The 115343-nt window shown below is 74.0% G+C and carries 96 protein-coding genes (2 of these 96 only partly in view); 25 read left to right on the forward strand and 71 right to left on the reverse strand.

Annotated elements, in window-relative coordinates; genetic code table 11:
- From cobA to D7M15_RS01865, 5 genes are all read right to left on the reverse strand, one after another.
- Positions 1-580, reverse strand: partial view of a uroporphyrinogen-III C-methyltransferase gene (gene cobA / locus D7M15_RS01845; protein ID WP_121520094.1) — the 5' end (the start) only. It extends 641 nt beyond the left edge of the window; the window shows 580 of its 1221 coding nt (coding positions 1-580); the start codon lies at positions 578-580; its stop codon lies beyond the left edge, outside the window.
- A gap of 293 nt (positions 581-873) precedes the next feature.
- Complete coding sequence (gene cobT, locus D7M15_RS01850; RefSeq protein ID WP_121515874.1) at positions 874-4755, reverse strand: nicotinate-nucleotide--dimethylbenzimidazole phosphoribosyltransferase; 3882 nt, start codon at positions 4753-4755, stop codon at positions 874-876.
- Positions 4756-5020: 265 nt separating this feature from the next.
- Positions 5021-6259 carry a precorrin-6y C5,15-methyltransferase (decarboxylating) subunit CbiE gene (gene cbiE / locus D7M15_RS01855; protein WP_121515875.1) on the reverse strand — a complete coding sequence of 413 codons (1239 nt, stop codon included), beginning with the start codon at positions 6257-6259 and terminating at the stop codon, positions 5021-5023.
- Between the two features lie 215 nt (positions 6260-6474).
- The gene (locus tag D7M15_RS01860; RefSeq protein ID WP_121520095.1) at positions 6475-7113 is read right to left on the reverse strand and encodes a GNAT family N-acetyltransferase; all 639 of its coding nucleotides are present in this window, start codon (positions 7111-7113) and stop codon (positions 6475-6477) included.
- 270 nt (positions 7114-7383) lie between these two features.
- Positions 7384-8058, reverse strand: a complete 675-nt coding sequence (locus D7M15_RS01865) for an HAD-IA family hydrolase (protein ID WP_121515876.1) — start codon at positions 8056-8058, stop codon at positions 7384-7386.
- Between the two features lie 230 nt (positions 8059-8288).
- Between D7M15_RS01865 and D7M15_RS01870 the strand changes: the two genes are divergently transcribed.
- Both D7M15_RS01870 and D7M15_RS01875 read left to right on the forward strand, forming a co-directional pair.
- On the forward strand, positions 8289-8657 hold the full coding sequence (locus tag D7M15_RS01870; RefSeq protein ID WP_121515877.1) for a hypothetical protein: 369 nt from the start codon (positions 8289-8291) through the stop codon (positions 8655-8657).
- 73 nt (positions 8658-8730) lie between these two features.
- On the forward strand, positions 8731-9186 hold the full coding sequence (locus tag D7M15_RS01875; protein ID WP_165906347.1) for a hypothetical protein: 456 nt from the start codon (positions 8731-8733) through the stop codon (positions 9184-9186).
- Positions 9187-9223: 37 nt separating this feature from the next.
- Here D7M15_RS01875 and D7M15_RS01880 read toward each other — a convergent pair whose 3' ends face one another.
- Positions 9224-9730 carry a GNAT family N-acetyltransferase gene (locus D7M15_RS01880; RefSeq protein ID WP_121515878.1) on the reverse strand — a complete coding sequence of 169 codons (507 nt, stop codon included), beginning with the start codon at positions 9728-9730 and terminating at the stop codon, positions 9224-9226.
- 307 nt (positions 9731-10037) lie between these two features.
- A complete protein-coding gene (locus D7M15_RS01885) occupies positions 10038-11210 on the reverse strand; it encodes a glycerophosphodiester phosphodiesterase (protein WP_121515879.1) in 1173 nt (390 codons plus the stop codon).
- 269 nt (positions 11211-11479) lie between these two features.
- On the opposite strand from D7M15_RS01885, the gene D7M15_RS01890 reads away from it, so the two are divergent.
- Positions 11480-12160 carry a lysophospholipid acyltransferase family protein gene (locus D7M15_RS01890; protein ID WP_121515880.1) on the forward strand — a complete coding sequence of 227 codons (681 nt, stop codon included), beginning with the start codon at positions 11480-11482 and terminating at the stop codon, positions 12158-12160.
- Positions 12161-12234: 74 nt separating this feature from the next.
- Here D7M15_RS01890 and D7M15_RS01895 read toward each other — a convergent pair whose 3' ends face one another.
- From D7M15_RS01895 to argC, 13 genes are all read right to left on the reverse strand, one after another.
- Complete coding sequence (locus D7M15_RS01895; protein ID WP_121515881.1) at positions 12235-12510, reverse strand: DUF4235 domain-containing protein; 276 nt, start codon at positions 12508-12510, stop codon at positions 12235-12237.
- Complete coding sequence (locus D7M15_RS01900) at positions 12507-13157, reverse strand: DUF3618 domain-containing protein (protein ID WP_121515882.1); 651 nt, start codon at positions 13155-13157, stop codon at positions 12507-12509. The genes D7M15_RS01895 and D7M15_RS01900 overlap by 4 nt, the downstream gene beginning before the upstream one ends.
- Positions 13154-13612, reverse strand: coding sequence for a phage holin family protein (locus D7M15_RS01905; protein WP_121515883.1), 459 nt, complete (start codon positions 13610-13612; stop codon positions 13154-13156). Before D7M15_RS01905 ends, D7M15_RS01900 begins: the two co-directional genes overlap by 4 nt.
- A gap of 51 nt (positions 13613-13663) precedes the next feature.
- The gene (locus D7M15_RS01910; RefSeq protein ID WP_121515884.1) at positions 13664-15220 is read right to left on the reverse strand and encodes an MFS transporter; all 1557 of its coding nucleotides are present in this window, start codon (positions 15218-15220) and stop codon (positions 13664-13666) included.
- Positions 15217-15765 (reverse strand): TetR/AcrR family transcriptional regulator, encoded by a 549-nt coding sequence (locus D7M15_RS01915; RefSeq protein WP_121515885.1) that lies wholly within the window; start codon positions 15763-15765, stop codon positions 15217-15219. Before D7M15_RS01915 ends, D7M15_RS01910 begins: the two co-directional genes overlap by 4 nt.
- Before the next feature lie 69 nt (positions 15766-15834).
- Positions 15835-17319, reverse strand: a complete 1485-nt coding sequence (argH, locus tag D7M15_RS01920) for an argininosuccinate lyase (protein ID WP_240649086.1) — start codon at positions 17317-17319, stop codon at positions 15835-15837.
- A gap of 148 nt (positions 17320-17467) precedes the next feature.
- Positions 17468-18664, reverse strand: a complete 1197-nt coding sequence (locus tag D7M15_RS01925; RefSeq protein ID WP_121515886.1) for an argininosuccinate synthase — start codon at positions 18662-18664, stop codon at positions 17468-17470.
- Positions 18665-18819: 155 nt separating this feature from the next.
- On the reverse strand, positions 18820-19221 hold the full coding sequence (locus D7M15_RS01930; protein ID WP_121515887.1) for a DUF488 family protein: 402 nt from the start codon (positions 19219-19221) through the stop codon (positions 18820-18822).
- 64 nt (positions 19222-19285) lie between these two features.
- Entirely contained in the window at positions 19286-19813 is a 528-nt protein-coding gene (locus tag D7M15_RS01935) for an arginine repressor (protein WP_121515888.1), read from the reverse strand.
- Between the two features lie 13 nt (positions 19814-19826).
- Positions 19827-21104, reverse strand: a complete 1278-nt coding sequence (locus D7M15_RS01940) for an acetylornithine transaminase (RefSeq protein ID WP_121515889.1) — start codon at positions 21102-21104, stop codon at positions 19827-19829.
- Positions 21101-22021, reverse strand: a complete 921-nt coding sequence (gene argB / locus D7M15_RS01945) for an acetylglutamate kinase (protein ID WP_121515890.1) — start codon at positions 22019-22021, stop codon at positions 21101-21103. Before argB ends, D7M15_RS01940 begins: the two co-directional genes overlap by 4 nt.
- Entirely contained in the window at positions 22018-23169 is a 1152-nt protein-coding gene (gene argJ / locus D7M15_RS01950) for a bifunctional glutamate N-acetyltransferase/amino-acid acetyltransferase ArgJ (protein WP_121515891.1), read from the reverse strand. Before argJ ends, argB begins: the two co-directional genes overlap by 4 nt.
- On the reverse strand, positions 23166-24194 hold the full coding sequence (gene argC / locus D7M15_RS01955) for an N-acetyl-gamma-glutamyl-phosphate reductase (protein WP_121515892.1): 1029 nt from the start codon (positions 24192-24194) through the stop codon (positions 23166-23168). The genes argJ and argC overlap by 4 nt, the downstream gene beginning before the upstream one ends.
- A gap of 154 nt (positions 24195-24348) precedes the next feature.
- Here argC and D7M15_RS01960 point away from each other — a divergent pair, with 154 nt between their 5' ends.
- Positions 24349-24954 carry a dihydrofolate reductase family protein gene (locus D7M15_RS01960; RefSeq protein WP_121515893.1) on the forward strand — a complete coding sequence of 202 codons (606 nt, stop codon included), beginning with the start codon at positions 24349-24351 and terminating at the stop codon, positions 24952-24954.
- A gap of 107 nt (positions 24955-25061) precedes the next feature.
- Here D7M15_RS01960 and D7M15_RS01965 read toward each other — a convergent pair whose 3' ends face one another.
- The 6 genes from D7M15_RS01965 to ppk2 form a co-directional block, all read right to left on the reverse strand.
- Entirely contained in the window at positions 25062-25277 is a 216-nt protein-coding gene (locus tag D7M15_RS01965; protein ID WP_121515894.1) for an MbtH family protein, read from the reverse strand.
- A 43-nt stretch (positions 25278-25320) separates the two neighbouring features.
- The gene (locus tag D7M15_RS01970; protein WP_240649087.1) at positions 25321-26166 is read right to left on the reverse strand and encodes a hypothetical protein; all 846 of its coding nucleotides are present in this window, start codon (positions 26164-26166) and stop codon (positions 25321-25323) included.
- Entirely contained in the window at positions 26163-28208 is a 2046-nt protein-coding gene (locus D7M15_RS01975; RefSeq protein WP_121515895.1) for a class I adenylate-forming enzyme family protein, read from the reverse strand. Before D7M15_RS01975 ends, D7M15_RS01970 begins: the two co-directional genes overlap by 4 nt.
- The gene (locus D7M15_RS01980) at positions 28205-40117 is read right to left on the reverse strand and encodes a non-ribosomal peptide synthetase (protein ID WP_165906185.1); all 11913 of its coding nucleotides are present in this window, start codon (positions 40115-40117) and stop codon (positions 28205-28207) included. Before D7M15_RS01980 ends, D7M15_RS01975 begins: the two co-directional genes overlap by 4 nt.
- A 328-nt stretch (positions 40118-40445) precedes the next feature.
- Positions 40446-42275 carry an asparagine synthase (glutamine-hydrolyzing) gene (gene asnB, locus D7M15_RS01985; protein WP_121515897.1) on the reverse strand — a complete coding sequence of 610 codons (1830 nt, stop codon included), beginning with the start codon at positions 42273-42275 and terminating at the stop codon, positions 40446-40448.
- A 173-nt stretch (positions 42276-42448) separates the two neighbouring features.
- Positions 42449-43351, reverse strand: a complete 903-nt coding sequence (gene ppk2, locus D7M15_RS01990) for a polyphosphate kinase 2 (protein ID WP_121520098.1) — start codon at positions 43349-43351, stop codon at positions 42449-42451.
- Between the two features lie 401 nt (positions 43352-43752).
- On the opposite strand from ppk2, the gene D7M15_RS01995 reads away from it, so the two are divergent.
- A complete protein-coding gene (locus tag D7M15_RS01995; RefSeq protein ID WP_206337305.1) occupies positions 43753-44310 on the forward strand; it encodes a hypothetical protein in 558 nt (185 codons plus the stop codon).
- A gap of 33 nt (positions 44311-44343) precedes the next feature.
- Here the strand turns inward: D7M15_RS01995 and D7M15_RS02000 are convergent, their stop codons facing one another.
- Complete coding sequence (locus tag D7M15_RS02000) at positions 44344-45144, reverse strand: SDR family oxidoreductase (protein WP_121515898.1); 801 nt, start codon at positions 45142-45144, stop codon at positions 44344-44346.
- A 157-nt stretch (positions 45145-45301) separates the two neighbouring features.
- On the opposite strand from D7M15_RS02000, the gene D7M15_RS02005 reads away from it, so the two are divergent.
- Positions 45302-45658: a YciI family protein gene (locus tag D7M15_RS02005; RefSeq protein WP_121515899.1), complete on the forward strand. Its 357-nt coding sequence runs from the start codon at positions 45302-45304 to the stop codon at positions 45656-45658.
- Between the two features lie 237 nt (positions 45659-45895).
- On the forward strand, positions 45896-47122 hold the full coding sequence (locus D7M15_RS02010) for a sigma-70 family RNA polymerase sigma factor (protein ID WP_121520099.1): 1227 nt from the start codon (positions 45896-45898) through the stop codon (positions 47120-47122).
- 39 nt (positions 47123-47161) lie between these two features.
- Here D7M15_RS02010 and D7M15_RS02015 read toward each other — a convergent pair whose 3' ends face one another.
- From D7M15_RS02015 to D7M15_RS02025, 3 genes are all read right to left on the reverse strand, one after another.
- Positions 47162-47746 carry a dihydrofolate reductase family protein gene (locus D7M15_RS02015; RefSeq protein WP_121515900.1) on the reverse strand — a complete coding sequence of 195 codons (585 nt, stop codon included), beginning with the start codon at positions 47744-47746 and terminating at the stop codon, positions 47162-47164.
- Between the two features lie 186 nt (positions 47747-47932).
- Positions 47933-48502 carry a histidine phosphatase family protein gene (locus tag D7M15_RS02020; protein WP_121515901.1) on the reverse strand — a complete coding sequence of 190 codons (570 nt, stop codon included), beginning with the start codon at positions 48500-48502 and terminating at the stop codon, positions 47933-47935.
- Between the two features lie 111 nt (positions 48503-48613).
- Positions 48614-50098 carry a PLP-dependent aminotransferase family protein gene (locus tag D7M15_RS02025; RefSeq protein ID WP_121515902.1) on the reverse strand — a complete coding sequence of 495 codons (1485 nt, stop codon included), beginning with the start codon at positions 50096-50098 and terminating at the stop codon, positions 48614-48616.
- Here D7M15_RS02025 and D7M15_RS02030 point away from each other — a divergent pair.
- A complete protein-coding gene (locus tag D7M15_RS02030; protein ID WP_121515903.1) occupies positions 50097-51083 on the forward strand; it encodes a DMT family transporter in 987 nt (328 codons plus the stop codon). The two genes, D7M15_RS02025 and D7M15_RS02030, sit on opposite strands and share 2 nt — an antisense overlap.
- 142 nt (positions 51084-51225) lie before the next feature.
- Entirely contained in the window at positions 51226-51429 is a 204-nt protein-coding gene (locus tag D7M15_RS02035) for a DUF1918 domain-containing protein (RefSeq protein WP_121515904.1), read from the forward strand.
- Here D7M15_RS02035 and D7M15_RS02040 read toward each other — a convergent pair.
- The gene (locus tag D7M15_RS02040; protein WP_121515905.1) at positions 51402-52730 is read right to left on the reverse strand and encodes a family 10 glycosylhydrolase; all 1329 of its coding nucleotides are present in this window, start codon (positions 52728-52730) and stop codon (positions 51402-51404) included. The genes D7M15_RS02035 and D7M15_RS02040 overlap by 28 nt on opposite strands.
- A gap of 222 nt (positions 52731-52952) precedes the next feature.
- Here D7M15_RS02040 and D7M15_RS02045 point away from each other — a divergent pair, with 222 nt between their 5' ends.
- Complete coding sequence (locus D7M15_RS02045) at positions 52953-53813, forward strand: 3-hydroxybutyryl-CoA dehydrogenase (RefSeq protein WP_121515906.1); 861 nt, start codon at positions 52953-52955, stop codon at positions 53811-53813.
- A 41-nt stretch (positions 53814-53854) separates the two neighbouring features.
- On the opposite strand, the gene D7M15_RS02050 is transcribed toward D7M15_RS02045, so the two are convergent.
- The 8 genes from D7M15_RS02050 to infC all read right to left on the reverse strand — a co-directional run bounded on the left by D7M15_RS02050 (position 53855) and on the right by infC (position 62851).
- Positions 53855-55171 carry a PP2C family protein-serine/threonine phosphatase gene (locus D7M15_RS02050; protein ID WP_240649088.1) on the reverse strand — a complete coding sequence of 439 codons (1317 nt, stop codon included), beginning with the start codon at positions 55169-55171 and terminating at the stop codon, positions 53855-53857.
- A gap of 305 nt (positions 55172-55476) precedes the next feature.
- The gene (gene pheT, locus D7M15_RS02055) at positions 55477-58002 is read right to left on the reverse strand and encodes a phenylalanine--tRNA ligase subunit beta (RefSeq protein ID WP_121515907.1); all 2526 of its coding nucleotides are present in this window, start codon (positions 58000-58002) and stop codon (positions 55477-55479) included.
- Positions 58002-59138: a phenylalanine--tRNA ligase subunit alpha gene (gene pheS, locus D7M15_RS02060; RefSeq protein ID WP_121515908.1), complete on the reverse strand. Its 1137-nt coding sequence runs from the start codon at positions 59136-59138 to the stop codon at positions 58002-58004. The genes pheT and pheS overlap by 1 nt, the downstream gene beginning before the upstream one ends.
- 183 nt (positions 59139-59321) lie before the next feature.
- The gene (locus D7M15_RS02065; protein WP_240649555.1) at positions 59322-60368 is read right to left on the reverse strand and encodes a PAS domain-containing sensor histidine kinase; all 1047 of its coding nucleotides are present in this window, start codon (positions 60366-60368) and stop codon (positions 59322-59324) included.
- A gap of 110 nt (positions 60369-60478) precedes the next feature.
- On the reverse strand, positions 60479-61318 hold the full coding sequence (locus D7M15_RS02070) for an RNA methyltransferase (protein ID WP_121515910.1): 840 nt from the start codon (positions 61316-61318) through the stop codon (positions 60479-60481).
- Between the two features lie 113 nt (positions 61319-61431).
- Positions 61432-61815: a 50S ribosomal protein L20 gene (rplT, locus tag D7M15_RS02075; RefSeq protein ID WP_121515911.1), complete on the reverse strand. Its 384-nt coding sequence runs from the start codon at positions 61813-61815 to the stop codon at positions 61432-61434.
- Positions 61816-61888: 73 nt separating this feature from the next.
- Positions 61889-62083, reverse strand: coding sequence for a 50S ribosomal protein L35 (gene rpmI, locus D7M15_RS02080; protein ID WP_121515912.1), 195 nt, complete (start codon positions 62081-62083; stop codon positions 61889-61891).
- A 111-nt stretch (positions 62084-62194) separates the two neighbouring features.
- A complete protein-coding gene (infC, locus tag D7M15_RS02085) occupies positions 62195-62851 on the reverse strand; it encodes a translation initiation factor IF-3 (protein ID WP_240649089.1) in 657 nt (218 codons plus the stop codon).
- A 349-nt stretch (positions 62852-63200) separates the two neighbouring features.
- On the opposite strand from infC, the gene D7M15_RS02090 reads away from it, so the two are divergent.
- Positions 63201-63575, forward strand: a complete 375-nt coding sequence (locus tag D7M15_RS02090) for a DUF1844 domain-containing protein (RefSeq protein ID WP_121515913.1) — start codon at positions 63201-63203, stop codon at positions 63573-63575.
- A 42-nt stretch (positions 63576-63617) separates the two neighbouring features.
- Here D7M15_RS02090 and D7M15_RS02095 read toward each other — a convergent pair whose 3' ends face one another.
- Together D7M15_RS02095 and D7M15_RS02100 are read right to left on the reverse strand one after the other, a co-directional pair.
- Positions 63618-64409 (reverse strand): MIP family channel protein, encoded by a 792-nt coding sequence (locus tag D7M15_RS02095; protein ID WP_121515914.1) that lies wholly within the window; start codon positions 64407-64409, stop codon positions 63618-63620.
- 125 nt (positions 64410-64534) lie between these two features.
- On the reverse strand, positions 64535-65302 hold the full coding sequence (locus D7M15_RS02100) for an SseB family protein (protein WP_121515915.1): 768 nt from the start codon (positions 65300-65302) through the stop codon (positions 64535-64537).
- 189 nt (positions 65303-65491) lie between these two features.
- Between D7M15_RS02100 and D7M15_RS02105 the strand changes: the two genes are divergently transcribed.
- Positions 65492-66490 carry an SDR family NAD(P)-dependent oxidoreductase gene (locus D7M15_RS02105; RefSeq protein ID WP_121515916.1) on the forward strand — a complete coding sequence of 333 codons (999 nt, stop codon included), beginning with the start codon at positions 65492-65494 and terminating at the stop codon, positions 66488-66490.
- Between the two features lie 45 nt (positions 66491-66535).
- Here the strand turns inward: D7M15_RS02105 and mycP are convergent, their stop codons facing one another.
- Both mycP and D7M15_RS02115 read right to left on the reverse strand, forming a co-directional pair.
- The gene (mycP, locus tag D7M15_RS02110; protein ID WP_121515917.1) at positions 66536-67759 is read right to left on the reverse strand and encodes a type VII secretion-associated serine protease mycosin; all 1224 of its coding nucleotides are present in this window, start codon (positions 67757-67759) and stop codon (positions 66536-66538) included.
- Positions 67756-68991 (reverse strand): hypothetical protein, encoded by a 1236-nt coding sequence (locus D7M15_RS02115; RefSeq protein WP_240649090.1) that lies wholly within the window; start codon positions 68989-68991, stop codon positions 67756-67758. Before D7M15_RS02115 ends, mycP begins: the two co-directional genes overlap by 4 nt.
- Before the next feature lie 196 nt (positions 68992-69187).
- Between D7M15_RS02115 and D7M15_RS02120 the strand changes: the two genes are divergently transcribed.
- Positions 69188-70402, forward strand: coding sequence for an amino acid deaminase/aldolase (locus D7M15_RS02120; RefSeq protein ID WP_121515918.1), 1215 nt, complete (start codon positions 69188-69190; stop codon positions 70400-70402).
- Positions 70403-70481: 79 nt separating this feature from the next.
- Here D7M15_RS02120 and D7M15_RS02125 read toward each other — a convergent pair whose 3' ends face one another.
- The 4 genes from D7M15_RS02125 to D7M15_RS02140 all read right to left on the reverse strand — a co-directional run bounded on the left by D7M15_RS02125 (position 70482) and on the right by D7M15_RS02140 (position 75171).
- On the reverse strand, positions 70482-71372 hold the full coding sequence (locus D7M15_RS02125; RefSeq protein ID WP_121515919.1) for a DUF2510 domain-containing protein: 891 nt from the start codon (positions 71370-71372) through the stop codon (positions 70482-70484).
- Between the two features lie 122 nt (positions 71373-71494).
- On the reverse strand, positions 71495-72292 hold the full coding sequence (locus D7M15_RS02130; RefSeq protein WP_121520103.1) for a 3-oxoacyl-ACP reductase: 798 nt from the start codon (positions 72290-72292) through the stop codon (positions 71495-71497).
- Between the two features lie 32 nt (positions 72293-72324).
- Complete coding sequence (locus D7M15_RS02135; RefSeq protein ID WP_121515920.1) at positions 72325-73710, reverse strand: aldehyde dehydrogenase family protein; 1386 nt, start codon at positions 73708-73710, stop codon at positions 72325-72327.
- A 93-nt stretch (positions 73711-73803) separates the two neighbouring features.
- On the reverse strand, positions 73804-75171 hold the full coding sequence (locus tag D7M15_RS02140) for a glutamine synthetase family protein (RefSeq protein WP_121515921.1): 1368 nt from the start codon (positions 75169-75171) through the stop codon (positions 73804-73806).
- Positions 75172-75244: 73 nt separating this feature from the next.
- On the opposite strand from D7M15_RS02140, the gene D7M15_RS02145 reads away from it, so the two are divergent.
- The 3 genes from D7M15_RS02145 to D7M15_RS02155 all read left to right on the forward strand — a co-directional run bounded on the left by D7M15_RS02145 (position 75245) and on the right by D7M15_RS02155 (position 78418).
- Positions 75245-76036 (forward strand): FCD domain-containing protein, encoded by a 792-nt coding sequence (locus D7M15_RS02145; protein ID WP_240649091.1) that lies wholly within the window; start codon positions 75245-75247, stop codon positions 76034-76036.
- A 127-nt stretch (positions 76037-76163) separates the two neighbouring features.
- On the forward strand, positions 76164-77636 hold the full coding sequence (gene eat, locus D7M15_RS02150; protein ID WP_121515923.1) for an ethanolamine permease: 1473 nt from the start codon (positions 76164-76166) through the stop codon (positions 77634-77636).
- 74 nt (positions 77637-77710) lie between these two features.
- Positions 77711-78418 (forward strand): gamma-glutamyl-gamma-aminobutyrate hydrolase family protein, encoded by a 708-nt coding sequence (locus D7M15_RS02155; protein ID WP_121515924.1) that lies wholly within the window; start codon positions 77711-77713, stop codon positions 78416-78418.
- Positions 78419-78428: 10 nt separating this feature from the next.
- On the opposite strand, the gene D7M15_RS02160 is transcribed toward D7M15_RS02155, so the two are convergent.
- Together D7M15_RS02160 and D7M15_RS02165 are read right to left on the reverse strand one after the other, a co-directional pair.
- Positions 78429-79202 (reverse strand): helical backbone metal receptor, encoded by a 774-nt coding sequence (locus tag D7M15_RS02160; RefSeq protein WP_121515925.1) that lies wholly within the window; start codon positions 79200-79202, stop codon positions 78429-78431.
- Positions 79199-79693 (reverse strand): OsmC family protein, encoded by a 495-nt coding sequence (locus D7M15_RS02165; RefSeq protein ID WP_121515926.1) that lies wholly within the window; start codon positions 79691-79693, stop codon positions 79199-79201. Before D7M15_RS02165 ends, D7M15_RS02160 begins: the two co-directional genes overlap by 4 nt.
- An 88-nt stretch (positions 79694-79781) precedes the next feature.
- On the opposite strand from D7M15_RS02165, the gene D7M15_RS02170 reads away from it, so the two are divergent.
- The gene (locus tag D7M15_RS02170) at positions 79782-80687 is read left to right on the forward strand and encodes a 5'-3' exonuclease (protein ID WP_206337446.1); all 906 of its coding nucleotides are present in this window, start codon (positions 79782-79784) and stop codon (positions 80685-80687) included.
- 77 nt (positions 80688-80764) lie between these two features.
- Positions 80765-81607: a siderophore-interacting protein gene (locus D7M15_RS02175; protein ID WP_121515928.1), complete on the forward strand. Its 843-nt coding sequence runs from the start codon at positions 80765-80767 to the stop codon at positions 81605-81607.
- A gap of 123 nt (positions 81608-81730) precedes the next feature.
- Here D7M15_RS02175 and D7M15_RS02180 read toward each other — a convergent pair whose 3' ends face one another.
- The 11 genes from D7M15_RS02180 to D7M15_RS02230 all read right to left on the reverse strand — a co-directional run bounded on the left by D7M15_RS02180 (position 81731) and on the right by D7M15_RS02230 (position 94072).
- Positions 81731-82918, reverse strand: a complete 1188-nt coding sequence (locus D7M15_RS02180; protein WP_240649092.1) for a phosphatidylinositol-specific phospholipase C1-like protein — start codon at positions 82916-82918, stop codon at positions 81731-81733.
- 184 nt (positions 82919-83102) lie between these two features.
- Positions 83103-85910, reverse strand: coding sequence for a DEAD/DEAH box helicase (locus tag D7M15_RS02185; protein WP_121515929.1), 2808 nt, complete (start codon positions 85908-85910; stop codon positions 83103-83105).
- A gap of 95 nt (positions 85911-86005) precedes the next feature.
- Complete coding sequence (gene tatC, locus D7M15_RS02190) at positions 86006-86899, reverse strand: twin-arginine translocase subunit TatC (RefSeq protein ID WP_240649093.1); 894 nt, start codon at positions 86897-86899, stop codon at positions 86006-86008.
- A 103-nt stretch (positions 86900-87002) separates the two neighbouring features.
- Positions 87003-87296: a Sec-independent protein translocase subunit TatA gene (gene tatA / locus D7M15_RS02195; RefSeq protein WP_121515931.1), complete on the reverse strand. Its 294-nt coding sequence runs from the start codon at positions 87294-87296 to the stop codon at positions 87003-87005.
- A 167-nt stretch (positions 87297-87463) separates the two neighbouring features.
- Positions 87464-87655, reverse strand: a complete 192-nt coding sequence (locus D7M15_RS02200; RefSeq protein WP_121515932.1) for a hypothetical protein — start codon at positions 87653-87655, stop codon at positions 87464-87466.
- Between the two features lie 98 nt (positions 87656-87753).
- Positions 87754-88704: a WYL domain-containing protein gene (locus D7M15_RS02205; protein WP_121515933.1), complete on the reverse strand. Its 951-nt coding sequence runs from the start codon at positions 88702-88704 to the stop codon at positions 87754-87756.
- 15 nt (positions 88705-88719) lie between these two features.
- Complete coding sequence (locus tag D7M15_RS02210; protein ID WP_121515934.1) at positions 88720-89691, reverse strand: WYL domain-containing protein; 972 nt, start codon at positions 89689-89691, stop codon at positions 88720-88722.
- A 207-nt stretch (positions 89692-89898) separates the two neighbouring features.
- A complete protein-coding gene (locus D7M15_RS02215) occupies positions 89899-90273 on the reverse strand; it encodes an FKBP-type peptidyl-prolyl cis-trans isomerase (RefSeq protein WP_121515935.1) in 375 nt (124 codons plus the stop codon).
- Positions 90274-90370: 97 nt separating this feature from the next.
- A complete protein-coding gene (locus D7M15_RS02220) occupies positions 90371-91288 on the reverse strand; it encodes an FKBP-type peptidyl-prolyl cis-trans isomerase (protein ID WP_121515936.1) in 918 nt (305 codons plus the stop codon).
- A 141-nt stretch (positions 91289-91429) separates the two neighbouring features.
- The gene (gene pafA / locus D7M15_RS02225) at positions 91430-92791 is read right to left on the reverse strand and encodes a Pup--protein ligase (RefSeq protein WP_121515937.1); all 1362 of its coding nucleotides are present in this window, start codon (positions 92789-92791) and stop codon (positions 91430-91432) included.
- 9 nt (positions 92792-92800) lie between these two features.
- Positions 92801-94072: an MFS transporter gene (locus tag D7M15_RS02230; RefSeq protein ID WP_121515938.1), complete on the reverse strand. Its 1272-nt coding sequence runs from the start codon at positions 94070-94072 to the stop codon at positions 92801-92803.
- Between the two features lie 102 nt (positions 94073-94174).
- Between D7M15_RS02230 and D7M15_RS02235 the strand changes: the two genes are divergently transcribed.
- Entirely contained in the window at positions 94175-95233 is a 1059-nt protein-coding gene (locus D7M15_RS02235; RefSeq protein WP_121515939.1) for a LacI family DNA-binding transcriptional regulator, read from the forward strand.
- 83 nt (positions 95234-95316) lie between these two features.
- Here D7M15_RS02235 and prcA read toward each other — a convergent pair whose 3' ends face one another.
- The 5 genes from prcA to arc form a co-directional block, all read right to left on the reverse strand.
- On the reverse strand, positions 95317-96171 hold the full coding sequence (gene prcA / locus D7M15_RS02240; protein ID WP_121515940.1) for a proteasome subunit alpha: 855 nt from the start codon (positions 96169-96171) through the stop codon (positions 95317-95319).
- 34 nt (positions 96172-96205) lie between these two features.
- The gene (prcB, locus tag D7M15_RS02245) at positions 96206-97051 is read right to left on the reverse strand and encodes a proteasome subunit beta (RefSeq protein ID WP_121515941.1); all 846 of its coding nucleotides are present in this window, start codon (positions 97049-97051) and stop codon (positions 96206-96208) included.
- Between the two features lie 138 nt (positions 97052-97189).
- Positions 97190-97408 (reverse strand): ubiquitin-like protein Pup, encoded by a 219-nt coding sequence (locus D7M15_RS02250; protein WP_121515942.1) that lies wholly within the window; start codon positions 97406-97408, stop codon positions 97190-97192.
- Between the two features lie 142 nt (positions 97409-97550).
- Complete coding sequence (dop, locus tag D7M15_RS02255; RefSeq protein ID WP_121515943.1) at positions 97551-99062, reverse strand: depupylase/deamidase Dop; 1512 nt, start codon at positions 99060-99062, stop codon at positions 97551-97553.
- A gap of 231 nt (positions 99063-99293) precedes the next feature.
- Entirely contained in the window at positions 99294-101060 is a 1767-nt protein-coding gene (arc, locus tag D7M15_RS02260) for a proteasome ATPase (RefSeq protein ID WP_121515944.1), read from the reverse strand.
- A gap of 244 nt (positions 101061-101304) precedes the next feature.
- Here arc and D7M15_RS02265 point away from each other — a divergent pair, with 244 nt between their 5' ends.
- Positions 101305-101592, forward strand: a complete 288-nt coding sequence (locus tag D7M15_RS02265; protein WP_121515945.1) for a ferredoxin — start codon at positions 101305-101307, stop codon at positions 101590-101592.
- A gap of 76 nt (positions 101593-101668) precedes the next feature.
- Here D7M15_RS02265 and D7M15_RS02270 read toward each other — a convergent pair whose 3' ends face one another.
- The 3 genes from D7M15_RS02270 to D7M15_RS02280 form a co-directional block, all read right to left on the reverse strand.
- Positions 101669-102244, reverse strand: a complete 576-nt coding sequence (locus D7M15_RS02270; RefSeq protein ID WP_121515946.1) for a hypothetical protein — start codon at positions 102242-102244, stop codon at positions 101669-101671.
- Positions 102245-102368: 124 nt separating this feature from the next.
- Complete coding sequence (locus D7M15_RS02275; protein WP_121515947.1) at positions 102369-103262, reverse strand: tRNA (adenine-N1)-methyltransferase; 894 nt, start codon at positions 103260-103262, stop codon at positions 102369-102371.
- A gap of 77 nt (positions 103263-103339) precedes the next feature.
- A complete protein-coding gene (locus D7M15_RS02280; protein ID WP_240649094.1) occupies positions 103340-104590 on the reverse strand; it encodes a site-2 protease family protein in 1251 nt (416 codons plus the stop codon).
- A 123-nt stretch (positions 104591-104713) separates the two neighbouring features.
- On the opposite strand from D7M15_RS02280, the gene D7M15_RS02285 reads away from it, so the two are divergent.
- Entirely contained in the window at positions 104714-105673 is a 960-nt protein-coding gene (locus D7M15_RS02285) for a PD-(D/E)XK nuclease family protein (protein WP_121515948.1), read from the forward strand.
- A gap of 47 nt (positions 105674-105720) precedes the next feature.
- Positions 105721-106392 (forward strand): response regulator transcription factor, encoded by a 672-nt coding sequence (locus tag D7M15_RS02290; RefSeq protein WP_121515949.1) that lies wholly within the window; start codon positions 105721-105723, stop codon positions 106390-106392.
- A 104-nt stretch (positions 106393-106496) separates the two neighbouring features.
- Here the strand turns inward: D7M15_RS02290 and D7M15_RS02295 are convergent, their stop codons facing one another.
- The 3 genes from D7M15_RS02295 to metH form a co-directional block, all read right to left on the reverse strand.
- On the reverse strand, positions 106497-108095 hold the full coding sequence (locus D7M15_RS02295; protein WP_121515950.1) for an ABC transporter substrate-binding protein: 1599 nt from the start codon (positions 108093-108095) through the stop codon (positions 106497-106499).
- Between the two features lie 408 nt (positions 108096-108503).
- Positions 108504-109205, reverse strand: coding sequence for an HAD family phosphatase (locus tag D7M15_RS02300; RefSeq protein WP_121515951.1), 702 nt, complete (start codon positions 109203-109205; stop codon positions 108504-108506).
- A 228-nt stretch (positions 109206-109433) separates the two neighbouring features.
- Positions 109434-112946, reverse strand: coding sequence for a methionine synthase (gene metH, locus D7M15_RS02305; RefSeq protein WP_121515952.1), 3513 nt, complete (start codon positions 112944-112946; stop codon positions 109434-109436).
- 215 nt (positions 112947-113161) lie between these two features.
- Between metH and D7M15_RS02310 the strand changes: the two genes are divergently transcribed.
- The 3 genes from D7M15_RS02310 to glpK form a co-directional block, all read left to right on the forward strand.
- Positions 113162-113929 (forward strand): IclR family transcriptional regulator, encoded by a 768-nt coding sequence (locus D7M15_RS02310; protein WP_121515953.1) that lies wholly within the window; start codon positions 113162-113164, stop codon positions 113927-113929.
- Between the two features lie 159 nt (positions 113930-114088).
- Positions 114089-114880, forward strand: a complete 792-nt coding sequence (locus D7M15_RS02315) for an MIP/aquaporin family protein (RefSeq protein ID WP_121515954.1) — start codon at positions 114089-114091, stop codon at positions 114878-114880.
- Positions 114881-115070: 190 nt separating this feature from the next.
- A protein-coding gene (glpK, locus tag D7M15_RS02320; RefSeq protein ID WP_121515955.1) for a glycerol kinase GlpK crosses the window boundary here: on the forward strand, positions 115071-115343 show its 5' portion. The gene runs 1251 nt beyond the window's last position; 273 of the gene's 1524 nt are visible here — the first part of the coding sequence; it begins with the start codon at positions 115071-115073; its stop codon lies beyond the right edge, outside the window.

Below are 115343 nucleotides of genomic sequence, written 5' to 3' on the forward strand. Positions count from 1 at the left end.
CCACGACGTCCGCGTCGGACAGGAGGCGGCGCCCGCGCACGGTGATCAGGTCCGGGTCGCCGGGCCCGCCGCCCACGAGCGCGACGCCCCCGGTACGGGTGCGGCGGTGCGGGGCGGCGATGCTGCCGTCGCGCAGGCCCTCGACGATGGCGTCCCGTACGACGGCGGACCGGCGCGGGTCCTGCCCGGTGAGCACCGCCACGGTGACGCCCTCGCTGCGGCCGGTGGCGGGCGTCCAGGCGGTGGCGGCGTCGGCGTCGTCGCTGCGTACGGCCCACACCCGGTGCGCCTCCGCCTCCGCCGAGGCGGCGGTGTTGGCGTCGGGGTCGTCGGTGGCGATCAGGGCGTACCAGGCGTCGGCCAGGTCGCCCGCGCGGAACGGGCGGCGTTCCCAGGTGAGTTCACCGGCGGTGGCCATCGCCTCGACGGACGGCGTGGCCGACGGGGAGACGAGCGTGATGTCCGCACCCGCGGCGATCAGCGCGGGCAGGCGGCGCTGGGCGACGGTGCCGCCGCCGAGCACCACGACCCGCCGACCGGCGAGGCGCAGCCCTACGGGGTATGCGGGTGTTTCGGACATCGCGTGCGGCTCCTCGGCGGTGGCGCGGTGCCGCTGCGGCGTCGGAGCGGCGGTGACGGTACGGGGGCGGGGCGGGGGGCTGTGGCGGCGGGCGGTGCGGGGCGTACGGGTACGGGACCGCGCGCCGGGCGTGCGTACGTACGGTGCGCGGGCGGGCCGGGCGGGGCGCACGGGTGCGCGCGCGGGTCCCCCGCCACCCTAGAGCGCCGCTCCGCGCGTGGACGCGCGGGCCGCACGCGGACGCGCGCACCCGGGCCCGCGCACCGGTCGTCCGGCGCGCGGGCCCGCGGGCGTCAGTTCTTCTCGGTGACGCCCGCCGAGTCGAACGTCGCGACCTCGTGCATCGCGCGCGCCGCGCTCTGCACCATCGGCAGGGCGAGCAGCGCGCCCGTACCCTCACCGAGCCGCAGGTCCAGGTCGATCAGCGGACGCAGCCCCAGCTTCGTCAGGGCCGCGACGTGGCCGGGCTCGGCGCTCCGGTGCCCGGCGACGCACGCCGCCAGCGCCTCCGGCGCGATCTGCCGCGCGACCAGGGCGGCGGCGCCCGCGCTGACCCCGTCGAGGATGACGGGCGTACGGAGCGACGCGCCGCCGAGGATCAGCCCGGTGAGCGCCGCGTGCTCCAGCCCGCCGACGGCGGCGAGCAGCCCGACCGGGTCCGCCGCGTCGGGCTGGTGCAGCTGGAGGGCGCGGCGGACCACGTCGACCTTGCGCGCGTGGGTCTCGTCGCTGATGCCCGTACCGCGCCCGGTCACCTCGGCGGGGTCGGCGCCGGTGCAGGCCGCGATCAGGCAGGCCGACACCGTGGTGTTGGCGATCCCCATCTCACCGGTGAGCAGCGCCTTGTTGCCCGCCGCCACCAGGTCGCGGGCGGTCTCGATGCCGACCTCGACCGCGCGCAGCACCTCCTCGCGGGTGAGCGCCGGACCCTGCGTCATGTCGGCGGTCCCGGCCCGTACCTTGCGGGGCAACAGGCCAGGCGTGGCGGGCAGTTCGGTCGCCACGCCGACGTCGACGACGCAGACCTCGGCGCCGACCTGGTGCGCGAAGGCGTTGCAGACGGCGCCGCCGCCGAGGAAGTTGGCGACCATCTGCGCCGTCACCTCCTGCGGCCACGGGGTGACGCCCTGGGCGTGCACACCGTGGTCACCGGCGAACACCGCGACGGCGGCGGGCTCCGGCACCGGCGGCGGGCACTGCCGGGACAGGCCGCACAGCTGCGCGGAGATGATCTCCAGCATGCCGAGCGCGCCCGCGGGCTTGGTCATCCGCTTCTGCCGCTCCCACGCCTCACCGAGCGCCTTCGCGTCCAGCGGCCGGATGCGTTCCAGGGTCTCGGCCAGCAGGTCGTGCGGCTCGGCACCGGGCAGCGCGCGGCGCCCGTACGCCTCCTCGTGCACGACCCACGACAGCGGACGGCGCTTGGACCAGCCCGCCTGCGCCAGCTCGGGCTCGTCGGGGAACTCGTCCACGTAGCCGATGCAGAGGTACGCGACCACCTCGAGGTGCTCGGGGAGGTCGAGCGTACGCACCAGCTCGCGCTCGTCGAAGAAGCTGACCCAGCCGACGCCGAGGCCCTCGGCGCGCGCGGCGAGCCAGAGGTTCTCGACGGCGAGCGCGGAGGAGTACGGCGCCATCTGCGGCTGGCTGTGCCGACCGAGGGTGTGGCGGCCGCCACGGGTGGGGTCGGCGGTGACGACGATGTTCACGGGGGTGTCGAGGATCGCCTCGATCTTCAGTTCCTTGAACTGCTTCGCCCGCGCCTTGGGCAGCGACTTGGCGTACGCCTCCCGCTGGCGCTGGGCCAGCTCGTGCATCGTGCGGCGGGTGTCCTCGGAACGGATGACCACGAAGTCCCACGGCTGGGAGTGGCCGACGCTCGGCGCGGTGTGGGCCGCTTCGAGCACGCGGAGGAGCACCTCGTGCGGGATGGGGTCGGGGCGGAAGCCGTTGCGGATGTCGCGCCGTTCGCGCATGAGGCGGTGGACGGCCTCGCGTTCGGCCTCGTCGTAGCCGGGGGCCGGGGGGCCGGACGGGGGGACGGGGGCCGCCGCCACCGGCTCGGGGGACGCGGGCGCCTCGGCCACGGGGGGCTCCGCCGCGGGGGCCTCGGCCGCCGACGGCTCGGGCTCCGGCCGGGGTTCGGGCTGCGGCTCCGGCTCGACCTCCCCCACGGGGGCGGCGTCCGGTACGGGCTCCGACGGTACGCCGTCAGGGGACGGCGCGGCTTCGGCCGCCGGGCCGTCCTCGCTTATCGACGCGGCGGGCACCGCTTCCTCCGTCCCCTCGGGGACGGCGACCGGCTCGGACGCCTCCGGGGCGGGCGCGTCGGCCACCACCGGCTCCGGTGCGGGCTGGGGCTCGGGCTCCGGCACGGGAGCGGCCTCGGGTACGACCGGCGCGGCGGCGGCGTCCGGTTCGGCCACCTCCGCAACGGGCGGCTCGGGTGCGGGCTCTTCCGGTACGGGCTGTTCGGGTACGGCCGTCTGCGGAACGGCGGCCTCCACCGGCTCGGGCGCCGCCTCCGGTTCCACGGGCGCCGCGACCGCCTGGGGCTCCGCCACCGGCTCGGGCGCCGCGACGGCCTCGGTCAACCCCTCGGCGGCGGCCACCGGTTCCCCGGGGGCCGCGTCCGGCACGGGATCGGTGACCGCGGCCTCCGCTTCCGGCTCCGGTACGACGACGGCCTCGGGCGCCTCGGGCACGACCGGCGCCTCGGGCTCCGGGAGCGCTTCGGCGGCGTCCGGTGTGACGGCCACCTCGACCGCCTCGGCCGGTTCCGCGCGCGGCGCGGGCACGTTCACGTCCTCGGCCTCGCCGACGGCCGCGTCGCCGACCGGTGCCACGGCGGGGTCCGCCGCGACGGCGTCCGGAACGGCGTCGGGCACGGCGACCACCACGGGTCCGGCCACGGGCGCCACCGTCACGTCCACCTCTGCCGGTACGGGAGTCGCGGGCGCGGCGTCCGCCTCCGGCGCCACGGGCTCCGGCCCGCCGTCCGGCGTTACGTCACCGGGCTGCGCGTACGCCTCGCCCCGCGCGGCCGGTTCCGGTCCGACGGGTTCCGGTCCGACGGGTTCCGACGCGGTCTGGTCCGGTACGGGCAGCTCCGCCGCGACCTGGTCCACGGCGACCTGGTCCGGTCCGGGCAGGTCCGGTACGGCGGCCAGGTCGGGGCCGGGCAGCGGTGCCGCCGGGAACGGCGTGGCCGCCTCGGCGGGCGACCCCGCCGGGACGGTCCACCCCTCCGGCTGGGAGGGGATGCGGCCGAGCTGCGGGCCCGCGACCGGCGCCGGGCCCTGGAAGCTGGTGTCGAGGTACTCCGGCCCGAGGACGGGCCGTTGGGGCGACCGCACGGGTCCGGCCGCGGGGCCGGGTGCCGCGTGCTGCCCGCGCGGCCGGGCGGGCTCCGCCGCCGCCGGTTCCTGGATCGCCGGTGCCGGTACCTGCGCCTGCGGCGCCTGCGCCGCCGGAACGGGCTGCGGCACGGGCGGCGCCGCCACGGGAGCGGGCGCCGCGACAGGCGCGGGCGCGGGCGTGCTCGGACCACGGTCGGCCAGCGACCGTACGGCGCCGGACTGTTCGGGCACCGGCGGGCCGAGGTGGGCGGGGCGCCGCGGGGGCTGCGTACGGGCCTGGGCCTGCGTACGCGCCTGCGCCTGCGGGCGGTTCGGGGCCTGCGCCGGGGCGGCGGGCGTCTGCGCCTGCTGCGGGGTCGCCGCCGGTCCGGGTGCCGCCGCCTCCGCCGCCTGCGGCTGCGCGCCGCTGCCGTGCGGCGGCAGGTCGGCGTCCGGGGCGGGCGCCTGGGCCTGGGCGACGCGTACGGCGCCGTAGTCGAGCGTGCCCGAGTCGCGGCCGTCGGTCTCGTGCGTGCCGGGCGCGCGGTGCGCGCCACCGCGCGTGCCCTGCTGCGCCACCGTCGCCGGGGCGTCGCTCCAGGCGCCTTGCGCGCCGGGCATCAGCAGGTCCTCCTCGTCGGGGACTTCGCCGAGGACCTCACCGGGCACGCCCTCGGGGTGCGCGCCCACGGGGTCCGCGTGGCCCGCCGGATACGTCGCCGGGTCCGCGAAGGTGTACGTGCCGGGCGCCGCGGCCGGGACCCCGGGCGGCTGCTCCGGCTGTGCGCCTGCGTGAGCCGGCTGTCCCTCACCCGGGACCTGGCCGGTGTCAGTCATGCGTACCCCTCGCCCATCGGTAGTTCTCCTGCCATGCCGGCGGTCGCCCGCCGTGCCCCCCGGATGAAGAACGAGCGCGCGTTCGTTGCGGCACGTGCCCCAGCCGACGCCAACCGGACATCGGCGGACGAAGCGCCAACGCCCTCAGACGGCACAACGATCCATCAGCCTACCGGCAGCAGATCGGCTCACCAGCCACGGGCGAGTGAGAAGAGGCACTTCGCCACGGTTCGCGCGCGACCGGACTCGGGAGGGTTCCGGGCGGTCAGTCGCGAACACCCGAAAGGAGGAAAACGACCGTGCGTTCGCTCTCCGACCAGTCCTCGGTGTCCAGTTCGACGGACTGGAGGAGGGCGCACTCGACGACGTAGCCGCCCTCCGCGAGCACCCGTGCGGCCGCCTCCGCCTCGTCCCGGGTGGCGGCGTGCGTGACGACGCGTTCGGGGCGGCGGTCGGCCACGGCGGCGAGCGTACGGAGTCCGCCGCCCCCGACGCGTACGACGTCCGGCTCGGGCAGGTCCTCCAACACGTGCGGCGCCGCGCCGTTGACGACCTGGAGCTGCACGCCGAGGCGGTCCGCGGCGGCGGTCGTACGGGCGCACGCGTCCACGTCGCGGTCGACCGCGATGACGGCCGCCCCGAACGACGCCGCCTCGGCGGCCACGGCGCCGCTGCCGGACCCGATGTCCCAGACCAGGTCGCCGATACGGGGGCCGAGGCGGGCGAGTTGGGCGGCGCGCAGCTGTACGGACTCGCGGGAGCGGGGGCGCGCGGGCGGCTCCGCGTACGCGGTGAGCGGCTGCGCCCACCCGCGCGGGACGTGCGGGCGGCCCGTGTCGTGCCCGGCGATCCAGGCGGGCGACTGCCGCTGCCCGGGGGCGCCGGTCGCGGCGGCGCCCGTGCGGCCGCCGATCACGATGACGATGTTGGGGTCGCGCCAGGTGTGGTCGGCCACCTTGTCGGAGGTGAGGACGGTGACCTCCTCCCGGTCGGTGCCCATCGCCTCGCAGATGACGAACGTACGGTGCACCCCGGCCAGCAGCAGGGCCAGTTCGGGCGGTCCGGCGCCCGGGGAGGTGAGGACGGCGACCTTGGCGTGGGCGCGGCACACGTTGACGACGCGGCGGAGCGTACGGGTGTGGGCGACGACGACCTGCGCGTCGTCCCACGGCATCCCGGCGCGCGCGAAGGCCGCGGCGACGCCGGACACGGCGGGCACCACCTCGACCTCCAGCCCGAACTCCGGGTCGCGCAGGGTCCGTACGACGCCGAAGAAGCCGGGGTCGCCGTCGGCCAGCACCACGGCGGAGCCCCGGTGCCCGGCGATCCGGCGGGCGGCGAGGGCGACGCTGCCGAGGCGTATCCGTTCGGCGGCGGCGGGCACCTCGGGCAGCGACAGGTGGTGGCCGGCTCCGGCCACGAGGGTGGCCGCGCCGAGGGCGGCACGGGCGGCGTCGGTCAGCGGCGTGCCGTCCCACCCGATCACGGTGACGCGGTCGGCCATCGGGGGAACTCTCCTGGTGGGTCGTCGCGGCTCGGTGCTCGGGGGAGGTCAGAGGGTACCGCGACGCGACGGGCAGGGAGCGGGCGCGGTCCGTACCGGTACGGGAACGCCGTCCCCACGGTGGGCCGGTCGCCCGCCGGGGCGGCCGACTCCCGTGCGCCGCGCGGGAGTCGGGACGCGGGGTAGGGGGACCGGCGCGCGGGGCGGCCGAGGCGTCAGTGCCAGTCGGGGTACGGGGCGTAGCCGCCCGCGTCGGCCATGCGCTCGTGGATGCCGTCGAGGTCCTCGGGCAGCAGGCTCCACACGATCAGGTCCGTACGGATCTCCGCCCAGCCGCCGCCCTCGACGCGGGACCGCGTGATCCAGGCGTTCCGCAGCACGCCCTCGCTGATGCAGCCGAGCTTCTGCGCGACCTGCTGCGCGGCGGTGTTGTCGGCGGCGGTGCGCAGCTCCAGCCGTTCGAACTTCTGCGCCTGGAACAGCCATTGGACGGCGGCGAGCACCGACTCGGAGGCGTAGCCCTCGCCGCGGGCCCAGGGCGCGGTGACGTACGACAGCTCGCTGGTGAGGAGGTGCCAGTCGGTGTTCTTCAACTGCACGGAGCCGACGAGCCGTTGGGTGAGGAACTCGGTGACGGCGAAGACGATGCCCCGCCCCGCCGTACGCTCCGCCGGGGCACGCCGCCTGATCCAGTCCCGCGCGTCGGCCTCGGTGTAGGGGGTGGGCACCGAGGTCCACACGGCGACCAGTTCGTCGTTCATCATCTCGACGAAGGCGGGCAGGTCCGCCTCCTCCAACGGGCGCAGCACGAGCCGGTCCGTACTGATCGAAACGTCCGGAAAGGTCGAGGTCATGCGCCGCTCCATGCAGATGGCTTGGGGGTCCGGGGCCGTGGCTCGGAAGCTTGCAGCAGTGCACAGCATGCAGCATGGATCTGCCGATGTGCAGCGCCGGGCCCTGATCGTGACCGCGACTCCGCTCGACGAATCGACATGTCGATGACCTCGACGGACCGGCGTACGGGGTGCCGCGCTCGCACCCCTGCGGGGGTTCCCGCACGGTTTGTCCGCCCTGTTCGAGTGCGACGGCACGGCGGCGCCGACCGGGCCGTCCGCCAGGGGGCGTCAGTCCCCGGTGTGGATCTCCACGCCGTCCGCCGTCAGCCGCACCGAGACACCCGACAGGTCGGTGACGACCGCGTCGGCCCGCAGTTGCTCACGCGCGTGCGTCGTGGTGAGGGCCACCGCGCGCATCCCGGCCGCGCGCGCGGCGGCGAGACCGGCGGGCGCGTCCTCGAAGACGACGCAACGGTCCGGCGCCACGCCGAGCTTCCGGGCCGCGAGCAGGAACGGCTCGGGGTCGGGCTTCCCCCGTACGACGTCCTCCGCCGCGACCACCAACGGCGGTTCCACGCCCACCTCGCGCAACCGCGCCTCGGCCAGCGGCCGGGCGGCGGAGGTGACGACCGCCCAACGGGCGGGTACGGCGCCGGGTGCGGGCGGCGCGGACAGCGCCGCGACGAGCGCGGCGGTACCGGGCAGGAGCACCACTCCTCCCCCGGCGACGTCCTCCACCTCCAGCTGCTCGATACGGCGGCGGGCGCCGGGCACCTCGGCGGCGGGCAGCAGGTCCGCGATGATCTCCCCGGCCGTACGACCGTGCAGCTCGACGCGGGCGAAGTCCTCCGCCGGGACGCCGTACTCACCCGCCCAGCGCGTCCAGCAGCGCACCACGGACTCCATGGACGACAGGAGAGTCCCGTCGTTGTCGAACAGCAGGGCGTCGGCGGAGAGCATCATGCGACGCACCCTACGGGCCGCCGGGGGCCGGACGCTGTGAGCTGCCTCGCCCCAGGTGGTGTCCGGGCGGTCCTCTCGGGCTCGCGACGACGGCCACGGCACCTCGCCGCGTTGTCGGCTTCACCCGTGTACGCCCCGGTACGAGGGCGAACCTCCGCCTTGCGCCGCACCGCGTCCGACGCCGCGAGCCACCCCTCAAGGGCGACCCGGACACCACCTAGACTCGGCGCATGCTCACCCCGCTGACGGTCGCGCTCGCCGTGGCCGCGCTCGCCCTGGCCGCCTGGTGCGGTCACGCGGCCTACCGCGACCAGCCCACCAAGGACTGGCACTTCGCCGGTATGGCCGTGGTGACGGCGCTCTCGGTGCTGCAACTGGTCGTCGGGGTCGTGCGGTTGGCGCGTGGCGAGGAGCCCGCGGACAGCACGGTGATCTTCGTCTCGTACCTGGTCGGCGTCGTCTGCTGCATGCCGGCGGTCGGACTGCTGTCGCTGTCGGAACGCACCCGGTGGGGCTCCCTGACGGTGGTCGCGGGCGCGGTCGTGCTGGCGGTGCTCCAGGTGCGGCTCTACGACATCTGGGAGGGCGTCGGTGCCTGAGCGGAACGGCGACACGGACGGCTCGACCGGCACGGCCCGAGCGGCCGGAACGACCGGCGACGGGGGTCGGCGGCTGGCGAGCGGCCCCGGGCGGCTGCTCGTCACGCTGTACGGCATCTTCACCGTCGGTGCCGCGTCCCGCTCGCTCTACCAGCTCTCGACGCGCTTCGACGAGGCGCCGCTCGCGTACGTGCTGTCGGCGGTGGCCGCCGTGGTGTACGCCTTCATCACCGTCGCGCTCGTGCGCGGCGGCGAGGGCGCGCGCCGGGCCGCGCTCGCCTGCTGCGGCGCCGAGCTGCTCGGCGTGCTGACGGTCGGTACGTGGACGCTGGTGGAACCGTCGGCGTTCCCGGACGCGACCGTGTGGTCGGACTACGGGATGGGGTACCTGTTCATCCCGCTGGTGCTGCCCGTCACCGGGCTGCTGTGGCTGCGCCGCCAGCCGACGGACGGCAGCGAACGTACGGACACCACCAGCCGTACGGGCACCACCGGCCGTACGGACGGAACGGGCCCGGCCGGGCGCTGAGGCCACCGGAACGGGCCCGTCCGGCGGCCCGCGCGCCTCACGCGGTGGTCGTGTACGCCTGCGCGCCCGCTTCCTTCTCCATCGTCACCACCGTGATCCGGTCCCCCGCGTCCAGCGCGGTGCCGACCGGCGCGTAGCCGTTCTTGCGGTACAGCCGGAGGCTGACCTCGCTGCGGTGGCCGGTGAACAGCCGGTAGCGCGTGGCGGCCCGCTCGGCGAGCAGCCGCTCCTCGATCCGGGCGAGGAGCCGCCCGCCCAAGCCGTGGCGGCGCATGCGCGGGTGGACGCAGAGCTTGCTGATGCGTGCCGTGGAGTCCGCGTCGACGCTGGCCCGTACGGAGCCGATGACCTCGTCACCGAGCCGCGCCACGACCACGTACCCGGTGGCCAGCTCGGCGCGCAGCTGCTCCAGGGTCTGGGTGAGGGGCTCGATGCGGTAGTCGCCGTACAGCTCCGCCTCCGACTGGTAGCAGAGGTACTGAAGTTTGAGGATCTGCTCGGCGTCGTCCTCGACCGCCGTAGAGATGGTCACGCTCATGCCCATGCGCGTATGCCTCCCCTGTTCCGTGTGCGCCCGGACGTGCGGGAATGCGAGGGGTGCGCGTCCAGGCGTCCGCCCTGCTGACGCCGTGTGCTTACCGCACCATTCCCCGGAGTCCAGCCGCCGCAACCTCCGCCGGTCCGGTGGGGGCCCGGCTGTGAGATTCCCGACCCGCGGCGGCGGGCCGCGACCGGCCGGGTGACCAGGGCCGTGACCGCCGTACGCGCGTGCCGGGCGCCCGTGGAGGACGCCCGGCACGCGCGGGGCACACGTCAGGTGCGCGCGTCAGGGGCGCGCGCGGGGCCGGGCGTCAGCGCGCGCGGAAGTCGGCCGCGGCGAGCAGCGCCGTGTCCGGGTTGTCGGAGAAGATCGCGTCGATGCCCGTCGCGAACCACGTGCGCAGCGCGCCGAAGACGTCCCCGTAGGCGTACGGGTCGCTGCCGCGGCGGAAGTCCAGCGGCAGGAACGTGTTCTCGTTCCGCATCGTGTACGGGTGCAGCACCAGGTGCTTCGCGTGGGCGTCGCGCACCAGGGTGGTCGGTTCACCGAGGCTGCCGTCCGCGTTCCTCGGGATGATCAGGTCGAGGGTCGGCCCGATGCCCTTCGCGAAGCGCGCCATCCAGGCGAGCCCCTCGGGCTTGACCAGGTCCGCGACGGTGCGCGGGTCGCCCGCCTCGACGAAGTCCCACGGCCGGGTGTCGGCGGCGTCCAGCAGGACGACGCCGGGGCAGTCGACGAGGCGGCTCAGCCGCTCGATGCTGCCGGGCTCGAAGGACTGCACGAAGTTCGGCGCGTGCGCGCGGTCGCGGCCGTACTTGCGCAGCAGCCGGGCCAGCGGCTTCTCCAGGCCGAGGCCGAGGCCGCGGAAGTAGCTGGGGTGCTTGGTCTCGATGTGCAGCCACACCGGGCGGCCCCGCTCGCGGCCCTTTCGGTCGGCCCAGCGCAGCACCTCCTCGAAGGTGGGGATCTCCCAGCGGCCGTCGTAGACCGTGTTGCGCTGGCGCTCCTTCGGCAGCCGCTCCACGGCGCGGAGGGTCTTCAGCTCCGCGAGGGTGAAGTCCTCGCTGAACCAGCCCGTGAGGTCGATCCCGTCGACCTTCTTGGTGGTCTTCCGGGCGGCGAACTCGGGGTGGTCCGCGACGTCCGTCGTGCCGGTGATGTCGTTCTCGTGGCGGCAGACGAGGTGGCCGTCCTTCGTCGGGACGAGGTCCTGCTCGATGATGTCGGCGCCCATGGCGAGGGCGAGTTCGTACGAGCCGAGCGTGTGCTCCGGCCGGTAGCCGCTGGCACCGCGGTGCGCGACGACAGCCGGTACCGGCAGGCGCGTACGGGCGGACGCCTCCGAGTCGGCCGCCCCTGCCCGGGTCCCCGTACGGTCCGCCGCGCGCGCCGCGCCCGCCGGGCCGAGCGCCGCCGCTCCCGCGCCCAGCGCCGCCGCCGCGCCCAACAGCGTTCTGCGGCCCGGCCGCTGCTCCTGTGCCATGCGTACTCCTCAGCTCGTGGCGTGGGCCCGCCGACGCGGGTCCACCGGACCGGCCCGGACGGGCCCGCGCCTGAAAGACGACGCGCCGATCGTAGGTGCGCGGGCCTTTCCTGTGGGAGACACCGGGCGGAACATGGGAGAAACACACGTGAAGGACACTCGTTCCGTGCAAGAGGTGCGAAACACCCGCCGTGGGGGCACCCGTGGACCGGCGAGTATCGTCCTCACCTGCGCAGGCGCGCGTTCGACCAGCTACGACGGAGGGTCAGTTGTCCCGTTTTCTGTTGATCAAGGCATTGTTCGGCTCGCTGCTGCGCGTGCTGTTCCGCCCGCGGGTCGACGGGGCGGACCACATTCCGCGTACGGGGCCGGTGATCCTCGCGGGCAACCATCTGACGTTCATCGACTCGGTGATCCTGCCGATGGTCGCCGGGCGTCAGGTGTTCTTCATCGGCAAGGACGAGTACGTGACCAGCAAGGGCGTGAAGGGCCGTCTGATGGCGTGGTTCTTCACCGGTGTCGGCATGATCCCCGTGGACCGCGACGGCGGACGCGGCGGTGTGGCCGCGCTGATGACGGGCCGTCGCGTGCTGGACGAGGGCAAGGTCTTCGGCATCTACCCGGAGGGCACCCGCTCCCCCGACGGCCGCCTGTACCGGGGCCGTACGGGCATCGCGCGGCTCGCGCTGATGACGGGCGCGCCGGTGGTGCCGTTCGCGATGATCGGCACCGACGAGGTGCAGCCCGGCGGGCGCGGTCTGCCGCGCTTCGGGCGCAGCCACCGCATCTCGGTGCGGTTCGGTGAGCCGCTGGACTTCTCCCGCTACGAGGGCATGGACCGCGACCGGTACGTGCTGCGGGCGGTGACCGACGAGGTGATGAGCGACGTGATGCGGCTGTCAGGGCAGGAGTACGTGGACATGTACGCCACGAAGGCGAAGGCGGCGTAACCGCGCGGCGGACACTGCGGAGCCGCCGGACCCTCCCGGGTCCGGCGGCTCCGTCGTGTCGTGCGGTGCTGCGGTCAGGCGGGCCAGTCGCCGGTCACCCGGCGGACGCCGACGGCGCCGCCACGGGTGAGCGCCGCCCGGAGGACGCCGGTGAGAGCGCCCTGCACGGCGGCGACGGCGAGGATCTCGTACAGCCGACGGTCCTCGTCACCGGGGTCGGGCGCCCCGTCCTTCCCGGACGTCGCGGCCTGCCACGCCTTCTGGAGCAGGGTGCCCGCCACGACACCGCTGCTGAGCAGCGCCACCGCGCTGACGGCCTTGTACGCGTATGCTCCGCCGCTGCCGCTCATCGCTTACCGACCGCCCGTACGCGCCGCGCCGTACGCTCCACGGGTCCGCGTCGTCCGGCGACCCGTCGCGCCTGCTTCCGTGCGGCCTTCAGCTGCTTCGCGGCGGCCTTCGTGTGGCCCTTGGCCCGCGTCTTGGCCGCCTTGCTCCGCGCCTTCGCCGCCTTGGCCCTGGCCGTGGACGCGGCGGTGTGCACGGGGCGGGTGTCGATCGGGCCGATCCTGCGGCCGACCTGGGCGGCGCGCCGCTTCCTTACGAGGAGGACGGCCGCCACGGCGGCGCCCACCGCCGCCGCGAGCCCGGCCCACTGACCGGCGCGCGGGCGCACCTGCTCGGTCGTGCCGGCCACGTCCCCGTCGCGCGGGGCGTCGTCCGGACCCTCCCCGGTCGTACCGTCCGCGTGCGCGGTGCCGGTGCGTCCGGCGGAGCCGGGCAGGCGGTCGGTGGGCAGCGCCTTCAGCACGCCGTCCCGGCCGTCGCGGGCCCGCGCCCTGAGGCGCGCCGTCTTCTCCTTGGCCGTCGCCTTGACGTCCGCCTTGCGGGCCAGCTCCGAGACCGTGTCGGCCAGTTCCTCACGGGCGTGCTCCACCTGGGCCCTCAGCTCCTGCGGGCTGTTGGCCCGGCTGTCCGCCTTGGCTTCGCGGGTCATCGATGGGCCCCTTCCTTGATCGCCTGTACGTCGGCTTTCACACTGTCGATGGTCTGTTCCGGCGCGGGCGGGGTGGCCTGTCCGAACTCCTTCTTGCCGACCAGGGAGAGCACAGCCGCCACCAGCAGCAGCACCACTCCGACGATCAGCGCGGACGCCCAGACCGGCAGGTGCAGCGCGAGCGCCGCCACGGCCGCGCCCACCAGCGCCTGGAGCGCCAGGAAGGCGGCCAGTCCGGCGCCGCCGAACATGCCGGCACCCAGCCCGGCCCGCTTGCCCTTCTCCTTCATCTCGGCCTGCGCGAGCTGCATCTCGCCGCGGACGATCTCGGAGAGCTGCTCCGACGCCCGGGCCACCAGCTCACCGACGGACGCCTCGGCGTCCCCGCCGCCGTGCGCGCGGCCCGTACCGCGATCCGCCACCAGCGCCGCCGTGTGCTTCTCCGCTCCGGTCATGCGGGTGCCTCCCTTCCGCTCCGACCGACCGCGTTCCCCGGAGCCGCCGGGTCATTCCCCCGGGTTCTCCGCGGTGTCCGCGAGCCGCTGCCCGCGCAGCAGCCGCCAGGACAGGGCCGCCGCGGCGAGCAGCACGGCCGCGCCCACGCCCGCACCGGCGCGCAGCCCTTCGGTGAACGTCTCGCGGGCGGCGCCCAGGAGGGCCTCGCCCTCCGCGCCCGGTACGCCGTGGGCCGCCTCGACCGCGCCGCCCAGCGACTCGCGGGCCTCGTCGGCGGCGGCCTCGGGGACCCCGGCGGGGGTGGCGAAGCCGCGGTAGAGGCCGGTGACGACGGAGCCGAGCAGCGCGATGCCGAGCGCGGCCCCCAGCTCGTACGCCGTCTCGGACACGGCCGAGGCGGCGCCCGCCTGCTCCTCGGGGACGCTGGAGAGGATCACGTCGGCCGTCACCGTGAACGACAGCCCGGCACCGGCGCCGAGGACCAGCAGCAGCGGGCCGAGCAGCCAGTAGCTCGCCGACACGTCCAGCAGCAGGCACCCGGCCAGCGCCAGCCCGACGGCGGCCAGACCGCCGCAGACGGCGCCGCGCACGGACGTACGGCGGGCCACCCGGCCCGCGGCCAGACCCGCGGCGATCGCGCCCAGCGCGGCGGGCAGTTCGGCCAGCCCGGCCTGGAGGGGCGTGCGCTGCTGCACCATCTGGAGGAACTGGGAGAGGAAGAACACCAGCCCGGACAGCCCGAGGATCGTCAGCAGGTCCGCGAGGACCGCGCCGGAGAACCCGCGGTGCCGGAAGAGGCGCATGTCCAACAGGGGTGAGGACAGTCGGAGTTGGCGCCGTACGAACGCGGTGAGCGCGCCCGCGCCCACGGCCGCCGCGGCGGCCGTCACCGGGCCGGGGCCGTGGACGGCGGTCTCCTTCACGGCGTAGACGGCGGCGACGAGGCCGGTCATGGACAGCAGCACGCTCGGCAGGTCCCACGGGCCGGGGTGCGGGGTGCGGGACTCCGGCAGCAGGCGGGCGCCGACGACCACGAGGACCGCCATGACGGGGAGGTTGATCAGGAAGACGGAGCCCCACCAGAAGTGCTCCAGCAGCAGCCCGCCGAGCACGGGCCCCACGGCGGCCCCGGCCGAGGCGGTGGCACCCCAGACGCCGACGGCGAGGCTGCGTTCACGCGGGTCGGGGAAGAGGTTCCGGATGAGCGCGAGGGTGGCGGGCATCAGGGTCGCGCCCGCGACGCCGAGCAGGGCCCGCCACACGATCATGGCCTCGGCGCTGTGCGCGTACGCGGTCAGGGCGGACACCGCGCCGAAAGCGACCGAGCCGGTGAGCAGCAGCCGTTTGCGACCGACGCGGTCACCGAGGGAGCCCATGGAGACGAGCAGGCCCGCGATGACGAACGAGTAGACGTCCCCGATCCACAGCAGCTGCGTGCCGGAGGGGCGCAGGTCCTCGCTGAGGTACGGGGTGGCCAGGCCGAGGACGGTGGCGTCCACGCCGACCAGCAGGACCGCCAGCACCAGTACGGAGAGCGCGAGCCAGCGCTGCTGGGCGGGTGGCGCGGGCGCGGCGGCCGGGGCCGCGCCGGGTGCGGCGCCGGTCACTCCGGGCTCCGCAGGGCGCCGCCGAGCAGCAGTTCGGCGGTCATGCGGCCAGCGTCGCGGGCGGCGGTCCGGCCCTCCTGCACGGACCACGCGGAGGCGGAGAGGAGGGCGTAGAGGGCGTCGGTGAGCCAGGCCGAGGTGAGGTCGAGCCGGAAGGCGCCCGCCTCCTGGCCGCGCCGGAACAGCGCGTCGATCCGCTCGTCGACGCGCGCCCAGCCCTCGTTCACGCCGTCGGGCTCGAACAGCTGGTTCTCGGTGATGAGGAAGCCGAGGAAGCCCGCGAGGGGCCGGGCTTCGGTCAGTACGCGGCGCAGCGCCTCGACGGGGTCGCCCTCGTCGGGCCGGGCCGCGTCCAGTGCCTCGGCGAACTGCCGCAGGCCCAGCTCCTCCAGCGACCGTACGAGCGCGTCCCGCCCGGCGAAGCGGCGGTGCAGGGTGGCGCGGCTGATGCCCGCCGCGCGCGCGATCTCGTCCATCGAGGAGGTGGGCTTACGGGTCAGCTGGCGCGCGGCGGCGTGCAGGACGGCGTCGTGTCGGTCGCTCATGAGACGAGAGTAACCCAGGTGAGACATGAACGTCTCAGTCGGGCCACTCCCGCCTCACGGGCCGTACGGTCACCGCGTCGCCGCGTCCGCCCACTCCCGCTGCCGCACCAGGTCGGCCGTGACCTCCGCCAGCTGCACGGCGACGGCCGACGGCGCGGTGCCGCCGCGCCCGTCGCGCGCGGCCAGCGCGCCGTGCACGTCGAGCACGGCGCGCACCTCGGGCGTCAGATGCGGCGAGATCTTCGCGAACTGCTCGTCGGTCAGCTGGTCCAGCTCGATGCCGCCCGCCTCGCAGACCTTCACGCACTCCCCCGCGATCTCGTGCGCGTCGCGGAACGGGACACCCCGCTTCACCAGCCACTCCGCCACGTCCGTGGCGAGCGAGAACCCGGCCGGGGCCAGCTCCTCCATCCGCTCCCGGTTGACGGTGAGCGTCGCGACCATGCCGGTGAACGCGGGCAGCAGCACCTCCAGTTGGTCGCAGGAGTCGAACACCGGCTCCTTGTCCTCCTGGAGGTCGCGGTTGTACGCGAGCGGCAGCGCCTTGAGGGTGGCGAGCAGGCCGGTGAGGTTGCCGATGAGGCGGCCCGACTTGCCGCGCGCCAGCTCGGCGATGTCCGGGTTCTTCTTCTGCGGCATGATCGACGAGCCGGTGGAGAACGCGTCGTGGAGGGTCACGAAGGAGAACTCCTTCGTGTTCCAGATGATGATCTCCTCCGCCAGCTTCGACACGTCCACGCCCACCATCGCCGTGATGAACGCGAACTCCGCGACGAAGTCCCGCGCCGCCGTCCCGTCGATGGAGTTGGCCGCGGAGCCCCGCCCGAAGCCCAGCTCCCGCGCGACGGCCTCCGGGTCCAGCCCGAGCGAGGAACCGGCGAGCGCCCCGGACCCGTACGGCGAGACGGCCGTGCGCTCGTCCCACTGCCGCAGCCGTTCCGCGTCGCGGGAGAGGGCCTGCGCGTGGGCGAGGACGTGGTGCGCGAAGAGGACGGGCTGGGCGTGCTGGAGGTGCGTACGGCCCGGCATGGCCACGTCGCCGTGGGCGCGGGCGAGTCCGGCCAGGGCCTCCTGGAGGTCCGCGAGGAGGCCGCCGAGGATCCGGGCGTGGTCCCGCAGGTACATCCGGAAGAGGGTCGCCACCTGGTCGTTGCGGGACCGGCCCGCGCGCAGCTTGCCGCCGAGTTCGAGGCCGAGGCGCTCCAGCAGGCCGCGTTCGAGGGCGGTGTGCACGTCCTCGTCGGCGACGGTGCCGGTGAACGTGCCGTCGGCGACGTCCGCCTCCAGCCGGTCCAACCCGTCGAGCATCCGCGCCAGTTCGTCCGCGGTGAGCAGACCGGCGGTGTGCAGCACGCGGGCGTGGGCGCGGGAGCCCGCGATGTCGTACGGGGCCAGCCGCCAGTCGAAGTGCACCGAGGCGGACAGGCGGGCCAGCGCCTCGGACGGGCCGTCCGCGAACCGGCCGCCCCACAGCCGTACGTCCTGGCCGTCCCCGGCCCCGGCGCCGTCGGGGCCCTCTGCGGCGGCCGTGCCCTGCTGCGGTCCGTTGCTCATCGCTTGCGCTGCTCCTCGCTGGCGTGGGGAAGAAGGGAATGGTGCGGGAAGGAATGGGGTGCGGGAAAAGGGCCGCCTCCCCGGCGGCGCGGTGCGTCGCGGGGAGGCGTGACGGCGGTGCCCTGCGGGCCCGTTCGCGGGGCGAACACTACTGCGCCTGGTCCCGCTTCGCGGCGATCTTCGACGACATGCCGAAGATCTCGATGAAGCCCTTCGACATGGACTGGTCGAACGTGTCGCCGCTGTCGTACGTCGCCAGGTTGAAGTCGTAGAGGGAGCTGTCGGACCGGCGACCGGTGACGACGGCGCGGCCACCGTGGAGGGTCATCCGGATCTCGCCGCTGACGTGCTCGTTCGCCTCGTCGATGAAGCCGTCCAGGGCGCGCTTGAGGGGCGAGAACCACATGCCGTCGTAGACGAGTTCGGTCCACCGCTGCTCGACCTGCCGCTTGTAGCGGGCGAGTTCGCGCTCGACGGTGACGCTCTCCAGCTCCTGGTGCGCGGCGATCAGGGCGATGCCGCCGGGCGACTCGTAGATCTCCCGGGACTTGATGCCCACGAGCCGGTCCTCGACCATGTCGATCCGGCCGACGCCCTGTGCGCCCGCCCGCTCGTTGAGCTGCTGGATGGCCTGGAGGACGCTGACGGGGCGGCCGTCGAGGGCGACGGGGACACCCTTCTCGAAGGTGACGACGACCTCGTCGGCCTCACGCGGGGTGGCCGGGTTCTGCGTGTACTCGTAGACGTCCTCGATCGGACCGTTCCAGATGTCCTCCAGGAAGCCCGTCTCGACGGCGCGACCGAAGACGTTCTGGTCGATGGAGTACGGCGACTTCTTGGACGTCGCGATCGGCAGGCCCTTCTCCTCGCAGAAGGCGATGGCCTTGTCCCGCGTCATGGCGTAGTCGCGGACGGGGGCGATGCACGTCAGGTCGGGGGCGAGGGAGGCGATGCCCGCCTCGAACCGGACCTGGTCGTTGCCCTTGCCCGTACAGCCGTGGGCGACGGTGCCGGCGCCGTGCTTGCGGGCGGCGGCGACGAGGTGCTTGACGATCGTCGGCCGGGAGAGGGCGGAGACCAGCGGGTACCGGTCCATGTAGAGGGCGTTGGCCTTGATCGCGGGGAGGCAGTACTCCTCCGCGAACTCGTCCTTGGCGTCCGCGACCTCGGCCTCGACCGCGCCACAGGCCAGCGCACGCTTGCGGATGACGTCCAGGTCCTCGCCGCCCTGGCCGACGTCCACGGCGACGGCGACGACCTCGGCCCCGGTCTCCTCGGCGATCCAGCCGATGCAGACGGATGTGTCCAGACCGCCGGAGTAGGCGAGTACGACGCGCTCGGTCACGGGGTTCTCCTTCTGAAGCATGCGCTGATAGGTATAAGTATGCACTCGTGCGTATGGCGCGTCAAACGCCCCGCGCACGGACACGTGCCGGGCCGTACGGGCGCGCACGCGGGAGCCGTACGGGCGCGCACGCGCGGGTCGTACGGGCGCGCCGGTCAGGGGCGCCGGGTGAGGAGGTCCGCGAGGACCGCCACGTGGCCGCGGTCGGTGTCCCGGGTGGCGGTCAGCAGGGTGAGCGGCCCCTCCGCGGCGCACGCGCGCAACCGCTCCAGTGCCTCGGCCGCCTCCGGCGGGGCGCCGTCCCGCCCGTCGAGTTCCGCGCGGTAGCGCGCGGAGAACTCCTCGAAGCGCGCCGGGTCGTGCCCGTACCAGCGGCGCAGCTCGGGCGAGGGCGCCACCTCCCGCAGCCACGCGTCGAGCCGCGCGCGGTCCTTCGCCATGCCGCGCGGCCAGAGCCGGTCGACGAGGACGCGGGCGCCGCCGCCGTCCTCGGGCGGGTCGTGGACGCGCCGCACCCGTACGTCGGGACGCGGGCCGCCACCTTCGCGCGAGGCCATGCCTCCAGCGTGGACCGCCCGCCCCGCCACCGCCAACCGCGCGCGACGGGCGGGACTCCGGTGGCTACCGGGCCTTCTGCGCCAGCTGGAGCAGGTGTTCCGCGAGGGCCTGGCCGCCCGTGGGGTCGCGGCTGATCAGCAGCAGCGTGTCGTCCCCGGCGATGGTGCCGATGATCTCGTGCACGCCCGCCTGGTCGATGGCCGACGCCAGGAACTGCGCGGCGCCCGGCGGCGTACGGAGCACCACCAGGTTCGCGGACGCCTCCGCCGAGATCAGCAGCTCCCCGGAGAGCCGCGCCATCCTGGCCTCGCTCGCGGACTCGCCGAGCGGCGCGCGGGGCGTACGGTCGCCGCCCTCGCCCGGTACGGCGTAGATCAGCTCGCCGACCGCGTTGCGGATCTTCACCGCGCCCAGTTCGTCGAGGTCCCGGGAGAGCGTCGCCTGGGTGACGGTCAGCTCGTCGTCCGCGAGCAGCTTGGCCAGTTGGCTCTGGGAACGGACCGGTTGGCGGTTGAGGATGTCCACGATCCGCCGGTGCCGTGCCGTACGCGTCTGGGGCACGGCCTGTCCGCTGTGCTGCTCCTCGCTCATCGTCCGTTTCCTCTTAGGCTCGTCGGGCTCCGCCGGCCGCGTCCAGGACGGCGGGGAGCGCCGCGGTGAGCGCGTCCGCCTCGGCCTCACCGAGGATGAGCGGCGGGGCGAGCCGGATGACGTCCGGAGCGACCGCGTTCACCAGGAAACCCGCGTCCTGTGCAGCCTGTTGCACGTTGGGTGCGACGGACTCGGTGAGCACGATACCGAGCAGCAGCCCGGCCCCGCGGACCTGTTCGACCAGCGGGTGGTCCAGCGCGGTGATCGCGTCGCGGAGCCGGGCGCCGACCCGGCGTACGTGCGCGAGCAGGTCCTCCTCCTCGATGGTGTCGAGGACCGCTAGCGCCGCGGCGCACGCGACCGGGTTCCCGCCGAAGGTGGAGCCGTGCTGTCCGGGGGTGAGCAGGTCGGCGGCGGGACCGAACGCGAGGGTCGCGCCGATGGGCAGGCCGCCGCCGAGGCCCTTGGCGAGGGTGAGCACGTCCGGTTCGACGCCCTGCGCGCGGCACTCGGACCAGTGGCCGGTACGGCCGATGCCCGTCTGCACCTCGTCCACGACGAGCAGCGTGCCGGTGGCGCGGGTGATCTCGCGCGCGGCGGCGAGGTAGCCCTCCGGCGGTACGACGACGCCCGCTTCGCCCTGCACCGGCTCGACGACCAGCAGCGCCGTCTCCTCGGTGACGGCCGCGCGGAGGGCGGCCACGTCGCCGTACGGGACGTGCTCCACGTCGCCGGGCAGCGGCCGGAACGGCTCCTGCTTGGCGGGCTGCCCGGTGAGCGCGAGCGCGCCCATGGTGCGGCCGTGGAAGCCGCCGCGGGTGGCGACCGTGTGCGTACGGCCGGTGCGGCGCCCGATCTTGAACGCCGCCTCCGACGCCTCCGCGCCGGAGTTGGCGAAGTACACGCGCCCGTACCGGTCCGGGCCGAGCAGGACGAGGAGCCGCTCGGCGAGGGCGACGGTCGGCTCGGCGGTGAAGAGGTTCGACACGTGGCCGAGCCGCGCGATCTGGTCGGAGACGGCCCGGACGACCGCCGGGTGCGCGGTGCCGAGGGAGTTGACGGCGATGCCGCCGACGAAGTCGAGGTACGCGCGCCCGTCCGCGTCCCAGACGCGGGCGCCCTCGCCGCGGACGAGGGGGACGCGCGGGGTGCCGTAGTTGTCCATCAGGGCGCCCTGCCAGCGGCGGGTGAGCGCGGCGTTGCCGCCGGGCGCGCCCGCGTCGGTACCCTCCGCCGTGCCGGTCCGCCCGTACGCGCCCGTCTCCTCGTACGTGTCCGTGCTGCCGCTCATGCCGTCTGCTCCCCCTCGTCGGGTGCGGTCACGGGGTCCGGCACGACCATCGTGCCGATGCCCTCGTCGGTGAAGATCTCCAGCAGGATGGAGTGCGGCACGCGGCCGTCCAGCACGCGTGCCGTGCGGACACCGTTGCGCACCGCGTGGAGGCAGCCCTCCATCTTCGGGACCATGCCGCTGGCCAGGTCGGGCAGCAGCTTCTCCAGGCGGCTCGCGGTGAGCTGGCTGATGACGTCGTCGCTGTGCGGCCAGTCCGCGTACAGCCCCTCGACGTCGGTCAGCACCACCAGCGTCTCCGCGCCGAGCGCGGCGGCCAGCGCGGCGGCGGCGGTGTCGGCGTTGACGTTGTACACGTGGTGGTCGTCGGTGCTGCGGGCGATGGACGAGACGACCGGGATGCGGCCGTCGTCCAGCAGCGCCTCGACGGCGCCCGTGTCGATGCCGGTGATGTCACCGACCCGGCCGAGGTCGACCCGTTCCCCGTCGATGTCGGCCCAGCGTTTCGTCGCCGTCATGGTGTGCGCGTCCTCGCCGGTCAGCCCGACGGCGAACGGCCCGTGCCGGTTGAGCAGCCCGACCAGCTCGCGCTGCACCTGACCGGCGAGGACCATCCGTACGACGTCCATCGCCTCCGGCGTCGTCACCCGCAGGCCCGCCCGGAACTCCGACTCCAGGCCCAGCCTGTCCAGTTGGGCGCTGATCTGCGGGCCGCCGCCGTGCACGACGACGGGCCGCAGCCCGGCGTGCCGCAGGAAGACGACGTCCTGCGCGAAGGCCGCCTTCAGCTCGTCGTCCACCATGGCGTTGCCGCCGAACTTGATGACGACCGTCTTCCCGTGGTGCCGCGTCAGCCACGGCAGCGCCTCGATGAGGGTGCGCGCCTTCGGCAGCGCGGTGTGCTTGCGGGCCGTCATGACGAGTACGCGCTGTTCTCGTGGACGTAGTCCGCGGTGAGGTCGTTCGTCCAGATCACCGCCGACGCGTCGCCCGCCGCCAGGTCCGCGGTGACGGTGATCTCGCGGCCGCGCATGTCGACCAGGTCGCGGTCGTCCCCGACGGAGCCGCCGCGGCAGACCCAGACGCCGTTGATGGCGACGTTCAGCCGGTCCGGCTCGAAGGCGGCGGAGGTGGTGCCGATGGCGGACAGCACCCGGCCCCAGTTGGGGTCCTCGCCGTGCAGGGCGCACTTGAGGAGGTTGTTGCGGGCGACGGAACGGCCGACCTCCACCGCGTCGTCCTCGCTGGCCGCGCCCGTCACCTCGATCCGGATGTCCTTGCTGGCGCCCTCCGCGTCCGCGATCAGTTGCCGCGCCAGATCGGCGCAGACCTCCCGTACGGCCTCCGCGAACTCCTCCCGGTCGGGCCGCGCGCCGGACGCGCCGGAGGCGAGGAGCAGCACGGTGTCGTTGGTGGACATGCAGCCGTCGGAGTCGGCGCGGTCGAAGGTCGTACGGGTCGCCGCGCGCAGCGCCGCGTCCAGTTCGGCGGCGTCCACGTCGGCGTCGGTGGTGAGGACGGACAGCATCGTGGCCAGGCCGGGGGCGAGCATGCCCGCGCCCTTGGCCATGCCGCCGACGGTCCAGCCGTCCCGTACGGCGACGGCGGTCTTGTGCACGCTGTCGGTGGTCTTGATGGCGACGGCCGCCCGCTCACCGCCGTCGGCGGACAGCTGCTCCGCCGCCGTACCGATGCCGGTCAGCAGCGCGTCCATCGGCAGCCGCAGCCCGATCAGCCCGGTGGAGGCCACCGCGACCTCGCCCGCGCTGTGGCCGAGCACCTCGGCGGCGCGTTCGGCGGTGGCGTGGGTGTCCTGGAAACCGGCGGGGCCCGTACAGGCGTTGGCGCCACCGGAGTTGAGGACGACGCAGGTCACCTGGCCGCCCTTGACGACCTGTTCGGACCAGAGGACGGGGGCGGCCTTCACCCGGTTCGAGGTGAAGACACCGGCGGCGGCGCGACCCGGGCCCTGGTTCACGACCAGGGCGAGGTCCGGTCCGCCGCTCTCCTTGATCCCGGCGGCGATGCCCGCCGCCGTGAACCCCTTCGCCGCCGTCACGCTCACGGTGCCACTCCGATCGTGGGAAGTCCCAGCTCCTCGGGGAGTCCGAGGGCGATGTTCATGCTCTGCACCGCGCCGCCCGCGGTGCCCTTGGTGAGGTTGTCGATCGCCGCGACGACGACGACGCGGGCGGCCGCCTCGTCGTACGCGACCTGGAGCAGCGCCGCGTTCGAGCCGTACACGGCGGCCGTCGCGGGCCACCGCCCCTCGGGCAGCAGGGTCACGAACGGCTCGTCCCGGAACGCCTCCTCGTACGTCGCGCGCACCGCCTCCGCCGTCGTACCGGGGCGGGCCCGCGCGGTGCAGGTGGCGAGGATGCCGCGCGGCATGGGGGCGAGCGTCGGCGTGAAGGAGACGGTCACCGGGGTACCCGCCGCCGCCGACAGGTTCTGCGCGATCTCGGGGGTGTGCCGGTGGGTGCCGCCGACGCCGTACGGGCTCATGGAGCCCATCACCTCGCTGCCCAGCAGGTGCGGCTTGGCCGCCTTGCCCGCGCCGGACGTGCCGGAGGCGGCGACGACCACGGCCTCGGGCTCGACGAGCGCGGCGGCGTACGCGGGGAACAGCGCGAGCGAGACGGCGGTCGGGTAGCAGCCGGGGACGGCGATCCGCCGGGTGCCGCGCAACGCGGCGCGGGCGCCGGGGAGTTCGGGCAGCCCGTACGGCCAGCTACCGGCGTACGGGGTGTCGTAGAAGCGCTCCCAGGCGGCGGTGTCGGTGAGGCGGAAGTCGGCGCCGCAGTCGACGACGAGCACGTCGTCGCCCAGCTCCTCCGCGACGGCGGCGGATCTGCCGTGCGGGAGGGCGAGGAAGACCACGTCGTGCCCGCGGAGGGCCGCGGTGGTCGTCTCCTCCAGTACGCGCCCGGCGAGCGGGGCGAGGTGCGGTTGGAGGGTGCCCAGCCGTTCGCCCGCGTTGCTGTTGCCGGTCAGGGTGCCGATCTCGATCTCCGGGTGCCCGGCCAGCAGCCGCAGGATCTCGCCCCCCGCATAGCCGCTCGCCCCCGCCACCGCTGCGCGCACTGCCATCGCGTCCTCTCCCAGTCGATGGCATGACTATACGTAGCTATGCACTTCTATGCAATATCGCCCCGGGCGGCGGCCCGCCGGACACGGGCCCGACCGATGAGTTCGGAGGCCGTGGCGCGTCCAAGTACCCGACACCTCTGGAAAGGACACCGCCATGTCGGAGCTTCTCGTGGACTTCATCACCTCCCTCGACGGCTACGCCTCGGGAGAGGGATGGCCCGGTTTCTGGGGCCTCGAAGGCCCGGAGTACCTCGCCTGGCTCAACGAGCAACCCGAGGTCACGTACCTGATGGGCGCGCACACGTACCGCCTGATGTCCGGCTTCGCCGCGGGCGAGGTCCCCGACGGCCAGGACGAGTTCAGGCCGGAGGAGGAGGCGTCCGTGGACGAGCTGACGCAGGCGGCGAAGGTGGTGTTCTCCTCCTCCCTGGAAGGGCCGTTGACGTGGGCCAACTCCACGCTCGTACGCGACGACGCCGTCGAGACGGTCCGCGCCATGAAGGCGGACGGGACGGGGCTCCTCAGCACGATCGGCAGCCTCAGCCTGGCCCGCTCACTGCTGCGGGCGGGGCTGGTCGACCGCTTCCGGGTCGTGATGTTCCCGGTGATCACCGGGGCCACGGGCGCGGAACGCGTCTACGACGGCTATCCGGACCTGGCCCTCGACATGACCGAGCACCGCAGCTTCGACGGCCGCATCCAGCTGGTCGAGTACGCGCCCCGCGTGCTGGAACACCCACCGCTCGGCGCCCCCGCGTGACCTCCTCCCGGCCGCGCCGGGCCGGGTACGGGGCCGGGGAACGCGGGCCGGAGCGGGCGCGGCTCGTACGTCGTACGCGGTGCTGACCGGGCCGGAAGCGGTCCTGGTCAGCCCTCCGTACGGCTCGTGGCCGCGAGGCTCGCCGGGCGGAGGTCCGTCCAGTGGCGCTCGACGTACGCGAGGCACTCGTCTCGGGACGCGGCCGGGTGGGCCTCCCGCCAGCCCGCGGGCACGGGGGCGAAGGCGGGCCAGAGGGCGTGCTGGTGCTCGTCGTTGACGAGGACGAGGAAGGTGCCGTCCGGGTCGTCGAAGGGGTTCCGCATGGGGGTCTCCGTCCGGGTGCGTCGAGGTGGGGGCGGCCGTGCGTCAGGGCGCGGGTACGTCGTCGGGCGTGGGTACGTCCTCGGGTGCGGTGGTGCCCGCGCAGGTGTCGGCGGGGCTGCGGTCCTTGGCGAGGAAGATCGTCTGCGCCATCATCCGGTAGCCCGACATGCCCTCCCGGAGCGTCTCGATGGACTCCTCGGGGTGCACCGAGTCGATGACCGCGTTCGGGCCGACCGCGTTGAACTGGTGCGAGACGCCGCGTGGTATCTGCATGTCCACCCAGGAGTTGGGCGGCACGATCACGTTGTGCCGCTCCCGGCGCACCCCCTCCGGGGTGTCGGGCAGCTCGTCGGTGAAGGCCGTCAGCGGCCCGAACGCGGCCGACGGGCGCACCGTGACCGGCGACAGGCTGGACACGCGGATCGTCGTGTCCGGGCCCGTCATCATCCGGACGAACCGCAGGCCGGTGTGCAGGTGCATGCGGGAGCAGATGTCGCGGGCGGTCGTGTCGTAGAAGTCCATGAGGTAGCGGTCCGCGAAGAAGCCGGGGAACGGGGGCTCCAGCATGAACACGTCGCCCTCCTCGAACACCTGGGCCCGCTTCAGGGTCCCGTCCGGCGCGGGCCGCTCCGCCTCCTCGCGGTGCGCCGTACGGACCAGGCCCGCCAGCGCGTCGACCACGGTCAGGGCGGCCTCGGGGGGCAGCCGTACGACGGGGGTCAGCCGGTTGCGGTCGGGGTCCCGGTGGGTGCGTACGTCGAGGATCTCGTCCTCGTGGTCCGGGGACCGCTTCATGCGGGTGCCGGGGTCGGGCGGCACGGCCCCGGCGGGGTCGGTGGGGGCGTGCGCGGTGGCTTCGGTGGGGGCGGCTTCGGTGGGCTGGGTCATCCTGTCGCTCCAGAGTGCTCGTTCGGTACGGGTTCCGGCAGCCGTGCCCAGAGCACGCCGCCCAGGTCGTGTCGCCCGGCGCGGAGCACCGAGCAGCCCGTGGTGGCGGGACCGTGGTCCCGTGCGCGCGCCAGCCACCGCCAGCGGTCGACCGCGCCGGGCCCGGCGGCCCCGGTCGTCGTCGCGTCGCCGTACTCCCCCGTGAGGAAGGCGAGCAGCGGGGTGAGGGGCCAGCCGGGGCCGTCGGGGGCGGGCCCGTGCGGGAGGACGACCAGCGCGCCACCACCCAGCCGCGCGGCCGTGCCCCACGGCACGGACGCCCCCTCGAAGCCGTGGCGCGCGGCCACCTCCGCGGCCAGTTCGGTGTGGGCCGCGAGCGGCCAGGCGCCGAGCAGCGTCCGGTGCCAACGAGCCCTGGCGGGCGCGAGTTCCGGGTCGTCTGCGCGGTGCCAGTGGTCGCGCAGGAAGTCGAGGGCGGCGAGCACGGGTTCGTCGGCGGCATCCGTACGCGCTCCGGGTCCGTCCGCCGTACCGGGCCCGTTTCCCGTGCCGCCGCCGTACGCCGCGAGCGCGCGCAGCGCGGGGTGCGCCGCGTGACCGGGGCGTGCCACGTCGTCGGGGTGTGCCGCGTCGGACTCCAGCAGGTCGCGGGCCGTGGCGGCGGCGTGGCGCAGCAGCCGCTCGTACCGGCCGGGAGCCAGGCGGCGGGCGGCGAGCGTACGGCCCATCGCCCGGCGCTGGGGCTTGCCGGTGGGGGTCGTGAGGTAGTCGCCGAAGCGGACGGCGGCGGGGCGCAGGGGCGCCCGCTCGTACACCTCCCGTACGTCCGCCACCGGTTGGTCGGTGGCCACCAGCGCCACGTCGTCCCCGAGCGACGGCTCGTCGACCGCGACCGCCGCGAAGCGGCCCGTCAACCCCGCACGGCGCCAGCCCAGTTCGACGTCGAGGGGATGGTGCTTCTCACCGCCGCGGTTGATACGCTCCCCGGCCCGGCCGCGCAACACCAGGAGCCCGTCGCGGAGTTCACCGAGGTCACCGGTACGCAGCCAGCCGTCGCCGGTGACGGTGGCGGCGGTCGTACGGGGGTCGCGCCAGTAGCCGTGCATCAGGTCGGGCGTACGGACCCACACCTCGCCCGCCTCCAGGTGGAGTTCGGTGTCCGGGAGGGGCAGCCCCACGGGCGGGACGCGGTCCAGGTAGTGGTGGCGGAAGTCCGCGTCGTCGAGGAGGGGCGTGGTGAAGCTGAAGTTGACGGCCTCGGTCAGCCCGTAGCCCTGGCGCAGGCGGGGGCCGTAGCGCGCGTGGAAGCGGCGGGCGAGGTCGGCGGTGAGTGGGGCGGCGGCGGTGACCAGGTACTCCAGGCGCTCCGGCCAGGGCGGCGCGGCCTCGACCAGGTCCGCGAGGAGGGCCGGGACGATCGACGCCGTACGGGCGCCGTCGGCGTCGAGGGCGGCGAAGTACCCGGCCGGGTCGAAGGACGGCCGCAGGGTCAGGGGCGCGCCGGTGAGGTGGGTGCCGAGGAGGGACATGACGAGCGCGTTGCAGTGGTACAGCGGCAGGCACGTGCCGTGCGGGCGGTCGGGGGCGAGGCCGTGCAGGGCGGCCGTGCGGCGGGCGTTGCCGAGGACCGCGCGGCGTCCCAGCACGACGCCCTTCGGCGGGCCGGTGGAGCCGGAGGTGAACATGATGAACGCCAGCTCGCCGGGGGCCTGTTCGGCCCTGAGCGGCCCGTCGGCGCCGGTCGCCGCCCCGGCGCCGGTCGGGCGGGTACGGCGCAGCCCTCGGTCGTCGACGACCGCCGCCGCGTCGACCCGCCCGACGATGTCCGCGACGGCACGGGCGGTGCTGCGCGGGTGCAGGGGTACGCCGACCAGTCCCAGGTCGAAGCAGGCGAGGAGGGTGTCGGCCAGCGCGCGCCCGTTGGGCAGGCGCACCACCACCCGTGCGCCCACGGGGAGTTCGACGAGCGCCGCGTGATCGGGCGCGGCGGGTGCGGGCGCCGGTCCGGTGGCGCCCGCCCGTACGTGTTCCGCGCCGGTCATCGTGTCCCCTTCCGCAGCGCCTCGGCCAACTGGACGCCGACGGCGTCCACATGGCGCGGCTGCATCACCCGGTGGTGGCGGGCTGTGACGTGTCCGGCGGTCAACCCGCCGCCCGCGTACGGGCGCCACAGCTCGTGGTGCGTCCCCCGTGGTTGCTCTCCCCCGGGGTCCGACGCCTCGACGTACGTGGTGGGGCCCGCGTAGCGGGGCGGTCGGTAGGCGCGCAGCAGGCGGTCGTTGTGGCGGGAGACGGCGATGACGCGGGCGACGTCCTCCTCGGTGAAGCGGGCGAACACGCTGCCCTCACCGCGCAGCAGGGCCGTCACGGCGGTGAAGTCGAGGCGTTCCACGTCGAGTCGGTCGTCGTCGAACCCGGCGGCGGTCAACAGCACGCGGTGCACGCGCCGTTCGTCGATGGGCTCGCCCCCGTGCTCCTCGGCTCCCTGCGGCACGGGTTCGGCGGGGAGGGCGTCGACGAGGAACAGCGTGCCGGGCGGTTCGCCGAGCGCGTGCAGCCGTACGGCCATCTCGTGCGCCACCAGCCCGCCGAACGACCAGCCCACGAGGTGGTACGGGCCGTGCGGGCGTACGCGGCGCAGCAGTCGCACGTACCGGTCGGCCATCTCCTCGACCGTGGCCGGGAGTTGGACCCCCGCGCCGGGTGCCTCCGCGTCGAGGCCGTACACCGGGTGGTCGCGGCCGACGTGCCGCAGCAGCCCGGCGTACAGCCAGCTGAGGCCGCTCAGCGGGTGGACGCAGAACACGGGCGCGGCGTCCCCGGCGGAGCGGAAGGGCACGAGCTGGGCGGGCGCGGGCCGTTCGTCCGGGGCGGCCAGCAGGCGGCTGAGGGCGGCGGGGGTCGGCGCCTCGAAGACGTCGCGGATGGCGGGCTCCAGGCCCAGGACGCCGCGCACGCGCCCGGCGAGGCGGGCGGCCAGCAGCGAATGGCCGCCCAGTTCGAAGAAGTTGTCGTCCGGGCCGACCCTTGGGACGTCCAGCACCTCCGCGAACTGACGGCACATCAGGTCCTCCCGCAGGTCGCGCGGCGGCTCCGCGACGGTCGCGGCGGCGGCCCAGTCGGGTTCCGGCAGCCGGTCCCGCAGCACCTTGCCGTGGGCGCTGAGCGGCAGCGTGTCCAGCGTGAGCAGCCGGGCGGGCAGCATGTAGTCCGGCAGGAGCCGGGCGAGGTGCGCGCCGACCGCGCGCGGGTCGGTGGTCGCGGGCGTGACGTAGCCGACGAGGCGACGGTCGTCGGCGCCCCGGTCGTGCACGGCCACGGCCGCCGAGGCGACGTCCGGGTGCGCGATCAACGCGGCCTCGATCTCGCCGAGTTCGACGCGGTGCCCGCGGATCTTCACCTGGTCGTCGGTCCGGCCGTGGAAGCGCAGCACCCCGTCGCGCGCACGGGAGGCCAGGTCTCCGGTGCGGTACATGCGGGCGCCGGGCGGGCCGTACGGGTCGGGCAGGAAGCGGGTGGCGGTCAGCCCGGGGCGGCCGTGGTAGCCGGTGGCGACGCCCGCGCCCGCGACGTACAACTCGCCGGTGACGCCCGGCGGTACGGGCCGGAGCGCGGCGTCGAGGACGTGGCAGCGGGTGTTCCACAGCGGGCGCCCCAGCGGCACGGTGCCGCCGTCCTCCGCGGGCCCGGAAGCCTCCACCGGGTGAACGGCGGACCACACCGTGGTCTCCGTCGGCCCGTAGCAGGCGAGCAACGAGGCGGTGGCGGCGGCCAGTTCGCGGGCCGCTCCGGCGGGCACGGCCTCGCCGCCGACGACGGCGCGGACGTGCCGCAGCCGCTCCGGGTGGCGGGCCGCGAGGGCCTGCCACAGCGACGGTGTCGCCTGCATGACGGTGACCTCGTGCCGGTCGAGGAGCGCGGCCAGCTCGTCCGGTTCGCGCAGGGCGCCCTCGTCCGCGAGGACCATGGTGGCGCCGGTGACCAGCGGCAGGTACAGCTCCGGCTTGCACATGTCGAAGCCCACCGGCGCGGCGGCCAGCACCCGGTCCCCGGCGCGCACGTCGAGTTGCTCGCGCAGTGCCAGCAGCAGGTTCACCAGCGCGCCGTGCGGCACGACGACGCCCTTGGGCCGCCCGGTCGAACCGGACGTGTACGTGACGTACGCCGTCCCCTCCGGCACCCCCAGCGGCGCCCCCTCCCCGGCCTCGACGCGCGTACCGCCGTCCGCGCCCGGCGCGTCCCGTACGACGAGCAGCGGCCGCGCGTCCGCGAGCAGCGCGGCGATCCGGGCGGGCGGCAGCGTCGGGTCGAGCGGCAGGTAGGCGGCGCCGGTGGCCTGCGTGGCGAGGAGCGCGACGGGCAGTTCGGGGCCGCGGCGCAGCAGTACGGCGACGAGCGTGCCCGGCCCGGCGCCGCGCGCGCGGAGCGTGGTGGCGAGGCGTTCGGCGCGCGCGGCCAGCTCGCCGTGGCCGAGGACGGTGTCCCCGTGGCGTACGGCGGGGGACTCGGGCGTACGGCGTGCCCGCTCCGCGAAGAGCGCGGCGACGGTGGTGCGGGGCACGTCGCGGGCGGTGGTGTTCCAGCGGCGGGTCAGCCGGTCGTACTCGCCGTCGACGAGCACGGGCAGGTCGGTGATCCGCTGCCCCGGGTCGTCGGCGGCGGCCCGCAGCAGGACCTCCAGCCGGGCGAGTAGCAGCCGGGCGGTGGCGGGCGTGAACAGCTCCGTGTCGTACTCCAGCAGCCCTTCGACACCGGCCTCCGTGCCGTGTTCCGCGCCGTGCTCCGCCCACCGCTGGCGCAGGCTCCACAGCAGGTCCATGCGGGAGGCGCCGCCGTGCGCGGCGACCGGTTCGGCCCGCACGCCCGGCAGGTCGAACGCGGTGGCCGGGGTGTCCTGGAAGGCGAGCATCACCTGGAAGACGGGGTGCGCGGCGAGCGAGCGCGGCGGGTTGAGCGCCTCGACGACCTGCTGGAACGGCACCTCCTGGTGCGCGAACGCGTCGAGGTCGGTGGCCCGGACCCGGTCCAGCAACTCGTGGAACGTCGGCGCCCCGCTCACGTCCGTACGCAGCACCACGGTGTTGACGAAGCAGCCGACGGTCTCGTGCAGCGCCTCGTCGTGGCGTCCGGCGACCGGCGTGCCGACGGGGATGTCCTCCCCGGCGCCGAGCCGCGAGAGGAGCGCCGCGACGGCGGCGTGCACGACCATGAACAGGCTGGTGCGGGTGGCCGACGCGAGGCGGTTCAGCCGGGCGTGCAGCGCGGCGTCGAGGGTGAACTCGACGGTCTCGCCCCGGTGCGCCGACACCGCCGGGCGGGGGTGGTCCAGCGGCAGCGGCAGCACCTCGGGGGCGCCGCGCAGGGTCTCCGTCCAGTACGCGGTGTCGTCCCGGAGGTCGCGGTCGCGCTGCCGCAGCGTGTGGTCGGCGTACTGCACCGGTTCGTACGTCCAGCGCGGCGCCCCGCCGTCCGCCCGCGCGCGGTAGGCGGTGGACAGGTCGCGGGAGAGCGGGGCGAGGGACCAGCCGTCGGCGGCGATGTGGTGCAGCAGGAGCAGCAGCACGTGCCGGTCGGGCGCGGTCTCGTAGAGGACGGCGCGGACCGGGAGTTCGACGGCGAGGTCGAAGACGTGGGTGGCCTCGTCGGCGAGCAGGTCGGGCAGCGCGGCCTCGGAGGCGGCGACGGTGGTGAACGGCAGGTCGTCGGCGCTGCCGAGCCGCTGGTACGGCTCGCCGTCGGCCTCGGCCACGAGGGTGCGCAGGCTCTCGTGGCGTACGAGGACGTCGTGCAGGGCCGCGCGCAGGTGGCGGGTGGCGAGCGGGCCGGTGAAACGGACCGCGAACGACATGTTGTAGACGGAGTTGGGCCCGGCGAGGCTGCTGAAGAACCACAGGCGGCGCTGCGCGGGCGAGAGCGGCACCCGGTCCGGGCGGGGCGCGGGCGGGACGGCGGGGGTGGTCGTCGTGGCGGTGGCGGGTCGGTCGGCGGGGCCGTTGCCGGGTCCGCCGGTGGGCGTGGACTCGTGGGTGGCGTCGGCCTGTTCGGGCAGGAGGCGGGCGAGCGACGCGACGGCGGGCGCGTCGAACAGGGCGCGGAGGGCCAGTTCGCGGCCGGTCTCGGCGCGTACGCGGTTGATCAGCCGGGTGGCGAGCAGCGAGTGGCCGCCGAGGTCGAAGAAGTTGTCCTCGGCGCCGACCTCGGGCAGCCCCAGCGTCTCCGCGAACAGTCGGCACAGCAGCCGTTCCCGCGCGTCGGCGGGCGGCCGGGACACGGTGAGCGCCGACTCCGGGCGGGGCAGGGCCGCGCGGTCCAGCTTGCCGTTCCCGGTCAGCGGGATCTCCTCGACCAGTACGACGAAGGCGGGCACCATGTGCGCGGGCAGCACCGTACGGGCGTACGCGCGCAGTTCGGCGGCGGACGGCTCCGGGGCGTCGGGGTCGCGGTCACCGGCCCCGGCGGGGACGGCGTAGCAGAGCAGCCGCCCGCCTCCGGCCGCCGCGCCGGTGTCCGCGAGGACCACGGCGCGCGCGACCGCCGGGTGCTGTTCGAGGACGCGCTCGACCTCGCCGGGCTCGACGCGGTAGCCGCGGATCTTCACCTGCTGGTCGGTGCGCCCCAGGTACTCCAGGGAGCCGTCGGGGCGCCGCCGGGCGAGGTCCCCGGAGCGGTACATGCGGCTGCCGGGCGGGCCGAACGGGTCGGGCACGAACCGCGTCGCGGTGAGTCCGGGACGGCCCAGGTAGCCGCGCGTCACGCCCGGCCCGGACACGTACAGCTCGCCGGGGCAGCCCGGCGGCACCGGGCGCAGGCCGTGGTCCAGCAGGTGCAGGCGCAGGTCGGGCAGGGCGGTGCCGACGTTGCTCGCCGGGTCTCCGGGGTCGGTGAGCGCGGCGTACGACGCGTGCACGGTGGTCTCCGTGATCCCGTACATGTTGACCAGTACGGGCCGCCCCGGCCCCTGCCAGGCGCGGACGCGCGACGGCTCCAGCGCCTCGCCCGCGCACACCACGGCCCGCAGGTCGGGCAGGGCCGCCGGGCCCGCGTCGCCGGTGGCGCGGACGAGCTGGTAGAAGGCGGACGGCGTCTGGCTCAGCGCGGTGACGCGCTCCCGCCGCAGCAGTTCCAGCAGGTCGCCGGGTGACCGGGTGGTGTCCTCGGGGACCACGACCAGGCGCCCGCCACGGCCCAGCGCGCACCACATCTCCCAGACGGAGACGTCGAAGGCGTAGGAGTGGAAGAGTGCGTGCACGTCGTCGCCGTCGAAGCGGAAACGGTCGTCGGTGGCGGTGAGCAGCCGTACGACGTTCCGGTGCGTGACGACGACGCCCTTGGGGCGGCCGGTGGAGCCGGAGGTGTGGATGACGTACGCGGTGCTGTCGGGGTGCGGCTCCGGGAGGGGGCGGTCCGGGTCGGCTGCGGGGGCGGTGGGGTCCGTGGCGCGGGTGGGGTCCGTGGCGTACGGCTCGGTGCCGACCGGGAGTTGGGGCTGCGGTACGGGCAGCGGCCGGTCCGTCACCACCAGCACCGGGTCCGCCTCCGCGAGGACCCGCCGCAGCCGCTCCTCGGGGTGCGCCGGGTCCAGCGGCAGGTAGCCCGCGCCGGACCTGAGTACGGCGAGCACCGCGACCACGAGGTCGACGGAACGTTCCAGCACCAGGCCGACCAGGCGTTCCGGCCCGGCGCCCCGGTCCCGGAGGGCGCGGGCGAGGCGGTCGGCGCGCGCGTCGAGTTCGGCGTACGTGAGGGTGGTGGCGCCGTGGGTCACCGCCGGGGCCGCCGGGGTCCGGCGCGCCCACGTCCCGAACAGGGCGGGCAGCGTGGCCGGTTCGGGGTCCGCGTCGCGTTCGCCGTACGCCGATGGCCTCCCGTACGCGCCCTCCTCGGCCCCGCCCGGCTCGCCGTCGAGCAGCAGCCCGACACGGCCCAGCGGCGCCGCCGGGTCGTCGGTGAGCCGTCCGAGCAGCGCGCACAACCGGTCGAGGAGGCGTTCCGCCGTGGCGTCGTCGTACAGGTCGGTGCGGTACCCGAGCCGCAGCCGGAGCCGTTCGCCCGGCACGGCGACGAGCGTCAGCGGGTAGTGGGTGCCGTCCCGGCCCTGTACGTCGCGGAGTTCGAGGCCGGGCACCAGCGCGCCCAACTCCGCGTCGTCCACGGGGTAGTTCTCGAACACCACGACGGTGTCGAAGAGTTCGGCGTGCCCGGCGACGGACTGGAGGGTGGCCAGGTCGGCGTGCTGGTGGTCGAGCATCTGCGACTGCTGGGCGCGCAGCGCGGTGAGGGTGTCCGCGACCGTACGCGCGGGGTCGAGGCGTACGCGCACCGGCACGGTGTTGATGAGCAGCCCCACGATGTCCTCCGCGCCCGGCAGTTCGGCCGGGCGGCCGGACACGGTCGCGCCGAACACCACGTCGTCCCGGCCGGTGAGGGCGCCGAGCAGGACCGCCCAGCCGAGCTGTACGACGGTGCTGGCCGTCAGCCCGTACGTCCGCGCCACCGCCGCCACGCGCGCGCCGGTCGCCGCGTCGAGTTCCGCCGACGCCACCCGCGAGGCGCCGCCCGCACCCCGGCGGCCCGGCCCGGCGACCAGCGTCGGCCCGTCCACGGACGACAGCAGCGCGCGCCAGGCGGCCTCGTCCGCGCGGGCGTCGCGGGTGGCGAGCCAGTCGAGGAAGTCGCGGTAGGGCGTGGCGGGCGGGAGGGCTCGCCCGGCGTAGAGGGAGAACAGCTCCCGGACGACCACCGGCATCGACCAGCCGTCGAGCAGCAGATGGTGCGTGGTCAGCACGAACGTGTGCCGCTCCCCGGACCGCCGCAGCAGCGCGGCGCGTACGAGCGGCGGCCGGGCCAGGTCGAACCGGCGCTGCCGGTCCGCCTCCAGGAAGCCCTCCAGGTCGGCGGGGGCGGCCGTCTCCCGCCACTGCGGTACGGCGTCCGGTTCGACGACCTGTACGGGCCGCCCGGACCCGCCGGGACGCACGCCCGCCGACAGCTGTGGATGGCGGCGCAGCAGGCGGTGCAGCGCGTCGCGCAGCGCGGCCGGGTCCAGCGCGCCGTGCAGGTCGAAGACGAACTGGACGAGGTACGGGTCGGCGCCGTCGTGGTCGTAGAGCGAGTGGAAGAGGATGCCCTGCGCCAGTGGCGGCAGCGGCAGTTCGCCGCCCGCGCGGGCGCGGGCGCGGTCGGCCAGCGCCGTCAGCACCTCGAACCAGCGCCCGGCGAGCGCGGCGACGTGCTCCTCGTCCAGCAGGCCGCCGGGCCAGGACCAGTGGGCGACCAGTTCGGGGCCGTCGGGGCGCTCGGTGATCAGCGTGTCCAGCTCCACGGCGTGCGCGAGGGCGGGGCCCGTACGGTCCGTACCGCCGTCCGCGGGTACGTCCTCGGCCGGGACGGCGTCGGCATCCACGTCCGCGTCCGCGAGCTGCGTGGCGTCCGCGAGGACCGCCCAGTCGCCGTCGCCGCCGACGCCGATACGGCCCAGGTAGTTGAACGCGAACTGCGGCGCGGGGCGCGCGGCCAGCACCGGGCCGGTCTGCGGGTTGAGGTGCCGCAGCAGGCCGTACGCCAGTCCGGCGCGGGCGGCGTCGCGGGTGCCGGTCCGCACCTTGGCGACGGCGCCGTCCAGCGCGGTCGGGTCGGTGCGCGCGTCTGCCCAGGAGCAGCCGGGGTCGACGAGCGTGGGGCACAGAGTGGTGAACCAGCCGACCGTACGGGACAGGTCGAGGCCGTCCGCGAACTCCTCCCGCCCGTGGCCCTCCAGGTCGACCGCCAACGTGTCCGGGCCGTCGCCGTCCCGCCAGTCGGCGGCGGCCAACGCGAAGGCGGTGAGCAGCAGTTCGCGTACCGAGCAGCCGAAGGCCGCGGTGGAGTCCGCGACCAGGCGGCGGGTGACGGCGCCGGACAGGACGGCGGTGTGGCGGCGGCGGGTGTCCTCGGTGTCGACGGCGCGGTCCAACGGGCGCCCGCCGACAGGCGGTTCGGCGTCCGGGCCGTCCGGCGCGTCCCGCCAGCGGGTCGACTCCCGCTGCACGGACGGGTGGTGGGCGTACCGGAGCAGGGCACGCGACCAACGGGGGAAGGAGGTGCCGACGGGTTGCAGCCGGGGGGTCTCTCCGTGGCGTACGGCCTCCCAGGCGGTCTCCAGGTCGTCGCGCAGGATGCGCCACGACACCCCGTCCACGGCCAAGTGGTGGACGGTGAGGGTGAGTTCGCCCGCCTTGCCGTCGCCGGGGTCGGACCAGGCGGCGTGCACGACGCGGCCCCGCTCCGGGTCGGTCGGGGTGCCCGGCCGGTCCAACTCGACGGTGACGGCGGGCAGTACCTCCAGCGACCAGAGCGGTTCGCTGGCGACCTGCGGCGACGGCGGGCCGGAGGGCCGGGTGGCCGGCTGGCGGGTCAGGGAGAGCCGCAGCATCTCGTGGTGGTCGACGAGGGCCTGCACCACCGCGCGCACCTGCTCGGCCGTGCACCCCGCCGGGGTGCGTACGGTCAGCGACTGGACGAACGCGTCGAGCGCGCCGCCCCGTTCGCGCTGCCAGTGCATGACGGGGGTCAGCGGGACGGTCGGGTCGTACGGCCCGGCCGCCTCGTCCGGCGCGTACGCCCCCTCCCGCGCGGGGCGCGTACCGGGCCCCGTGGCCGCCTCCTCGCCCGCGACGGCGGCGAGCCCGGCCACGGTGGGAGTGCGGAACACGTCCGGGGTGCTGACGGCCAGGCCCGCGCGCCTGGCCGCCGCCGCGAGCTGGATCGCCTGGATGCTGTCGCCGCCGAGCGTGAAGAAGTCGGCGTCCAGGGGCACTTCGGGCAGTCCGAGGAGCGTGCCGAACAGCTCGGCCAGCTTCCGTTCCGCCGCGCCGCCCGGTCCCGCGGCGTCCCGTACGGCGGTGTCCGGCGCGTCCGCGACGGCCGGGCGCGCGGCGCCCGCCGACCCGACCCCGGCGTCGGGCGCGGGCAGGGCCGCGCGGTCGAGCTTGCCGTTGCGGGTGAGCGGCAGCCGGTCCACGGCGACCACGGCGGCGGGCACCATGTACGGCGGCAGCCGGTCCCGCAGGCGGCCGAGCAGCGCCTCCGGGTCGAGGGGCGCGGCGGGCCCGGCCTCGCCGGTGGACGCGCCGGTGTCCGGGACGACGTACGAGACGAGGCGCCGCCCGCCCGACCCGTGCGTACGCGGCACCGTGGCGGCCTGCCGTACTCCCGGCTCGTCGAGCAACGCGGCGTCGATCTCGCCCGGTTCGATCCGGTGACCGCGCAACTTCACCTGCCCGTCGGCGCGTCCGGCGAACTCCAGGCGTCCGGCCGCGTTCCAGCGCGCCAGGTCGCCGGTGCGGTACACGCGGGTGCCCGGCGGCCCGTACGGGTCGGGCACGAAGCGCTCCGCCGTGGCGGCGGCCCGTCCGACGTAGCCGCGCGCGACACCCGCGCCGCCGACGTACAACTCCCCCACCACACCCGGCGGTACGGGTCGCAGCGCGTCGTCCAGCAGCAGCACCCGCATGCCGTCGAGGGGTGTGCCGACGGGGACGGTGACGGCGTCGGCGGGCAGTTCCGGGACGGCGTACCGGGTGGCGAACACGGTGGTCTCGGTGGGCCCGTAGCCGTTGACGACGGTCAGGCCGGGCAGCGCGGCGCGCAACTCCCGTACGGCGTCCGGCGACACCACGTCACCGCCGGTCCACACCTGGCGGACCCCGGCGAGGCAGCGCGGGTCCTCGGTGACGACCAGCTGGAACAGCCCGGCGGTGAGCCACAGTCCGGTGATCCCGGTGTCGGCGGTGACGCGGGCGAGTTCGGCGGGGCCCAGCCGCCCCGGCGCGGCGACGACGACCTCGCCGCCGGTCAGCAGCGGGACCCACAGCTCCAGGTTGAACGCGTCGAAGGCGTACGGCGAGTGGAGCAGCACCCGTTCGGCGCCGCCCTCGGACCACCAGCGGTCGGCGGCGAGTTCGGCGAGCGCGCCCTGGGTGACGGCGACGCCCTTGGGTCGGCCGGTGGAGCCGGAGGTGAACATCACGCAGGCGAGGCCGTCCGGGCGCGGTTCCGCGACCGGCCCCGCCGGGGGCGACTCCGGCACGCCCGGCTCCCGTACGTGCGCGGCCCGTTCACCGGGCTCCCGTTCCCCCGGCTCCCCCGCGCCCGGCGCGCGGACGTCCAGCACCCGTACGCCCCTGGCGCGTGCCGCCGCGACGACGGGGTCCGCCGCGGTGTGCCCGTCGGTGAGCAGCACCCGTACGCCCGCGTCGGCCAGCGCCGCGTCCTGACGGGCGGGCGCGTCGTCGCGGTGCAGCGGCACGTAGGCCGCGCCCGCCCGCACGACGGCGAGCGCGGCGACGGTCAGCCCCACCGACCGTTCGAGCAGCAGGCCCACGGTCGGCTCCGCACCCGCCCCGGCGCCGCCGTCCCCGGACGCGGTCGGGACCGGGGTCGAGGTCAGTGCCTCGGTCAGCGCGGCGGCCAACTCGGCGCTGCGGGAGTCCAGTTCGCGGTAGGTGAGCCGTGCGCCGGTGGCCGCGCAGCGGACGGCGTACGCGTCGGGGGTGCGCCGCGCCTGGTCGGTGAAGCGGCCCGCGGCCGTGGCCCCGGCGGGCGCCCGGCCCGGCGCGCCCGCGCCGAGGGTGGCCGCGCGGCGCCGCTCGCGCGCCGTGGTGGCCGCGACGCGCGCCAGCGGGGTGTCGGCGCCCGCGGCCGCCAACTCCCGCAGCACCAGGGGGAACCGGTCGGCCACGTCCCGTAGCAGCTCCTCGGCGTGGTTGGCGGGGTTGGCGTCGAAGTCGAGGCGCAGGGTGCCGTCCCCCCGGTCGTACGCGACGACCGACAGGTCCTCCGACGGCGGCGCCTGGAGGTTGTGCGCGGTCGCCGTCACCGGACCGAACCGCAACGGCCGGTCGAACCGCTGGATGTTGAGCACCGGACCGAAGAACTTCCGCGGGTCGCCGGGGCGTTCGGCGTCGCGCCGCAGCTGCTCGCCCCGGTACCGCTGCCGTGCCCGTACCTCGCGCAGCTCCGCCGCCACGGCGTCCAGCAGCCCGCCGACGGTCCCCGCCGGGTCGACGAGGACCCGCAGCGGCAGCACGTTGGCGGTCATCGCCGGTACGGCGCGGGCGAGTTCGGGCGTACGACCGGCGACGGGCAGGCTCAGCGCGAGGTCGCGGGCGCCGGTCACGGCGTGCAGATGGGCGGCGGTGGCGGCGGTGAACAGCCGGGTCCAGCGGTGCCCGAGCCGGTCGGCGTCGCCGCGCAGTCGGGCGAACTCCGCCTCCGGCAGCACCCGGGTGAGCCGCAGCGAACGGTCCGACGCCGCGGCCGGGCCGTCCCCGAGCGTCACCGGGTCGGGGAGCGACGCGAGCCGTTCCCGCCACCACGCCCGGTCGGCGGCGTACGCGGGGGTGCCGCGGTGCGCGGCCTCGGCGTCCAGCAGTGAACTGAGCGCGGTCCAGGGGCAGTCGGGCACCGTACGCGCCTCGTGGAGGCAGCTGTATATCTCGGCGGCCCGCTCCGCGAGGAGGGCCATGCCCGCGCCGTCGAGGGCGAGGTGGTGGACGCGGAGGAAGACCAGGGTGCGTGCGTCGGTGACGCGCAGCACCGCGCCGAGGAACAGCGGCCCGGCGTCGCAGCCCCCGGCCCCGTCCATGGCGGCGCGCATCCACGCGTGCGCGGCGGCGTCGGGGTCGGGCTCCGCCCGCAGGTCGACGACCTCGACGGTGTGTTCCGGGTCGCGGAGCAGGCGCTGTACGGGTGCCGTGCCCGTACCGGCCGCGTCGACACGGACGTTGACCGCGTCGCACTCGGTCGCGGCGCGTGCCACGGCGGCCGCCAGCAGTCCGGCGTCCACGGGGCCGTCCAGGACGAGGTACTCGGCCCACTGGTAGGCGCCGGGCCTGCCGAGCCCGGCGCTCTCGGCGAGCCACACTCCCAGCTGTGCGTCGGAAAGTTGCAGGTCAGCGCGGTACTCAGGCATGTGTGTGAGCGTCCCCATCGGTCCCGCCGGCGCTACACCGGAGACTGCCATCGGATACGGCCGAGTCGTTCGTCTCGATCAAGAAGCGGTCGGCAACATCGAAACACGGCGGGCAATGAACAGGTAAAGGCACACTTGGGTGAGAGATCTCACGATTGCGTGAACTCACGCGTCTTCGCAGGTCAGAGCAGGTTCTATGGCCAAGTTGAGTTAAATGTTTAGCCAAGGCAAGGCAATGCGGGGGCCGATCCCGCGCCCGGGACCGGCCCCCGCCGAGGAGGATGCCGGAAGGTCACGCCCTCATGACGCACGGAGCGTCACGGTCAGGTCAGAGCTTCACCGTCGGGCGGTGGAGGTCGAACCACGCGCCGAGGTCCAGGACCCGTTCCAGCAGCATCCGTTGACGCTGCGTCAGGTCGGCGGCCGGCCCGGACGTGGCCGCCGCCAACCCCTCCTGGCTGACGAGCGACACCGCCTGGTGCCCGGCGCGCAGCAGGTCGCCCGCCTGGCGCTGGATGGCGGCGACGTACGCGGGGTCGAACGTGCCGGGGTAGCCGCTCTTCTTGCGCTCCGCGACCGACCGCGGCAGCACGTCCCGCGTCGCGGCGCGCAGCAGGCTCTTCTCCCGGCCGTCGAACGTCTTCAGCGACCACGGGGCGTTGAAGACGTACTGCACGAGGCGGTGGTCGCAGAACGGGACGCGGACCTCCAGCCCCACCGCCATGCTCATCCGGTCCTTGCGGTCGAGCAGGATCTGCACCATACGGCTCAGGTGCAGGTAGCTGACGACGCGCATCCGCTGGTCGAGGCCGGTCTCGCCGTCCAGTACGGGTGTCTCCGCGACGGCCGTGCGGTAGCTCTCCGCGAGGAACTCCGGAATCGCCAGGACGGGTTTGAGGTCCTCCGCGACGCTGCCGCCGGAGTCCACGAGGGAGTGCTGCCCGGCGAGCCACGGGAAGGTCTCCTCGTGCCTGCGGTCGTCGTGGAACCACGGGTAGCCGCCGAAGACCTCGTCCGCCGACTCGCCGGACAGCGCCACGGTGGAGTGGCGGCGTACGGCGGCGAACAGCAGGTAGAGGGAGTTGTCGCGGTCCCCGATGCCCATCGGCAGGTCGCGGGCGCCGACGGCGGCGCGGCGTACGTCCGGGGCGGCGAGCACGTCGCCGTCGAGGACGATGTCCTGGTGGTCGCTGGCGACGTGCTCGGCGACGGCGTGGACGTACGGGGTGTCCTGCGTCGGCGCGACGTCGATGGCCTGGAAGTGCTTGTCCTGGTCGGGGAAGTCGACGGCGAAGCTGCGCACCGTCTCCCCCTTCGGCCGCAGTTGGAGCTGCGCGAGCGCGGTGAGCGCCGAGGAGTCGAGGCCGCCGGAGAGCAGCGTGCAGCGGGGAACGTCCGCGACGAGCTGCCGCCGCACGATGTCGTCCAGCAGTTCCCGTACGTGTGCGACGGTCTCCTGCTGGCTGTCGGTGTGCGGCTCGGACCGCAGTTTCCAGTACGTGCGGCGGCGCAGCCCGGAGCGGTCGAGGAGGACGAGTTCGCCGGGGCGGACCTCGTTCATGCCCTCCCAGACGGCGGCGCCCGGGGTCTTCGCCCCGGCGAACAGCTCGCGCAGTCCGTCGACGCCGACGACGGGTTCCGCGAGGGGGTTGGCGAGGATGGCCTTGGGTTCGGAGCCGAAGAGGACGCCGTCGTCGGTCTCGTAGTAGTAGAACGGCTTGATGCCCATGCGGTCGCGGACCATGACGAGCCGTTCGACGCGCGCGTCCCAGATGGCGAAGGCGTACATGCCGTTGAGGTGGTCGACGAGGTGTTCGCCCCAGACGAGGTAGCCGCGGAGGACGACCTCGGTGTCGGAGTCGGTGTCGAAGTGCTGCCCGGCGCGCCGGAGTTCGGCGCGGAGTTCGGTGAAGTTGTACGCCTCACCGCTGTAGACCATGGTGACGGCGCCGTCGGGCGTCTCGACGGTCATGGGCTGGGCGCCGCCGGGCAGGTCGATGACGGCCAACCGCCGGTGCCCCAGGGCCGCGTGGGGCGAGAGCCACGTACCGGCGGCGTCCGGGCCGCGGCACGCCATGGTCGCGGTCATGGCGTCGACGTCGCGCCGGTGGGACGTCAGGTCGCGGCGGTAGGAGACCCAGCCGGTGATTCCGCACATACGCACCCCAAGTCGTCTCGCAGATGGTTGCCTGAGATGACTAGTGCCCCATACATGCAATGGATCCACGCGGGCCGCCCGGACCGCCGTGTGGCATTTCCGACAGTAAAGTTGTGTTAAGGCGAAGTTTCGGAAGCCTCTCCCCCGCCCGACCAACTCCCTTGCGCGGAACGTCAGTCGGGATGGACGCCCGGCCCCCGGTCCGGCCCCGCCAGCGGCGTCGGCGACAGCCCGTCCGGCTCCTCGCCCGGCTCCAGCAGGGTGTCCGCCGCCCCGACGATCAGCGGGTCCGGACGGCCCACCGCCGCCTCGTCCTTCGCCGGGTAGTCGCAGCGCGCGAGGAGGCTGCGGATCGCCTCCAACCGCCCGCGGCGCTTGTCGTTGTTCTTCACCACCGTCCACGGCGCGTGCGCCGTGTCCGTGGCGCGGAACATCGCGACCTTCGCGGCCGTGTACTCGTCCCACCTGTCCAGCGACGCCAGGTCCGTCGGCGACAGCTTCCAGCGCCGTACGGGATCGATCTGGCGGATCGCGAACCGCGTACGCTGCTCCTCCCGCGACACGGAGAACCAGAACTTCACCAGCAGGATCCCGTCCCGGACGAGCATCTCCTCGAACAACGGCGCCTGTTCGAGGAACGTGCGGTACTGCGCGTCCGTGCAGAAGCCCATCACCCGCTCCACACCCGCCCGGTTGTACCAGGACCGGTCGAAGAACACGATCTCGCCGCGCGTGGGGAGATGGGCCACGTACCGCTGGAAGTACCAGGTGCCCGTCTCCCGTTCGGTCGGCCGCTCCAGCGCCACCACGCGGGCGCCGCGCGGGTTGAGCCGCTCCGTGAAGCGCTGGATGGAGCCGCCCTTGCCCGCCGCGTCCCGCCCCTCGAAGAGGACGACGACGCGCTGTCCCGTCTCCTTGGCCCAGCGCTGCATCTTCAGCAGTTCGATCTGGAGGACGCGCTTGGTCCGCTCGTAGTCGCGGCGCCGCAGCCGCTCGTCGTACGGGTGGTTCTCGCGCCAGGTGTCGACGGGGCTGCCGTCGGCGTTCAGCAGTTTCGGCCGCTCCGGGCGGCTCATGTCCACGGTGCGGCCGTCGAGGAGCGTCGCCCTGCCCTCGTCGTCCGGGTCGAGCCCGCCCAGGTCGGCCCCGCTCAGATCGGCCTCGTGCGGGTCCGCGTCGAACGGCTCCGTCTCGATGAGGTCGGCGGCCTCCGCCCCGGTACCGTCCGCGTCCGGAGTCTGCTCGTCGTACGGGTGCGCGGTCCGTTCCTCGTCACGCGGTTCGGCGTCGGTGCCCACGGTGGTCCCTCCCGGAAAGGTTCGGTGCAAAGATCACATTCCGTGTGCCCATTTGGCAGCATTCCATCGGCGGGCGGCCCCATGACCTGCTGGTGGTGCCCTGCGGGAGCGGCCGGGCAGGCCCTGCGGGGGCGGAAAACCCGTACGCGGGCGGCACCCGGCTCCGTACCGTGGCGGGCATGGACGTCACCTTCACCAAGGGCCCCGGCCGCTCGTACTCCGTCGCCGTCCGCCGCGAGCACGGCCCCGCGCTGGCGCCGCGCGGCGGCCCCGGCCACCACCCATACCTGCCGCACGACCTCGTCCACTTCGTGGTCGAGGCGGAGGCCGGGCTGCGCGGCGGGGTGTACGGGCGGTTGGCCGCGGGCGAGCTGGGCTTCTTCTGGCCCGCCGACCCGGCGGAACGGGCGGGCGCCCGCCGCCGCGAGAAGGCGCGGCGGCCCACGCCCCGCGCGAGCGCCGACATGGGCCGCTCGGAGGAGCTGGCGGGCGCCTGCCTGATGCTGTGGGAGCTGCGGCGCGGGCAGCGCACGTCCCTGCCGCCGTGGCTGGCCGGATGGACCCCGGACCCGCTGGCGGAACGGATCGCGGCGCGGCTGGACACGTACGCGGACCGCTGGCACGCGCTGCCCGACGGCGGCTCCCTCACCCTGGACTGGACGTGCGGCCCGGCGGGTTGGGCGCGCGCCACCCGCGCCGGGCGGCCCGGCCGGCGGAGCGGGGGCCGCCGCCGCTGACCGCCGGGGTCGCCGCCACCGGACGGGCGCCGGTCAGCGCAGCGTCAGCACGTTCCCGCTCACCATCGCCGCCTCCTCCGACACGAGGAACGCGATGGTGTCCGCGACCTGCGACGGCTCGGCCACGTGGAAGTGCGTGGGACTCGCGGCGACGAAGGCGCGGACCTCGTCGGTGACCCAGCCGGTGTCGGTGACGGGCGGGTGCACCACGTTCGCGGTGATGCCGATGCCGGCCAGTTCGGCGGCGGCGGAGAGGGTGTAGTGGGTCTGCGCGGCCTTGGCGGCACCGTACGAGACCTCGCCGGGGAAGCCGAGTTCGGCGCCGGAGGTCAGCCCGACGATCCGCCCCCAGCGGGCGCCGCGCTCGCGGTGGCGGCGGGCCAACTCCCCGATGAGCAGCGCCGGGGCCAGGGCGTCCACCCGGAACTGCCGCGACCAGGTGTCCTCCGTCACCGGGCGCAGCGGCCGCCCGAAGCGGTCCTCCGGGTCGGGCGTGAAGGAGTCCTGGACCCAGCCCGACGCGTTGTTGACCAGGATGTCGACGGGGCCGAGGAGTTCCTCCGCCGCGTCGAAGACGGCGCGGGGCGTCGCGCTGTCCGCGAGGTCCGCCTCGTACGCCGCCGCGCGCCCGCCCGCCCGGCGGATCTCCGCCGCGACCGCCTCGCCGGTCGCGGCCCCGGGCCCCGGCTCCCCTCCGTCCGCCGGCGGCAGCCGGAGGTACGTGCAGAGCACCGCTACCCCCCGGGCGGCGAGCGTCCGCGCCGTGGCCGCGCCGATGCCGTGGTTCGCGCCCGTGACGACGGCGACGTGGTCCGTTCCGCTGGTTCTCGTCATGGGCACAGTCGTACCGCACGCGTGCCGTCGCCCGCACACGAGAATTCCCGGAAAGAATTCCGGAGGAGAACGGCGGGGTTGTCGATCCGGGCCCTCCCCGTTCGACGTACGGGTGAGAGGCGGGGACGGTCCCCGCACCGCGCACCGAGGAGTCACCATGCCGCGCTTCCTGACGATCGTCACGCACAACGAGAGCAAGCAGACCGCCGAGGGGCCGGACCCGGAGTCGCAGCGGCGGATGGGCGAGCTGTACGAGGAGATCAGCCGGGCCGGGGTCGTCCTGGACATGGGCGAGCTGACGCGTACCTCCGAGGCCACCCGGCTGACCTGGACCGGCGGCGAACTCAGCCGTACCGACGGCCCGTTCACCGAGAGCAAGGAGGTCATCGGCGGCTACACCGTCGTCCAGGCCAGGGACCGGGCGGAGGCCGTGGAGTGGGCGCGGCGGTTCGGTGAGATCCAGGGCCGCCACGAGGACCTGACGGCCGAGGTGCGGCAGATCTCCGAGGACTGAGGACGGGGGACGGGCGGGGCGGGTGTACGGGGGGGCGGCGTGCGTACGGGAGGGCGCGTGCGTACGGGGCGGGTGGCCGCGGTTGCCCGCCCCCCGCGCGGCTGCTGTGATGTGGCGGTGACGGCGGGGAACGCGCGGGAGAGCGCGCCGGTACGGGAACCGGTACGGGAGGACGCGGCGGCGCGGGCGGCCGGAGCGAGCACGCCGGGGACGGCGCGCGCCACGGGCTCCGCCGACATCGCCGCGACCGTCGAGGCCGTGTTCCGGATCGAGTCGGCGCGGATCATCGCGGCAGTCGCCCGCGTCGTACGGGACGTGGGCATCGCGGAGGAGTTGGCGCAGGACGCGTTGGTCGCCGCGTTGGAGCGGTGGCCGGAGTCCGGCGTGCCGGACCGGCCCGGCGCCTGGCTGACGGCCACCGCACGGCACCGCGCGGTGGACCTCGTACGCCGCCGGGAGACGTACGCCCGGAAGCTCGCGGAGGTCGGCCGGGCACTGGAGGACGTGCCGCCGCCCGACCCGGCCGACCTCGACGACCCGGACCGCATCGACGACGACCTGCTGCGGCTGATCTTCACCGCCTGCCACCCGGTGCTGTCGGCGCGGGCGCGCACCGCGCTGACGCTGCGCCTGCTGGGCGGGCTGACGACGGAGGAGATCGCCCGCGCGTTCCTCACGTCCGAGGCGACCGTCGCGCAGCGGATCGTGCGCGCCAAGCGGACGCTGGCGAAGGCCGGGGTCCCGTTCGAGGTGCCGTGCGGCGCGGACCGTGACGCCCGGCTGGCCTCCGTCCTGGAGGTCGTCTACCTCGTCTTCAACGAGGGCTACTCCGCCACCGCCGGTGACGACCTGCTGCGGCCCGCGCTGTGCGAGGACGCGCTGCGGCTGGTGCGCGTCCTCGCGGGCCTGGTGCCCGGGGAGCCCGAAGTGCACGGGCTGGCCGCGCTGTTGGAGTTCCAGGCGTCCCGTACGGCGACCCGCACCGGGCCCGACGGGCGGCCCGTGCTCCTGGCCGACCAGGACCGGTCCCGGTGGGACCGGCTGCTGATCCGGCGCGGTACGGAGTCCCTGCGGCGCGCGGGCACCGGCCCGTACTCGCTCCAGGCGGCGATCGCGGCCTGTCACGCGCGGGCGGCGCGGTACGCGGACACGGACTGGGCGGCGATCGCCGCGCTCTACGGGCGGCTGGCCGCGCTGGGCCCGTCACCGGTCGTGGAGCTGAACCGGGCGGTGGCCGTGTCGATGGCCGAGGGGCCCGCCGCCGGGCTGGCCCTGGTGGACGCCCTGCTCGGTGAACGGGCCCTGCGGGACTACCACTTGCTGCCCAGCGTCCGCGGCGACCTGCTGGAGCGGCTCGGCCGGGGCGAGGAGGCGCGCGCGGAGTTCGAGCGGGCGGCGGCGCTCACCCGCAACGCGCGCGAACGGGAGCTGCTGCGGGAACGGGCCGCGCGCGCCGCGCCGTGACCCGCCCGCGCACCGCCCCCGTACGCACACCCGCCCCGTTCAGTCGCGGACCCGCTCGTACGTGAGCACCGCCGCGCCGTTGCCGAACGTCCGGCTGTCCGTCAGCGCGAACGGCACCGGCCCCGCGAAGTCCGTCGCGAACATCGGGATGCCGCCGCCCGCCACCACCGGGTAGACCTTCGTGACCAGCTCGTCGATCTCCGGCAGCAGCAGCCCCGCGAGCTCGCCGCCGCCGCACAGGTAGACGCCCTGCCCGCCGTCCTCCGCCTTCAACTCCCGCACCCGGGCCAGCGGGTCGGTGGCGACGAACTCGACGTCCGGGTCGGGCGACGGGGAGTCGGCGCGGGAGAAGACGTACTGCCGCAGGTGCCCGTACGGGCTGGTGTTGCCCTCGTCGAGGGCGATCCGGTAGGTGGCGCCGCCCATCAGGACGGTGTCGAAGTGCCGGTTCGCGGCGTCGTCGAAACCGAGCATCCGGCGGATGTGGGTGGGCAGGGTCTCCGGGTACTCGGTGGTGAGGTACTGCGTCATGTCCTCACCGATGGGATAGAAGTCGGCCGTGCCGTCCGGGGCGGCGATGAACCCGTCGATGGTCAACGCGATGTAGTAGGTCAGCTTGCGCATCCCGTTCTCCCGTCAGTGGTGCGGACGTGCATACGTGCGTGCGCGCGGCGGTGGAGGCGCGCGGGCGGTGGCGCCGGTGGTGCGCGGCGACGGTCACAGGCGGCGACTGTACGGACCCGCCGGGGCCGCCGCATCCACCTTTCGGGCGCGCCGCGGCGCCCGTCGCACCGGCACCCCCGGCGCCGTTCACTCCACGCTGAGCGCCCACTGCCCGGCCCGGCCGGTGAACACCAGCGGGGTCAGCGGGTACGTGTCGATCCGCCAGTACGAGTGCGGCGGCGCCTTCAGCACGTAGCAGAGGGCGGCCCGTACGACTGAGGGTTCCGCGACCGCCACGACCCACTCGCCGTCGCCGTCCACGGGCCGGGTGTCCAGCCAGCCGCCGACGCGCGAGATGAACGCGAGCAGCGACTCGCCGCCGTGCGGCGCGGAGCGCGGGTCGGTGAGCCAGGCGTCCACCGAACGCGGCTCGCGGGCGGCCACCTCCTGGAGCGTACGGCCGCGCCAGCGCCCCATCCCGCAGTCGCGCAGGGCGGGTTGGGCGAGCGGCGACAGCCCGAGCAGCTCGCCGGTCTCGCGACAGCGGCGCGACGGGGAGCAGTACCGCAGCTGGGCGGCGGCCAGCCGGGCCAGGCCGGGCACGGCGCGCTGCACCTCGTGCCACCCGGTCGTGTCCAGCGGCCGGTCGTCCTCGAACCGCACGTCGAGCACCGAGGAGCTGCGGGCGGCCGTCAGCAGCGTCACACGAAGGTGCATCCGGCGATCGTAGGCCGCCGCGCGCCCGAGTTCGATACCCCGGCGGCGCCCGTCGGGCGCGGTTCCACGGGGCCGCGCGGCTTGTCCGGATACGTGCGCCGGGCGGAACGTTCAGCCGGTCGCGCCGCCGTCCCCGGCCGCCCCGCCGCCGACGACCGGCGCTCCGGTACGGGCCGCGCGCAGCCGTCGTACGCCTTCCGCGATCTCGGCGGCGCCCGCGGCGGGCGCGTAGCTGAGGCGGACGTACGGGGCGGTGGCCTCGGCCGCGAAGTACGGGCGGCCGGGCGCGACGGCGACTCCGGCACGGAGTGCCGCGGCGACGAGCGCGGCCTCGTCCGTGCCGTCGGGGAGCCGCAGCCACAGCTGGTAGCCGCCGCGCGGCGCGTACGGCACGGGCACGTCCGGCAGCTCCCGGGCCAGCGCGGTGAGCAGCGCGTCGCGGCGTACCGTCAACTCGCCCGCCACCGTACGCAGATGGCGGGGCCAGGCGGGGGCACCGACGAGTTCGAGGGCGGCCTCCTGGAGAGGGCGGGGGACGAAGAAGCTGTCGACGATCTGGATGGCGCGGAGCCGTTCCAGGGCGGGGCCGCGCGCCGTCAGCGCGCCGACGCGGAGGCTCGGTGACGTCGCCTTGGTCAGCGAGCTGATGTGCACGACGACGCCGTCCGGGTCGTCGGCGCGCAGGGTGCCGCTCAGCGGCCCCGCGTCGGCGTGCGCGAGCCGCCGCGCGAAGTCGTCCTCCACGACGAACGCGCCCGCCGCGCGGGCGGCGGCCAGCACCGGGCCGCGCCGGTCGGCGGCGAGGACCGCGCCGGTCGGGTTCTGGAACAGCGGCTGGCACACGAACACCCGCGCGCCGCTGGCCCGGAAGGCGCGCGCGAGCAGGTCGGGCCGTACGCCGTCACGGTCCACCGGTACGGGCACGGGGCGCAGCCCGGCGGCGCGGGCGGCGGCCAGCATCCCGGGGTACGTGGGGGACTCGACGAGCACGGCGGCGCCCGGACCGGCGAGCCCGCGCAGCGCGGTGGTCAGGGCGCTCTGGCCCCCGGCGGTGATCAGCACCTCGGCGGCGCTGACGGCGCCCGTACCGCCGCCGATCTCGGCGGCGAACCACTCCCGCAGCTCCGTCACGCCCTCCAGCGGCGGCCGCCCCCAGGCGCCGGGGCGGCGCCCCGCGCGGGCGAGGGCGGCGGCGAGCGCGCGTTCGGGGCGGAGGGCGGCGGGGAGGTAACCGCCGTTCAACTCGATGACGCCGGGCGGGGGTTCGGGGAGCGTGGCGAGGACGCCGCCGGCGTCGACGGCGCGCGGCGCCGGGTCGGAGGGCGTGTCGGCGCTGAGCGCCAGCTCCTGCCAGGAGGTGTCGCCCCCGGTGTGCGCCGCCGCGCGCGGGCGCGCCCGGTACGCCCCGGCGCCGGGCCGGGTCTCGACCAGGCCCTCCCGTACGAGCGCGGCGAGCGCGCCGGAGACGGTGACGGGGCTGACGCGGTGGCGGTCGACGAGCGTACGGCTGGACGGCAGCTTCTCCCCCGGGGAGTAGCGCTCCAGTTCGGCACGGAGGACGGCGGCCAGATCGGCCACACTGCTACGGTGTTGCATGAGAGAGCAGAGTAGCGCTATCGACCCGTCGGGGATAGCGGTCCCCGCCCCGGACCCCGCCTCCCCCGCTTCCCCGTCCGCCCCCGCACCCGCGCCCGCACCCCGTACGTCCGCCGACCCCGGGCTGTCCGACCGGGGCGGGCTCCTGCTCGCGGCGCTCGGCGTCCTCGCCTTCTCCCTCACCTTCCCCGGCACCGCCTGGGCCCTGGAGGGCTTCGGCCCCTGGTCCGTCACCACGTCCCGGATCGTGCTCGCCGCGCTCCTCGCGGGCGGCGCGCTCCTCGCGTACCGGGTGCCGCCCCCGCCCCGCGCCACCTGGCCCGGTCTGGCGGTGGTCGCCGCCGGTACGGTCGTGGGTTTCCCGCTGCTCACCACGCTCGCGCTGGAGACGTCGTCCACCTCGCACGCCGCCGTCGTCGTCGGCCTGCTGCCGCTGACCACGGCCGCGTACGCCGCGCTGCGCACCGGCCACCGCCCGTCCCGTACGTTCTGGGCCGCCGCGCTCGCGGGCGCCGCCGTCGTCCTCGCGTTCGCGCTGCACGACAGCGGCGGCGGGGCGTCGCGCGGCGACCTCTACCTGCTCGGCGCGCTGCTGATCTGCGCCGCCGCGTACGGGGAGGGCGGGCGGCTCGCCCGCGAGATGCCCGGCTGGCAGGTGATCGGCTGGGCGCTGGTGGCATGCCTGCCGTTCGCGGCGGTGGGCGCGGTGTGCGCGCTGCGCGCCGAGCCCGTGACGCTCGGCGCGCACGCGGTGGCGGGGCTGCTGTGGGTGGCGGCGGGCTCCCAGTTCCTCGGGCTGGTGGTCTGGTACCGGGGTCTGGCGCGTACGGGCGTGGCCCGCGCGAGCCAACTCCAGCTGGCGCAACCGCTGTTGACCCTGGTCTGGTCGGTGCTGCTGCTCGGCGAGAAGCTGTCCCCGGCCGCGCCCGTGGCCGCCACGGGCGTGCTGGTGTGCATCGCGGTCACCCAGCGCAGCCGCGCCTGAGGACGGCGCGGGGGCGCCCCGCGGCAGGCACGGGCGCCCTCCGCGCGCTCCCGTGCGCGCGGGGCGCGTGACGGCGCCAGGGCCGTAGAATGTGACCCACGACACATTCACCCGACCCGCCCCCGCGCACCGGAGGTCCCTCATGCACGCGAACACGGGCGACCAACTGCTGGTCCACGGACGGACCGTGGGCCGACTCGACCAGGTCGCGGAGATCGTCGAGGTCATCGGCCCGGACGGCGGCCCGCCCTACCGGGTCCGGTACGAGGACGGGCACGAGACGGTGCTCTCCCCCGGACCGGACTCGGTGGTGCGCGGTCACGAGGAGCCCGACCCCGGACGGTAGTGGTCCGCGACGACCCGGCCCATCGCCCCGATCACGTCCTCGGACACCTCCTTCGCGGAGAAGAAGACGTGCCCGGAGACCTCGGGGAAGTCCGCGCAGTACGTGAGGTGCCGCGACAGCTCCGCCGGGTCCTGCCAGGGCGCGGCCTGCGCCGGGTCGCCCGCCTTGTAGAGCGCCTCCCCGACGTGCAGCGCGACACCCGTACCCCGTACGGCCTCCGCCCACCACGGGACCAGCTTCGCGTAGTCGGCGGCGGCGAAGCCCATGTTCCAGTAGAGCTGCGGCACGACGTAGTCGATCCAGCCGCGCCGCACCCAGCCGAGCGTGTCCGCGTACAGGTCGTCGTACGTCTGCACGCCCGCAGCCGTGTCCGAGCCGCGCGGGTCGGTACCGCTGTTGCGCCACACCCCGAACGGGCTGACGCCGAACCGGGGGCGGCGGGGCGTACGGCGGATGCGGGCGGCCGTCTCCGTCACCAGCAGGTCGATGTTGTGCCGCCGCCAGGAGGCGAGGTCGGCGTGGCCGTCTCCGTGCAGCCGGTACGCCTCCGCGTCGTCGAAGACCTCCCCCGCGACCGGGTACGGGTAGAAGTAGTCGTCCCAGTGCACGCCGTCCAGCGCGTAGCGCCGCACCGCGTCGAGCATCGCGTCCTGCACGAAGCGGCGCACCTCCGGCAGGCCCGGGTTGTAGTAGAGCTTCCCGCCGTACGGCACCACCCAGTCCGGGTGCCGTCGCGCCGGGTGCTCGGGCGCGAGCCGGGCCGGGTCGTCGTGCAGCGCGATCCGGTACGGGTTGAACCACGCCTCCAGCTCCAGCCCCCGCGCGTGCGCCTCCCGCACCGCCCAGCCCAGCGGGTCCCAGCCCGGGTCGCGGCCCTGTTCGCCGGTGAGCCACTGCGACCAGGGCTCGTACGGGGACGGCCACAGGGCGTCGGCGGTCGGACGGGCCTGGAAGTAGACGGTGTTGAGGCCGCGGCGTACGGCCGTGTCCAGGTGCGCGGCGAGCTCGGCGCGCTGCCGGTCGGGGCTCAGGCCGGAGGCGCTGGGCCAGTCCCGGTTGTCGACACTGGCGATCCACATGCCGCGCACCTCGCCCCGCGCGGGGCGGCCGTACGCCGCCGCGGCCGTGTCCGCGGAGGTCACCGCGCCGCTCAGCGCGCCGACGGCGGCGACGGTGAACCCGCGGCGGGAGAGCCCGGCGCGCCACCTCCCTCCCGTACGGGCCGCGCCGCCCGTACCGCCACCGCCGCCCGCTGCCGCGCCGGTTCTCCCCGCCCCGCCGGTGCCCGCTCTCCGCGTCATGCCGCCCGCCTTCCCGGCGTCTCCGCCGCGTCCCGGCCGACCGCGCCGCGTTCGTCCTGTTCGGCCCGATCGCCCGCTGATGTCCGTACGAGCCAGCATGCCCCGTGCGCACCCCGCCGACCCGGTAACGACCCGGCGGGGTAACGTCGGGCGGCGTGCGGGGCGGCCGGAGGCGTATCCGGGGGCGGCCGCACGGACCCGTTGATCTGCGAAAGGCACGATGTGACCGACATCCAACGCGTCGGAGTGGTCGGCTGCGGCCAGATGGGCGCCGGTATCGCCGAGGTGTGCGCGCGGGCCGGACTCGACGTCAAGGTCGCCGAGACCACGGGCGAGGCCCTGGAGTACGGCCGGACCCGCCTGGTCAACTCCCTGGAGAAGGCCGCCCAACGCGGCAAGCTCTCCGCAGCGGAGCGGGACGCGGCGCTGGACCGGCTCACCTTCACCACGGACCTCGGGGAGTTCGCCGAACGCGACCTGGTGATCGAGGCGGTCGTCGAGAACGAGCAGGTCAAGACGGAGATCTTCCAGGTCCTCGACCAGGTGGTGACCCGTCCGGACGCCATCCTCGCCTCGAACACCTCGTCCATCCCGCTGGTCAAGCTGGCCGTCGCCACCTCCCGGCCGGACCAGGTCATCGGCATCCACTTCTTCAACCCGGCGCCCGTACAGCAACTCGTCGAGCTGATCCCGGCGTTGACCACCGGGGACGAGACGATCAAGCGCGCCGAGGCCGTCGTCAGCGGCATCCTCGGCAAGCACGCGATCCGCGCGCAGGACCGCTCGGGCTTCGTCGTGAACGCGCTGCTGATCCCGTACCTGCTGTCCGCGATCCGCATGTTCGAGTCGGGCATCGCCAGCCGCGAGGACATCGACAACGGCATGGAGCTGGGCTGCGCCCACCCCATGGGCCCGCTGAAGCTCACCGACCTGATCGGCCTGGACACGGTGGCGTCGGTCGCGGACTCGATGTACGCCGAGTTCAAGGAGCCGCTGTACGCCGCTCCCCCGCTGCTCCAGCGCATGGTCGACGCTGGCCGCCTGGGCCGCAAGTCCCGCGCGGGCTTCTACCCGTACGACTGACGCCGCGCACCCCGGCCGCGACGGCCGTCCAGTCGTGCGCGCTACCCCTGCGCCCCGGCGGTGGCCGTGGGCGCGGCGGGGGTGGCCGGGGCGGCGGGGTGACGCGCGTTGCGCAGCACGAGCACGGCCGCGTCGTCGGCCAGCCGCCCCCGGGTGTGGCGCAGCAGCCCCGCCCGTACGGAGTCGACCAGCACCGCCGGGGTGACCGGCGTGCCCGCCGTACGGGGTCGGGGCCCGGCGGCGAGGCCCGGACCGCGGCGGCCGGTGCCCGGCCAGGTGCCGGTGAGCGCGCGGGCCAGCGGGAAGAAGCGCCCGGCCGCGTCCCGCGCGTCGACCGCGCCGTCGGTGTGCAGGAACAGGGCGTCGCCGGGCGGGAGCCGCAGCGGCGTGGGCGGGGGCAGCGGTCCGGGCAGCGGGAACATCCCGAGCGGCGCCATCGGCTCCGTCTCCGCCGAGGGCTGCACCCGGAACGTGCCGTCGGGCGCGGGCCGCAGCCGGTACGGCCACGGGTGGCCGCAGTTGAGCGCCGTCGCCGTACCGTCGTCGCGCACCTCGATCAGCAGCACGGTGACGAACTCCTCGGCCGCGTCGGCCAGTTCGCCGCCCACCGGGTGCCGCCCGCGCAGGTGGCGGGCCAGGCCCCGGTCCAACCGCCGCAGCACGCCGGAGAGTTCGGGCTCGTCGTGCGCGGCCTCGCGGAAGACGCCGAGGAGCGAGGCGACGGTGCCCACCGCGGGCAGTCCGTGGCCGCGCACGTCCCCGATCACGGCCCGTACGCCGAAGGGCGTGGCCACCACGTCGTACAGGTCGCCGCCCAGCGTCGCCCCGCGCGTCGCGGACAGGTGCGTCGCGGCCACCTCCAGCCCGCCGACGACGGGCGGCAGCGGGCGGAGCACCGTCTCCTGCGCCGCGGCGGCCGCCCGGCGGGCCCGCAGCAGCCGCCGCTTCAGGCGGGCGCGCTGGCCCGCCGCGAAGCATCCGGCGGTCGCGGCGACGAGGATGCCCACGACGGTGCCCGCCCAGCGCTCCGGCTTCTCGTACACCTCGGCCCGCGCCAGCAGCGCCACGGCCGCCAGCGCGTACGCCCCGCCGAGCAGCACGCCCGTACGGCTGCCCGTGAGGGCGCAGGCGATGACGGGCGTCGCCGCGAGCAGCGGCACGAGGCAGAGCACTTCCCAGGCGTGGCGCTGCCAGCCGAGGACGGCCAGCGCCCACACCCCCGGGAGGGCGTACGCGAGGACGCGCCGCGCGGGGCGGCGCAGCCGGGCGCGGGGCGCGTCCGGTATCCCCGGGGCGCCGCCCGCGCCACTGGCGGGGGCGGGGGGAGTCCCCGCCCGGTGCGTACGGATGGCGTTCACTGCTCGTCCCCCCTCGCGGACCACGCCGCGGCGTTGTTCGCCTGGGGCCCTTCGATGCGGCGATTGTCGCCATGGTGTGTGTCCGCACCGCCACGTTCGGCACGTTCATCACACGATCGGGTGATGGTCGACCGTATCCCACTCCGGCGGCGCCGCGACGTGCACGGCCCCGACGTGGTGGAAGGCGTCCACCCCTCGGTGGACGCCCTCCGGTGTCGCGCGGGCCGCGCGCCCGGTGCGCGGGCGCGCGCCCCGACTGCCGTGCCCCGCACGGGCGTTGCCGCCCGCCCGGGCACGCGCGTCGCCTAGGCGCCGCGCAGCGTCGCGCCCGTGCGCGCGACGGCGGCGGCGACCGCCGCGTCCCGCGCCGCCGACGCCTCGTCGGCCGTCAGCGTACGGTCGGCCGCGCGCAGCCGCAGCGCGTACGCCAGCGACTTCCGCCCGCCGCCGACCTGTTCACCGGTGAACACGTCGAACAGCCGCACGGACTCCAGCAGTTCACCCGCGCCCTCGCGCAGCGCCGTCTCCACGTCCGCCGCCGGGACGGCGTCGTCGACGATCAGCGCCACGTCCCGGGTCGCGACCGGGTACGTCGACACGTACGGCGCCAGCACCGGCCCCGCCGACGCGGCCTCGACCGCGTCGAGGTCCAGCTCCATCGCGCACGTGCGCGCGGGCAGGCCCAGCGACTTGAGGACGCCCGGGTGCAGCTCACCGGCCCAGCCGACGTGCCGCTCCCCCGCCGTCAGCCGCGCGCAGCGGCCGGGGTGCCAGGGGCCGTACGCCCCGCTGGTGACGGTGAGTTCGACGCCCGCGGCCTTGGCGACCGTACGGGCCGCCTCCACCGCGTCCGCCCAGTCCGCGGGACGACCCGGGCCCCACCAACCGGCCTGCTCCCGGCTGCCGGTGAGCACCACGGCGGCGTGCCGGGGCTGGTGCGGCAGCGCGGCGTCGAGCGCGGCGATGTCCGCGTCCGAGGGGCGGGCGTCGACCGGCAGCCGTACGGGCCGGGGCTCGTCGCCGGTGGGCAGGAACACCAGACCCGTCTCGAACAGCGCGAGCCCGCCGTGCGTACCCTCGCCGCCCCGCCCCTCGTTCCGCCGGAGCGCGGCGAGCAGGCCGGGCAGCAGCGTGGTGCGGAGGGCGGGCTCCTCGTCGGAGAGCGGGTTGACGAGCCGGACCGTACGGCGGCACGGGTCGTCGGCGGGCAGCCGCAGCTGGTCGAGGACGGACTCGCTGAGGAACGGGTAGTTCAGCGCCTCCACGTAGCCCGCGGCGGCCAGCGCCCGGCCGACGCGGCGGTGCAGCCGCTGCCGTTCGGTGAGGCCGCGGGCGGAGGGCAGGCGGGGCAGCGTGGACGGCAGGTTCTCGTAGCCCTCCAGCCGGATGACCTCCTCCGCCAGGTCGTTCGGGTCGACCAGGTCCGGCCGCCAGGACGGCGCGGTGACGGTCAGCTCGTCCTGGCCCTGGACGTCGCAGCCGATCTGCTGGAGGCGGCGGACGACGGTCTCCCGGCCGTAGTCCACCCCGGCCACGCGGCTGGGGTGCGCGGCGGCCATCACGACCGTGCGCGGGGCGGCGGGCACGGCGACCTCGGTGACGCCCGCCTCGGCGGACGCGCCGGCGAGGAGGACGAGCAGGTCCACGGTGCGCTGCGCGGCGGCAGCGGCGGCGTCGGGGTCGACACCGCGCTCCCAGCGGCGCGAGCCCTCGGTCGACATCCTGTGGTGCCGGGCCGTACGGGCGATGGTCAGCGGCTCGAAGTGCGCGGCCTCCACGACGAGTTCGGTGCTGCCGCGCCACTCGCCGGTCTCCGGGTCCTGCTCCGGGTCGGCGACCTCGCTGTGCGCGCCGCCCATCACCCCGGCCAGGCCGATCGGGCCCGACGCGTCCGCGATGACCAGGTCCTCGGCGCGCAGCACCCGCTCGACGCCCTCCAGCGTCGTCATCCGCTCGCCCGCCGCGGCACGCCGCACGGTGATCGCGCCGTCGAGGCGCTGCCGGTCGTACGCGTGGAGGGGGGTGCCCAGTTCGAGCATCACGTAGTTGGTGATGTCGACGGGCAGCGAGACGGGCCGCATGCCGGACTTCTGGAGCCGCCGCCGCATCCAGATCGGCGACTGCGCCTCGGGCCGTACACCCGTCACGGTGCGGGCGGTGAAGCGGTCGCACGCCTCGGCGTCGAGGACCTCGACCGGGTACCCGTACTCGTTCGGCGCCGGTACGTCGATCAGCGCCGGGTCGCGCGGCGGCAACCCGTACGAGATGGCCGTCTCGCGGGCGACGCCGCGCATCGACAGGGTGTAGCCGCGGTCCGGGGTGACGGCGATGTCCAGGACCTCGTCGACGAGTTCGAGCAGCTCGACGGCGTCGGTGCCGGGCTCGTACTCGGGCGGCAGCACGATGATGCCGTCGTGGTCGTCGCCCATGTCCAGCTCCGCGGCGGAGCAGATCATGCCCTCGGACACGTGGCCGTACGTCTTGCGCGCGGCGATGTGGAAGTCGCCGGGCAGCACGGCGCCGGGCAGCACCACGACGACCTTGTCACCGACGGCGAAGTTGGTGGCGCCGCAGACGATGTTCTGCGGGTCGCCCGTGCCGTTGGCACCACCGACATCGACCTGGCACCAGCGGATGGGCTTCTTGAAGCCGGTCAGCTCCTCGATCGCGAGGACCCGCCCGACGACGAGCGGGCCCTTCAGCCCGTCACCGAGGCGCTCGACGGTCTCGACCTCCAGCCCGGCGTCGATCAGCCGGGCCGCGACGTCGCGGCCGGTCTCGCCGGCGGGCAGGTCGACGTACTCCCGGAGCCAGGAAAGCGGCGCCCGCATCAGATCTCCATCCCGAACGGCCGCGTGAAGCGCACGTCACCCTCGACCATGTCTCGCATGTCCTCGACGTTGTGGCGGAACATCAGCATCCGCTCGATCCCGAACCCGAACGCGAACCCGCTGTACCGCTCCGGGTCCACCCCGCACGCCGCCAGCACCCGCGGGTTGACGACGCCGCAACCGCCCAGCTCGATCCAGCCCTCGCTGGAGCACGTACGGCACGGCCGGGCCGCGTCGCCGACGGACGCGCCGTGGCAGACGTAGCAGACCATGTCCATCTCGGCGGACGGCTCGGTGAACGGGAAGTGGTACGGGCGCAGCCGCGTCTTCATGTCCGGCCCGAACAGCGCCCGGACCATGTGGTCCAGGGTGCCCTTCAGGTCGGCCATGGTCAGGCCCTCGTCGATGGCCAGCAGCTCGACCTGCGTGAAGACGGGCGTGTGCGTCGCGTCCAGCTCGTCGGTGCGGAAGACACGGCCGGGGCAGATCACGTACACCGGCAGCTCGCGCTCCAGCAGGGAGCGGACCTGCACGGGCGAGGTGTGCGTACGGAGCACCAGGCCGCTGGCGTCCTCGGCGTCGGTGCCGCCGTCGTCGTCGCCCTGGACGAAGAAGGTGTCCGTGGTGGTGCGCGCCGGGTGGTCGGGCAGGAAGTTGAGCGCGTCGAAGTTGAACCACTCCGCCTCGACCTCGGGCCCCTCGGCCACCTCGTAGCCCATGGCGACGAAGATGTCCTCGATGCGCTCGGACAGCGTGGTCAGCGGGTGCCGGGCCCCGGCGGGCACCCGGTCGTACGGCAGCGTGACGTCCACCGCCTCCTCGACCAGGACCCGCTCGTCCCGCTCCGCCTCCAGCTCGGCCTGGCGGGCGGCGAGCGCCTTGTTCACCGCGCCGCGCGCCTGGCCGACGCGCTTGCCCGCGTCCGCCTTGGCGTGCGGGGGCAGGGCGCCGATCTCGCGGTTGGCGAGGGCGAGCGGGGAACGGTCACCGGCGTGTGCGGCCTTGACCTCGCGCAGCGCCTCCAGGTCCGGGGCCGCGGCGACGGCCGCGAGGGCCTCCTCCCGCGCCTGGTCGATCTTTTCCGGTTTCAGTGCCTCGACCTCGACTGGGTCGTACGACTTGTTCGGTGCGGACATCTCTTCCCGTGCTTCCGTTGGGCGTGGCTGCGCGTGCGTGCCGGGGGTCGATTCTACGGCGTGGAAAGGGGCCGCCGCCGCGCGCCGTACGCGCCGCGGCCACCGCCGACCACGCCGCTGACCGGGCACGCGGCGCACTGTCTGGGCGGGACTGGCTGGGCGGAGGAGCCCGCGGGTGCCGACTCAGGCCATGAAGGCCGGGGCACCCGCGGGCAACGTAAATCGGAACTGGGCCCCGCCGCCCGGCGCGCGGGCGACGGTGATGTCCCCGCCGTGCGCCTCGACGATGCCCTTCACGATGTAGAGGCCGAGGCCGGTGCCGCCGCGCTTGCTGCCCCGCCAGAAGCGCGTGAAGACGCGGCTCATCGACTCCTCGGGGATGCCGGGGCCCTCGTCGCTCACGGTGACAGCCGTTCCTTCGTCGTGTCCTCGGTGGGGTGCGGGTGCGACCTCTATGGTGACCGTGCCCTCGCCGTGCCGCACCGCGTTTTCCAGCAGGTTGCCGAGGACCTGGTCGATCTTGTCAGGGTCGGCCCACAGCTCCGGCAGCGGCTCCACGATACGGGTCGCGAAGCGGTCCGGCGGCTGCCCGGCGGTCGTGTGGGCCTGCACGTGCCGGCGGACGGCGGCGGCCATGTCGACGGGCTGGCGGCGTACTTCGAGCCGTCCGGAGTCGATCCGCGAGATGTCCAGCAGCTCCGCGATGAGCCGCGTCACCCGGTTCGCGTCGGCGTCGACGGTCTCCAGCATCAGCCGCTTCTGGTCGTCGGTGAACCGCTCCCACTTGGCGAGCAGCGTCGCCGTGAACCCCTTCACCGACGTGAGCGGCGACCGCAGCTCGTGGGCGACGGTGGCGATCAGCTCGGCGTCCGACCGCTCCGAGCGGCGCCGCGCCTCCGTCCCCCGCAGCGCCACCACCAGCCGGTGCACGGGCCCGGTCGGGCGCGTCCGTACGTACCGCGCGCTGACCAGCACCTCCCGCCCCTCCAGCAGCAGGCCGCGCTCGGGCTGGCCGCTGCGGGTGGCGAGGCCGCCGTACGGGTCGGTGAGCTGCCACCAGCGGTGGCCGTCGAGGTCCTGGAAGGGCAGCGCGCTCTGGATGGGCCGCCCCAGCACGTCGGACGGGTCCGTGCCGCAGATGCGGGCCGCCGCGGCGTTGAAGCAGATGACGCGGCCCGTGCTGTCCGCGACGACCAGTCCGTCCGGGAGGTCGTCCGGGTCCAGCCCCAGCTCGGCGGCCCACGGACGGGCCTGCCGGAACGGCTCGTGCCGTGTGCTGGTGAGGTCCACCCCGGCGCACCCCCCTTTTGGGCTCCTCGGGTCCTCGGTCGGCCACCCTACTAGCTCGGTGTGACGGAACGGCACCCTCCGGGAGCGCGCTGCGCACGGGCGGACGCGTAGAGGCACACCGCCGCGGCGGTCGCGAGGTTCAGGCTCTCGGCGAGGCCGTGGATGGGCACGCGTACGGCGGCGTCGGTGAGGGCGCGCGTCTCGGCGGGCAGGCCCCACGCCTCGTTGCCGAAGACCCAGGCGGTGGGCCCGGCGAGGCGGTCCGCGTCCAGCTCGGCGTCCAGGTCGTGCTCCCCCGCGCCGTCGGCGGCCAGCACCCGCGCCCCGGCGCCGCGCAGTCCCGCGACGGCGTCCTCGACGGGCACGCCGACGGCCACCGGCAGGTGGAAGAGCGAACCGGCGGACGCGCGTACGCACTTGGGGTTGTAGACGTCCACGGACGCGTCGGTGAGCACCACCGCGTCGGCGCCCGCCGCGTCGGCGCAGCGCAGCACCGTACCGGCGTTGCCCGGGTCCCGTACGTGCGCGAGGACGGCGACGAGCGCGGGGCGCGCGGCGAGCACGTCCGCGAAGGGCCGGTCGAGGAAACGGCAGACCCCGACGAGCCCCTGGGGCGTGACGGTCTGCGACAGCTCCTCGACGGTCCCGTCCGACGCGAGGTGGACGCGCGCGCCGCAGGCGTGGGCCGCCTCGACGACGTCGGGGTGCCGCTCGGCGGCCTCGGCGGTGCAGAACAGCTCGGCCAGCGCGGGCTCACCGGCGGCGCGGTGGGCGGCGGCCTCCCGTACGGCCTGCGGCCCCTCGGCGAGGAAACGGCGCTCGCGGCCGCGGAAGGTACGGCGGCCGAGCCGTCGCGCGGCGGAGACACGGGCGGCGGACGGGGGGTTCACGGGGGTCCTCTCGGTGGGCCTCGGGCGCGCGGCCGTGGCCCGGTGGGAACAGTTCGGACCCGCAGGCGCGGGGCCTGCGGGTCCGGACGTGGTGACGGCGGGCGCCGGGGGCGTCAGGCGGCCTTCGGCGCGTTGACGTCGCTCGGCAGGGCCTTCTGGGCCACCTCGACGAGGGCGGCGAACGCGTTGGCGTCGTTGACCGCGAGGTCGGCCAGGATCTTGCGGTCGACCTCGATGTTGGCGGCCTTCAGACCCTGGATGAAGCGGTTGTAGGTCATGCCGTTGGCGCGGGCGGCCGCGTTGATCCGCTGGATCCACAGCTGGCGGAAGTCGCCCTTGCGCTTCTTCCGGTCGTTGTAGTTGTAGACGAGGGAGTGGGTGACCTGCTCCTTCGCCTTGCGGTACAGGCGGGAGCGCTGGCCGCGGTAGCCGCTCGCCTGCTCCAGGATCGCCCGGCGCTTCTTCTGTGCGTTGACTGCCCGCTTGACGCGTGCCACTAGACAACTCCTTGTAGCGGGGCCGCGGTGAGGACACACGGCCCGAATCGATGGGGTTCCGGTCGAACGGGGCTTACTTGCCGAGAAGCTTCTTGATCTTCTTGGCGTCGGCCGGAGCCGTCTCGACGTCGTTCGCGAGGCGCCGCGTCAGGGTCGACGGCTTGTGCTCCAGGTAGTGGCGGCGGCCTGCACGCTGGCGCATCACCTTGCCGGAACCGGTGATCTTGAAGCGCTTGCGGGCACCACTGTGCGTCTTGTTCTTCGGCATGTCGCCGTCTCTCCTCGTCGGTGGCGCTCCCCCCTCCACCGGGGTGGAGGGGCATGCGGGAGCGTCATGTGGTTCGGTCGGTACTTCCCGGTCGAGCGGCCCCGTCCGGGCTCACGCCTCGGCGGGCTGCTCTGCGGGCTCCTCGACGGGCTCCTCGACAGGACCGCTGTCCTGCTGGCGGCCCGCCTTGCGGGCGGCCTGCGCCTCGCGAGCCTCGGCCATCGCCTCGGTCTTCTTCTTGTGCGGACCGAGGACCATGATCATGTTGCGCCCGTCCTGCTTCGGGTTGGACTCGACGAAGCCCAACTCCTGGACGTCGTCGGCCAGCCGCTGCAACAACCGGAAGCCCAGCTCGGGGCGGGACTGCTCACGGCCGCGGAACATGATCGTGATCTTGACCTTGTCCCCCTGCTTGAGGAACCGGACGACGTGACCCTTCTTGGTGTCGTAGTCGTGCGGATCGATCTTCGGCCGGAGCTTCATCTCCTTGATGACCGTGTGCGCCTGGTTCTTGCGCGCCTCACGGGCCTTCATGGCCGACTCGTATTTGAACTTTCCGTAGTCCATGAGCTTGCACACCGGCGGACGCGCGTTGGCGGCCACCTCGACCAGGTCGAGGTCGTATTCCTGTGCGAGCTCCAGGGCCTTGGCAAGCGGCACGATGCCGACCTGCTCGCCGCTGGGACCGACGAGTCGCACCTCGGGGACGCGAATCCGGTCGTTGATGCGGGGCTCGGCGCTGATGGGGCCTCCTCGGGTACACCACACGGCGGTCTGGCGGACGGCCGCGCAAGGGTCTGGACATGTCGCGAACTCCCGCACCCGGACACACGAAACGCCCCGGACGGGACACAGGCGGGGCTCCTCATGGATCGGGAGCACCGCCGCGGACACCGCGGGGCGCAGCCTGACCGTTGACCCGCGGTCCGCGAGGACCACCGGGTGGGAAGTCGGAGCCTCCACTTGTGGGCCGGAAGCGAGAGCCTTGCGTACTCGCACACTGCGAGGGGCTCGCGTCTCCGGCCGGTCGATGTTCAAGCATACCAGGGTTCGGGCGGTACGCCGCCCGCCGGAGCGGGCACCGGCGGGCGGCACCGCGTCACCTACGCTGGGCGGCATGGACGACTCCCCCGCGGACCCGGGCGCCGGGCAGCAGGCCGCCGACTTCGACGACATGACGCGCGACATCGCGGACGTGCCCGCCGTCGAGGTCATCACCACGGTCGCGGTGCACCTGATGAGCTCCGCCGCCGTGAAGTGCGGGCTGGCCGAGGAGGGGGACCGGCACAAGGACCTCGACGAGGCGCGGAAGCTGATCCACGCGCTGGCCGGGCTGATCACGGCGAGCGCCACGGAGATCGGCACGTACCACGCGGCGCCCCTGCGGGACGGGCTGAAGTCGCTCCAGCTGGCGTTCCGCGAGGCGTCCGCGGTGAAGGACGAGCCGGGCCAGGGGCCGGGCGAGAAGTTCACCGGGCCCGTGCTGGGCTGAGCCCGCCCCGGGCGGGGCGGGCCCGGTCCACGCCCGCCCGCGTCAGTACGCCTCCTCCGGCTTCGGGCCGTGCCCGGTGCCCAGCCCCGCCGGGTGCGTGAGGTTGTGCGCCAGGGCCGCCAGCGCGGCGCCGACGAGCGGCGCGACGATGAACAGCCACAGCTGCGTGAGCGCGGCGCCGCCCGCGAAGAGCGCGGGGCCGATGCTCCGAGCCGGATTGACCGACGTACCCGTCAGCGGGATGCCGACGAGGTGCACCACGGCGAGGGCCATGCCGATCGGCAGCCCGTCGAAACCGGTGACCGCGAGCCGGTGGGTCACCGACAGCACGACGAAGACCAGCAGGAACGTCAGCACGATCTCCGCGACGAAGGCGCCGAAGGTGTTGATGTGCACCGCGGAGCGGTCGCCGAAGCCGTTGCTGCCGAAGGTCTCGTCCGTGTCGATGCCCGGCACCTGCTTCGCCACGAGGAACAGCAGCAGCGCCCCGAGGATCGCGCCGACGACCTGCGCGACCCAATAGCGTACGGCCAGGTGCAGGTCGATCCGTTTCGCGAGCAGCATGCCGAGGGTGACCGCCGGGTTCACGTGGCAGCCGGAGACGTCGCCCAGCGCGTACGCGAGGGCCAGCAGCACCAGGCCGAAGGCGAGCGCGATGCCGAGCGTGCCGATGTACTCGGAGGCCAGCACCACGGAGCCGACCCCGAAGAAGACCAGCAGCAGGGTGCCGAGGCACTCCGCCGCGAGGAGTTCGTTGCCCTCGATCGTCCGCGGGTCCCGTACGCGCCTGCTCAGAGTGGCGGGACGGGCCCCGGTGTCCTTGTTCGACGCCATGGCGCCCTCCAGTCGGGGATGGGTCGGCGCTGTCGGCCGACGTCCTCCCGAGTGTGGGACGGCCGCGCGGAGTCCGCATGTCCGCGGCGGCGGGCGGACGGGCCCGTGCGGGGCCGCGGCGCAGGTCAGCGCCGGTAGAGGGCCGTACCGGGGAGGGTGCTGCCGGGCGGCAGCACCGCCAGGTCCAGCCCGTGGACGAGCCGGGCGCGCAGTTCCCCGTCGGCGGCCAGCCGCTCGGCCAGGCGCCGCGCGACGTCCGGCGCGGACGCGTCGGGGTCGAGGGCGACGGCGAGGGTCCCGTCGCTGGCGGCGCCGCCCGCGGCGAGGTGGGCGGCGAGTACGGCGGGCTCGGCGGGCAGCAGCGCGCGGAGGGCGGCGGTGACGGCGGGATCGTCGAGGGTGCTCGCGGGCGGCCCGGCGGCGGGGTCGCCGGTACGGCCCTGGGCGAGGGCGCGCAGGGCCGTACCGGTCAGCTCGTACGGCACGGGCCCGGCGAGGTCGACGACCAGCGTGTCGGCGCCCTCCTGGGCGGCGGCACGCAGGGCCTGCGGGAGGCGTACGGCGACGGGGCGGGCGTCGGCCTGCCAGCGGGCGAGCGTGGCGGTGGAGCTGAACGCGGGCAGGGCGCGGCGCCCGCCGGGCGCGGTGAGGGTGGGGACGGCCATGTCGCTGGACTTGTCGCGGCGCAGTCCGTCGGGGCCGGTCTCGGCCTCGCCGAGCACGGCGACGATCGGTACGAGCAGCCGGGCGCCCGCGAGGGCGGCGAGCAGTCGCGGCTGGGTCGCGGGGTCGCCGGGGTCGGCGTGCCAGGCGGCGAGGGCGTCGGCCAGGGCGGGGTCGGCGGAGCCGTCGTCGCCGGAGAAGCCGGGGTCGGGGATGTTCTTGAGCGCCACGCGGTCGAGGGTATCGGCGCCGGGGGCGGCCCGTACGGGCAGGTCTACGCGGGCGGGGCGGTGCGTACGGGGAGCCGGGAGGGAGGCGGGGAGCCGCGCGACTTGCGAAGCGGAACCACGTTCCGTAACGTAGTCGGAGCAATGTTCCGCTTCCGCGGAACCCCTGCCCAGCACCGGAGGACCGGTCGTATGACCCACAGGCAGCACCCCATCCCGTCCGGCTTCACCCCCGCCGCCACCGCCGCCGACGTCCTCGCGGGCGTCGACCTGACCGGGCGGAACGCCGTCGTCACCGGCGGCCACACCGGCATCGGCAGCGAGGTCGTCCGCGCCCTCGCCGGGGCGGGCGCCACCGTCACCACCGGCTCGCGCGACCCGGACCGGGCGCGGGAGGAGCTGGCGGAGGCGGGCATCGACGGCGTGCGGAGCGACCGGCTCGACCTGCTCGACCCCGCGTCGGTCGACGCGTTCGCCGCCCGCCTCCGTACGTCCGGCCGCCCCCTGCACATCCTCGTCAACAGCGTCGGCATCCCCGCCCCCGCCACCCGCGAACGGGACGCGCGCGGCTACGAGAAGCAGTTCGCCGTCCACCACCTCGGGCACTTCCAGCTCACCCTGGCCCTGCTGCCCGCGCTGCGCGCCGCACGCGGTGCCCGCGTCGTCAACGTCAGCTCCGGCGCGCAGCGGTTCTCCGACATCCGCTGGGACGACCCGCACTTCGACGAGGGCTACGAACCCGGCACCGCGTACGCGCAGTCCAAGACCGCCAACGTCCTGCACGCCGTCGAACTGGACCGCCGCTGGTCCGCCGACGGCGTCCGCGGCTTCGCCGCCCACCCGGGCGTCGTCGTCGGCACCAATCTGAACCGGGCGGCCGACCCGGCGGGCCACCGCGCGATGGGGCTCATCGACGAGACGGGACGACCCGTCATCGACCCCGCCGGAGGGAAGAAGAACCGCGAACAGGGCGCCGCCACCGTCGTGTTCGGCGCGGCCAGCCCGCTGCTGGACGGGCTCGGCGGCGTCTACCTCAAGGACAGCGACATCTCCGTCCTCGACGACGAGCCCCGGCCGCTCACCGCCGACAGCGTGCCGTCCGAGGTGGCGTCGCACTCCGTCGACCCGGTGTCGGCCCGGCGGCTCTGGGAGCTGAGCGAGGAGCTGCTCGCGGTACGCGTCGGGGGCTGACCGCGGTACGCCCGCACGCGTCAGTGCCCGTCCGCCCGTCCGCGTTCAGCGCAGGCGTACGCGCAGCCCGTCGCGCAGCCGTGTGCGCAGCCCGCGCAGCAGCGCCAGCGCGGCGCCGATCAGCAGCACGCCCGCGACCCCGGCGACGGGCGCGACCCAGCCCGGACCGTCGCCGCCGGTGTCGGGACCGGCGCCGAAGTACCGCTTCCGGTACGGCTGCGGGCCCGCCTCCTGCCGCTTCGACGAGACGCTCGCGCCGACCTCTATGGCCGCCGCCGGGTCGACGATGCCGGTGCCCAGCTCGTCGCTGCGCCCGCCCTCGGGGGTGTCCCGCGCGGTCTCCGCGATCAGCTCCTTGACCTGGGCGGGCGTCAGGTCGGGGTGCGCGGCCCGGAGGAGGGCGACCGCGCCGGAGACGAAGGCGGCGGCGGCGCTGGTGCCCCAGCCCTCGTAGTAGCGGCGGTCCGGCTCGGAGATGATCACGTCCTTGCCGGGGGCGGCGACCGTCGCGTACCAGCGGCGGGTGGAGAAGGACGCCCGGTCGCCGTGCCGGTCGACGGCGGTGGCGGCGATGACGCCGGGGTACGCGGCGGGGTACGAGATGTGGTCGCCCTCCTCGCCGCCGTTCCCCGCGGAGGCGACGACGACGGCGCCCTTGCGCAGCGCGTAGCGCACCGCCTCGTCCTCGCGGGCCTCCGGGTGGGCGGAGCCGCTGTCGTCGCCGAGGGAGAGGTTGATGACGTCGGCGCCCTGGTCGGCCGCCCAGCGGATGCCCTCCGCGAGGGCGCCGCCGCGCGACTCGCGGGCCTTGGCGCGCTGCGGGTCGCCGTCCTCCAGCAGCACCCGTACCGGCAGGATCTTCGCCTCCGGGGCCACTCCGAGCATGCCCTCCGCGCGATCGTCGCCGTGCCCGTGCCCGGCGATCAGCCCGGCCATCGCCGTACCGTGGCGGGCCCACGCCGTGTCACCGCGCCCGGCGCCGAAGCCGACGACGTCCTTGCCGGCGAGGACGGTGCCGCTGAGGTCGGGGTGGGTGGCGTCGACGCCGGTGTCGAGGACGGCCACGGTGACGCCCTCGCCCTTGGTGGTCTGCCAGGCGTCGCGCGCGTGGAGCGCCTCGAGGCCCCACTGGCGCGACTGGATGTCCGCACCGGAGGCGTACGCGGTGCCGGGCGCGGCCACCAGCGCGGGCCCGGCCGCGCACAGCAGTACGACGACGGCCGCGCGCGGCACGGCGTAGGGGCGGCGGGTGGGGCGGGTCGTGGTCATGACGGGTCTTCCGGTTCCTCGCGGCCGGGCAGCTCCGCGCGGAGGCCGCGTTCGACGTGCTCCGCGATGCTCTGGGCGTCGTGCCCGAGCCCGGCCTGCGCGGCGGCCGTCGTACGGCCCTTGGCGGTGGCCTCGGCGGCGGGCTGCGGGTCGGTGACGGTACGGCCGTCCGCGAAGCCGGACACCGTGTAGACCACGGCGGGCGCGTCGGTCAGGACGCTGAGGGTCCAGCTGGCGCGCTGCGGGTCGGCGAAGTCGGCGGCGACGGTGCCCCGCGCCGGGTAGGCGCGGGGCATGAGGTCCGGGCGGTCGCCGAGCTTCTCCTCGGCGAACCGCTCCCGCAGCGTGCCCATCCCCTCCTCGTCGGCCTCGGTGAAGACGATGCCGACGGTGGTGACGCTGCTGCTCGTCTCGTCCGCGTACGTCGCCCGTACGAGTCGCTGGCAGCCCACCGGCGCGAGGGCGTGGGCGAGGGACGCGTCGAAGGCGTTCGCGCAGTCGCTGTCGGGGGCGACGGCGACGCGGGTCCAGGTGCGGTCCGCGCCGCCGGGGCCCGCGCCCTCGCCCCGGACGGTGCGCGGGAAGAGGGTGTCGACGGGCACGGTGTGCCACAGCTGCCGCGACGCGTCGTACTCCGCCGCCGCGCCCGTCTCGGCGCCCGCGTCGTCGGTGAACCAGATGCCCGTACCGACGCCGCCGAGCAACCCCGTCCCCAGCACCAGGCAGGCCACCGCGGCGACCGTGCGCCGTGAGGGCCGGGCGGCGTGCGCCGCGGTCGGGCGCAGCTGGAAGGTGGACGAGTCGGCCGGGTGGCTGCCCGGCGGCCCGTCGCCGGAGCGGCGGGCGGCCGGGGCGGCCGACGCCGCGGAGGTGCCCGGCGCCTGCCGTACGGGCTCCGCCCCCGCGCGGCGCGGTCCGGTCAGCGGCTCGCCGGTGGGCGGCGGGGGCTGCGGCGGCATGGTCGGGCGCGGCGGGCGCCGTACGGCGCGGGCCGGCGCGGCGGCGGGCCCGTCGGGCAGCCGGTCGGCGGCGCGCGGCGGGCCGGGCGGCTCCTCGGCGGGGCGCGGCACGGTGGCGCGCGGCGGCTTCGCGGGCCGGGGCGGCACGGCCGGGGGCGGCGGCGAGGTCGGGCGCGGCGGCGCGGACGGCCGCTCGGGCGGCTCCGGCACGCGTGCGGCCACGACGGGCCGTGTGGTCCCGGACGCGGCGGAGGGTTCGGTGTCCCTGCTCACCCGTGCATCCTCCAGCTCCCGCCTCGCGCCGCCCACGGCGCACGCCCGTGTGCGGGGCGGCTCAGGTCCGCAACCCGTCAACGCACCGCGCCCTGACGGGTCGTGGTGTGCGCGGTCACTCTACGGGGCCGGGCGGTGCTTCCGGCAACCGGAGCGGGGACTGGGCGCGGGGCCGCCGCTCTGGCAAGCTGCCCGGGTGTTCGATACGACTGCCGATCTCGGCGCCGACAGGTCCCGCTACGACCGTGCCACCGCCCACCTGGAGGCGCCGCTGGCGATCGTCGACCTGGACGCGTTCGACGCCAACGCCGCCGACCTCGTACGCCGCGCGGGCGGCAAGCCGATCCGCGTCGCGAGCAAGTCCGTACGCTGCCGGGCGCTGCTGGAACGGGTGCTGGCCCGCGACGGCTTCGCCGGGGTGCTGAGCTACACGCTCGCCGAGTCGCTGTGGCTCGCCCGCGCCGGGGTGCCGGACGTGCTGCTGGCGTACCCGTCGGCGGACCGGCCCGCGTACGCCGAGCTGGCCGCCGACCCGAAGCTGGCCGGGGCGGTGACCGTGATGGTCGACGACCCGGCGCAGCTGGAGCTGATCGACGCCGCGCGGGACGGCGGCCGGGAGGAGATCCGCGTCTGCCTCGAACTCGACACGTCGCTGCGGCTGTTCGGCGGCCGGGTACGGGTCGGCGCGCGCCGTTCGCCGCTGCGCTCCCCCGCCGAACTGGCCGCGCTGGCCCGGTCGGTGGCCCGCAGGCCCGGTTTCCGGCTGGTCGGCGTGATGGCGTACGAGGGGCACGTGGCGGGCGTGGGCGACGCGGTGCCCGGCCGTCCGCTGCGGTCGCGCGGGGTGCGGCTGATGCAGGCGGCGGCGCGGCGGGAGCTGGCGGCGCGGCGGGACGCGGCCGTACGGGCGGTGCGCGCGATCGCGCCCGACCTGGAGTTCGTGAACGGCGGGGGCACCGGCAGCGTGCAGCACACCGCTGCCGAGGACGCGGTGACGGAGATCGCGGCGGGCTCGGGGCTGTTCGTGCCGCGGCTGTTCGACACGTACACGTCGTTCACGGGGCGGGCCGCCGCGCTGTTCGCGCAGCCCGTCGTACGGCGCCCGGGGATCGGCGTGGTCACGGTGCTGGGCGGCGGCTACCCGGCGTCCGGCGCGCCCGGCGGCGACCGGCTGCCGCAGCCGTACCTGCCGGAGGGGCTGCGCTACGACCCGATGGAGGGGCCCGGCGAGGTGCAGACGCCGCTGCTGGGCGCGCCCGCCGACGACCTGCTGATCGGTGACAAGGTGTGGTTCCGGCACGCGAAGGCCGGTGAACTGTGCGAGCGGTTCGCGGAGTTGCACCTCGTCGAGGGGCGCGCGGTGACGGCGACCGTGCCGACGTACCGGGGCGAGGGGCGCACGTTCCTCTGACGAAGCGCGTCCCTCTGACCAGGCACGTCCGCTGACGGAACGGGCCCGCGCCCCCGGGCGGGGGACGCGGGTCCGCGCGTCACACCTGTTCGCTGCTGCCGTCGTCCTCCGCGACCGTGCCCTCGGTGATCCCGTCCACGATCTTGTCCATCGCGCTGAGCGGCGGCGCCTCGTCGTCGATGTCGAACCCGCTGCGCAGCACCAGCATCTGCCCGGAGCCGTCGGGGTGCGCGAAGGCGACGGACTCCACGTACGCGTCGGGGCCGACCTTGTTCTCGATCTTCCAGCGGACGCGGTAGCCGTCCTGCCCCGCGACCTCCACCTTCCCGGCCTTCAGCTGCTCGTGCTCGTCGATCCCGCCGTAGACGTCCTCGCTGTACGAGGTGTCGGCGTTCTGCTCGATGTCGGCCTTGGCGACGGACTCGGGCGAGCCGCCGCCGGGGGCGTTCATCAGGGTCGAGCCGCCGCGTACGCACTCCGGCCCGCGCTCGCCCGGACAGTCGTAGCGGGTGGTGGTGACCGAGGCGCCACCCGCGCCGGGGGTGCGCTCCCAGCCGCCGAGGAGCGGGAGTTTGACGCCCTGCGGCAGACCCTCCTGGGGGCCGCCCTCCTCCGGCGCGTCGCCCTCGGGCCCCTGCGGGTCGCCCTCTCCACCGGGCGACTCCGGGGCGCCGGACGGTGCCGGACTGCGCGCCCCGTCGTCGTCCCCGTCCCCGTCGTCGTCGGAGCCGCCGAAGACGAGCACGCCGCCGACGATCAGCGCCAGGGTCACGACCACGGCGGCGCCGATCCCGGCTATGAGCGGGCCGCGCGAGGCGGGGGGCGGGGGCGGCGCGGGGACGCCCGGCATCATCGGGTAGCCGGGGGCGCGGGTGTGCTCCGTCCACGCCGCACCGTCCCACCAGCGTTCCAGGGCGGGGCCGTTGCCTGTGTGCCCTGGGTCTGGGTACCAGCCGGGCGGTGTCGTCATGGTCACAGAAAGAACCCTAGGGCAACACACGTACGAGTGGCGCGCCAGGCGGCGGACCGGACCGCGCGCACGCCCACCGGGCGGCGCCCGTACGCCCGCCGCGCCGACCGGCGCGCCCGCGGTCACTGCGGCGTGACGTACGCGCCCGCGATGCCGCCGTCCACGAGGAACTCGCTCGCGTTCACGAACGACGAGTCGTCGCTCGCCAGGAACGCCACCGCCGCCGCGATCTCCTCCGCCTCCGCGAACCGGCCCGCGGGCACGTGCACCAGCCGCCGCAGCGCGCGCTCCGGGTCCTTCGCGAACAGCTCCTGGAGCAGCGGGGTGTTGACCGGGCCGGGGCACAGCGCGTTGACGCGGATGCCCTCGCGGGCGAACTGCACGCCCAGCTCGCGCGACATCGCCAGTACGCCGCCCTTCGACGCGGTGTAGCTGATCTGGGAGGTGGCGGCGCCCATCACGGCCACGAACGAGGCGGTGTTGATGATCGAGCCGCGGCCCTGTTCGCGCATGTACGGGATGGCCTGACGGCAGCAGAGGTAGACGGAGGTGAGGTTGACGTGCTGGACCCGCTGCCAGGCGTCCAGCTCGGTGGTGAGGATCGAGTCGTCGTCGGGGGGCGAGATCCCGGCGTTGTTGAAGGCGATGTCCACCGAGCCGTACGTGTCGTTCGCCGTCCGGAACAGCGCCTCGACCTGGTCCGCGTCCGTCACGTCCGTCTCCACGAACAGCCCGCCGGTCTGCTCGGCGGCGGCCTTGCCCCGTTCGGTGTCGACGTCCGCGCAGACGACGTGGGCGCCCTCGGACGCGAGGCGCAGCGCGGAGGCGAGCCCGATGCCGCTGCCCGCGCCGGTCACCACGGCGGTGCGGCCCACCAGCCGTCGGCAGACGGGCCGTTCGGTGGCGGCGGCCGTCGCCAGGGTCGGGTCGGCGGCGTTGTCGGGTGCTGCTGTCACTGCTGCTCCTCTGTGCTCAGGAAGACGTTCTTGGTCTCGGTGAAGGAGTCGAGGGCGTCCGGGCCCAGCTCGCGGCCGAGTCCGGACCGGCCGTAGCCGCCGAAGGGGGTCGAGTAGCGCACGCTGCTGTGCGAGTTCACGGAGAGGTTGCCCGCCGCGACGGCGCGGGAGACGCGCAGGGCGCGGCCCACGTCGCGGGTCCAGACGGAGCCGGACAGCCCGTACTCGGTGGCGTTGGCCAGGCGTACGGCGTCCGCCTCGTCCTCGAACGGGAGCACCACCGCGACCGGCCCGAAGATCTCCTCGACGGCCGTACGGTCGCCGGGGTCGGCCGCCAGCACGGTCGCCGGATACCAGTGGCCGGGCCCCTCCGGCACCTGCCCGCGGATCAGCGCGGGCGCGTCCTCCGGCACGTAGCCGCGGACCCGTTCGCGGTGGGCGGCCGAGATCAGCGGGCCCATCAGCGTCGCCGGGTCGGCGGGATCACCGGCGGTGAACTCCCGTACGGCGGGCTCCAGTCGCGCCAGGAAGTCGTCGTAGACCTCGCGCTGTACGAGGATGCGGCTGCGGGCGCAGCAGTCCTGGCCGGTGTTGTCGAGGAACGAGCCGGGGGCGGCCGCCGCCGCGCGGGCCACGTCGGCGTCCGCGAAGACGATGTTGGGGCTCTTGCCGCCGAGTTCGAGGGTCACGCGCTTCACGCCCGCCGCGCACTTCGCCATGATCTCCCGGCCGACCGCCGTCGAGCCGGTGAACACCACCTTGGCGACGCCGGGGTGGTCGACGAGCGCGCTCCCCGTGACCGGCCCGGCGCCGGGCAGCACCTGGAACAGGTCCTCGGGCAGGCCCGCTTCGAGCGCCAGCTCCGCCAGCCGCAGCGCGGTGAGCGGGGTGGTCTCGGCGGGCTTGAGCAGCACCGCGTTCCCGGCGGCGAGCGCGGGCGCGGTGCCCCAGGCGGCCACCGGCATCGGGAAGTTCCACGGCGCGATGACGGCGACGACGCCGAGGGGTTCCGCGAAGGTGAGGTTCACGCCGCCCGCGACGGGGATCTGGCGCCCGTTGAGGCGCTCGACGCCGCCCGCGGCGTAGTCGAGCAGGTCGCGTACGTTGCCCGCCTCCCAGCGCGCGTTGCCGACGGGGTGGCCCGCCTCCCGTACCTCCGTCCACGCCAGCTCCTCGACGTGCGCGTCCACGACGGACGCGAAGCGCCGCAGCAGCCGGGCGCGGTCGGCGGGCGCCAGGGCCGCCCAGCGGGACTGCGCGGCGGCGGCCCGTGCGACGGCGGCGTCGACGTCGTGGGGCGCGGTGGCGGGGACGGTGGCCACGACCTCCTCGGTGGCGGGGTTGACGACCTGGTGTTCCCGCGGGGGGTCCTGTGCGTGCACGCTGGGGTCCTTTGGCTGTGCCGGGGTTCGGGGGCTCGTGGCGGTGCCGGGGGGGTCGGGGGCTCGTGGGGCCGGGGTCGAGCGGCCCGGGGCTCACATGCGTTCGAAGGAGCGGACGCGTTCCCAGTCGGTGACGGCCGCGTCGTACGCCTCCTGCTCGATCCGCGCCATGTTGGCGTAGTGCGCGACGACCTCCTCGCCGAACGCCTCGCGGGCGAGCGCGCTGGCACCCCACAGCTCGGCGGCCTCGCGCAGGGTGCCGGGCACGTGCTCGGCGTCGCCGGTGTACGCGTTGCCGGTGCAGGCGGCGGGCAGCTCCAGCTCCCGGTCGACGCCGTCCAGCCCGGCGGCGATCATCCCGGCGACGGCGAGGTACGGGTTGACGTCGCCGCCCGGCACCCGGTTCTCGAAGCGGTGGCCCTTGCCGTGCCCGACGACGCGCAGGGCGCAGGTGCGGTTGTCCGGGCCCCAGGCGGCGGCGGTCGGGGCGAACGAGCCGGGCTGGAAGCGCTTGTACGAGTTGATGTTGGGCGCGTAGAGCAGCGTGAACTCCCGCAGCGCGGCGATCTGCCCGGCGAGGAAGTGCCGCATGGTGCGCGACATGCCGTACTCCCCCGACTCGTCGGCGAACACGGGCGCGCCGTCGGCGTCGCGCAGGGAGAGGTGGATGTGGCAGGAGTTGCCCTCGCGCGCGTCGTACTTCGCCATGAAGGTGAGCGAACGGCCCTCCTGCGCGGCGATCTCCTTGGCGCCCGTCTTGTAGACGACGTGCTGGTCGCAGGTGGTGAGGGCGTCCTCGTAGCGGATGGCGATCTCGTGCTGGCCGAGGTTGCACTCGCCCTTGGCGGACTCGATGACCATGCCCGCGGTGCCCATCTCGTTCCGGATGCGGCGCAACAGGGGCTCGACGCGGCCGGTGCCGAGGACGGAGTAGTCGACGTTGTACTGGTTGACGGGCGTCAGCTCGCGGTAGCCGGCGTTCCACGCCGTCTCGTAGCTGTCCTCGAAGACCATGAACTCCAGCTCCGTGCCCGCGTACGCGGTCCAGCCGCGCTCCGCGAGGCGGTCCAGCTGGCGGCGCAGGATCTGCCGGGGCGAGGCGACGACCGGGGAGCCGTCGTGCCAGGCGAGGTCCGCGGTCATCAGCGCGGTCGCCTCGTTCCAGGGCGTACGGCGGAGGGTGGAGACGTCCCCGACCATGGCGAAGTCGCCGTAGCCGTGCTCCCAGGAGGTCATCTCGTAGCCCTCGACGGTGTTCATCTCCGCGTCCACGGCGAGGAGGTAGTTGCAGCCCTCGGTGCCGTGGTCGAGCGTGTCGTCGAGGAAGAAGCGGGCGGCGAAGCGCTTCCCCTGGAGGCGGCCCTGCATGTCCGTGAACGCCAGGACGACGGTGTCGATCTCGCCGGAGTCGACGAGCCCGCGGAGGGTCTCGACGGAGAGCGGCGGTGTGCGGTCGGGCACGGGGGGCCTCCTGCGGCTGGCTGGAGTCATAAGGTATGTGCAGAGACCTTTGATTGGGAAGTGGGTGGGTGCGGTGGACGACGCCCGTCGGGGTGCGGCCCCGGACCCGCTGGCGCCGGTGCTGCGGACGGTGCGGGCGGGCAACGGCTTCGAGGAGGCCCTGGAGCAGATCCTCCAGGTCATCCGGCTCGGGCTCGTACCGGGCGGTGAACGGCTGCCCTCGGAGCGCGAGTTGGCCGACCGGCTGGGCGTGAGCCGGGTGACGCTGCGCGAGGTGCTGCGGGTGCTCCAGGAGCAGGGCATGGTGGAGAGCCGACGCGGCCGGTACGGCGGGACGTTCGTACGGCACCCCTGGGAGCCGGGCGCGGAGCCGGTCCCGGCGGGGCCGGCGAGCCAGGCGGGGCAGCCGGGCCAGGCGGGCCCGGCGGACGGCACGCTGCGGCGGCCGGACACCGCGGACCTGGAGGACACGCTGCGCTTCCGCGAGGTGCTGGAGGTCGGCGCGGCCGGGCTGTGCGCGGCCGAGGGGCTGCCTCCGGGCGGCTCCGAGCGGCTGCGCGCCGCGCTGGACGCCACCCGGGACGCGGCGCTGGCGGACTACCGGCGGCAGGACACCCTCTTCCACCTCGCCCTGGCCGAACTGGCGGGCTCCCCCTCGCTGTCGGCGCAGTACGCGGGCGTCCGCGCCACCGTCAACGGCCTGCTGAACCGCATCCCGCTGCTCGTACGCAACCTGGAGCACGCCCAGCGCCAGCACACCGCGCTCGTCGACGCCGTGCTGACCGGCGACGCGCACACCGCGCGCGCGGTGGCGCGCGAGCACTGCGCGGGTACGGCGGCGCTGCTGCGCGGCTTCCTGCTCTGACGCCCCGCGGCCGACCCGTACGGCACTCGTCCCGGCAGAGGGGTTGCGCCGCACCGGGCCCTCGCACAAAGGTATGGGCTCACACCAATGCATCGCTCCGATGCATCTCTCAGGGCGGGAGCCGCGCATGTCCGAGGAAACCCAGCCGCGGGCCGCGGGCACCGGCGCCGCCGGACCGCACGCCCCCGAGGAGGACGCGTACCTCCAGGCACGGACCCTGCGCCGCGGCAGCGCGGGCTGGCTGCTGCTCACCGGCCTCGGCGTCGCGTACGTCGTCTCCGGCGACTACGCGGGCTGGAACTTCGGCCTCGCCGAGGGCGGCTTCGGCGGTCTCGCCATCGCCACCGTCCTGATGGGCGTCATGTACGCCTGCATGGTCTTCTCCCTCGCCGAGCTGGCCTCCGTCCTGCCCACGGCGGGCGGCGGCTACGGCTTCGCGCGCCGCGCGCTGGGCACCTGGGGCGGCTTCCTGACCGGTACGGCGATCCTGATCGAGTACATCCTGGCGCCCGCCGCGATCTCCGTCTTCATCGGCGGCTACGTCGAGTCGCTGGGCCTCTTCGGCCTGGAGTCGGGCTGGCCGGTGTACCTCGCCTGCTTCGTCGTCTTCATCGGCATCCACCTGTGGGGCGTGGGCGAGGCGCTGCGCTTCAGCTTCGTGGTGACCGGCATAGCGGTCGCGGCGCTCGTGGTCTTCAGCGTGGGAGCGCTGGGCCACTTCGACGCGGGCTCGCTGGACGACGTCGCCGTGGACGGGGACGCGTTCGGCTCCGGTTCGTGGCTGCCGTTCGGGCTGCTGGGCATCTGGGCGGCGTTCCCGTTCGGCATGTGGTTCTTCCTCGGTGTGGAGGGTGTGCCGCTGGCCGCCGAGGAGGCCAAGGACCCGGTGCGTACGCTGCCGAAGGCGATGGGCATCGCGATCGGCGTACTGGTGCTGCTGGCGCTGCTCACCCTGCTGCCCGCCGCGGGCGCCGCCGGGTCGGACGCGATCAAGGACGCCGACAACCCCCTCGTCGCCGCGCTGGAGGCGGCCACCGGCGGCGACTCCACGACGCTGAGCCGCGTCGTCAACTACGCGGGCCTGGCCGGGCTCGTCGCCTCCTTCTTCTCCCTCATCTACGCGGGCTCGCGGCAGCTGTTCGCGCTCTCCCGCGCCGGTTACCTGCCCCGCTTCCTCTCCCTCACCAGCAGCCGCAAGGCCCCGTACCTGGGGCTGCTGGTGCCCGGCGCCATCGGCTTCTCCCTCGCCGCCGCGACCGGCGACGGCGCCCGGATGCTGAACATCGCCGTCTTCGGCGCCGCCGTGAGCTACGTGCTGATGTCGCTGTCCCACATCGTGCTGCGCCGCCGCGAACCGGACCTGCACCGCCCGTACCGCACCCCCGGTGGCGTCGTCACGTCCTCCGTGGCGTTCGTCCTGGCGTGCGCGGCGGTCGTCGCCACGTTCCTGGTGGACCCGAAGGCGGCGGGGATCGCGCTGGCGCTGTACGTGGTCGCGGTCGGCTACTTCACGTTCTACAGTCGGCACCGCCTCGTCGCGGCGGCGCCGGAGGAGGAGTTCGCTGCGCTGGCCGCCGCCGAGGCCGAACTGGAGCGGTGACGCCGGGTCCTCCACCGCGTACGCCGCGCGCCGCCAGCGAAGCCACCCGCCACCCGCCCGCCCCGGAGGTCCTCTTGTCCGCGCCCCTCATCGGCGTCAGCACCTACCTGGAGTCCGCCGCGAGCTGGGGCGTGTGGCGGCAGCCCGCCGCGCTGCTGCCCGCGGGCTACCACGAGCTGGTCCAGCGCGCGGGCGGCCTCGCCGCCCTGCTCCCGCCCGACGGGACGCCGGACGCCGCCGCCTCCGTGGTGGCCCGGCTGGACGGCCTGGTGATCGCCGGGGGCCCGGACGTGGAGCCCGTACGGTACGGCGCCGAACCCGACCCCCGTACGGGCCCGCCGGACCGGCCGCGGGACGCCTGGGAGTCGGCGCTGATCGCCGCGGCGCTGGAGCGGGGGCTGCCGCTCCTCGGCATCTGCCGGGGCATGCAGCTGCTGAACGTGGTGCGCGGCGGCACCCTGCGGCAGCACCTCGACGGGCACGCGGGACCGCCCGGCGTGTTCGGCGCGCATCCCGTACGGCCGGTGCCCGGCACGGAGTTGGCCCGGGTGCTGCCGACGGAGCTGGACGTGCCCACGTACCACCACCAGGCCGTCGACCGGCTCGGCGACGGGCTCGTGGTCGGCGCGTACGCGGCGGACGGCACCGTGGAGGCGGTCGAGGCACCGGACGCGGCGGGCTGGACGCTGGGCGTCCAGTGGCACCCGGAGACGGGCACGGACGTACGGGTGATGCGCGCCCTGACGGAACGCGCCGGAGCGCCGGCCCCGGCGGGGCGCTGACCCCGGCCCGCTACGCCCCCGCCGCCCGCAGCGCCTCCCCCAGCACCGCGGGCGCCGTCCGCAACGACGGTCCGTACCAGGTGAGACGGCGCCCGTCGACCAGCGCCGCGGGCAGCCCGGGGAACGCCTCGGGGCCGTCGTCCGCCGTGAAGCGGTACGGCTCGTCGGGCAGCACCACGAGCCGCGCCCGCCCCGGCTCGGTCAACTCCCCCAGCGGCACGCGCGGGTAGCGCTCGGCGTGGCCCGCGTACGCGTTCCGTACGCCCAGCCGCGCCAGCAGCGCGCCCGCGAACGTGTCCCGGCCGAGCACCATCCACGGCCGCCGCCACACCGGCACCACCGCCACCGTGTCGAACTCCGCCTCCGCCGCCCGCCACGCCGCTTCCGCCTCGTCCAGCCAGCGCGGCGGGCCCGTGAGGCCGCAGCCGTCGACCAGGACGCGCGACAGTTCGGTGAACGCCTGGGGCAGCGTCCGCACCTCCGTCACGAGCACGTCGATCCCGGCGGCGCGCAGGGCGTCGAGGTCGGGCGCGCGGTTCTCCTCCTCGTTCGCCACGACGAGGTCGGGGGCGAGCGCGACGACGCGCGGCACGTCGGGGTTCTTGGTGCCCCCGACGCGTACGACGTCGAGCCCGGCCGGGTGCGTGCACCAGTCGGTCGCGCCGACGAGCACGCGCGGCGCGGTGACCGCGATCGCCTCGGTCAGGGACGGTACGAGGGAGACGACGCGGCGTACGGCGGGCCGCCCTCCCCCGGGGCCGGCGGCGTAACGCCCCCGCCTCACGGGCGGCGCCGCTCGGTGCCGACGACCGGCTCACGCCGTACGGGGAAGGCGACCGCGCGCGCGACGGGGCAGCGGGCGGGCACCTCGGCGTGGAGCGCGTGCGCGGCGTCCGCCATCGCGGTGTCGGCGACGGTGATCCGCGGGCGCAGCACGACCTCCGCGAACCGCCCGCCACCGGGGCCGTCCTCGTCGGCCACGAGCGTGCCGACGGGGTGGTCGACGTAGTCCGTCACCACCACGCCCCGCGCGGCGGCCAGGTGCAGGAACCACGCCATGTGGCTCTCGGAGAGCGCGGCGACCAGCAGCTCCTCCGGGTGCCAGCGGTCGGCTTCGCCGCCGAGCGCCGGGGCGGCGGAGGCGGGCAGGGTCGGCTTGCCCGCGGCGCGCACCTCGTGCGTACGGGCGCGGCCGTGAGGGGTGTCGGTCCAGCGGACGGTCAGCTCGTGGCTGTGCGCGGTGCGGGCGGTCCCGGTGGGGAGGTCGGCGGCCATGCGGACCAGCGTAGGAGGCGGCGGGGGGCCGGTGTCAGTGGCGTACGGCATCATCGGGTGCGTGACTTCGACCTCCGCGCGCAGCCTGATGCTCCTCGACACCGCGTCCCTCTACTTCCGGGCGTACTACGGGGTGCCCGACTCCGTGCGGGCGCCCGACGGCACCCCGGTGAACGCGGTGCGCGGGCTGCTGGACTTCATCGCGCGGCTGGTCCAGGACCACGGCCCGGACGACCTGGTGGCCTGCATGGACTTCGACTGGCGGCCGCAGTGGCGGGTGGAGCTGATCCCGTCGTACAAGGCGCATCGCGTCGCCGAGGAGGCGGAGACCGGCCCGGACGCGGAGGAGGTCCCGGACACGCTGTCGCCGCAGGTGCCGGTGATCGACGAGGTGCTGGACGCGCTCGGCATCGCCCGCGTGGGCGCGGCGGGTTACGAGGCGGACGACGTGATCGGCACCCTGACGGGTCGCGCCGCCGGGCCGGTGGACATCGTCACGGGCGACCGCGACCTGTTCCAGCTGGTCGACGACGCGCGCCGGGTGCGGGTGCTGTATCCACTGAAGGGCGTGGGCACGCTCGGCGTGTTCGACGGGGAGGCCCTGCGCGCCAAGTACGGCGTGGACGGCCCGGGTTACGCGACGCTGGCCCTGCTGCGCGGCGACCCCAGCGACGGCCTGCCCGGCGTGCCCGGTGTCGGCGAGAAGACCGCGGGCAAGCTGCTCGACGCGTACGGCGACCTGCCGGGCATCATGGCGGCGGTGGACGACCCCGCGTCGAAGCTCACCCCGGCGCAGCGCAGACGGCTGGACGAGGCCCGGCCGTACCTGGCGGTGGCGCCCACCGTCGTACGGGTCGCGGACGACGTACGGCTGCCGGACTTCGACCCGGCGCTGCCGTCGGAGCCGCGCGACCCGCGCGCGCTGGAGGCGTTGGCCGCCCGCTGGGGGCTCGGCGGCTCGCTCGACAGGCTGCTCGCGACGCTCGCGCGCTGAGCTGATAACTTAGGCTTGCCTAAGTTATCCGTGGTGCGCCGTGTTCCCGCGTTGCGCCGTGTTTTTGGGAGGCCACCGTGGCAGAGCCGACGACCCGCAAGACGCCCCAGGTGCACCGTGGACGCGTGCTGCGCACCGAGTGGCTGACCCCGCACATGGTGCGCGTGGTGCTCGGCGGCGACGGCCTCGCGGCCTTCCCGGACGGCGAGGAGACCGACCGTTACGTGAAGCTGCTGTTCCCCGCGCCCGGCACGGTGCTGCCGGAGCCGCTGGACGTCGGGCGGATCCGCGCCGAGCGCCCGCGCGCGGAGTGGCCGGTCACCCGTACGTACACGGTGCGCAGCTGGGACGCGAAGCTCGGCGAGCTGACCCTCGACTTCGTCGTCCACGGCGACCAGGGCCTGGCCGGGCCCTGGGCCGCCGACGCGGACCCGGGCGACGAGATCTCGTTCCTGGGCCCCGGCGGCGCCTACGCCCCCGACCCCGCCGCGGGCTGGCACCTCCTCGCGGGTGACGAGAGCGCGCTGCCCGCGATCGCGGCGGCCCTGGAGAGCGTTCCCGGCGGCGCGGTGGTCCGCGTCCTGGTCGAGGTCGGCGGGCCCGGCGACGAGATGGCGCTGGGCACCCCGCTGGACGCCGAGGTGGTCTGGCTGCACCGGGGCGCCGAACGGCCCGGCACGCTGCTCGTCCCGGCCGTGCGCGCGCTGGAGTTCCCGCCGGGGTCCGTGGACGCGTTCGTGCACGGCGAGGCGGGGATGGTGAAGGAACTGCGCCGCCATCTGCGGCTGGAACGGGACATCGCCCGCGACCGGTTGTCGATCTCGGGTTACTGGCGGCTGGGCCACGACGAGGACGGCTGGCAGTCCTCGAAGCGCGAGTGGAACGCCCAGGTGGAGGCGGAGCAGGAGCAGCCGTCCTGACCCCTCGTGCGCGGCCGGACGACGTGTCCGGCCGCGCACCGCGACGGCCCCGGGGGCCGGCGCTCGGTGACCAGCACCCGGTGAACCGCCGCCCCGGCGCCCCGCAGCCGGGCGCTCCGGGCGTCAGCGCTCCAGCGGCCCGCGCGGGCAGTGCCCCTTCCGTACGGTGACGGGGTTGCAGCGCACCACGTCCGTACCGCCGGGCAGTTCCGCGACGTAGTCGGAGCCGTAGCGGGCGGCGAGCCCCGGCGCGGGGAAGTCGGTGCTGACCATCTGCGCGCCGGAGTCCAACGCGGCGCGCAGCATCGTGGTGTCACCGCTGGCCGCCTGGTCCAGCGGCACGTCGGAGCGGGTACGGACGAAGTAGCCACGGGACACCAGGTCCCGGATCACCGCCTTGTTCGCCCCCGTCGGGTCGTTGACCTTGGTGAACGCGGCGTCGGGGCGGCCCGGTTCGGAGTCGGTGAACAGCACGCGGCCCTGGAGGCTCTCCCGGCCGCCCGCGCGGTAGGCGTCCTGGAGCCCTTGGTCGTCGTTGTCCATCAGGAACATCACCTTCCCGCGGCTCCGCGCGACCTCCGGCCAGCCGTGCCGCAACACGGACTGCTCCAGGGTCTCGCCCTCGCGCCGGACGTCGTCGGCGGTGACGGTGTCCTCGTCGGGGAAGACCGTACGGATCTCCGCGTCCAACGCGTCCAGCATCGCCGTGTCCCAGGGCGGGCTCACGGCGCCGCCGCGCTCCTCCAACCGCGGGTCGGTCTCCTTGAGTTCGAGGAGGATCGGCACCGTCACGTGGTCCGGCTGCCGCTCCGACCACTCCTTCACCCGCGTGAGGCAGCTCCGGAGGGACACGCACGTCGTGCCGTAGTCGAAGTCGGCCCAGTGCAGCACCTTGAAGCCGGGCCTGCGCAGCTCCGGGTCGGTGAGCGGCGGGAGTTGGGCGGCCGTACGGATCAACGGGTCCGCGTACAGACCGCCTCGCGGGTCGGGGAACACGTCCAGCTCGATACCGCGCACCCGCTGCCGCTCGAACTGCTGGGGCAGCGACGCGTGGCTGTAGAGCAGCGTGGCGAAGTTCGGGTCGTGCGCCGCCATCAGCCGCTGCTCCGCGAAGGACGCCTCGCGGTGGTAGCTGTTGTGCGTCGCCATCGCCTGGACCTGGTTCAACCGCAGACCGCGCGCCGGGTCGCGGCGCGACTCCGGCGGCTGCGCCTGCGCGGCCGGGGCGAGCGCCGCGACGGCGGCGACCGCGGTCACGGCGGCGAGCCAGCCGCGGAGCCGTCCTCTGCTGGGGTGCCTGAACGTGCGCACATCGACCTCCCGTTGGGGCACTCGTGTCGCGCCTCAACATGCCGGTGGCCCGCCGTCCGGTCAACGCCGCGCGGCGGGCCACCCGTTGAACACCGGGCGAGGACCACCCGAAAGCACCGGCGGCGTACGGGACGCGCACCCGTACGCCGCCGCGCACCTCGGTCCGGTGCCACGCCGTGCCGCGTCAGCCCACCGAGGTGTACGCCACCACGCCGCGCCGCATGCCGTCGATCGCCTTCCGCGCGTTCACCCCGACGGTGCCGCCCTCCGGCGCCGCGCCCGCCAACTGCCCCAGCACGTCGATGACCTGCTTGCACCAGCGCACGAAGTCACCCGCGGGCATCTCCGCGTCGCGCAGCACGGCGTCCAGCCCGTGCCCGTCGGCCCAGCGGTACGCCGCCCAGGCGAAGCCCAGGTCCGGCTCCCGCTGCCCGACGCCCTCGGCGGCGGTGATGCGGTGCCGCTCCTCCGTGGCGTCCAACCGGCCCCAGATCCGCACCATCTCGCCCAGCGCCTCCTTGGCCCGACCACCCGGCAGGCGGGGAGGGAGCGCGTCCTCGGCCGCGCGCGCCTCGTAGACCAGCGCGGACACGCAGCCCGCCAGCTCGGCGGGCGGCAGGCCCTCCCAGATCCCGGCACGCAGGCACTCGGAGGCGAGCAGGTCCAGCTCGCCGTAGAGCCGGGCCAGCCGCCGCCCGTCGTCGGTGACGGTGTCGCCGTCCAGGTAGTCCAGCTCGGACAGGAGGGCGTAGACCCGGTCGAAGGTGCGGGCGATGGTGTTCGTACGGCCCTCGATACGGCGCTCCAACTGCCGCGTGTCCCGCGCCAGTCGGAGGTACCGCTCGGCCCAGCGGGCGTGGTCCTCGCGGTCGGCGCAGCCGTGGCAGGGGTGCTGCCGGATCGCCGCGCGCAGCCGCGCGATCTCCGGGTCGTCGGCGGCCTCCGAACGCTGCCGCCGGTGCCGCTCCGGCTCGTAGTGCCCGGCTTTGGTGCGCAGCGACGACGCCAGGTCCCGGCGGGACTGCGGGCTGCGCGGGTTGAACGACTTGGGGATGCGCATCCGGTCCAACGGCTCGACCGGCACCGGGAAGTCGATGGACGCGAGCCGCTTCACCTGCCGCTGCGCCGTCAGCACCAGCGGGCGCGGCCCGTCCTGGTGCTCGAAGCCGCGCCGCCCGGGGGTGCGCCCCGCGCCGGTGCCCGGGTCCAGCACCAGCGCGAGACCGGCGAACTTGCCCGTGGGCACATGGATGATGTCGCCGGCCTTCAGCTTCTCCAGCGCCACCGACGCCGCTACGCGGCGCTGCGTCGCGCCCTGCTTGGCCAGGTCCGTCTCGCGGTCCTTCAGGTCGCGGCGCAGCTGCGCGTACTCCTGGAAGTCGCCGAGGTGGCAGGTCATCGAGGTGCGGTAGCCCTGGAGCCCCTCCTCGTTCTTCTGCACCTGCCGGGAGATCCCGACGACCGCGCGGTCCGCCTGGAACTGCGCGAACGACGTCTCCAGCAGCTCCCGCGACCGGTGCCGTCCGAACTGCCCGACCAGGTTCACCGCCATGTTGTACGACGGCTTGAACGACGACCGCAGCGGATACGTCCGCGCCCCCGCCAGCCCCGCCACCGCGCCCGGGTCCATGCCGCGCTGCCACAGCACGACCGCGTGGCCCTCGACATCGATGCCGCGCCGCCCCGCACGCCCCGTCAGCTGCGTGAACTCACCGGGCGTGATGTCGGCGTGCTGCTCGCCGTTCCACTTGACGAGCTTCTCCAGCACCACGGAACGCGCGGGCATGTTGATGCCCAGCGCCAACGTCTCGGTGGCGAACACCGCCTTCACCAGGCCGCGGACGAACAGCTCCTCGACGACCTCCTTGAACGTCGGCAGCATCCCCGCGTGGTGCGCGGCCACCCCGCGCTCCAGGGCCTCCAGCCACTCGAAGTACCCCAGGACGTGCAGGTCCTCGTCGGGGATGTCGACCGTGCGCTGCTCGACGATCTCCCGTACGCGGGCCCGGTCCGCCATGGTGTTCAGCCGCAGCCCGGCGTGCAGGCACTGCTGGACGGCGGCCTCGCAGCCCGCGCGGCTGAAGATGAACGTGATCGCGGGCAGCAGCCCCTCGGAGTCCAGCCGGTCGATGACCTCGGCGCGGCTCGGCGTCCAGATGCGGCCGCGCTGCCGCCGCTCGCGCTCCCGGTCGGCCTCCCGCTTGGGGCGGCCGCCCCGCCGCCGGTCGCCGTACGAGCCGGGGCGGCTGTTCTCCGTACGGACCATGCGGACGAGGTCGGGGTTGACCTCCTTCTTGTCGCCCTTCTCCTCGAAGAGGTCGTACATCCGCCGTCCGACGAGCACGTGCTGCCACAGCGGTACGGGCCGGTGCTCGGAGACGATCACCCGGGTGTCGCCGCGGACGGTGTCCAGCCAGTCGCCGAACTCCTCCGCGTTCGACACCGTGGCCGAGAGGGACACGAGCGTCACCGACTCGGGGAGGTGGATGATCACCTCCTCCCAGACGGCGCCGCGGAAGCGGTCGGAGAGGTAGTGCACCTCGTCCATCACCACGTGGCCCAGACCGGCAAGGGCGCGCGAGCCCGCGTACAGCATGTTCCGCAGGACCTCGGTGGTCATGACGATCACCGGGGCGTCCGCGTTCACGCTGTTGTCACCGGTGAGCAGGCCGACCTTGTCGGCGCCGTAGCGGGCGGCGAGGTCGTTGTACTTCTGGTTGGACAGGGCCTTGATCGGCGTGGTGTAGAAGCACTTGCGGCCCCGTGTCAGGGCGAGGTGGACGGCGAACTCGCCGACGATCGTCTTGCCGGAACCGGTCGGCGCGGCGACCAGCACTCCCTTTCCGGCTTCGAGGGCTTCGCACGCCTCGATCTGGAAAGCGTCCAGCTCGAAGTCGTACAGGTCACGGAAGGGGGCGAGAGCGGTGGCCTCGGCTGCGGCGCGTTTCCGCGCCGCGGCGTACCGCTCTGCGGGGGACAGGTCCTCGGTCATCGTGCCTCCGAGCGTACCGGCCGGATACGACAGTGCCCGATCTTTATCGCGGCCCCGGGCCTGCCCCGGTGCGGGCGGGCACCGGGGCCGTACGATCAGGTCGCGTCGTCGAGGCCGTCGCGCCGTCCGCCGTCGCCACCGGACGCGCCGTCGCTCCCGGCACCGGCCCCGGGCGGGCCAACCGGCTCCGGCGTGGGGCCGAGGTCGGACGCCTCGTCGTCGTCCAGGTCCTGGTACGGGTCGGCGCGGGAACGGCGCCGGTCGTTGAGGAAGCAGACGCCGACGGCCGCGAAGTACAGCACCACGATCGGCAGGGCCAGCGCCCCCATCGTCAGCGGGTCGCCGGTCGGGGTGGCCACGGCCGAGAAGACCGTGATGCCCACGACCATCCCCCGCCACCAGCCGAGCAGTCGGCGGGCGGTGAGGATGCCGCCGAAGTTCAACATGACCAGCAGCAGCGGCAGTTCGAAGGCCAGGCCGAAGACGATGACGAGCCGCGTGACGATGTCGAGGAAGTCGTCGAGCGGGATGAGGTTGCCGGTGCCGTCGGGGCTGAAGTCCAGCAGCGCCTTGGCCGCGGTCGGCAGGATCACGTACGCGAGGCAGGCACCGCCGATGAACAGCGGGGCTCCGGCGGCGACGAAGCCGTGCGCGTACTTCTTCTCGTGCCGGTGGAGGCCGGGGGCGAGGAAGGCCCAGAGCTGGTAGAGCCACACCGGGGAGGCGAGCACCACGCCCACGGTGAGAGCCACCTTGAGCATGATCGTGAAGGGGGCGACCAGGCCGGAGATGGTGATCTCCGCGCAGGTCTCGCCCTCTTCGGCCTCACCGAACCCCTTGGTGCAGCCGACGGCGTCGCGTACGGGATCGGTGAGGAAGTCGGCGATCTGCTTGTAGTAGAACATCGCCACGACGGTGACGGCGAGAATCGCCAGCACCGCCTTGAGCAAGCGGTTGCGCAGCTCCCGCAGATGCTCGGCGAGCGGCATCCTGCCCTCGGGGTCCTTCTGCTGTTTACCCTCTTTACGGGCGGACTTGAGCAACCCAGGGCCTCGTTGTCAGTGAGTGGTGCCGGACGGAGGAACGGAAGAGTCAGTTCTGGTTGGACTGCCTCGTCGGCTCGCCCGCCGGGCGGGCGCTGCTCACGTCACCGGGGGCCGCCTGGATGGTGCGCGGCGCGCTTTGCTGGGCGTCGGCACGGGCCGCGGCCTCGCGGTCGGCGTCGTCGTCCGCGCTCTCCTTCTTCATCTGCTTGGCCTCGCTCTTGAGGATGCGGGCCGACTTGCCGAGCGAACGGGCCATGTCCGGGAGCTTCTTGGCGCCGAACAGCAGCAGGATGACGAGGAGGATCAGAACGATCTCCATGGGCCTCAGGTTGCCGATCATGTGCCACTACCTTCTCGCCGGGGCCGGCGCGTGTACGTGCCTGCCGTGTCAATTCGGTCGGGCTTTCGTCATGCTGCCAGCGATCGTAACCCTGCGGAGTGAACGTGTGGCAATCCCCGTGCGTACTCCGGGTTCACGGCGGCGGCGCATGACGCAGCCAGACCAGCCTACCGTTCGAACCCCCGGGCGCAGGAGGCCGTCGCCCGCTCCAGATCCTCGGTCGCCCGCGTGATCCGCTCCGAGCTGTCGCCCACGGCGCGCGCGAAGCGCCGTACCTCCAGGCCGACCCGTACGGCGAGCACTCCGAGCACGGCGATCCCGGTGAAGGCGAGGGTGAGGAAGAACATCGGCCAGAGCATGCGCAGAGCCTACGCGCCGACAGCGCGTGGGAACGCGCCACCCGTCTCCGTCGCCCCACCCGCCCCGGCCGTACGCGGCCCGGCACCGTATGGCGGCGCTACTCTCCGTACGCGGCCAGCGCCCGCTTCGCCGCCTCCCGCGCGCTGTCGGCCAGTTCGCGCGGGGCGGTGATCCGGCCGTCGGCCCCCAGCCGCAGCGCGAGCCTGCGCAGCGAGGCCGGGTCCGGGGTGCGCAGCGTGATCCGCAGCCCGCCGTCGGGCAGCTCCTCGGCGCTGTCGTGCGGGTAGTACTCGGCGACCCAGCGCCCGCCGGGGCCCACCTCGACGATCACCTCGGGGTCCTCCGCGGCGGGCTGCACGAGCCCCTCCGAGAGGTCGCGCAGCTCCACGGGCGGCGGGTCGGCGGGCTCGTCCAGCAGCCGGATCTCCGCGACCCGGTCCAGCCGGAACGTACGGCGCCCCTCCGAGCGTCGGCACCACGCCTCGACGTAGGTGTGGCCGACGGCGAAGAGGCGGATCGGGTCGATCACGCGCTCGGTCAGCTCGTCGCGCGCCGGTGAGTAGTAGCGCAGCCACAGCCTGCGGCGCTCGGAGATGGCGCGGTCGACGTCCGCGAAGACGCCGCCCTCGGACTCGAAGGTGACCGACAGCCGCGCGCTGGCCCCGGCCGCCTCCCCCGCCGCCGTCTCCAGCTTGGCCGTCGCGCGCAGCAGCGCCTCGCGGTCGCCCTCGCGCAGCCCCGGCAGCGTGGCCACGGCGCGGGCGGCGACCAGCAGGGCGATGGCCTCGTCGGCGGAGATGCGGAGCGGTGCGGCGAGGTCGTCGGCGTTGCGCCACCAGATGTGCTCGCCGTCGGTGTCGATCTCCAGCAGGTCGCCGCCGCGGAAGCTCGTCCCGCACATGGGGAGCACGTCGAGGTCGGCGATCAGCTCGTCCGCGGTGATGCCGAACGCGCGCGCCACCTCCTCGACCCGGGCCCCCGGGCGGTCCCGCAGGTACGTGACGAGCGACAGCATCCTGCGGGTCTGGTCGATCGCGTTGGACGCCATGGTCAGCGGTCCCCCTCAGCCCTTGGCCACGGCACGCAGCCGGTCCACCACGTCGGCCCGCAGCTCCGCGGGCTCCAGCACCACCACGTCCGCGCCGAACTCGACCAGCCACGCGTCCAGCCCGTGCCCGTACGGGATCTCCAACTCCTCCCAGCCGTCACCGAGTTCCCGTACCTCGGTGGCCCGCGCACGCAGCGGGTAGCCGGCGCCGGAGCGCAGTCGGATGCGCGCGGTCGCGGACGTGCGCTCCCCCGCCCACCGCTCCACCGTCTCCCGTACCGTCACCTGATCGGGGACGGGCGCGGTAAACGCGGCGGCACGGGAACGCACCGTTCCGGTGATACGGGAGAGCCGGAAGACCCGCTCGGCCTGCCGGTCGCGGTCGAACCCGGCGAGATACCACTGCCCCCGCCAGCACTCCAGCGTCCACGGCTCGACCTGACGGCGCAGCGGGTGCGCGGAGTTGGACTTGCGGTAGTCGAAAACGACGAGGCGCCGGTCGCGGCAGGCGAGCATCAGCGGTTCGAAGGCCGCCTCGCGGGCGGGGATGTGGGGCTCCAGGCTGCTGTGCGGGTGGAGTTGGCCGTACGACTCGGCCTCCTCCGCCTGCGGCATGCCCCCGGCCGCGTGCAGCTTCTGGAGCGCCCCGGAGGCGGCACCCGCGAGTCTCGCCTGCTGCCACACACGGGCGGCGAGGCCGAGCGCGGTGGCCTCGGCGGCGTCGAGCGTGACGGGCGGGAGGCTGTTGCTGTCGCGGCGCGCGAGGTAGCCCGCCTCGCCGTCCAGGTTCTCCACCGCGTCGATGACCAGGCCGAGTTCGCGCAGGTCCTCCTTGTCGCGCTCGAACATCCGGTTGAACGCGTCGTCGTTGCCCGCCTCGATGTACGCCTCGATGGAGGCGCGCAGTTCGCGCTTGGTGAGGGGCCGTCGCGCTCCGAGCAGGCACAGCGCCAGGTTCATCAGCCGCTCGGCCTTGGCGATCGCCATGGAACGTCGCCCTCTCTCGTTCTGTTCTGGGCGGTTGGCCCTGGGCAGTTGACCGTACCGCCCGGCGCGGCGGGGACAAAAGCGGAGGGTCCCCGCCGTACGTACGGCGGGGACCCTCCGGGGAGTCCGACGGTGCTCCGGACGTCCCTACGTCTCAGCTGACGCGACCACCCCGGGCGGCCCGGCAGCGCGGACGGCTCGGCTGACTCAGACGGACACGAGGTCGCAGACGAAGATCAGCGCCTCGTTCGGCGCGATACGCCCGCCGCCCGCGCCCTGCTCCCCGTACGCGAGGTGCGCCGGGATGGTCAGCCGACGGCGCCCGCCGACCTTCATGCCCTGCACGCCCTTGTCCCATCCGGCGATGACCTGGCCGGCGCCGAGCTGGAACTGGAGCGGCTTGCCGCGGTTCCAGCTGGCGTCGAACTCCTCACCGGTGGAGAAGGCGACGCCGACGTAGTGCACGGAGACGTTGTCCCCGGCCTTGGCCTCGGGGCCGTCGCCCTCCCAGATGTCCCGCACCTCGAGGTCGGACGGGGCCGGCCCCTCGGGAAAGTCGACCTCGGGCTTGTCGATGCTCACGTGATGCTCCTACGAACGTAACTTCCAGACGACTGGCGAGTCTGCCACGCCGGGGTGACCGCCCCGTACGGCGAGGTCACCCATGGCGCAGCGGAGGTCACTTGACGTCCAGCACGTCCACGCTGAAGACGACGCCCGACTTGAACTGCGCGCGCTGCTCCTTGGGGAAGTCCTTCTCCGGTACGGAGATCACGACGCGGCTACCGGCCTTCGCGCCCTTGAGCCCTTCCTTCCAGCCCGGGATCTGCTGGACGGGGAACTCCTGCGGGCCGCCCTGCTCCCAGGTGTTGGCGAAGGGCTTGCCGCTCCACAGCTTGGCGGTGAAGTTGGCCAGGATGGTGCTGCTGTCCTTGACCGCCTTGCCGTCGCCCTCGACGATGGTCTCGCTGGTCAGGGCCTCGGGGGCCTTGGCGCCCTTCTCCAGGTCGATCTCCGGCGCCTTGTCGGTGATCTTGTTGTCGACCTTGGGCAGCTCCGCGCTCTGCGTGTCCACGGGCTTGCCGTCGATCTTGCTCGGCATGGTCTTCTGGAGGTCGACGACGAAGACCAGGGTGGAGTTCTTGGGGATCTGCGGCGGCTGGCCCTGGGCGCCGTAGCCCTTCTCCGGCGGGATGACCAGCTGGACGCGGCTGCCGAGCTTCTTGCCGACGAGTCCCTCGTCCCAGCCCTTGATCACGTTGCCGGTGCCGATCTGGAAGCTGGCGGCCGTACGGCCCTTCTGCCAGGTGCTGTCGAACACCTTCCCGTCCCAGAGCTGGCCGTGGTAGGAGGCGTTGAGCACATCGCCCTTGGCGATCTTCTTGCCCTTGCCCTCCTTCAACACCTTGACCTTGAGGTCCTTGGGCGGGTCGCCTTCGCCCTTCTCGATCTTGGGCTTGCCGTCCTCGGTCGACACGGAGGGCACCGCGCCGGACTCGGCCTTGTCGTCGTCGCTGCCACAGGCGGCGGCGGAGACGATCAGCAGGGGGACGGTGAGCGCCGCGGCGATACGGCGGGTCGTCGTGGAGACAGTCATGGGGTCAACTCGCGGAGGTAGGGGGTTCCGGCCTGCCCGCCACCCTACGGCCCCGCCACGGCAGCCCCGCCACTCACGACACGGGAATCACGTTCCCGTGTCGTGAGTCGTGCTACAGGGACTTATCCGGATCACATCTGATCACATGCCGGCGATCAGCTTCTCCACCCGTTCGTCCACCGACCGGAACGGGTCCTTGCACAGCACGGTGCGCTGCGCCTGATCGTTGAGCTTGAGGTGCACCCAGTCCACGGTGAAGTCCCGGCGCTGCTCCTGGGCCCGCCGGATGAAGTCGCCGCGCAGCCGGGCGCGGGTGGTCTGCGGGGGCACGGACTTGCCCTCGAAGATCTTCAGGTCGTTGCAGATCCGGGCGGCCTGGCCCTTCCGCTCCAGCAGGTAGTAGAGCCCGCGCCTGCGGTGGATGTCGTGGTACGCGAGGTCTATCTGCGCGACCCTCGGGTGCGACATCGTGAGGTTGTTCTTGGCCCGGTAGCGCTCGATGAGCTGGTACTTCATGACCCAGTCGATCTCGGTGCCGATCTTGTCCAGCTGCTGCGTGCGGATCGACTCCAACGCGCGGCCCCACAGCTCCAGGACCTGCTCGATGGTGCCGGAGCGGATGCCGCGGCGCTCGCAGAAGTCCACGGCCTTCTCGTAGTACTCCTGCTGCACCTCCAGCGCCGACGCCTCCCGGCCGCTGGCGAGCCGGACCTTGCGCTGTCCCGTGATGTCGTGGCTGACCTCGCGGATGGCCCGGATCGGGTTCTCCAGGGTGAGGTCGCGCATGACGGTGCCCGCCTCGATCATGCGCAGCACCAGGTCGGTGGCGCCGACCTTGAGCAGCATCGTGGTCTCGGACATGTTCGAGTCGCCGACGATCACGTGGAGGCGGCGGTAGCGCTCGGCGTCGGCGTGCGGCTCGTCGCGGGTGTTGATGATCGGCCGGGAACGGGTCGTCGCGGAGCTGACGCCCTCCCAGATGTGCTCGGCCCGCTGGCTGACGCAGTAGACGGCGCCGCGCGGCGTCTGGAGCACCTTGCCCGCTCCGCACACCAGCTGGCGGGTCACGAGGAACGGGATGAGCACGTCGGCCAGCCGCGAGAACTCGCCGTGCCGGGCCACCAGATAGTTCTCGTGACAGCCGTACGAGTTCCCCGCCGAGTCGGTGTTGTTCTTGAAGAGGTAGACGTCGCCCGCGATTCCCTCCTCGTGCAGGCGGCGTTCGGCGTCGACGAGGAGCCCTTCGAGGATGCGCTCGCCTGCCTTGTCGTGGGTGACCAGCTCAGGGACGTTGTCGCACTCGGGGGTCGCGTACTCGGGGTGGGAGCCGACGTCCAGGTACAGACGGGCGCCGTTCCGCAGGAAGACGTTGCTGCTGCGGCCCCAAGACACGACACGGCGGAAGAGGTACCGCGCCACCTCGTCGGGGGACAGTCGCCGCTGCCCCCGGAACGTACACGTGACGCCGTACTCGTTCTCCAGCCCGAAGATTCGGCGGTCCATGACTGAACATTACGCCTGATGCCCGCTTCTGAAACCGGCATCGGCGGCCCCGTTGCGATCATTTTCCGGCGCCGCGACCGGCGGGGACGCGCCTTCCGGGGCCCCCGCGGGAGCGTCCAGGACGCCGCGCGTGGCAAGCAGTACGACCAGCGCGGCGACCCCGCCGAAACCGGCGACGGCGAAGCCCGCGCCGGGCCCGCCCCACTCGATGACCGGCCCCACGAGCCCGGTGCCCGCGGCCGTCCCCACGCCGAAGGTGGTCACCAGCCACGAGAACGCCTCCGTCACCGTGCCCCGCGGCGCGTGCCGGTCGACGACCACGAACGCGCAGGCGAGCGCGGGGGCGAGGAACACGCCGGAGATCCCGGCGAGCACGGTCATCGCGGGTACGCCGGGGGTGAGCGACAGCGGCAGGTAACCCGCCGCGAGCGCCGCCACCAGCACGCGCAACCTGGGCTCGGGGGCGCCCGTCCACAGCCGCGCGCCGTACAGCAGACCGCCGACGAGGGCGCCGGCGCCGAGCGCGGAGAGCAGGTAGCTGGAGATGAGGCTGTCGCCGTGGTCGTCCGCGTACGCGACGGCGGCGACCGCGATGGTGCCCAGCGCGACGCCGACGAAGAAGAACGCCCCGAGCAGCGCGACGAGTCCGCGGGAGCGCAGCGCGCCCAGCCAGTGCGCCTCGCGCGGACCGGAGCGCCACTGGCGCGAGGGCGGGGAGACGACGACCCAGAGGGCACCGAGCACCCCGACGACGTTGATGACGAGGAGCGCCGCCGCCTCGTTCCAGACCGCGACGAGCAGCGTGACGAGCAGCGGCCCGACGGCGAACATCAGCTCCTGCGCCACCGCGTCCAGGGCGTACGCGGCGTGCACCCGGTCCTCGCGCTTGAGCACGTCCGGCCAGAGCGCGCGCAGCCCGCCCTCCAGGGGCGGTGTGCACAGTCCGGCGACGAGGACCGCGGCGAACGCGAGCGGCAGCGGGTCGATCCCGACGAACGCGAAGACGGCCATCCCGGCGGCCGAGACCGCCGCGGCGGGCAGCATCACGCGGGGCTGCCCCAGCAGGTCCACGGCCCGCCCCAGGGAGGGCTGGCCGACGGCCGTGGCGAGCCCGTACACGGCGGAGAGGACGCCCGCGAGCGTGTAACTGCCGCCCTCCGCGCGGACGAAGAGCACGATGCCCAGGGCCGCGGTCGCGTTCGGCAACCTGCCGATCAGGGTGCCGGCGAGCAGGCGCACGGCGTGCTTCGCGCGCAGCAGGTCGGCATAGCCGGTGGCCATCCGTACGGCTCCTCTCCGCCCGGCGTCACCGGGGGTTTTACGTATAACGGTCTGTGCTATACGTACCATGGCGCCGACCGGAGGTCCAGCGAAGGAGCGTGTGTGGCCAGCGGGAGACACCAGGGGCCCGACGACGACGCCGGGCCCGTACGGCCCACCAGCCGCGACGTGGCGCGCAGCGCGGGCGTCTCGCAGGCGACCGTCTCCCTCGTCCTGCGCGACAAGTGGCACGGCCGCGTCTCGACCGGCACCGCCGAGGTCGTGCGGACCGCGGCGCGCGAGCTGGGCTACCGGCCGAACCTCGCCGCGCGCAGCCTGCGCCTCGGGCGTACGCGCACCGCGCTGCTCGTCGTACCGGCGCTGACCAACGAGTTCTTCGCGCGCGTCCACACCGGCGCGGCGCGCGTCGCGGCCGAGCACGACTTCGGGATGGTCCTCTACCCGTCGCCGGAGATCGCGGCGCCCGCGCCCGACCCGTTCGGCTCCGCGCGCGCGGCGCTGGACGGGGTGATCGCGTCCTCGATGGCGGTGGAGGCGCTGGCGACACTGCGCGCCGACGGGCTGCCGCTGGTGATGCTCGACAGCGACCCCGGCGGCAGCGAGGCGACCGTCAACCTCGACATCGCGGACGGCATGCGCCGCGTGGTCGAGCACCTGGTGGGGCTCGGGCACCGGCGGCTGGCGCACGTGACCGCCGCGGTGGACTCGTGGACCTTCCACGCCCGCGCCCGCGCGCTCGCCGACGCGCTGGCGGACACCCCGGCGGCGCTCGTCCGCACCGAACGGGCCGAACTCACCGTCACCGGCGGGCTGGAGGCCACCACCCGCGTCCTGTCCGCCGCCCCCGACGCCACCGCGCTCGTCTGCGACGACGACATGCTGGCGGCGGGCGCGTGCAAGGCCGTACGGCGGCTGGGGCTGCGCGTGCCCGACGACGTGTCCGTGACCGGCTTCGACGACCTGTCGCTGGCGACGGCCGTCGAGCCGGAGCTGACGACCGTACGGCTCCCGGCCGAGGAGATCGGCGCGAACGGCATGCGGGCGCTGCTCGCCGTGCTGGAGGAACGCGCGCCGGACACCGGCGTACTGCCCGTGTCGCTGGTCGCGCGGGGCTCCACCGCACCGCCGGGACCCGCCTGGCGGCACGGCGGGGCCCGCTGACGGGCGTTCACCCGCCACGGTGTGCGGGACGGGTGGTGGGCGGTGCCGTGAGCCCGGCGGGGCTGCCGGACACCGCCCCGGGGTCACCCGTCCCCGTCGGCCTTCGGCTTCTTCTTGGCGGACTTGCCGGTGGCGGAGTCGCCGTCACCGGTCGAGGCGTCCGAATCCGCGTCCGACCCGTCGCCGTCTCCGTCACCCGAACCGGCCGCGTCCTTCGCGGACTTGTCGGCCGAGGCGCCGTCCTCACCCAGCAGCCGCGACAGGTGGGTGCCCAGCACGCGCTTGAACTTCCGCTGCTGCGGGCGGGTGCGGTCGAGGACCGCGACCTCCAACTGCTCCGCCGTCAGGCTGCGCTCCCCGCCGTTGTTGTCGCGGGAGAGCGACTCGACGGCCAGCTTGAGCGCCTCCTCGAGGGACATGCCGTCCTCGTGGCGCTGATCGAGATACGTGCCGATCTGATCGGAGTTGCCACCGACCGCGACCGAACCGTGCTCGTCGACGATCGAACCGTCATGCGGGAGGCGGTAGATCTGATCGTCCTCGGGGGCGGCGCCGACCTCGGCGACGATCAGCTCCACCTCGTACGGCTTCTCCGCCGCGCTGGAGAAGATCGTGCCGAGGGTCTGCGCGTAGACGTTGGCGAGCCCGCGGGCGGTGACGTCCTCGCGGTCGTACGTGTAACCGCGGAGGTCGGCGTAGCGCACGCCGCCGATCCGGAGGTTCTCGAACTCGTTGTACTTCCCGACCGCCGCGAAGGCGATCCGGTCGTAGATCTCGCTGACCTTGTGCAGCGCCCGGGAGGGGTTCTCCGCGACGAACACGATGCCGTCGGCGTACTGCAACACGACCACGCTGCGCCCGCGCGCGATGCCCTTGCGGGCGTACTCGGCGCGGTCGGCCATGGCCTGCTGGGGTGAGACATAGAACGGCGTCGACACCGGCTATCCGTCCTCTCCTAGTTCTCGACGACTGCTAAAGGGCCGGGGCCTGCGGCCCGTTGGGGAGCTGGAGGCGGCCGTCCACGACCGCGGTGACCAGCTCCGCCACCTCGGCCTCCGTGAGCTTCCTGCAACCCTCGTCGCTGATGACGGTCAGCGTCGGGTAGATCCGCCGGGTCAGGTCCGGGCCGCCGGTGGCCGAGTCGTCGTCCGCCGCGTCGTACAGCGCCTGCACGGCGACGGTGCACACCTGCTGCTCCGTCAGGTCGTCGCGGTACATCTTCTTCAGCGCGCCGCGCGCGAACACCGAGCCGGAGCCGACGGCGGTGAAGCCGACCTCCTCCGAACGCCCGCCCGTCACGTCGTACGAGAAGATGCGGCCCTTCCCGCGCTCCACGTCGTAACCCGCGAACAGCGGGACCACGGCGAGGCCCTGGAGCGCCATGCCGAGATTGCCGCGGATCATCGTGGAGAGGCGGTTCGCCTTGCCCTCCAGGGAGAGCTGCGAGCCCTCGACCTTCTCGAAGTGCTCCAGCTCCAGCTGGAACAGCTTCGTCATCTCCACGGCGAGACCGGCCGTCCCCGCGATGCCGACGGCCGAGAACTCGTCGGCGGGGAAGACCTTCTCGATGTCGCGCTGCGCGATGACGTGCCCCATCGTGGCCCGCCGGTCACCGGCGATCACCACACCGCCGGAGAACGTCATCGCCAGGATCGTCGTGCCGTGCGGCGCCTCGATGGCGCCCTGCACGGGCGGCAGCGGACGGCTGCCGGGCATCTGCTCCGGCGCGTGCGACGACAGGAAGTCCATGAACGAGGACGAGCCGGGCGTCAGGAAGGCTGCCGGCAGACGCCCTGTGTCACGAGTGTTGGCTTCCACACGTTTCCTTCCACCAGATCGTGAAGTCGGAATGGCCGATCGAGATCATCGGATACTGCACGGACATTACCCATGCCCGGGGAAGTCATCCGTCCCGCACCCCTGCCGTACAGGGATGCGGGACGGCGACCGAGCGCGTTACTCTCCGCCCTTCTGGACGAAGCTCCGCACGAAGTCCTCGGCGTTCTCCTCCAGGACGTCGTCGATCTCGTCGAGGACGGAGTCGACATCTTCGGACAGGGCCTCCTGGCGCTCCTTGAGGTCCTCCGATGCCTGGGTGTCCTCCGTCTGCTCCTCGGTCTCCTCTGTCTGGCGTGTCGCCTTCTGCTGCCCGCCGCCGGTGTCCTTGGTCGCCATTTCCCTCACCCGCTCGGTTCGGTGTAACGCGAGTCGTACAAGATCAGACCCTACAAGTCGGGACTGACATCGGCCCTTCACTTCCCACAACGCCCGCAGGCCACCCCCATGATTCCCGGATCAGGGCGCGATCACCCGCGGCTCAGCCGCCGGAAAGGTGCCGGACCAGCTCGTCCGCGGTGCGGCAGCGGTCCAGGAGGTCCTTCACATGGCTCCGCGTCCCGCGCAGCGGCTCCAGTGTGGGGACCCGCTGGAGCGAGTCGCGGCCGGGCAGGTCGAAGATCACCGAATCCCAGGAGGCCGCCGCGACGTCGTCCGCGTACTGCTCCAGGCAGCGCCCGCGGAAGTACGCGCGGGTGTCGTCGGGCGGCTCCGTCACGGCCCGCGCCACGTCCCGCTCGTCCAGCAGGCCCTTCATCCTGCCGCGGGCCCGGAGCCGGTTGTAGAGGCCCTTGTCGGCGCGTACGTCGGCGTACTGGAGGTCCACCAGGTGCAGCCGGGCCGCGTCCCAGTCGAGCCCGTCGCGGCGCCGGTAGCCCTCCATCAGCTCCCGTTTCGCGACCCAGTCCAGCTCCCCCGCCAGGCTCATGGGGTCGTGTTCGAGCCGTACGAGCACGTCCTCCCAGCGGTTCAGCACGTCCTTGGTCTGCTCGTCCGCGTCGGCGCCCCAGCGGTCCTCGACGTACTTGCGGGCCAGCTCGAAGTACTCCATCTGGAGCTGGACGGCGGTCAGCGTACGGCCGCTGCGCAGCGTGACCAGCTTGCGGAGCGAGGGGTCGTGCGAGACCCGGTGCAGGGTGCGTACGGGCTGGTCGACCGCGAGGTCCACGGCGATGAAGCCGTCCTCGATCATGGACAGGACCAGCGCGGTGGTGCCGAGCTTCAGATACGTCGAGATCTCGGACAGGTTGGCGTCCCCGATGATCACGTGCAGCCGGCGGTACTTCTCGGCGTCCGAGTGCGGCTCGTCGCGGGTGTTGATGATCGGCCGCTTGAGCGTCGTCTCCAGCCCGACCTCGACCTCGAAGTAGTCGGCGCGCTGGCTGATCTGGAAGCCGTGTTCGCCGCCGTCCTGGCCCAGGCCGACCCGTCCGGCGCCGCACACGACCTGCCGCGACACGAAGAAGGGGGTGAGGTGCCGCACGATGTCCGAGAACGGCGTCTCCCGCTTCATCAGGTAGTTCTCGTGGGTGCCGTACGAGGCGCCCTTGTTGTCCGTGTTGTTCTTGTAGAGCAGTATCGGCTGCGCGCCGGGCACCTCCGTCGCGCGCTGCGCCGCCTCCGCCATCACGCGCTCCCCCGCCTTGTCCCACAGGACGGCGTCGAGCGGGTTGGTGACCTCCGGCGAGCTGTACTCGGGGTGGGCGTGGTCGACGTACAGCCGCGCGCCGTTGGTGAGGATCACGTTGGCCAGGCCGATGTCCTCGTCCGTGAGCTGGCTGGCGTCCGCCGTCTCCCGCGCGAGGTCGAAGCCCCGGGCGTCCCGCAGCGGGTTCTCCTCCTCGAAGTCCCAGCGGGCACGGCGTGCCCGGTGCATCGCCGCCGCGTAGGCGTTGACGACCTGGGACGAGGTGAGCATGGCATTGGCGTTGGGGTGTCCGGGCACGGAGATGCCGTACTCCGTCTCGATGCCCATCACGCGCCGTACGGTCATGCGACCCTCCTTGCCCCGCGACGGCCCGGGACCGGGTCGCCGCTCACATCCCGCCGCGCGTCCGGCCCGGACGGGGCCCCCGCGACCGCACCGCGCGAGGCGGCGGTACCGCAGAGCCTAGAACGCGCGGTCCCGGGTGGGGAGATCACTGTGTGCTTCCTTCCGGGCCGGCTGGGAAACGGTCCGGCTGCGGGCCCCCGCGCAGGGGCACCCGCAGCCGGTCCGTCTTCGTTACAGGTACTGACCGGTGTTGGCCACCGTGTCGATGGAACGCCCGGTGTCCGCGCCCTGCTTGCCGGTGACGAGCGTGCGGATGAAGACGATCCGCTCGCCCTTCTTGCCGGAGATACGGGCCCAGTCGTCGGGGTTGGTGGTGTTCGGCAGGTCCTCGTTCTCCTTGAACTCGTCCACGCACGCGGCGAGCAGGTGGGAGACCCTCAGACCCTTCTGGTTCTGGTCGAGGAGGGCCTTGATGGCCATCTTCTTCGCCCGGTCGACGATGTTCTGGATCATCGCGCCGGAGTTGAAGTCCTTGAAGTAGAGGACTTCCTTGTCGCCGTTGGCGTAGGTGACCTCCAGGAAGCGGTTCTCGTCCGACTCCGCGTACATCTGCTCCACGACGGACTGGATCATGCCGGCGACCGTGGTCTCGGGGTCGTCGTTGTGCTCCAGCAGGTCGTCCTGGTGCAGCGGCAGGGTCGGCGTGAGGTACTTCGAGAAGATGTCCCGCGCCGCCTCCGCGTCCGGGCGCTCGATCTTGATCTTCACGTCGAGGCGGCCGGGCCGGAGGATGGCCGGGTCGATCATGTCCTCGCGGTTGGAGGCGCCGATGACGATGACGTTCTCCAGGCCCTCCACACCGTCGATCTCGGAGAGCAGCTGCGGGACGATGGTGTTCTCCACGTCCGAGCTGACACCGGAACCACGGGTACGGAAGAGGGAGTCCATCTCGTCGAAGAAGACGATGACGGGCGTGCCCTCGCTCGCCTTCTCCCGGGCCCGCTGGAAGACCAGCCGGATGTGCCGCTCGGTCTCGCCGACGTACTTGTTGAGCAGCTCCGGGCCCTTGATATTCAGGAAGTAGCTCTTGCCCTGGGGCTTCCCGGTCACCTCGGCGACCTTCTTGGCGAGGGAGTTGGCGACGGCCTTGGCGATGAGCGTCTTGCCGCAGCCGGGCGGGCCGTAGAGCAGCACGCCCTTCGGGGGCCGGAGTTCGTGCTCCTTGAAGACGTCCGGGTGGAGATACGGCAGTTCGACCGCGTCCCGGATCAGCTCGATCTGGCCGCCGAGGCCGCCGATCTTGGCGTAGTCGATGTCCGGGACCTCTTCGAGGACCAGCTCCTCGACCTCGCTCTTGGGCACGACCTCGTAGACGTAGCCGGAACGGGGCTCCAGCAGCAGCGCGTCACCGGGCCGCAGCGTGATGTCCAGCAGGGGCTCCGCGAGGCGGACGACGCGCTCCTCGTCGGTGTGGCCGACGACCAGCGCGCGCTCGCCGTCCTCCAGCACCTCCTTGAGGGTCACGATGTCGCCCGCGCGCTCGTACTCCATGGCCTCGACCACGTTGAGCGCCTCGTTGAGCATGACCTCCTGGCCGCGCCGGAGGCCGTCCAGCTCCACGCTGGGGCTGACGTTCACCCGCAGCTTGCGGCCGCCGGTGAAGATGTCGGCCGTGCCGTCCTCGTTCGCCTGCAGGAACGCGCCGAAGCCGGCCGGGGGCTGGGCCAGCCGGTCGACCTCCTCCTTGAGGGCCACGATCTGGTCGCGGGCCTCGCGGAGCGTGTTCGCCAAGCGCTCGTTCTGCGCGGAAACGCCCGCCAGGTTCGTCTGCAGCTCGACGATCCGCTCCTCGAGAATCCGAGTGTGGCGCGGAGAGTCGGCGAGCTTGCGGCGCAGGACGGCGATTTCCTGCTCTAGATGGGCGACCTGGCCGGCCGGGTCTTCGGAACCCCGACCCGGTCGGATGCCGCGGTTCATGTCGTCGTCGTGGGCTGCCACGGTCCTCACCTCCTCCAAGGGGAGCTGGACGCTTCCTGACCCTACCTGGGCAGGTCCGGGTTGAAACCCCTAGATCACATGACGGTCGGGGTGTGTCCGATCTTCACCCTTGCGCGCTCCCTCACCACTGGGGAATACCCACCGATCGACTTCGGAAAGCTGTCCGGCTGTATCGTCGATCAGGTCAACACCCTTCAGGGGTGGCACTATTTCGTCACGAACGCACGGAACGGCGGACACCAGGATGAGCACCGGAAACGAAGCTCTCGAGGTCTGGATCGACCAGGACCTGTGCACGGGCGACGGGATCTGCGCGCAGTACGCGCCCGAGGTGTTCGAGCTGGACATCGACGGGCTGGCGTACGTGAAGAGCGGCGACGACGAGCTGCTCCAGGACAAGGGCGCGACGACTCCCGTGCCGCTGCCGTTGATACGCGACGTGGCGGACTCCGCGAAGGAGTGCCCCGGCGACTGCATCCACGTGCGGCGGCAGTCGGACGGCGTCGAGGTGTACGGCCCCGACGCGGACTGATCCCGTACGCGCACGCCGGAGACCGGGCGGCCCGCGTACGGACGGACGCGGGCGTACGGGACGCCGTCGCGAGCGCTCAGACGCTGCCCGCCACGGGGGCGGGGATCAGCACGAACTTCCCTTCCTTCCAGCGCCACTTGACCTTGCGCTCGCGGTCGGGGCAGCAGCGCGGCACGTCGGGCGAGGAGTAGCCGCGGAGGGTGGCCGACACCGTCGCCGCGCCGCCCGGGGTCACGGCGAAGTCGTCGGCGGTCATGCCCTCGCCCGGCGGCAGCAGCGTCGCGGCGATCCGCGGCCGCTCCCTCGCCCCGTCGGCGTGCGCGAGGACGAACATCCCGTTCGGTGGCGTACCCGTGGCGGCGGCGCAGCGTACGAGCGCGACGGTCTCGCGCTGCCCGTCCCCGTCGAAGTCGGCGGCGCCGTGCTCGAGGACGTCCACCGTGCCCCTGCCGTCGCCGGGGCAGCCGAGGGGATAGCGGGCGCTCGCCGGGTCGGGGGCCTTCCCGGTCGGTGCGGTACGGGCCGTCGCTCCGGACGGCTGGACCGCCGCGGACAGTCCCAGTACGGCGGCGAGCGCCACGGCGGTGGCGGCCCAGTGCACGGCACGGGAGCGGGTGTGCGGAAGGGGACCGGGACCTGCCGAGGGCTGCACGCGCTGCGTCTCCTGTGGGTGCTGGGGCGGCGGAGGTGCCCCGCATCGTGCCACACGTCACACCGCGGCGGAACGCCGGGGGCGGACGGAGAGCGACCCGCGGTCAACTCTCCGCCGCCGACGGCTACTTGCTGCCGCTGCCCGGCCCCGTGTAGTCCTCGCCGTACGAGCCCTTCGAGGGCCGACGGCGGCGCAGCGGCGGCTCCACGCCGTCCGCGAGACGGCGGGCGGTGAGAAGGAAGCCGGTGTGCCCGATCATGCGGTGGTCGGGGCGTACGGCGAGGCCCTCCACGTGCCAGTTGCGCACCATGCTCTCCCACGCCTGCGGCTCGTTGAACGTGCCGTGCTCGCGGATGGACTCCACGGTGCGGGCGAGCTGGGTGGTGGTGGCGACGTACGCGCACAGGATGCCGCCCGGCACGAGCGCCTTGGAGACGGCCTCCAGGCACTCCCAGGGCGCGAGCATGTCGAGGATGACGCGGTCGACGTCGGGCTCCGAGAGGTTGTCCTGGAGGTCTCCGACGGTGAGGGTCCAGGCGGGGTGCGGCTCGCCGAAGTAGCGCTCGACGTTCTGCCGCGCGATGTCCGCGAAGTCGGCCCGCCGCTCGTACGAGTGCAGCATCCCCTGGTCGCCGATGGCCCGCAGCAGGAAGGAGGAGAGCGAGCCGGAGCCGACGCCCGCCTCGACGACCCGCGCGCCCGGGAAGATGTCGGCCATGGCCAGCACCTGCCCCGCGTCCTTCGGGTAGACGACGGCGGCGCCGCGTGGCATGGACAGGACGTAGTCGGGGAGCAGAGGGCGCAGCGCGAGATACGCGACGTTGCCCGTGGTACGGACGACACTGCCCTCGGGAGCGCCGATCAGCTCGTCGTGCGGGAAGGCACCCTTGTGGGTGTGGAAGCTCTTCCCGGCTTCGAGCGTGAACGTGTAGTGGCGTCCCTTGGGATCGGTGAGCTGGACCTGGTCCCCGACCTTGAAGGGCCCGCGACGGCGGGCTGCACCGGTCGGTTCGGACATGGCCCCCAGCCTAACGGTCCCGCGGGGGCGCCCGTGACACGGGGCGTGGGCGTACGCCGTGACCGCGCCGGTCGCGCCTACGACGCGGGCTTCGCCATGGCCTCGACGAACGCCTTCTCCACGTCGCCCGTGGACAGCACGCCGTAGATCTCGCCGGTCTCCTCCACCACCAGGTACTCGGTGGCGGGCGCCGCCCGCAGGTGGTCGAGCAGCTCCTCCCCCGCCAGTTCGGCCGGGACGCGCATGCCCTCCTTGAGGTCCTGGGAGAGGGCGCTGACGGCGACCCACGGGCGGCGGTGCTCCGGTACGCCCGCGATGGCGGCCTCCCGTACGACCGCGACCGGGTCGCCCTGCCCGTCGACGACGACGAGGGCGCGGGCCCCCGCCTCGTTCGCGCGGCGCAGCGCCTCGGACAGCGGCGTCTCCGACTCGACGGGGACGGCGCGGCGGGTGAGCGTACGGGCGCGCAGGCCGGGGAGGCGTTCGCGCAGCCGCGCCATCCGGAGGCTGTTGCCCGCGCCGGTCCAGATGATCGCCGCGAGGATGGCGGCGAGCAGCGCGTCGGTGAGGCTGTCCATGCCGCCGACGCCCTCGTCGGTGTAGCCGCCCGCGTGGGTGGCCAGGGGGAAGCCGATCAGTACGGCGATGGCGAGCGCGCGGCCGGACCAGGCGGCGGCGACCGTACCGGTCATGGGCTTGCCGCTGATCTTCCACACGACGGCGCGCAGCATGCGGCCGCCGTCGAGCGGGAGTCCGGGCAGGAGGTTGAAGACGGCGACGATGAGGTTGGAGATCATCAGCCCGGCGAGCAGCACGCCGGGGACCGTGTCCGACTCGACGGCCTGCATGCCCCCGTAGAACAGCCCGGCCAGTACGAGCGACAGGAGCGGCCCGACGAAGGCGAGGACGAACTCGCGGCCGGGTGTCTCCGACTCCTTCTCGATCTCCGACACCCCGCCGAAGAACTGGAGTTGGATACGGCGTACGGGCAGCTTGAAGCGGAGCGCCGCCACCGTGTGGGCCAGCTCGTGCACCAGCACGGAGGCGTAGAAGGCGACCGCGAAGAAGAGCGCGATGAGGTACCGGACGGCGCCCAGCTCGGGGAGCACGCGGTCCAACTGCCCGCCGAACACCCAGGTGATGAGGGCCGCCACGAGGAACCAGCTGGGTGCCACGTAGACCGGCACGCCGAAGGGGCGGCCCATCAGGATGCCGCCGCTGGTGTACCTGCCGCGACCCGGGCCGTCGCCGTCACCCCCGCCGCCGGATGTGCCGGGCCTGTCGGGCCCCTCGCCGTGGGGTCCGTCGCCGTTGTCCGTGTCCGCCACGGGTTCCTCTCTGCCGCTGTCCCCGGCACCCACCGCTGCGAGCACCGGGATCCCGCAGTGCGGGGACGTCTGCCGTCGATGGTATGCGCCTGTTGTCGGTGGTGGGCCGTAGGGTCGTGGCCCATGACGAGCTTTCCCCCCGCCGCGGGGAGCGAACGGCCCACGGACACGCCGAGTTCGGGAGGTGGCCGCAGGCCCGCGGCACCGACCTCGCTGTCCCCGTCCAGAGCCGGGGACTTCATGCAGTGCCCCCTGCTCTACCGCTTCCGGGTGATCGACAAGCTGCCGGAGAAACCTTCCGCGGCGGCCGTACGGGGCACGGTGGTGCACGCCGTGCTGGAGCGCCTGTTCGACGCGCCCGCGGCGGAGCGGAGCGCGCCCCGCGCGCGGGCCATGGTGCCGCGGGAGTGGCGGCGGCTGCTGGCGAAACGCCCGGAGCTGGCCGAGCTGTTCGCGACGGACACGGCCGGCGAGACGGACGGGGAGGCGGCGCTCGCGGAGTGGCTGGCGGAGGCGGAGGCGCTCGTCGAGCGCTGGTTCACGCTGGAGGACCCCACCCGACTGGAGCCCGCGGAAAGGGAGTTGTTCGTCGAGACGCGGCTGGATTCGGGGCTCCGGGTGCGCGGCATCATCGACCGGGTGGACGTCGCCCCGACCGGCGAGGTCCGCGTCGTCGACTACAAGACGGGGAAGGCGCCGCGGCCGGAGTTCGCGGGCGGCGCGCTGTTCCAGATGAAGTTCTACGCGCTGGTGCTGTGGCGGCTGCGGGGCTCCGTGCCGCGCCGTCTCCAGCTGGTCTACCTGGGCAGCGGGGACATCGTCACGTACGACCCGGAGGAGGCGGACCTGGAGGGCGTGGAGCGGAAGCTGCTCGCGCTGTGGGACGCCATCGAACGGGCCACGGAGACGGGTGACTGGCGGCCGAAGCGCAGCAAGCTGTGCGGCTGGTGCGACCACCAGCGGCACTGCCCGGAGTTCGGCGGCACTCCCCCGCCGTACCCGCTGACCGTGCAGCCGCGGCTGCCGGAGCCGCGCGACGGGTCGGAGGGCGACGGGTCGGACGCGTCGCCGGACACCGCCTAGGTGAGAATGGGGGCGCGTCCCGCCTGCCCTGCCGTGAAGGAGATCCCGTGGCAATCCGCGTCCTGTTGGTCGACGACCAGCCGCTGCTGCGCACCGGCTTCCGGATGATCCTGGAGGCGGAGGGCGACGTCGCCGTCGTCGGCGAGGCCGGGGACGGCCTCCAGGCGCTCGACCAGGTGCGGGCGCTCCAGCCCGACGTGGTGCTGATGGACATCCGGATGCCGCGGATGGACGGGGTGGAGGCGACCCGGCAGATCACCGGTCCGGCGAAGGACGGTCCGGCGAAGGTGCTGGTGCTGACCACGTTCGACCTCGACGAGTACGTGGTGGAGGCGCTGCGGGCGGGCGCCAGCGGCTTCCTCCTCAAGGACGCGCCGGCGGGCGAGCTGGTGCAGGCGATCCGGGTGGTGGCGGCGGGCGAGGCGATGCTGGCGCCGTCGATCACGCGGCGGCTGCTCGACAAGTACGCGGGGAAGCTGCCGTCCGGCGACGAGCCGGTGCCGGACACCCTGCACACGCTCACCGAGCGTGAGGTGGAGGTGCTGAAGCTGGTGGCGCGCGGGCTGTCGAACGCGGAGATCGCCGCGGACCTCTTCGTCAGCGAGACGACGGTGAAGACGCACGTGGGGCACGTGCTGACCAAGCTGGGCCTGCGGGACCGGGTGCAGGCGGCGGTGTACGCGTACGAGAGCGGGCTGGTGCGGCCGGGCGCGCAGTGAGCGGGCGCGGCACGACGTGAGGGAGGACCCCGCCGTGGTGGCGGGGCCCTCCCTCGTACGCGGTCCCAGGTCCCGGCCTCAGGCCCCGGTGTCAGGTCCCGGTGTCAGCCGGAGACGCCCCGTTCCAGCTCCCACAGCTGGAGCGACGAGGAGCTGTTGAGCGCCCACTCGACACCGGTGATGTCGTCGCCCGCCGCGATGTACTGCTTGCCCTGCCACAGCGGGAGCAGCGGCACCTCGTCCGAGATGATGTCCTGCATCCGGCCGAGGTCCTCGGCGGTGCTGGCGCGGTTGGTCTCCTTGCGGGTCTTGGGGAGGAGGTTGTTCCGGATCTCCTTGTTGACGTAGGGCATGTTGAGGAAGTTGCCCTTGTCGAAGAACGGCCCGATGAAGCTGTCCGGGTCGGGGAAGTCCGGGAACCAGCCGTAGCCGTAGACCTCGTACGCGCCCTCCTTGGCGTCCGTGCGGTACTTCTCCCACGGCACGCCCTTGACGTCCACGTCGAAGAGGCGGGTGGCGTTGAGCTGCTTCTGGAGCAGCTTGAACTCCTCGGCGGTGACGGCGCCGTAGTGGTCGGTGGTGTAGTGGAGGGTGAGCTTCACCGGGGTGTCGATGCCCGCCTGCTGGAGGGTGCGGCGGGCGGTGTCGGTCTTCGGGTCGCCGTACTCGTTGAAGAAGGAGTTCCGGTGGCCGGGGAGCCCGGTGGGGACCATGGAGTAGAGCGGCTCGGTGGTGCGCCGGTAGACGTCGCGGGCCAGGCTCTTGCGGTCGATGACCTCGGCCATGGCACGGCGGACGGCCTGCTTGCCAACCTCGTCGGAGTCGGTGTTGAAGACCAGGTAGCGGATCTCCTGGCCGGGCGTCTCGACCAGTTCGACGTCGTCGCTCTGGTCCTGCTTGAGGCGGTCGACCTGCTCCGGGGAGATGGTCCGGTTCATCACGTCGATCTTGCCGCTGGTGAGCGCCTTCTCCATGGCCTCGGAGGACTTGTAGAAGCGCAGCTCGATCTTCTCGTTCTTGATGTCGAGCGTGCCGCCGTAGTTCGGGTTCCGGGCGAGGACCGCCTCGGAGGCGCCGGACTCGAAGGACTCGATCTCGTAGGGGCCGGAGCCCACCACGTCGAAGCCCTTCTTGTAGCCCTTCTCCGGGTAGCTCTCGCTGTCCACGATCGCCCCGGCCGGGGTGGCCAGCTTGTACGGGAAGGTGGCGTCCGGGACCTTGAGGTGGAAGACGATCTCGGTGTCACTGGGCGTCTCGACCCGGTCGAGGTTGCTCAGCAGGTTGGCGGGGCCCAGCTCGCCACCGATGGCGAGCATGCGCCGTACGGAGAAGGCGACGTCCTCGGTGGTCAGCTCGTTCCCGTTGGAGAACTTGAGGCCCTCGCGGAGCGTGCAGCGGTACTGCTCCCCCACCTGGTCGGTGAACTCGCACTTGCGGGCGGCGTCCAGCTCCGGTTCGGTGCCGGACCGGGGTGGGCGCACCAGCGTCTGGAACGTGTTGCGCATGATGCTCCAGGTGCTGACGTCGTACGTCGCCGTGGGGTCGAACGGCGCCGGGGCGTCCTCGCTCACCGCGAACTGGTCCGTCGTGCCCACCGAGATGGTGTCCTTGTCGGAGTCACCACCGTCGGAGTCCCCGCAGGCGGAGGCCAGGAGGGCGAGCACACCCGCCAGGGCGGGCAGCACCAGGGTCTTTCGCTTCATCGTCGACGGTCTCCCTCGTCCGGCCCGGATTGCCGCTGTTCTATCGGCCGAGAAGGAGAGATTAGTGGTTGGGTGCCGGGATACCCGACGAGGCCCCCGTAACGGTCTGGACGCCCTCCGATAACCCTCGACACGGCTCCGTTATACGGACAGCGGATGATTCCACGCATTCACCGATGAAAGCAGACATCACAGACTACCCGCGATCGCCATCAATGCCCCACAGCACAGCAGACCGACCCTGTCGACAGAGCGGGAAGTGACAAAAGTCACTCTCGCCAACTGCGGTGCGGGGCAAGGGAATTCAATCGTCCGGATGGTGACGGAAAATGAGTGCGCCGGTGCCGTGTGTTTTCCCGCATTACCGTCGAACACCTCTCGCGTCACAGGCGCACCATTCGTCTACGTTCAGTGCGCGACCATCACCAGAGAGCGCAGGAATTCGAGATCGACTTCCTCCAGGGAGCGGACGACCGTACGCCCCGGGCCGGGCTCGATCGGCGCCACGGACGGCACCGCCACCACCCGGCAGCCCGCCGCCTCCCCCGACGCGACCCCCGTGGCGGTGTCCTCGAGCACCGCGCAGCGCGTCGGGTCCGCGCCGAGGCGCGCGGCGGCGGTGAGGTACGGGTCGGGGTGGGGCTTCGTGCGCGCCAGCTCGTCCCCCGCGACGGTGTAGGCGAAGTGCTCCGGGCCGAGCGAGCGCAGCATCCGGTCGATGACCGTGCGGTGCGAGGCGGAGACCAGCGCCGTGGGCACGCCGTGCGCGGCGAGTTCGGTGAGCAGACGGCGGGCGCCGGGCATCAGCTCGACGCCGCGCTCGATCCGCGCCACGAACGCGGCGTTGAGCAGCACGGTCAGCTCGTCGAGGGTGATCTCGGCGGACGTGGCGCCGATCAGGAAGCCCGCGCTGCGCGACATGGGCCCGCCGACCACGACGTGCCGCCACTCGTCCTCCAGCCGGTGCCCGAGCTCGGCGAACACCTCCACCTCGGCGTCCCACCAGAAGCCCTCGGTGTCGACCAGCGTGCCGTCCATGTCCAGCAGTACGGCCTGGAGTCCGGACCCGTCTTCGGGCCGGGTGACCGGGGCGGGGATCGTACTCGTCATCCGCATTCCTCCCGAGGGACGCGAAGGCCGGTCACCCGCCGCGTGTGACGCGGACGGGCGACCGGCCTCTACCGGACCGACCAGTGTACGACTCCCCGGCACGGTCTTCCGGCAATTGCCTCCGAACGGGCCGGAACGGGCGCGAGCCCCCTCCCCGTACGCCGCCGGTACGGGCTCCGACCGGCGGTGACCACCGTGCGTGACGGCGGCCACCGTACGTCGTGGCGGTTACCGTGCGTTGAAGTACTTCGCCTCCGGGTGGTGCAGCACGATGGCGTCGGTGGACTGCTCCGGGTGCAGCTGGAACTCCTCGGACAGCTCCACACCGATCCGCTCGGGCCGCAGCAGGTCCGCGATCTTCGCGCGGTCCTCCAGGTTCGGGCACGCGCCGTAGCCCAGCGAGAAGCGGGCGCCGCGGTACTTCAGGTCGAACATGTCCGTGATCTCGGCCGGGTCCTGGCCGGAGAAGCCCAGCTCGTCGCGGACCCGCGCGTGCCAGAACTCGGCGAGCGCCTCCGCCAACTGGACGGACAGGCCGTGCAGTTCGAGGTAGTCGCGGTAGGCGTCCCCGGCGAACAGCTCGGCGGTCGCCGCCCCGATCCGGCTGCCGACGGTGACGACCTGGAGGCCGACCACGTCCGTCTCGCCGCTGTCCTCCGGGCGGAAGAAGTCCGCCAGGCAGAGCCTGCGGCCACGGCGCTGGCGGGGGAACGTGAAGCGGGTGCGCTCCGAGCCGTCCTCGTTCAGCAGGATCAGGTCGTCGCCCTTGGAGTGGCACGGGAAGTAGCCGTGCACGACGGCGGCCTCCAGCAGGTTCTCCCGCTGGAGCCGGTCCAGCCAGCCGCGCAGCCGAGGCCGGCCCTCGCTCTCCACCAGCTCCTCGTAGCTCGGGCCGCCCTTGCGGGCCTCCTTCAGGCCCCACTGGCCCTTGAACAGCGCGCCCTCGTCCAGCCACGACGCGTAGTCCGCCAACTGGAGGCCCTTGACCACGCGCGTGCCCCAGAACGGGGGCGCGGGTACGGGGTTGTCGGTGGCCACGTCGGAGCGTACGGAGCCGTCGTTGACCTCCGGCTCGTCGACCACCGGGGTGTCGCGCCGGGCCACCCGGCGCTGCTTGAGCTCCGGCAGCTTCGCGCCGGGCACGCCGCGCTTGACGCCGATGAGCGCGTCCATCAGACGCAGGCCCTCGAAGGCGTCGCGGGCGTAGCGCACCTCGCCCTCGTAGATCTCGTGCAGGTCCTGCTCCACGTACGCCCTGGTGAGCGCGGCGCCGCCGAGGATGACCGGGAAGTCGGAAGCCATCTTGCGGGCGTTCAGCTCCTCCAGGTTCTCCTTCATGATCACCGTGGACTTCACCAGCAGGCCGGACATGCCGATGACATCCGCCTTGTGCTCCTCGGCCGCCTCCAGGATCGCGGTGACGGGCTGCTTGATGCCGAGGTTGACGACGTTGTAGCCGTTGTTGGAGAGGATGATGTCGACGAGGTTCTTGCCGATGTCGTGGACGTCGCCGCGGACGGTGGCGAGCACGATGGTGCCCTTGCCGTCGTCGTCGGTCTTCTCCATGTGCGGCTCCAGATAGGCCACCGCGTTCTTCATGACCTCGGCGGACTGGAGCACGAACGGCAGCTGCATCTGCCCGGAGCCGAACAGCTCGCCGACGACCTTCATCCCGGCCAGCAGCGTGTCGTTGACGATCTCCAGCGCGGGCCGCCCGGCCAGCGCTTCGTCGAGGTCGGCCTCCAGGCCGTTCCGCTCGCCGTCGATGATGCGCCGCTGGAGGCGTTCCTCCAGCGGGAGGGCGGCCAGCTCCTCGGCGCGGGAGGCGTTCATGGACTTCGCGTCCACGCCCTCGAACAGTTCCAGCAGCCGCTGGAGCGGGTCGTACCCCTCGGCCCGCCGGTCGTGGACCAGGTCGAGGGCGACCTGGACCTGCTCCTCCTCCAGCCGGGCGATCGGCACGATCTTCGAGGCGTGCACGATCGCGGAGTCCAGCCCGGCCTTGACGCACTCGTCGAGAAAGACGGAGTTGAGGACGACGCGGGCGGCCGGGTTCAGGCCGAACGAGATGTTGGACAGGCCGAGCGTGGTCTGCACGTCGGGGTGGCGGCGCTTCAGCTCGCGGATCGCGTCGATGGTGGCGACGCCGTCCTTGCGGGACTCCTCCTGGCCGGTGCAGATGGTGAAGGTCAGACAGTCGATGAGGATGTCCGACTCGCGGATGCCCCAGTTCGTCGTGAGGTCGTCGATGAGGCGCTCCGCGATGGCGACCTTGTGCTCGGCCGTACGCGCCTGCCCCTCCTCGTCGATCGTCAGCGCCATCAGCGCGGCGCCGTGCTCGGCGGCCAGCGCGGTGACCTTCGCGAAGCGGGACTCGGGGCCGTCGCCGTCCTCGTAGTTGACGGAGTTGATCACGGCCCGGCCGCCGAGGCGCTCCAACCCGGCCTGGAGGACGGGCAGTTCGGTGGAGTCCAGCACCAGCGGCAGCGTGGACGCGGTCGCGAAGCGCCCGGCCAGCTCGGCCATGTCGGCGGCGCCGTCGCGGCCGACGTAGTCCACGCAGAGGTCCAGCAGGTGCGCGCCCTCGCGGATCTGGTCGCGCGCCATCTCCACGCAGTCGTCCCAGCGGCCCTCCAGCATGGCGGTGCGGAACTTCTTCGAGCCGTTGGCGTTGGTGCGCTCACCGATCGCCAGGTACGAGGCGTCCTGCCGGAAGGGCACCGCCTGGTACAGCGACGCGGCGCCGGCCTCGGGCCGCGGCGAACGCTCCCCGGGCGTACGGCCGTTCATCCGCTCGACGAGCTGCCGCAGGTGCTCCGGGGTGGTGCCGCAGCAGCCGCCGACCAGGGACAGGCCGTAGTCGTCGACGAAGCCGTCGTGGGCGTCGGCCAGCTCCTCGGCCGTCAGGGGGTAGTGGGCGCCGTTCTTGCCGAGGACCGGCAGGCCCGCGTTCGGCATGCAGGAGATCGGGACGGTGGCGTGCTGCGCCAGGTGGCGCAGGTGCTCGCTCATCTCGGCGGGGCCGGTGGCGCAGTTGAGGCCGATCATGTCGATGCCCAGCGGCTCCAGCGCGGTGAGCGCGGCGCCGATCTCCGAGCCCAGCAGCATCGTGCCGGTGGTCTCCACGGTCACGGAGCAGAGCACGGGCAGGTTCGAGCCCAGGGCGGTCAGGGCGCGGCGGGCGCCGAGGACGGCGGCCTTCGTCTGGAGCAGGTCCTGCGTGGTCTCGACGAGCAACGCGTCGGCGCCGCCGACGATCATGCCCTCGGCGTTCTGCTGGTACGCGTCGCGCAGCGTGGTGTACGGGGCGTGGCCCAGCGTGGGCAGCTTCGTGCCGGGGCCCATGGAGCCCAGCACCCAGCGCGTACGGCCGTCGCCCGCGGTGAACTCGTCGGCGACCTCGCGGGCGATGCGTACGCCGGACTCCGACAGCTCGTGGATGCGCTCGGGGATGTCGTACTCGGCCAGTGCCGCGAAGTTGGCGCCGAAGGTGTTGGTCTCGACGCAGTCGACGCCGACCTCGAAGTAGGCGCGGTGGACGGAGGCGACGATGTCGGGGCGGGTGACGTTGAGGATCTCGTTGCAGCCCTCCAGCTGCTGGAAGTCCTCCAGCGAGGGGTCCTGCTCCTGAAGCATGGTGCCCATCGCTCCGTCCGCCACGACGACGCGGGAGGCGAGCGCCTCACGCAGTTCGTCCGCACGCGGATTCCGGGCGGAGGACGGGGTGCTGCTCGAGGCCATGGAAAAGCTCCCTGGGGTGCGACGGCTGTCGGCTGTGCGCGTGCCCGGTGGGGGCGGCGCATCCGTCCAGCGTATCGGCACGGGGCGCGCGGGGGCCCGTACGTTCCGCGTGCCGGACGGATGGGGCGTGATCCCGACTACCGGGCGGTCGACATGAGGCGCTACCGTTCGGCATTGTCGAATGCCGAACCCCGAGCACGTCGCGGAGGTCTCTGATGGCCCGGACCATCCAGTCCCTGGAGCGTGCGGCAGCCGTGCTGCGGCTCTTGGCGGGTGGCGAGAGACGGCTGGGGCTCTCCGAGGTGGCGTCGGCGCTCGGCCTGGCGAAGGGCACCACGCACGGCCTGATCCGCACCCTCCAGCAGGAGGGCTTCGTCGAACAGGACGCGGACACGGGCAAGTACACGCTGGGCGCGGAGCTGCTGCGGCTCGGCAACAGCTACCTGGACGTGCACGAGCTGCGCGCCCGCGCCCTCGTCTGGGCCGACGACCTGGCCCGTTCCAGCGGCGAGAGCGTCTACCTCGGGGTGCTGCACCAGCAGGGCGTGCTGATCGTGCACCACGTGTTCCGGCCGGACGACAGCCGCCAGGTGCTGGAGGTCGGGGCGATGCAGCCGCTGCACAGCACGGCGCTGGGCAAGGTGCTGGCGGCGTACGACCCGGTGGCGCACAGCGAGGCGGCGGACGCGGAGCGGGAGGCGTTCACGGAGCACACGACGACCGGGCTGCCGGAGTTCGAGGCACTGCTGGACCTCACGCGGGCGCGCGGCTGGGCGTCGGACATCGAGGAGACGTGGGAGGGGGTGGCCTCGGTGGCGGCTCCGGTGCACGACCGGCGGCGGATGCCGGTGGGGGCGGTCTGCGTCACCGGTGCGGTGGAACGGGTCTGCGACGGCGCGGAGGGCGTCAAGGCGCAGACGGTGGCGGCCGTACGGGACTGCGCGAGGGCCGTGTCCCGGGATCTCGGATCTGGACGTTTCTAGTCAGATCGGTCACTATGCACACGACCCTGAAGTGCGGCCCCGCACCCTCTTGACGGGGCGGACCCCACAGAGAAAACTGCCGTCCGGCGGTCGACAATGTCGAACACCGGACGGGAACCGATCCGCCTTCCCTCTGGACGAAGGACAAAGGAGTCACGGGTGTCCAGCTCCGACATCTTCATCGGCGAGTTCATCGGCACGGCAGTGCTGATCCTCCTCGGCGGCGGCGTGTGCGCCGGCGTCACGTTCAAGCGCTCCAAGGCGTACTCCGCGGGCTGGGTCGCCATCGCGCTCGGCTGGGGCATGGCCGTCCTCACCGGCGCGTACATATCGGCCGGTGTCTCCGGCGCGCACCTCAACCCCGCCGTCACCCTGGGCATCGCCATCGAGGGCGGCACCGAGTGGGGTGACGTCCCGCTCTACATCGTGGCCCAGATGGCCGGTGCCATGTTCGGCGCGGCGCTCGTGTGGGGCGCGTACTACGGGCAGTTCCACGCCCACCTCACCGACCCCGAGGTCATCGGCGACCCCGCCTCGAAGGCGACCGGCCCCGAGGGCGGCCGGGCCGCGGTCGGCCCCGGCCCGGTGCTCGGCATCTTCTCCACGGCCCCCGAGATCCGGAACACCGTGCAGAACCTCCTCACCGAGGTCATCGCGACCACCGTCCTGGTCCTCGCGATCCTCACCCAGGGCCTCAACCAGGAGGGCAAGGGCCTCGGCCCGCTCGGCGTCCTCGTCACCGCCTTCGTCGTGGTCGGCATCGGCCTCTCGCTCGGCGGCCCCACCGGGTACGCCATCAACCCGGCCCGCGACCTCGGCCCGCGCACCGTGCACGCGCTGCTGCCGCTGCCGAACAAGGGCAGCTCCGACTGGACGTACGCCTGGATCCCCGTGGCCGGACCGCTGCTCGGCGGCGCGCTCGCCGGAGCCGTCTACAACGTCGCGTTCTGACCCGGCGGCGCGTGCCGACCCGTCCCCGTACGACGGCACCGCCGTCCGGTCGGGCGGGCACGCCCGCCGCCCGGACCGCCGCCCCGCAGACCGCGCCCCGTGGACCGCGTAACGCCCTCGCGACAGCCACGGCCACCGCGACCGCCACCGCCGCACGCACGCCGACCCAACGACGCATCGGAGCACCCACATGAGCGACACCCACTCCACCGGCCCGTTCATCGCCGCCATCGACCAGGGCACCACGTCCAGCCGCTGCATCGTCTTCGACCGGGACGGGCGCATCGTCTCCGTCGACCAGAAGGAGCACGAGCAGATCTTCCCGAAGCCGGGCTGGGTCGAGCACGACGCCGCGGAGATCTGGACCAACGTCCAGCAGGTCGTCTCCGGCGCGCTCGACAAGGCGGGCATCACCCGCGACGACGTCAAGGCGCTCGGCATCACCAACCAGCGCGAGACCACC

This window comes from Streptomyces sp. Z26, from assembly GCF_003665095.1.
Lineage (GTDB): Bacteria > Actinomycetota > Actinomycetes > Streptomycetales > Streptomycetaceae > Streptomyces > Streptomyces phytohabitans.

Bases quoted from the DNA above. Each gene is read 5' to 3' on its own strand.
- cobT (WP_121515874.1), bottom strand. From the start codon at position 4,755: ATGACTGACACCGGCCAGGTCCCGGGTGAGGGACAGCCGGCTCACGCA.
- cbiE (WP_121515875.1), bottom strand. From the start codon at position 6,259: ATGGCCGACCGCGTCACCGTGATCGGGTGGGACGGCACGCCGCTGACC.
- D7M15_RS01860 (WP_121520095.1), bottom strand. From the start codon at position 7,113: ATGACCTCGACCTTTCCGGACGTTTCGATCAGTACGGACCGGCTCGTG.
- D7M15_RS01865 (WP_121515876.1), bottom strand. From the start codon at position 8,058: ATGATGCTCTCCGCCGACGCCCTGCTGTTCGACAACGACGGGACTCTC.
- D7M15_RS01870 (WP_121515877.1), top strand. From the start codon at position 8,289: ATGCTCACCCCGCTGACGGTCGCGCTCGCCGTGGCCGCGCTCGCCCTG.
- D7M15_RS01880 (WP_121515878.1), bottom strand. From the start codon at position 9,730: ATGGGCATGAGCGTGACCATCTCTACGGCGGTCGAGGACGACGCCGAG.
- D7M15_RS01885 (WP_121515879.1), bottom strand. From the start codon at position 11,210: ATGGCACAGGAGCAGCGGCCGGGCCGCAGAACGCTGTTGGGCGCGGCG.
- D7M15_RS01895 (WP_121515881.1), bottom strand. From the start codon at position 12,510: ATGAGCGGCAGCGGCGGAGCATACGCGTACAAGGCCGTCAGCGCGGTG.
- D7M15_RS01900 (WP_121515882.1), bottom strand. From the start codon at position 13,157: ATGACCCGCGAAGCCAAGGCGGACAGCCGGGCCAACAGCCCGCAGGAG.
- D7M15_RS01905 (WP_121515883.1), bottom strand. From the start codon at position 13,612: ATGACCGGAGCGGAGAAGCACACGGCGGCGCTGGTGGCGGATCGCGGT.
- D7M15_RS01915 (WP_121515885.1), bottom strand. From the start codon at position 15,765: ATGAGCGACCGACACGACGCCGTCCTGCACGCCGCCGCGCGCCAGCTG.
- argH (WP_240649086.1), bottom strand. From the start codon at position 17,319: ATGAGCAACGGACCGCAGCAGGGCACGGCCGCCGCAGAGGGCCCCGAC.
- D7M15_RS01930 (WP_121515887.1), bottom strand. From the start codon at position 19,221: ATGGCCTCGCGCGAAGGTGGCGGCCCGCGTCCCGACGTACGGGTGCGG.
- D7M15_RS01935 (WP_121515888.1), bottom strand. From the start codon at position 19,813: ATGAGCGAGGAGCAGCACAGCGGACAGGCCGTGCCCCAGACGCGTACG.
- D7M15_RS01940 (WP_121515889.1), bottom strand. From the start codon at position 21,104: ATGAGCGGCAGCACGGACACGTACGAGGAGACGGGCGCGTACGGGCGG.
- argB (WP_121515890.1), bottom strand. From the start codon at position 22,021: ATGACGGCCCGCAAGCACACCGCGCTGCCGAAGGCGCGCACCCTCATC.
- argC (WP_121515892.1), bottom strand. From the start codon at position 24,194: ATGGCAGTGCGCGCAGCGGTGGCGGGGGCGAGCGGCTATGCGGGGGGC.
- D7M15_RS01960 (WP_121515893.1), top strand. From the start codon at position 24,349: ATGTCGGAGCTTCTCGTGGACTTCATCACCTCCCTCGACGGCTACGCC.
- D7M15_RS01965 (WP_121515894.1), bottom strand. From the start codon at position 25,277: ATGCGGAACCCCTTCGACGACCCGGACGGCACCTTCCTCGTCCTCGTC.
- D7M15_RS01970 (WP_240649087.1), bottom strand. From the start codon at position 26,166: ATGACCCAGCCCACCGAAGCCGCCCCCACCGAAGCCACCGCGCACGCC.
- D7M15_RS01975 (WP_121515895.1), bottom strand. From the start codon at position 28,208: ATGACCGGCGCGGAACACGTACGGGCGGGCGCCACCGGACCGGCGCCC.
- D7M15_RS01980 (WP_165906185.1), bottom strand. From the start codon at position 40,117: ATGCCTGAGTACCGCGCTGACCTGCAACTTTCCGACGCACAGCTGGGA.
- asnB (WP_121515897.1), bottom strand. From the start codon at position 42,275: ATGTGCGGAATCACCGGCTGGGTCTCCTACCGCCGCGACCTGACGTCC.
- ppk2 (WP_121520098.1), bottom strand. From the start codon at position 43,351: ATGAGCCGCCCGGAGCGGCCGAAACTGCTGAACGCCGACGGCAGCCCC.
- D7M15_RS01995 (WP_206337305.1), top strand. From the start codon at position 43,753: ATGGACGTCACCTTCACCAAGGGCCCCGGCCGCTCGTACTCCGTCGCC.
- D7M15_RS02000 (WP_121515898.1), bottom strand. From the start codon at position 45,144: ATGACGAGAACCAGCGGAACGGACCACGTCGCCGTCGTCACGGGCGCG.
- D7M15_RS02005 (WP_121515899.1), top strand. From the start codon at position 45,302: ATGCCGCGCTTCCTGACGATCGTCACGCACAACGAGAGCAAGCAGACC.
- D7M15_RS02015 (WP_121515900.1), bottom strand. From the start codon at position 47,746: ATGCGCAAGCTGACCTACTACATCGCGTTGACCATCGACGGGTTCATC.
- D7M15_RS02020 (WP_121515901.1), bottom strand. From the start codon at position 48,502: ATGCACCTTCGTGTGACGCTGCTGACGGCCGCCCGCAGCTCCTCGGTG.
- D7M15_RS02030 (WP_121515903.1), top strand. From the start codon at position 50,097: ATGAGAGAGCAGAGTAGCGCTATCGACCCGTCGGGGATAGCGGTCCCC.
- D7M15_RS02025 (WP_121515902.1), bottom strand. From the start codon at position 50,098: ATGCAACACCGTAGCAGTGTGGCCGATCTGGCCGCCGTCCTCCGTGCC.
- D7M15_RS02035 (WP_121515904.1), top strand. From the start codon at position 51,226: ATGCACGCGAACACGGGCGACCAACTGCTGGTCCACGGACGGACCGTG.
- D7M15_RS02040 (WP_121515905.1), bottom strand. From the start codon at position 52,730: ATGACGCGGAGAGCGGGCACCGGCGGGGCGGGGAGAACCGGCGCGGCA.
- pheT (WP_121515907.1), bottom strand. From the start codon at position 58,002: ATGCGGGCGCCGCTTTCCTGGCTCCGGGAGTACGTCGACCTGCCCGCC.
- pheS (WP_121515908.1), bottom strand. From the start codon at position 59,138: ATGTCCGCACCGAACAAGTCGTACGACCCAGTCGAGGTCGAGGCACTG.
- rpmI (WP_121515912.1), bottom strand. From the start codon at position 62,083: ATGCCGAAGAACAAGACGCACAGTGGTGCCCGCAAGCGCTTCAAGATC.
- D7M15_RS02090 (WP_121515913.1), top strand. From the start codon at position 63,201: ATGGACGACTCCCCCGCGGACCCGGGCGCCGGGCAGCAGGCCGCCGAC.
- D7M15_RS02095 (WP_121515914.1), bottom strand. From the start codon at position 64,409: ATGGCGTCGAACAAGGACACCGGGGCCCGTCCCGCCACTCTGAGCAGG.
- D7M15_RS02105 (WP_121515916.1), top strand. From the start codon at position 65,492: ATGACCCACAGGCAGCACCCCATCCCGTCCGGCTTCACCCCCGCCGCC.
- mycP (WP_121515917.1), bottom strand. From the start codon at position 67,759: ATGACCACGACCCGCCCCACCCGCCGCCCCTACGCCGTGCCGCGCGCG.
- D7M15_RS02125 (WP_121515919.1), bottom strand. From the start codon at position 71,372: ATGACGACACCGCCCGGCTGGTACCCAGACCCAGGGCACACAGGCAAC.
- eat (WP_121515923.1), top strand. From the start codon at position 76,164: ATGTCCGAGGAAACCCAGCCGCGGGCCGCGGGCACCGGCGCCGCCGGA.
- D7M15_RS02165 (WP_121515926.1), bottom strand. From the start codon at position 79,693: ATGGCCGCCGACCTCCCCACCGGGACCGCCCGCACCGCGCACAGCCAC.
- D7M15_RS02170 (WP_206337446.1), top strand. From the start codon at position 79,782: ATGCTCCTCGACACCGCGTCCCTCTACTTCCGGGCGTACTACGGGGTG.
- D7M15_RS02185 (WP_121515929.1), bottom strand. From the start codon at position 85,910: ATGACCGAGGACCTGTCCCCCGCAGAGCGGTACGCCGCGGCGCGGAAA.
- tatC (WP_240649093.1), bottom strand. From the start codon at position 86,899: ATGCCGCTCGCCGAGCATCTGCGGGAGCTGCGCAACCGCTTGCTCAAG.
- tatA (WP_121515931.1), bottom strand. From the start codon at position 87,296: ATGATCGGCAACCTGAGGCCCATGGAGATCGTTCTGATCCTCCTCGTC.
- D7M15_RS02200 (WP_121515932.1), bottom strand. From the start codon at position 87,655: ATGCTCTGGCCGATGTTCTTCCTCACCCTCGCCTTCACCGGGATCGCC.
- D7M15_RS02205 (WP_121515933.1), bottom strand. From the start codon at position 88,704: ATGGCGTCCAACGCGATCGACCAGACCCGCAGGATGCTGTCGCTCGTC.
- D7M15_RS02210 (WP_121515934.1), bottom strand. From the start codon at position 89,691: ATGGCGATCGCCAAGGCCGAGCGGCTGATGAACCTGGCGCTGTGCCTG.
- D7M15_RS02220 (WP_121515936.1), bottom strand. From the start codon at position 91,288: ATGACTGTCTCCACGACGACCCGCCGTATCGCCGCGGCGCTCACCGTC.
- pafA (WP_121515937.1), bottom strand. From the start codon at position 92,791: ATGGACCGCCGAATCTTCGGGCTGGAGAACGAGTACGGCGTCACGTGT.
- D7M15_RS02230 (WP_121515938.1), bottom strand. From the start codon at position 94,072: ATGGCCACCGGCTATGCCGACCTGCTGCGCGCGAAGCACGCCGTGCGC.
- D7M15_RS02250 (WP_121515942.1), bottom strand. From the start codon at position 97,408: ATGGCGACCAAGGACACCGGCGGCGGGCAGCAGAAGGCGACACGCCAG.
- dop (WP_121515943.1), bottom strand. From the start codon at position 99,062: ATGACCGTACGGCGCGTGATGGGCATCGAGACGGAGTACGGCATCTCC.
- D7M15_RS02265 (WP_121515945.1), top strand. From the start codon at position 101,305: ATGAGCACCGGAAACGAAGCTCTCGAGGTCTGGATCGACCAGGACCTG.
- D7M15_RS02275 (WP_121515947.1), bottom strand. From the start codon at position 103,262: ATGTCCGAACCGACCGGTGCAGCCCGCCGTCGCGGGCCCTTCAAGGTC.
- D7M15_RS02285 (WP_121515948.1), top strand. From the start codon at position 104,714: ATGACGAGCTTTCCCCCCGCCGCGGGGAGCGAACGGCCCACGGACACG.
- D7M15_RS02295 (WP_121515950.1), bottom strand. From the start codon at position 108,095: ATGAAGCGAAAGACCCTGGTGCTGCCCGCCCTGGCGGGTGTGCTCGCC.
- D7M15_RS02300 (WP_121515951.1), bottom strand. From the start codon at position 109,205: ATGACGAGTACGATCCCCGCCCCGGTCACCCGGCCCGAAGACGGGTCC.
- metH (WP_121515952.1), bottom strand. From the start codon at position 112,946: ATGGCCTCGAGCAGCACCCCGTCCTCCGCCCGGAATCCGCGTGCGGAC.
- D7M15_RS02310 (WP_121515953.1), top strand. From the start codon at position 113,162: ATGGCCCGGACCATCCAGTCCCTGGAGCGTGCGGCAGCCGTGCTGCGG.